Origin of the sequence: uncultured Pseudomonas sp. (assembly GCF_913777995.1) — a bacterium.
GTDB lineage: Bacteria > Pseudomonadota > Gammaproteobacteria > Pseudomonadales > Pseudomonadaceae > Aquipseudomonas.
Map to the genome: position 1 here is coordinate 1 of NZ_CAJYVE010000050.1, position 88,639 is coordinate 88,639.

At 65.1% G+C, this 88,639-nt stretch carries 83 protein-coding genes, 1 pseudogene and 1 riboswitch; of the genes and pseudogenes, 42 read left to right on the plus strand and 42 right to left on the minus strand.

Annotation, left to right across the window (positions count from 1 at the left end):
* Window positions 1-221, plus strand: a 221-nt coding sequence (locus tag QZ497_RS19975) for a hypothetical protein (RefSeq protein ID WP_295478568.1), incomplete at its 5' end; no start/stop codon positions are given.
* Between the two features lie 173 nt (window positions 222-394).
* Here QZ497_RS19975 and QZ497_RS19980 read toward each other — a convergent pair.
* On the minus strand, window positions 395-1,015 hold the full coding sequence (locus QZ497_RS19980; RefSeq protein WP_295478571.1) for a LysE family translocator: 621 nt from the start codon (window positions 1,013-1,015) through the stop codon (window positions 395-397).
* A 206-nt stretch (window positions 1,016-1,221) separates the two neighbouring features.
* Between QZ497_RS19980 and ligB the strand changes: the two genes are divergently transcribed.
* Complete coding sequence (gene ligB, locus QZ497_RS19985) at window positions 1,222-2,904, plus strand: NAD-dependent DNA ligase LigB (protein ID WP_295478574.1); 1,683 nt, start codon at window positions 1,222-1,224, stop codon at window positions 2,902-2,904.
* Between the two features lie 42 nt (window positions 2,905-2,946).
* Window positions 2,947-3,363 carry a DUF1090 domain-containing protein gene (locus QZ497_RS19990; RefSeq protein WP_295478577.1) on the plus strand — a complete coding sequence of 139 codons (417 nt, stop codon included), beginning with the start codon at window positions 2,947-2,949 and terminating at the stop codon, window positions 3,361-3,363.
* 274 nt (window positions 3,364-3,637) lie between these two features.
* On the opposite strand, the gene QZ497_RS19995 is transcribed toward QZ497_RS19990, so the two are convergent.
* Both QZ497_RS19995 and QZ497_RS20000 read right to left on the minus strand, forming a co-directional pair.
* Window positions 3,638-4,039, minus strand: a complete 402-nt coding sequence (locus QZ497_RS19995; RefSeq protein ID WP_295478580.1) for an MAPEG family protein — start codon at window positions 4,037-4,039, stop codon at window positions 3,638-3,640.
* Between the two features lie 10 nt (window positions 4,040-4,049).
* The gene (locus QZ497_RS20000; RefSeq protein WP_295478582.1) at window positions 4,050-4,886 is read right to left on the minus strand and encodes an EamA family transporter; all 837 of its coding nucleotides are present in this window, start codon (window positions 4,884-4,886) and stop codon (window positions 4,050-4,052) included.
* Window positions 4,887-5,112: 226 nt separating this feature from the next.
* On the opposite strand from QZ497_RS20000, the gene QZ497_RS20005 reads away from it, so the two are divergent.
* Window positions 5,113-6,369, plus strand: coding sequence for a sodium:proton antiporter (locus tag QZ497_RS20005; RefSeq protein WP_295478585.1), 1,257 nt, complete (start codon window positions 5,113-5,115; stop codon window positions 6,367-6,369).
* A 72-nt stretch (window positions 6,370-6,441) separates the two neighbouring features.
* Here the strand turns inward: QZ497_RS20005 and QZ497_RS20010 are convergent, their stop codons facing one another.
* Window positions 6,442-6,840: an MAPEG family protein gene (locus QZ497_RS20010; protein WP_295478588.1), complete on the minus strand. Its 399-nt coding sequence runs from the start codon at window positions 6,838-6,840 to the stop codon at window positions 6,442-6,444.
* Window positions 6,841-7,056: 216 nt separating this feature from the next.
* On the opposite strand from QZ497_RS20010, the gene QZ497_RS20015 reads away from it, so the two are divergent.
* The 6 genes from QZ497_RS20015 (at window position 7,057) to otnI (ending at window position 13,401) form a co-directional block, all read left to right on the plus strand.
* Window positions 7,057-7,875 (plus strand): DeoR/GlpR family DNA-binding transcription regulator, encoded by an 819-nt coding sequence (locus tag QZ497_RS20015; protein ID WP_295478590.1) that lies wholly within the window; start codon window positions 7,057-7,059, stop codon window positions 7,873-7,875.
* A 240-nt stretch (window positions 7,876-8,115) separates the two neighbouring features.
* Window positions 8,116-9,087 carry an L-threonate dehydrogenase gene (gene ltnD / locus QZ497_RS20020; RefSeq protein WP_295478796.1) on the plus strand — a complete coding sequence of 324 codons (972 nt, stop codon included), beginning with the start codon at window positions 8,116-8,118 and terminating at the stop codon, window positions 9,085-9,087.
* A gap of 3 nt (window positions 9,088-9,090) precedes the next feature.
* On the plus strand, window positions 9,091-10,377 hold the full coding sequence (gene otnK / locus QZ497_RS20025; RefSeq protein ID WP_295478593.1) for a 3-oxo-tetronate kinase: 1,287 nt from the start codon (window positions 9,091-9,093) through the stop codon (window positions 10,375-10,377).
* On the plus strand, window positions 10,377-11,015 hold the full coding sequence (locus QZ497_RS20030; RefSeq protein ID WP_295478596.1) for an aldolase: 639 nt from the start codon (window positions 10,377-10,379) through the stop codon (window positions 11,013-11,015). Before otnK ends, QZ497_RS20030 begins: the two co-directional genes overlap by 1 nt.
* Window positions 11,016-11,098: 83 nt before the next feature.
* Window positions 11,099-12,556, plus strand: coding sequence for an SLC13 family permease (locus QZ497_RS20035; protein ID WP_295478599.1), 1,458 nt, complete (start codon window positions 11,099-11,101; stop codon window positions 12,554-12,556).
* Window positions 12,557-12,621: 65 nt separating this feature from the next.
* On the plus strand, window positions 12,622-13,401 hold the full coding sequence (gene otnI / locus QZ497_RS20040) for a 2-oxo-tetronate isomerase (RefSeq protein ID WP_295478602.1): 780 nt from the start codon (window positions 12,622-12,624) through the stop codon (window positions 13,399-13,401).
* Window positions 13,402-13,621: 220 nt separating this feature from the next.
* Here the strand turns inward: otnI and QZ497_RS20045 are convergent, their stop codons facing one another.
* Window positions 13,622-14,023 (minus strand): hotdog domain-containing protein, encoded by a 402-nt coding sequence (locus tag QZ497_RS20045; RefSeq protein WP_295478604.1) that lies wholly within the window; start codon window positions 14,021-14,023, stop codon window positions 13,622-13,624.
* A gap of 148 nt (window positions 14,024-14,171) precedes the next feature.
* Window positions 14,172-14,278, plus strand: a riboswitch (S-adenosyl-L-homocysteine riboswitch).
* A gap of 22 nt (window positions 14,279-14,300) precedes the next feature.
* On the opposite strand from QZ497_RS20045, the gene ahcY reads away from it, so the two are divergent.
* The 3 genes from ahcY (at window position 14,301) to QZ497_RS20060 (ending at window position 19,074) form a co-directional block, all read left to right on the plus strand.
* Window positions 14,301-15,710 carry an adenosylhomocysteinase gene (gene ahcY / locus QZ497_RS20050; RefSeq protein WP_295478605.1) on the plus strand — a complete coding sequence of 470 codons (1,410 nt, stop codon included), beginning with the start codon at window positions 14,301-14,303 and terminating at the stop codon, window positions 15,708-15,710.
* A gap of 235 nt (window positions 15,711-15,945) precedes the next feature.
* Complete coding sequence (metF, locus tag QZ497_RS20055) at window positions 15,946-16,791, plus strand: methylenetetrahydrofolate reductase [NAD(P)H] (RefSeq protein ID WP_295478608.1); 846 nt, start codon at window positions 15,946-15,948, stop codon at window positions 16,789-16,791.
* A 378-nt stretch (window positions 16,792-17,169) separates the two neighbouring features.
* Window positions 17,170-19,074 (plus strand): DEAD/DEAH box helicase, encoded by a 1,905-nt coding sequence (locus tag QZ497_RS20060; protein ID WP_295478610.1) that lies wholly within the window; start codon window positions 17,170-17,172, stop codon window positions 19,072-19,074.
* A gap of 47 nt (window positions 19,075-19,121) precedes the next feature.
* Here the strand turns inward: QZ497_RS20060 and QZ497_RS20065 are convergent, their stop codons facing one another.
* The 3 genes from QZ497_RS20065 to QZ497_RS20075 all read right to left on the minus strand — a co-directional run bounded on the left by QZ497_RS20065 (window position 19,122) and on the right by QZ497_RS20075 (window position 21,899).
* Window positions 19,122-19,700, minus strand: a complete 579-nt coding sequence (locus QZ497_RS20065) for a YceI family protein (protein WP_295478613.1) — start codon at window positions 19,698-19,700, stop codon at window positions 19,122-19,124.
* 26 nt (window positions 19,701-19,726) lie between these two features.
* Window positions 19,727-20,275: a cytochrome b gene (locus tag QZ497_RS20070; RefSeq protein ID WP_295478616.1), complete on the minus strand. Its 549-nt coding sequence runs from the start codon at window positions 20,273-20,275 to the stop codon at window positions 19,727-19,729.
* Between the two features lie 556 nt (window positions 20,276-20,831).
* Window positions 20,832-21,899: an AraC family transcriptional regulator gene (locus QZ497_RS20075; protein WP_295478619.1), complete on the minus strand. Its 1,068-nt coding sequence runs from the start codon at window positions 21,897-21,899 to the stop codon at window positions 20,832-20,834.
* A gap of 329 nt (window positions 21,900-22,228) precedes the next feature.
* On the opposite strand from QZ497_RS20075, the gene QZ497_RS20080 reads away from it, so the two are divergent.
* The 6 genes from QZ497_RS20080 (at window position 22,229) to QZ497_RS20105 (ending at window position 28,442) form a co-directional block, all read left to right on the plus strand.
* Window positions 22,229-23,749, plus strand: coding sequence for an aldehyde dehydrogenase family protein (locus tag QZ497_RS20080; RefSeq protein ID WP_295478622.1), 1,521 nt, complete (start codon window positions 22,229-22,231; stop codon window positions 23,747-23,749).
* A 65-nt stretch (window positions 23,750-23,814) separates the two neighbouring features.
* Complete coding sequence (gene eat / locus QZ497_RS20085; RefSeq protein WP_295478625.1) at window positions 23,815-25,263, plus strand: ethanolamine permease; 1,449 nt, start codon at window positions 23,815-23,817, stop codon at window positions 25,261-25,263.
* A 101-nt stretch (window positions 25,264-25,364) separates the two neighbouring features.
* Window positions 25,365-26,759 (plus strand): ethanolamine ammonia-lyase subunit EutB, encoded by a 1,395-nt coding sequence (locus QZ497_RS20090; protein ID WP_295478627.1) that lies wholly within the window; start codon window positions 25,365-25,367, stop codon window positions 26,757-26,759.
* Between the two features lie 10 nt (window positions 26,760-26,769).
* Window positions 26,770-27,579, plus strand: a complete 810-nt coding sequence (eutC, locus tag QZ497_RS20095; RefSeq protein WP_295478630.1) for an ethanolamine ammonia-lyase subunit EutC — start codon at window positions 26,770-26,772, stop codon at window positions 27,577-27,579.
* A gap of 162 nt (window positions 27,580-27,741) precedes the next feature.
* Window positions 27,742-28,038, plus strand: coding sequence for a type II toxin-antitoxin system MqsR family toxin (locus QZ497_RS20100; RefSeq protein WP_295478633.1), 297 nt, complete (start codon window positions 27,742-27,744; stop codon window positions 28,036-28,038).
* Window positions 28,039-28,040: 2 nt separating this feature from the next.
* Window positions 28,041-28,442 (plus strand): type II toxin-antitoxin system MqsA family antitoxin, encoded by a 402-nt coding sequence (locus QZ497_RS20105; protein ID WP_295478636.1) that lies wholly within the window; start codon window positions 28,041-28,043, stop codon window positions 28,440-28,442.
* 171 nt (window positions 28,443-28,613) lie between these two features.
* Here the strand turns inward: QZ497_RS20105 and QZ497_RS20110 are convergent, their stop codons facing one another.
* Window positions 28,614-30,416 (minus strand): FAD-dependent oxidoreductase, encoded by a 1,803-nt coding sequence (locus QZ497_RS20110; RefSeq protein WP_295478639.1) that lies wholly within the window; start codon window positions 30,414-30,416, stop codon window positions 28,614-28,616.
* Between the two features lie 155 nt (window positions 30,417-30,571).
* Between QZ497_RS20110 and QZ497_RS20115 the strand changes: the two genes are divergently transcribed.
* Both QZ497_RS20115 and QZ497_RS20120 read left to right on the plus strand, forming a co-directional pair.
* Entirely contained in the window at window positions 30,572-31,978 is a 1,407-nt protein-coding gene (locus QZ497_RS20115; protein ID WP_295478642.1) for an adenosylmethionine--8-amino-7-oxononanoate transaminase, read from the plus strand.
* Window positions 31,979-32,034: 56 nt separating this feature from the next.
* Window positions 32,035-32,754, plus strand: coding sequence for a 16S rRNA (uracil(1498)-N(3))-methyltransferase (locus QZ497_RS20120; RefSeq protein WP_295478645.1), 720 nt, complete (start codon window positions 32,035-32,037; stop codon window positions 32,752-32,754).
* 134 nt (window positions 32,755-32,888) lie between these two features.
* Here QZ497_RS20120 and QZ497_RS20125 read toward each other — a convergent pair whose 3' ends face one another.
* Window positions 32,889-33,503 (minus strand): hemolysin III family protein, encoded by a 615-nt coding sequence (locus tag QZ497_RS20125; protein ID WP_295478648.1) that lies wholly within the window; start codon window positions 33,501-33,503, stop codon window positions 32,889-32,891.
* Between the two features lie 143 nt (window positions 33,504-33,646).
* Between QZ497_RS20125 and QZ497_RS20130 the strand changes: the two genes are divergently transcribed.
* Window positions 33,647-34,570 (plus strand): LysR substrate-binding domain-containing protein, encoded by a 924-nt coding sequence (locus QZ497_RS20130; RefSeq protein WP_295478651.1) that lies wholly within the window; start codon window positions 33,647-33,649, stop codon window positions 34,568-34,570.
* A gap of 155 nt (window positions 34,571-34,725) precedes the next feature.
* On the opposite strand, the gene madM is transcribed toward QZ497_RS20130, so the two are convergent.
* From madM to QZ497_RS20200, 14 genes are all read right to left on the minus strand, one after another.
* Entirely contained in the window at window positions 34,726-35,490 is a 765-nt protein-coding gene (gene madM, locus QZ497_RS20135; protein WP_295478655.1) for a malonate transporter subunit MadM, read from the minus strand.
* A 5-nt stretch (window positions 35,491-35,495) separates the two neighbouring features.
* Window positions 35,496-35,894, minus strand: coding sequence for a malonate transporter subunit MadL (gene madL, locus QZ497_RS20140; RefSeq protein WP_295478658.1), 399 nt, complete (start codon window positions 35,892-35,894; stop codon window positions 35,496-35,498).
* Between the two features lie 73 nt (window positions 35,895-35,967).
* Window positions 35,968-36,894, minus strand: a complete 927-nt coding sequence (mdcH, locus tag QZ497_RS20145; protein ID WP_295478661.1) for a malonate decarboxylase subunit epsilon — start codon at window positions 36,892-36,894, stop codon at window positions 35,968-35,970.
* Window positions 36,891-37,499, minus strand: a complete 609-nt coding sequence (locus tag QZ497_RS20150; protein ID WP_295478664.1) for a malonate decarboxylase holo-ACP synthase — start codon at window positions 37,497-37,499, stop codon at window positions 36,891-36,893. Before QZ497_RS20150 ends, mdcH begins: the two co-directional genes overlap by 4 nt.
* A complete protein-coding gene (mdcE, locus tag QZ497_RS20155; protein WP_295478667.1) occupies window positions 37,499-38,299 on the minus strand; it encodes a biotin-independent malonate decarboxylase subunit gamma in 801 nt (266 codons plus the stop codon). The genes QZ497_RS20150 and mdcE overlap by 1 nt, the downstream gene beginning before the upstream one ends.
* A complete protein-coding gene (locus QZ497_RS20160; protein WP_295478670.1) occupies window positions 38,296-39,147 on the minus strand; it encodes a biotin-independent malonate decarboxylase subunit beta in 852 nt (283 codons plus the stop codon). The genes mdcE and QZ497_RS20160 overlap by 4 nt, the downstream gene beginning before the upstream one ends.
* Window positions 39,140-39,439: a malonate decarboxylase subunit delta gene (locus tag QZ497_RS20165; RefSeq protein ID WP_295478673.1), complete on the minus strand. Its 300-nt coding sequence runs from the start codon at window positions 39,437-39,439 to the stop codon at window positions 39,140-39,142. Before QZ497_RS20165 ends, QZ497_RS20160 begins: the two co-directional genes overlap by 8 nt.
* A gap of 2 nt (window positions 39,440-39,441) precedes the next feature.
* On the minus strand, window positions 39,442-40,317 hold the full coding sequence (locus QZ497_RS20170; RefSeq protein ID WP_295478676.1) for a triphosphoribosyl-dephospho-CoA synthase: 876 nt from the start codon (window positions 40,315-40,317) through the stop codon (window positions 39,442-39,444).
* A complete protein-coding gene (gene mdcA, locus QZ497_RS20175; protein ID WP_295478679.1) occupies window positions 40,317-41,993 on the minus strand; it encodes a malonate decarboxylase subunit alpha in 1,677 nt (558 codons plus the stop codon). Before mdcA ends, QZ497_RS20170 begins: the two co-directional genes overlap by 1 nt.
* 91 nt (window positions 41,994-42,084) lie before the next feature.
* Complete coding sequence (locus QZ497_RS20180; protein WP_295478682.1) at window positions 42,085-43,035, minus strand: sulfotransferase family protein; 951 nt, start codon at window positions 43,033-43,035, stop codon at window positions 42,085-42,087.
* A complete protein-coding gene (locus QZ497_RS20185) occupies window positions 43,023-43,835 on the minus strand; it encodes an aspartyl/asparaginyl beta-hydroxylase domain-containing protein (protein ID WP_295478685.1) in 813 nt (270 codons plus the stop codon). Before QZ497_RS20185 ends, QZ497_RS20180 begins: the two co-directional genes overlap by 13 nt.
* Complete coding sequence (locus tag QZ497_RS20190; protein WP_295478687.1) at window positions 43,832-45,352, minus strand: TolC family protein; 1,521 nt, start codon at window positions 45,350-45,352, stop codon at window positions 43,832-43,834. Before QZ497_RS20190 ends, QZ497_RS20185 begins: the two co-directional genes overlap by 4 nt.
* 76 nt (window positions 45,353-45,428) lie before the next feature.
* Window positions 45,429-51,530 (minus strand): Ig-like domain-containing protein, encoded by a 6,102-nt coding sequence (locus QZ497_RS20195; protein WP_295478799.1) that lies wholly within the window; start codon window positions 51,528-51,530, stop codon window positions 45,429-45,431.
* A 142-nt stretch (window positions 51,531-51,672) separates the two neighbouring features.
* Window positions 51,673-52,509: a sulfotransferase gene (locus QZ497_RS20200; protein WP_295478690.1), complete on the minus strand. Its 837-nt coding sequence runs from the start codon at window positions 52,507-52,509 to the stop codon at window positions 51,673-51,675.
* A 378-nt stretch (window positions 52,510-52,887) separates the two neighbouring features.
* On the opposite strand from QZ497_RS20200, the gene QZ497_RS20205 reads away from it, so the two are divergent.
* Complete coding sequence (locus QZ497_RS20205) at window positions 52,888-53,481, plus strand: tail fiber protein (RefSeq protein ID WP_295478693.1); 594 nt, start codon at window positions 52,888-52,890, stop codon at window positions 53,479-53,481.
* 52 nt (window positions 53,482-53,533) lie between these two features.
* Complete coding sequence (locus QZ497_RS20210; protein WP_295478696.1) at window positions 53,534-53,845, plus strand: hypothetical protein; 312 nt, start codon at window positions 53,534-53,536, stop codon at window positions 53,843-53,845.
* On the opposite strand, the gene QZ497_RS20215 is transcribed toward QZ497_RS20210, so the two are convergent.
* From QZ497_RS20215 to pilG, 10 genes are all read right to left on the minus strand, one after another.
* Window positions 53,846-54,361 carry a GNAT family N-acetyltransferase gene (locus QZ497_RS20215; RefSeq protein ID WP_295478699.1) on the minus strand — a complete coding sequence of 172 codons (516 nt, stop codon included), beginning with the start codon at window positions 54,359-54,361 and terminating at the stop codon, window positions 53,846-53,848.
* Window positions 54,362-54,541: 180 nt separating this feature from the next.
* Entirely contained in the window at window positions 54,542-56,638 is a 2,097-nt protein-coding gene (locus tag QZ497_RS20220; protein WP_295478703.1) for an HlyD family efflux transporter periplasmic adaptor subunit, read from the minus strand.
* Window positions 56,639-57,958 carry an HlyD family efflux transporter periplasmic adaptor subunit gene (locus QZ497_RS20225; RefSeq protein WP_295478706.1) on the minus strand — a complete coding sequence of 440 codons (1,320 nt, stop codon included), beginning with the start codon at window positions 57,956-57,958 and terminating at the stop codon, window positions 56,639-56,641.
* Window positions 57,955-58,731: an efflux RND transporter periplasmic adaptor subunit gene (locus tag QZ497_RS20230; RefSeq protein WP_295478708.1), complete on the minus strand. Its 777-nt coding sequence runs from the start codon at window positions 58,729-58,731 to the stop codon at window positions 57,955-57,957. The genes QZ497_RS20225 and QZ497_RS20230 overlap by 4 nt, the downstream gene beginning before the upstream one ends.
* 102 nt (window positions 58,732-58,833) lie before the next feature.
* Window positions 58,834-59,310, minus strand: coding sequence for a chemotaxis protein CheW (locus QZ497_RS20235; RefSeq protein WP_295478711.1), 477 nt, complete (start codon window positions 59,308-59,310; stop codon window positions 58,834-58,836).
* Entirely contained in the window at window positions 59,303-65,149 is a 5,847-nt protein-coding gene (locus QZ497_RS20240; RefSeq protein WP_295478714.1) for an Hpt domain-containing protein, read from the minus strand. The genes QZ497_RS20235 and QZ497_RS20240 overlap by 8 nt, the downstream gene beginning before the upstream one ends.
* A 33-nt stretch (window positions 65,150-65,182) precedes the next feature.
* A complete protein-coding gene (locus tag QZ497_RS20245; RefSeq protein ID WP_295478717.1) occupies window positions 65,183-67,225 on the minus strand; it encodes a methyl-accepting chemotaxis protein in 2,043 nt (680 codons plus the stop codon).
* Window positions 67,226-67,264: 39 nt separating this feature from the next.
* The gene (locus tag QZ497_RS20250) at window positions 67,265-67,804 is read right to left on the minus strand and encodes a chemotaxis protein CheW (RefSeq protein ID WP_295478719.1); all 540 of its coding nucleotides are present in this window, start codon (window positions 67,802-67,804) and stop codon (window positions 67,265-67,267) included.
* Between the two features lie 14 nt (window positions 67,805-67,818).
* Window positions 67,819-68,184 (minus strand): twitching motility response regulator PilH, encoded by a 366-nt coding sequence (pilH, locus tag QZ497_RS20255; RefSeq protein ID WP_295478722.1) that lies wholly within the window; start codon window positions 68,182-68,184, stop codon window positions 67,819-67,821.
* A gap of 45 nt (window positions 68,185-68,229) precedes the next feature.
* Window positions 68,230-68,640, minus strand: a complete 411-nt coding sequence (gene pilG, locus QZ497_RS20260; RefSeq protein WP_295478725.1) for a twitching motility response regulator PilG — start codon at window positions 68,638-68,640, stop codon at window positions 68,230-68,232.
* Window positions 68,641-68,855: 215 nt separating this feature from the next.
* Between pilG and gshB the strand changes: the two genes are divergently transcribed.
* From gshB to QZ497_RS20295, 7 genes are all read left to right on the plus strand, one after another.
* Window positions 68,856-69,806: a glutathione synthase gene (gene gshB, locus QZ497_RS20265; protein ID WP_295478727.1), complete on the plus strand. Its 951-nt coding sequence runs from the start codon at window positions 68,856-68,858 to the stop codon at window positions 69,804-69,806.
* 111 nt (window positions 69,807-69,917) lie between these two features.
* Window positions 69,918-70,820 (plus strand): energy transducer TonB, encoded by a 903-nt coding sequence (locus QZ497_RS20270; RefSeq protein ID WP_295478730.1) that lies wholly within the window; start codon window positions 69,918-69,920, stop codon window positions 70,818-70,820.
* Between the two features lie 76 nt (window positions 70,821-70,896).
* Entirely contained in the window at window positions 70,897-71,466 is a 570-nt protein-coding gene (locus QZ497_RS20275; protein ID WP_295478731.1) for a YqgE/AlgH family protein, read from the plus strand.
* Window positions 71,466-71,906 (plus strand): Holliday junction resolvase RuvX, encoded by a 441-nt coding sequence (gene ruvX / locus QZ497_RS20280; RefSeq protein ID WP_295478734.1) that lies wholly within the window; start codon window positions 71,466-71,468, stop codon window positions 71,904-71,906. The genes QZ497_RS20275 and ruvX overlap by 1 nt, the downstream gene beginning before the upstream one ends.
* Before the next feature lie 97 nt (window positions 71,907-72,003).
* On the plus strand, window positions 72,004-72,522 hold the full coding sequence (pyrR, locus tag QZ497_RS20285) for a bifunctional pyr operon transcriptional regulator/uracil phosphoribosyltransferase PyrR (RefSeq protein ID WP_295478737.1): 519 nt from the start codon (window positions 72,004-72,006) through the stop codon (window positions 72,520-72,522).
* A 12-nt stretch (window positions 72,523-72,534) separates the two neighbouring features.
* Window positions 72,535-73,539 carry an aspartate carbamoyltransferase catalytic subunit gene (locus QZ497_RS20290; RefSeq protein WP_295478740.1) on the plus strand — a complete coding sequence of 335 codons (1,005 nt, stop codon included), beginning with the start codon at window positions 72,535-72,537 and terminating at the stop codon, window positions 73,537-73,539.
* The gene (locus QZ497_RS20295; RefSeq protein WP_295478743.1) at window positions 73,536-74,807 is read left to right on the plus strand and encodes a dihydroorotase; all 1,272 of its coding nucleotides are present in this window, start codon (window positions 73,536-73,538) and stop codon (window positions 74,805-74,807) included. The genes QZ497_RS20290 and QZ497_RS20295 overlap by 4 nt, the downstream gene beginning before the upstream one ends.
* A gap of 129 nt (window positions 74,808-74,936) precedes the next feature.
* On the opposite strand, the gene QZ497_RS20300 is transcribed toward QZ497_RS20295, so the two are convergent.
* On the minus strand, window positions 74,937-75,347 hold the full coding sequence (locus QZ497_RS20300) for a TM2 domain-containing protein (protein WP_295478745.1): 411 nt from the start codon (window positions 75,345-75,347) through the stop codon (window positions 74,937-74,939).
* 249 nt (window positions 75,348-75,596) lie between these two features.
* Here QZ497_RS20300 and QZ497_RS20305 point away from each other — a divergent pair, with 249 nt between their 5' ends.
* On the plus strand, window positions 75,597-76,274 hold the full coding sequence (locus tag QZ497_RS20305; RefSeq protein WP_295478748.1) for a C40 family peptidase: 678 nt from the start codon (window positions 75,597-75,599) through the stop codon (window positions 76,272-76,274).
* 243 nt (window positions 76,275-76,517) lie between these two features.
* Here QZ497_RS20305 and QZ497_RS20310 read toward each other — a convergent pair whose 3' ends face one another.
* Window positions 76,518-77,552: a type IV pilus twitching motility protein PilT gene (locus QZ497_RS20310; protein ID WP_295478750.1), complete on the minus strand. Its 1,035-nt coding sequence runs from the start codon at window positions 77,550-77,552 to the stop codon at window positions 76,518-76,520.
* A 54-nt stretch (window positions 77,553-77,606) separates the two neighbouring features.
* On the opposite strand from QZ497_RS20310, the gene QZ497_RS20315 reads away from it, so the two are divergent.
* The 9 genes from QZ497_RS20315 (at window position 77,607) to QZ497_RS20355 (ending at window position 84,215) form a co-directional block, all read left to right on the plus strand.
* Window positions 77,607-78,293, plus strand: a complete 687-nt coding sequence (locus QZ497_RS20315) for a YggS family pyridoxal phosphate-dependent enzyme (protein WP_295478754.1) — start codon at window positions 77,607-77,609, stop codon at window positions 78,291-78,293.
* A 25-nt stretch (window positions 78,294-78,318) separates the two neighbouring features.
* On the plus strand, window positions 78,319-79,140 hold the full coding sequence (proC, locus tag QZ497_RS20320) for a pyrroline-5-carboxylate reductase (RefSeq protein WP_295478757.1): 822 nt from the start codon (window positions 78,319-78,321) through the stop codon (window positions 79,138-79,140).
* Between the two features lie 28 nt (window positions 79,141-79,168).
* A complete protein-coding gene (locus QZ497_RS20325) occupies window positions 79,169-79,759 on the plus strand; it encodes a YggT family protein (RefSeq protein WP_295478760.1) in 591 nt (196 codons plus the stop codon).
* Window positions 79,760-79,858: 99 nt separating this feature from the next.
* A complete protein-coding gene (locus tag QZ497_RS20330; protein WP_295478763.1) occupies window positions 79,859-80,998 on the plus strand; it encodes a homoserine O-acetyltransferase in 1,140 nt (379 codons plus the stop codon).
* 7 nt (window positions 80,999-81,005) lie between these two features.
* The gene (gene metW, locus QZ497_RS20335; RefSeq protein ID WP_295478766.1) at window positions 81,006-81,626 is read left to right on the plus strand and encodes a methionine biosynthesis protein MetW; all 621 of its coding nucleotides are present in this window, start codon (window positions 81,006-81,008) and stop codon (window positions 81,624-81,626) included.
* Window positions 81,627-81,643: 17 nt separating this feature from the next.
* Complete coding sequence (locus tag QZ497_RS20340) at window positions 81,644-82,072, plus strand: DUF4426 domain-containing protein (RefSeq protein WP_295478769.1); 429 nt, start codon at window positions 81,644-81,646, stop codon at window positions 82,070-82,072.
* Window positions 82,069-82,671, plus strand: a complete 603-nt coding sequence (gene rdgB / locus QZ497_RS20345) for an RdgB/HAM1 family non-canonical purine NTP pyrophosphatase (protein ID WP_295478772.1) — start codon at window positions 82,069-82,071, stop codon at window positions 82,669-82,671. The genes QZ497_RS20340 and rdgB overlap by 4 nt, the downstream gene beginning before the upstream one ends.
* Complete coding sequence (hemW, locus tag QZ497_RS20350; RefSeq protein WP_295478775.1) at window positions 82,668-83,882, plus strand: radical SAM family heme chaperone HemW; 1,215 nt, start codon at window positions 82,668-82,670, stop codon at window positions 83,880-83,882. The genes rdgB and hemW overlap by 4 nt, the downstream gene beginning before the upstream one ends.
* A gap of 9 nt (window positions 83,883-83,891) precedes the next feature.
* A complete protein-coding gene (locus QZ497_RS20355; RefSeq protein WP_295478778.1) occupies window positions 83,892-84,215 on the plus strand; it encodes a DUF3392 domain-containing protein in 324 nt (107 codons plus the stop codon).
* 114 nt (window positions 84,216-84,329) lie between these two features.
* Here QZ497_RS20355 and trmB read toward each other — a convergent pair whose 3' ends face one another.
* From trmB to QZ497_RS20375, 4 genes are all read right to left on the minus strand, one after another.
* Window positions 84,330-84,977 (minus strand): tRNA (guanosine(46)-N7)-methyltransferase TrmB, encoded by a 648-nt coding sequence (gene trmB / locus QZ497_RS20360; protein ID WP_295478802.1) that lies wholly within the window; start codon window positions 84,975-84,977, stop codon window positions 84,330-84,332.
* A 97-nt stretch (window positions 84,978-85,074) separates the two neighbouring features.
* Window positions 85,075-85,869 carry a thiazole synthase gene (locus QZ497_RS20365; RefSeq protein WP_295478781.1) on the minus strand — a complete coding sequence of 265 codons (795 nt, stop codon included), beginning with the start codon at window positions 85,867-85,869 and terminating at the stop codon, window positions 85,075-85,077.
* An 83-nt stretch (window positions 85,870-85,952) separates the two neighbouring features.
* Window positions 85,953-86,153 (minus strand): sulfur carrier protein ThiS, encoded by a 201-nt coding sequence (gene thiS / locus QZ497_RS20370; RefSeq protein WP_295478784.1) that lies wholly within the window; start codon window positions 86,151-86,153, stop codon window positions 85,953-85,955.
* 85 nt (window positions 86,154-86,238) lie between these two features.
* A complete protein-coding gene (locus QZ497_RS20375; RefSeq protein ID WP_295478787.1) occupies window positions 86,239-86,619 on the minus strand; it encodes a DUF423 domain-containing protein in 381 nt (126 codons plus the stop codon).
* A gap of 80 nt (window positions 86,620-86,699) precedes the next feature.
* On the opposite strand from QZ497_RS20375, the gene mtgA reads away from it, so the two are divergent.
* On the plus strand, window positions 86,700-87,404 hold the full coding sequence (gene mtgA, locus QZ497_RS20380; RefSeq protein ID WP_295478790.1) for a monofunctional biosynthetic peptidoglycan transglycosylase: 705 nt from the start codon (window positions 86,700-86,702) through the stop codon (window positions 87,402-87,404).
* 70 nt (window positions 87,405-87,474) lie between these two features.
* Here mtgA and rpoH read toward each other — a convergent pair whose 3' ends face one another.
* Together rpoH and QZ497_RS20390 are read right to left on the minus strand one after the other, a co-directional pair.
* Window positions 87,475-88,329 (minus strand): RNA polymerase sigma factor RpoH, encoded by an 855-nt coding sequence (rpoH, locus tag QZ497_RS20385; protein WP_295478793.1) that lies wholly within the window; start codon window positions 88,327-88,329, stop codon window positions 87,475-87,477.
* Between the two features lie 110 nt (window positions 88,330-88,439).
* Window positions 88,440-88,639, minus strand: a pseudogene (locus QZ497_RS20390) (cell division protein FtsX); the annotation flags it as partial.

The window sequence follows — 88,639 nt, forward strand, 5'->3', positions numbered from 1 at the left end:
GCCTCAAAGTCGGCGACGTGGTCTGGACCAAACCGGAAAAAGGCGGCAAACCCTTCGCCGCCCGCATCACCGCCACGCATGTTCGCAATGACCAGCCCATCTACCGCCTGACGCTCAAGAGCAAGGCCCAGGACGGCCAGGTCAAACGCGACACCCTGCTGGTCACCCCGAGCCCCCCTTTCTACATCCCAGCGCAGAGAGACTTCATCCCTGGTCATTGACCTCAAGCGCCATCCCGTCGAAATGCTCCTCGCCTGTTTTGACTCGCTGACGCTCGCCCTGCGCGCCAGCCTAAGGCTGTTACTCGCTTCGCTCGTTGCGCCTTGCCTGACCTTGGCTCGCCGACTGGTGGTACAAGACCAGGCAGACAACGCCCCTCGCCCTCCCCCTTCGGTCAGGCTCGGCGCGCCACCAGCAACACCGACGCCGCGCTGGCCAGCAGGCCCGAGCACAGGCGGTTGAATACCCGGCGACTGGCCGGTTTGGCGAACAGGCGGCGCGCATGCACGCCCATCCAGGCGTACAGGGCAATGGCCACGCATTCCATCACCAGAAACAACGCACCGAGCTGGGCGAATTGCGCGGTTACGTCGCGGCCGGGGTCGACGAACTGCGGCAGAAAGGCGGTGAACAGCAAAATCGCCTTGGGGTTGCCGATGGCCACCAGAAACTCCTGACGCGCCAGGCGGCCGATGCCGGGGGTGTCGGCGGCGGCCAGGCCCTCGCCTTGCGGGTTGGCGCGCCACAGCTGCACGGCCAGCCAGAACAGGTAGGCCGCGCCGACCACCTTGATGCCGTGGAACAGCCACTCGGAGGTGTGCAGCACAGCGGCCAGGCCCACGGCGGCCAGGGCGATCATCAGGGCGAAGGCCAGCAGGCGCCCGGCGCCACCCGAGCAGGCGCGCATGAAGCCGTAGCGGCTGGCGTTGCTGACCGAGAGCAGGTTGTTCGGCCCGGGGGCCATGTTCAGGGCGAAGCAGGCGGGGATGAAAACAGCGAGGGTGGAAAGGTCCATGGAGGGCTCCTGGGTGTGGCGGCTTTGGGCAATCTGTCATGCCTGCTGCATGCGCTCCAGACACAGCCAGCTGCGGATATGCCCCCTGACTGTACCGCTGCCACACATCCCCTCACCTCTTGCAAAAGCCGGTATCCAGATGCCCCGTCGCGCCGGGCCGGGCGTGGCTAGCCTGTCGGCCACTTTCAGCCAGCAAGGAGACTTGGATGCCGAACGTAGCGCGTTTACTGGCGGGCACTGCCCTGTTGTTCAGCGGCATGTCGGCGTACGCCGCCTGCCCGACCTGGGATGCAGCCAGGGCCGGGCGAGAAATCGACGCCCTGAGCCAGCAGGTGGCGCGGTGGGATGACCGCTATCACCGCCAGGGCATAGCGGAGGTGGCCGACGAACTCTACGACCAGGCCCGCCAACGCCTGGTGCGGCTGCGCTCGTGCTTTCCTGAGGCGGCGGGCGAACCGACCGCCCCCCTGAAGACCGCCAGGGGCAAGACCGCCCACCCGGTGCCGCATACCGGGCTGGACAAGCTGGCCGATGAACAGGCGGTGGGCGCCTGGATGGCGGGCCGGGAAGACCTGTGGATACAACCCAAGGTCGATGGCGTGGCGGTGACGCTGGTCTATCGCCAGGGCCGCTTGAGTCAGGTCGTCAGCCGCGGTGACGGCCTGGCCGGGCAGGACTGGACCGCCACGGCACGGCGTATTCCAGCCATTCCCGCGCAATTGCCGCAGGCCGGCGATGCCGTGCTGCAGGGCGAGCTGTACTGGCGCCTGGAGGGCCATGTGCAGGCCCGCGCCGGCAGCCTGAATGCGCGCAGCCAAGTGGCCGGGGCCATGGCACGGCACGATTTGCCCGACAGCCAGGCGGCGCGTATCGGCCTGTTCGTGTGGGACTGGCCCGACGGGCCGGAGACAATGGCCGAGCGCCTGGCGGGGCTGGCGGCCTTGGGCTTTGGCGATACGCAGGCCTACAGCCAGCCGCTGGCAAGTTTCGAGCAGGCGCAGCAGTGGCGCGAGCGCTGGTATCGCAGCGCCCTGCCCTTCGCCAGCGACGGTGTGGTGCTGCGCCAGGGCCAGCGCCCGCCGGCGCAGCGCTGGCAGGCCAAGGCGCCGTACTGGGTGGCCGCTTGGAAGTATCCCTATGCCCAGGCGCTGGCCGAGGTGCGCCAGGTGTCCTTCAAGGTCGGGCGCAGCGGGCGTATTACGCCGGTGCTGGAGCTGGTGCCGGTGCGCCTGGACGACCGCAGCGTGCGTACGGTCAGTGTCGGCTCGTTGCAACGCTGGCAGGCGCTGGACATTCGTCCTGGCGACCAGGTGGCGGTCAGCCTGGCGGGGCTGACCATTCCGCGCCTGGAGGGCGTAGTGCTGCGCAATACGCAGCGGGTGGAGGTGTCGGTGCCCGACCCGCAGGCCTTTCATGCACTCAGTTGCTGGCAGCCCACGCCGGGCTGTGAAAGCCAGTTCCGCGCCCGGCTGGCGTGGTTGTCGGGCCGCCAGGGGCTGGACCTGCCCGGCGTCGGGCCGGGCACCTGGGACAAGCTGCTGGCGGCTGGCCAGCTCAACGACCTGCTCGACTGGATGACCCTCGATACGAGCGAGCTTGTTAAGATGCCCGGCCTGGGCGAGCGTAGCGCGGCTAAACTGTTCGCCACTTTGCAGGCAGCCAGGCAGCGGCCCTTCCACACTTGGCTCAAGGCGCTGGGCATGCCGCCGGTGGCTGCTGCGCCGCTGCCGGACAGTTGGCAGGCGCTGAGTAAGCGCAGCCTGGCGCAGTGGCAGGCCGAACCCGGTATAGGGCCGGGGCGTGCTGCGCAGTTGCAGGCATTTTTTCTCGACCCGCAGGTCCAGGTGCTGGCAGCGCGGCTGCGAGCGCTGGAGGTGGCGGGTTTTTGATGCCGGGTTGTTGCCCTCGCCCGGCTTGCACAAGGAGTTCACATGAAGCGGTACTGCTCTTTCATCCTGGCCCTGGCCTGCGTAACCGGTGCGCCAGTGTTGCTGGCCGCCGAAGCAGCCCCCGCCCCGGCCGTGCCGGAGTGCGTGGCCAAGAGCCAAGAGATCAACGGCAAGATCCAGGAGGCCAAGACCGATGGCCGCAAGCAGGAACAGGCCGGTTTGCAGAAGGCGCTGAGCGAGGTCAAGGCCAATTGCAGCGAGACCTCGCTGCTCAAGGAGCGCGAACAGAAGGTGCTGGATGCCAAGCGCGAAGTGACCCGCCGCCAGACCGACCTGAACAAGGCCATGGCCAAGGGCGACCCGGAGCGCATCAACAAGCGCAAGGACAAGCTCGCCGAGTCGCGCAAGGAACTGATCGACGCGCAGGCCGAGCTGGAGAAGGTGCAGAGCCAGGAATGAGCGAGCCGGAAGGGTCGGCTGTAGCCGCGATACTGTTCAGTTAGGCGGCATGTGGCCCGGTGGGAGCGGCTTGAGCCGCAATACTGTTCGGTTAAACGCTTTGCGGCTTGGTGGGAGCGAGCTTGCTCGCGAAAGCGCCAGGAAATTCACTGCATCTGCTGTGAACAGGCGCTCGCTTCGCGGCTGAAGCCGCTCCTACCCGGCCTGACTGACCCGTATTGCGGCTGTTCGGTCAGACCGGGTAGGAGCTTCAGCGGTTTTGCTCACCCGGTTTTCAAGCCGCTGCCGGCGAAGCGGAGGCGACGAACAGGCCGATGATCAGGCCCAGGCCGACGATGAAGGCGATGGAGCGCAGCAGCGCCAGGTCGGCCAGGTAGAAGATGATGTACAGCAGGCGGGTGGTGATGAACAGCACCGCCAGCACGTCGATGGTCACCAGTTGGGCGTTGCCGGCAATGTGCGCGATGATCACCGCGGCGGCGAAGCCCGGCAGCACTTCGAAGCTGTTCAATTGCGCCGCATGGGCGCGCCGCGGCAGGCCCTGGAGTTTTTCCAGGAAGGCCCGGGGGTCATGGTTGTGGCCGGGGCGGAATTTGCCGCTGCTGATCTTGGCGATCACCGAGCAGATCAGCGGCAGGAGGATGGCAACCAACACACACCAGAAAGCGACTGTCATAGGTCTGTCCTTATTTGAGCTTCATGACCAGCATGCCGAGCAGCACCAGGCCACAAGCTAAGAGCCGGGGCACGCCAAAAGGTTCTTTCAGGTAGCGCATGCCGAGCAGCACCACCAGCAGCACGCTCACCTCGCGCAACGCCGCTGCCTCCGCCACCGAACCCAGCTGCATGGCCCACAGCACCAAAGCGTAGCTGGCCAGCACGCACACCCCCACGCACAGCGCCAGTTTCCATTGCTGGCGGCAGAAGCCCTGCAGGGCCTGGCGCTTGTAACAGGCGCCGAGCAGCGGAAAGGGCCAGGCGCTGATCAGGGTCAGCCATACCAGGTAGTCCAGCGCCGGCACGCCGAGCTTCAACGCCTGGCCGTCGATCCAGGTGTAGCTGCCGATGCACAGGCCGATCAGCGCCACCACCGGCAGAATGTTCCACGGCAGACGCACCCCGCCGCCGCCCTGCCAGAGCAGGCAGGCCATGCCGCAGGGAATCAGCAGAATGCCGGCGATCTGCTGGGCGCTGAGCTGTTCGCCGCCGAACACCAAAGTCAGCGCCAGCACCACCAGCGGTGACAGGCCGCGCATCAAGGGGTAGACCAGCCCCAGGTCGCCGACCCGGTAGGCCTGGATCAGCAGGTAGCGGTAAGCGAGTTCGAACAGCGCCGAGGCCACCAGCCAGGGCCATACCGCTGCGGGGGGCGGGCTGACGAAACCCACGGCGAGCAACGCACAGAGCAGCGCCACGCCGTCCATCGCGGCAATCACCAGCAGGCGCTCGCCACTGAACTTCACCAGGGTGTTCCACACGGCATGCAGCACCGCCGCCAGCAGCACCAGAACTGTCGCCAACACGCCGCCTCTCCTCGCGCCAATGAGCCCGGAGCATAACCCGCAGGCCTGGCCTATCGACAGGCCAGGCCCCGCTCAAGGCGGCAAATGTGGCAAAAGATTTCCCGTTTCCTGCACTATCCCCCTCTTCCCGTGGTCAATCGTCGCCACCGGAATCGCGCGCCGCCTGCCATGCAGGCCCTGCGCATGCCTTGCCACACCCTGATATGGAATGAATACGGAACTACGGATGCTTGAACTTGCTGCTGCTTTCATCTGCCTCACCACCCTGCTCACTTATGTGAACTACCGCTTCATCGGCCTGCCGCCGACCATCGGCGTGATGGTCACCGCACTGCTGTTCTCGCTCGGCCTGCAAGGCCTGAGCCTGATGGGCTTTCCCGGCCTGGAAGAGCACGTGCAAGAACTGATCGGCCAGATCGACTTCGGCGACCTGCTGATGAACTGGATGCTGTCGTTCCTGCTGTTCGCCGGCGCACTGCACGTCAACCTGGCGGACCTGCGCAGCTACCGCTGGCCCATCGGTTTTCTGGCGACCTTCGGCGTGCTGATTGCCACTTTCGCGATCGGCAGCCTGGCCTGGTGGGTGTTCGCGATGTTCGGCTGGCACGTCAGTTACCTGTACTGCCTGCTGTTCGGCGCGCTGATCTCGCCCACCGACCCCATCGCCGTGCTGGGCGTGCTGCGTACCGCCAACGCCTCCAAACCGCTGAAGACCACCATCGTGGGTGAGTCGCTGTTCAACGACGGCACCGCGGTGGTGGTGTTCACCGTGCTGCTGGGCATCGCCCAACTGGGTGAAACCCCGAGCGTGACCGACACCGCCATCCTGTTCGCCCATGAGGCCATTGGCGGCGTGCTGTACGGCGGGCTGATCGGCTATGTGGTGTACCTGATGATCAAGAGCATCGAGCAGTACCAGATCGAGGTAATGCTGACCCTGGCGCTGGTCATCGGCGGCTCGGCACTGGCCTCGGAGCTGCACGTTTCCGCGCCTATCGCCATGGTGGTGGCGGGGCTGATCATCGGTAACCTGGGGCGCAACCTGGCGATGAACGACATGACCCGCCGCTACATGGACGGTTTCTGGGAACTGCTCGACGACATTCTCAACTCGCTGCTGTTCACGCTGATCGGCATGGAGCTGCTGCTGTTGCCGTTCTCCTGGCAGCACCTGTCGGCCGCCGCCCTGCTGGCGCTGGTCATCGTGCTGTCGCGCTTCATCACCGTGGCCCCAGGCATCCTGCTGCTGCGCCGCTGGCGCGAGGTGCCGCGCGGCACCATCCGCATCCTCACCTGGGGCGGCCTGCGCGGCGGTGTGTCGGTGGCCCTGGCCCTGGCGCTGCCGGCCGGTCCGGAGCGCGACGTGCTGCTGAGCATCACCTACATCGTGGTGTTGCTGTCGATCCTGCTGCAGGGGCTGACCATCGGCAAACTGGTGCGCTCGGTAACCCGCCAGCCGGACGCGCAGACCACCGAGCATTAAGCCGAGGGCTGGAGACTGGTAGGCGCGGCTTCAGCCGCGCAAGGATTCCCGGCTGAAGCCGGTCCTACAGGCCTAGCCTGATGGCAGGATGGCCAGGCCGAACAGCGCGGTGATCAGCCCGAAGCCTGCCAGCCAGGCCAGCGAGCGCAGCAGGTCGCAGTCGGCCAGGTAAAAAGCGATGAACAGCAGGCGGCTGAGCACGAAGGCGACAGCCAGCAGGGCGATGGTTCGCGCCTGGCCCGGCGCTGCCAGCCAGGCCGCGAACACGCCGCAGGCGAACGCCGGGTTGGTCTCGAAACCGTTGAGATGAGCGTTGTGGGCGCGCCGGGCCAAACCCTGCACGCCATCGAGAAACGCCCGAGGGTCGCGATTGTGGTGCAGCCGGTAACGCCCGCTGCTGATCCTGGCAATGAACGCGCACAGGTACGGCAGCGTCAGCGCGATCCACACGCATACGAAAGCGACGGTCATACCTCCGCTCCTTCCTGCTGGCTTCATGCCGCGTCGGCCAAGACCGTATGCCGGCCGATGCAATGCTCCTGAATGCCAAGTCTAGCCGCCGCTGCCGTGCGCCGAACGCGCTGGGCCAGGGGCCGGATGAACGGATTGTGTTAAAAAAATGCGGCAGCTCCCGGCACTGCACGTACACTCAGGGCTGTGTCCGGTTGCCGCTATGCAGGAGCAAGCATGTCCACCCCCGAGAAACCGCCCACCCCGGGCGGCGCCCCGATGATTCCCGACCAACGCCGCGAGCAGATGCTGCGCCAGCTGCGCAAGCACCAGGTGCTCAGCGTCCATCAGTTGATGGAAATGTTCGACTGCTCGCACATGACCATCCGTCGTGACATCGCTCTGCTGGAACAACAGGGCCGTGCGTATTCGGTCACCGGAGGGGTGCGCATCGCCAGCCAGTTGCACAGCGAGCCCAGCCACCAGTCCAAGGCGGTGGTCGAGCTGCCGCAGAAGCAGGCCATGGCACGCCTGGCCGCCAGCCTGCTGCACCCGGACATGACCGTGTACCTGGACGCCGGCACCACCACCCTGGAGATCGTCCCGCACATCACCGCGCTAACGGGCATGACCGTGGTCACCAACGACTTCGGCATCGTGCAGGCCCTGGCCGACGCCAACCATGTGGACGTCATTCACACCGGCGGGTTGCTCGACCATCCCAACATCTCCAGCGTCGGCGGCCTGGCGGCGGCGACCCTGCGCCAGCTGGCCACCGACATCGCGTTCATCTCCACCAGTTCCTGGGACCTGCAGCGCGGCACCACCACGCCCTCGGCGCTGAAGGTCGAGGTCAAGCAGGCGGCCATGCAGTCGGCCTCGCGCAGCGTGTTGATCGCCACCAGCTCCAAATACGGCACCTTCGGCATGTACAAGGTCGCCGCCCTGGAACAGTTCGACACCCTCATCACCGACGACGCCCTCACCCCCGCCGCTGCCGACAGCATTCGCCACCAGCGCATCGAACTGCTGCTGGCGGCCGCCCAGGTTTCCTGATTCCCCCGCATTTCCGGCTGCCGCCTCGCTGGCAGCCGACCTGAACGTCCGCTTCGCCAGCGCTTTGCAGGGCCTGGATACTTTGTTGGAGCGCGCTTGCTCGCGAAAGGATGCACCACGTCGTAAAGCCTTTCACGAGCCAGCTCGCCCCCGCAGAGGCTGTTTCCCGGAAACCGGTCGTCGATGTGAACATTTGTTAAATTGAAAAAATACTTCACATTATTTGTTCACTGATCCACTATCGGCTTCACATTTCAGAACAATCAAGCCGTCAGCCAGCATGACGCGCGACGGCACAGACCGAGGATGACTGCAATGACTCAATCGAATGTCGGTGTGATCGGCCTGGGCGCCATGGGTCTGGGCATTGCCCGCTCCCTGCTGCGCAATGGCTTCAAGGTGCATGCCTGCGACGTGCGCAACGAGGTGGTGCAGGCATTCGCCGCCGAGGGCGGTGTGGCCTGCGCTTCGCCGGCCGAGATGGCCGCCGCCTGCGACGTGGTCATCACAGTAGTGGTCAATGCCGAGCAGACCGAGACCGTATTGTTCGGTGACCACGGTGCCGTCGCCGGCCTGCGCCCTGGCAGCCTGGTGATCGGCTGCGCCACCGTTGCCCCGACCTTCGCCGTGGAGCTGGGCCAGCGCCTGGCCGACAAGGGCCTGGCCTACCTCGATGCGCCGATCTCCGGTGGCGCCGCCAAGGCCGCCGCGGGCCAGATGACCATGATGACCTCCGGCCCTGCCGACGCCTACGCCAAGGCCGAAGCCGTGCTGGCCGGCATGGCGGGCAAGGTGTACCGCCTCGGTGACGTCCACGGCCTGGGCTCCAAGGTCAAGATCATCAACCAGTTGCTGGCCGGTGTGCACATCGCCGCCAGCGCCGAAGCCATGGCCCTGGGCCTGCGCGAAGGCGTGGATGCCGATGCCCTGTACGAAGTGATCACCAACAGCGCCGGTAACTCGTGGATGTTCGAGAACCGCGTGCCGCACATCCTCAACGCCGACTACACGCCGCTGTCGGCCGTGGACATCTTCGTCAAGGACCTGGGCCTGGTGCTGGATACCGCCCGCACCAGCAAATTCCCGCTGCCGCTGTCGGCCACCGCTCACCAGATGTTCATGCAGGCCTCCAGCGCCGGTTTCGGTCGCGAGGACGACTCTGCGGTCATCAAGATCTTCCCAGGCATCGAACTGCCCAAGGCCAAGGAGTAACCCATGAGCGTGACCTCCCGCCCGCTGCTGGGCTGCATCGCCGATGACTTCACCGGCGCCACCGACCTGGCCAACATGCTGGTACGCGGCGGCATGCGCACCGTGCAGAGCATCGGCATTCCCAGCGCCGAAGTGGCCGCCGGTCTCGACGCCGATGCCATCGTCATCGCCCTGAAATCGCGCACCACGCCGGCCGCCGAAGCCGTCGAGGAATCGCTGGCCGCCATGCAGTGGCTGCGCGAGCGTGGCTGCGAGCAGATTTTCTTCAAGTACTGCTCGACCTTCGACTCCACCCCGGCCGGCAACATCGGCCAGGTCAGCGAGGCCCTGCTGGCCAAGCTGGGCGGCGACTTCAGCATTGCCTGCCCGGCGTTCCCGGAGAATGGCCGCACCATCTTCCGTGGCCACCTGTTCGTGCAAGACCAATTGCTCAACGAATCGGGCATGCAGAACCACCCGCTGACGCCCATGGGCGACGCCAACCTGCTGCGCGTGCTGGATGCCCAGACCCAGGGCAAGGTCGGCCTGCTGCGCTACGACAGCGTGGCCAAGGGTGCCGACGCCGTGCGTGCTCGCATCGCCGAACTGCGTGCCGAAGGCGTGACCATGGCCATCGCCGATGCCGTGTCGGACGCCGACCTCTACACCCTGGGCGAAGCCTGCGCCGACCTGCCGCTGCTCACCGGTGGCTCGGGCCTGGCCCTGGGCCTGCCGGGCAACTTCCGCAAGGCCGGCAAGCTGCGCGACATCGACGCCGCCCAGCGCATCGACATTCCTGGCGGTGAAGTGGTGTTGGCCGGCAGTGCCTCGGTAGCCACCAACGGCCAGGTCATCGCCTGGCTGGAAGCCGGTCGCCCGGCACTGCGCATCGACCCGCTGGCCCTGGCCGCCGGCCAGCCGGTGGTCGAACAGGCCATCGCCTTCGCCCGCGATGCCGAGCAGACCGTACTGATCTACGCCACCAGCACCCCGGACGAAGTCAAGGCCGTGCAGCAGAAGCTCGGCGCCGAGCGTGCCGGTGCCATGGTCGAAGACGCCCTGGGGCAGATCGCCAAGGGCCTGCTGGACGCTGGCGTGCGCCGTTTCGTGGTCGCGGGTGGGGAAACCTCCGGTGCCGTGGTCCAGGCCCTGGGCGTGCAACTGCTGAAGATCGGCGCGCAGATCGACCCGGGCGTACCGGCGACGGTCAGCGACGGTGAACAACCGCTCGCCCTGGCATTGAAGTCGGGCAACTTCGGTGCCCGCGACTTCTTCGCCAAGGCCCTGAAACAGCTGGCGGGAGAAGCCTGATGAGCAATGAAAAAGCCCTGCGCGAGGAAATCTGCGATGTCGGTCGGCTGCTGTATGGCCGCGGCTACACCGTGGGCAGCGCCGGCAACATCAGCGCACGCCTGGACGACGGCTGGCTGATCACCCCCACCGACGCCTGCCTGGGTCGCATGCACCCGGACGACATCGCCAAGGTCAACTTGGCGGGCGAGTGGGTGTCGGGCAACAAACCGTCCAAGACCCTGGCCCTGCACCGTCAGGTGTACGACCGCAACCCGGAAGTCGGTGGCGTGGTGCACACCCACTCCACCCACCTGGTGGCGCTGACCCTGGCCGGCGTGTGGCGTGAAGACGACATCCTGCCGCCGCTGACCCCCTACCAGGTGATGAAGGTCGGCCACATCCCGCTGATCGGCTACCAGCGCCCCGGCTCGCCCATCGTGGCCGAGCGCGTGGCGCAACTGGCCAACAGCGTGCGTGGCGTGATGCTCGAACGCCTGGGCCCGGTGATCTGGGAAAGCTCGGTGGCCAAGGCCTGCTATGCCCTCGAAGAACTCGAGGAAACCGCCCGACTGTGGCTGATGAGCGAGCCAAAACCCGCTCCTCTGCCGGAACAGGCGCTGGAAGAACTCAACGAGGTCTTTGGCGCGAAGTGGTAATGCCAACCCCATGCCCGGGTGCCGCTGTGCGGTGCCCGGTCGGCCCCGGCGCTGCCGGAAAACAATAAAAAACGAGAATTGAAATGACGCCATTCATGTTGATGCTGATTGCCGGTGCCGGTATCGCACTGCTGCTGTTTCTGGTCCTCAAATACAAGTTCCAGCCCTTCGTGGCGCTGATGCTGGTGAGCATCATCGTCGCCCTGGTGGCCGGGGTTAAGCCCGCCGACCTGGTGGCGACCATTGAAGGCGGCATGGGCAAGACCCTTGGCCACATCGCGATCATCATTGCCCTGGGCGCGATGATCGGGCGCATCATCGAGTTGTCCGGCGGCGCCGAGGCGCTGGCCAAGACCCTCATCGAGCGCTTCGGCAACCGGCGCACGCCGCTGGCGCTGACCGTGGCCGGCTTCATGGTCGGTATTCCGGTGTTCTTCGAAGTGGGCGTGATCATCCTCATGCCGCTGGCCTACGGCGTGGCGCGCACCGCACGCAAGCCGCTGCTGATCTTCGCCCTGCCGATGTGCGCCGCGCTGCTGGCGGTGCATGCCTTCCTGCCGCCGCACCCTGGTGCCGTGGCGGCCGCCAGCCAGCTGGGCGCCGACCTGGGTCGCGTACTGCTGCTGGGCATTCCGCTGGTCGCCGTGGTGTGCATGGTCGGCTACTTCATTGCCGGGCGCATGACCCGCAAGACCTACCCGATGACCGACGACATCCGTGCCGAGGTCTACGGCCCGCACGTGACCAACGCCGACCTGGAAGCCTGGGCGCGTAACGACTACTCCACCGTGCGTGAAGTGGCCGAGAGCAAGGAATTCGGTGCCGAGGCCAACGCCGGCAGCCTGGCCAAGAGCCTGCCGGCGGCCCCTGCCCCGGGTTTCGGCCTGATCATCGCGCTGATCCTGCTGCCCATCGTGCTGATTCTGCTTGGCACCCTGGCTACCACCCTGCTGCCGGTCGGTTCCGCGCTGCGTGACGTGCTGACCGTACTGGGCGCGCCGCTGGTGGCCCTGCTGATCGACACCCTGCTGTGCGCCTGGCTGCTCGGCTCGCGCCGTGGCTGGAGCCGTTCGCAGGTCTCCGACGTGATCGGTTCGGCCCTGCCGGGCGTGGCCATGGTGATCCTCATCGCCGGCGCCGGTGGTGTGTTCGGCAAGGTGCTGGTCGACACCGGCATTGGCGCGGTGGTCTCCGAGGCGCTGCGCCACACCGGCCTGCCGGTCCTGGCCCTGGGCTTCATCCTGACCATGCTGCTGCGTGCGGTGCAGGGCTCGACCACCGTGGCGCTGGTGACCACGGCAGGTATCCTCAGCCCGCTGATCGCCACCCTCGACCTGTCGGCCAACCAGCTGGCGCTGCTGTGCCTGGCCATGGGCGGTGGCGGCCTGGCGATGTCGCACATCAACGACGCCGGCTACTGGATGTTCACCAAGCTGGCCGGCCTGAACGTCGCTGACGGCCTGCGCACCTGGACCGTGCTGGTGACTATCCTGGGTACCCTGGGCTTCGTCATGACCCTGGTCCTGTGGCCATTCGTATGAGACACGGCGAGCGCTGCGGCGCTCGCCCCGCTCACCTTCCGCTGATCTGAAAAGAGAGAGCCTCCATGCCTCGTTTCGCCGCCAACCTCAGCATGCTGTACCCGCAGCATGACTTCCTGGACCGCTTCGCCGCGGCCGCCGCCGACGGCTTTGCGGCGGTGGAGTACCTGTTTCCCTACGACTACAGCGCCCAGGAGCTGAAACAGCGCCTGAGCGACAACGGTCTGGTGCAGGCGCTGTTCAATGCCCCGCCAGGGGACTGGGCAGCCGGCGAGCGCGGCATCGCCAGCCTGCCGGGTCGCGAGGCGGAGTTCCGTGCCGGTGTGGCCAAGGCGCTGGAGTACGCCCAGGTGCTGGGCAACGACCGTATCCACGTGATGGCCGGCCTGCTGCCCGATGAAGCACTGCGCGACAAGCACCAGGCGGTGTACCTGGAAAACCTCGCCTACGCCGCCGACCAGGCGCGCGGCGCGGGGGTGACGGTGCTGATCGAGCCGATCAACACCCGTGACATGCCGGGCTTTTTCCTCAACCGCCAGGACCAGGCTCAAGCCATCGTCCGCCAGGTGGGCGCCGACAATCTCAAGGTGCAGTTCGATTGCTACCACTGCCAGATCGTCGAAGGCGACCTGACCGTGAAGCTGCGTCGTGATTTCGCCGGTATCGGCCACATCCAGATCGCCGGTGTGCCGGACCGCCACGAACCGGACCTGGGCGAGCTGAACTACGCCCACCTGTTCGAGGTGATCGACGAACTGGGCTACACCGGCTGGATCGGCTGCGAATACCGCCCCAAGGGCGACACCAGCGAAGGCCTGGAGTGGCTGCGCCGCCTCAAGGCCTGAGGGTCGCTTCGGCACCTGAACGGCCCCTGCCCCGGCTGAAGCCGATTCGGCTCGGTTAAGCGCTTTGCGGTTTTGGTGGGAGCGAGCTTGCTCGCGAAAAGCTGGCAAAGTCTCTGAGTTTGCTGTGAACGTGACGCCGCCTTCGCGAGCAAGCTCGCTCCCACGGGTCGAACTGCATGGCGGCTGAAACCGGAATGACCGGCTCCGCCGCCCGAAGGGCTTACTCGTCGTCCGGCTCGTCGAACTGGTCCTTGATGTAGCGAATCTCGGTACGCCCGTGTGGCGCCGGCTGGCCGTCGTCACCGAGGTTGACGAAGACCATCTTCTCTACGGTGAGAATGCTCTTGCGGGTGATCTTGTTGCGCACTTGGCAGCGCAGGGTGATGGACGTGCGACCGAACTCGGTGGCGGTGATGCCCAGCTCGATGATGTCGCCCTGGCGCGAGGCGCTGACGAAGTTGATTTCCGAAATGTACTTGGTCACCACGCGCTGGTTGCCCAGCTGGACGATGGCGTAGATCGCCGCCTCTTCGTCGATCCAGCGCAGCAGGCTGCCACCGAACAGGGTGCCGTTGGGGTTGAGGTCTTCGGGTTTTACCCATTTGCGGGTATGGAAGTTCATGGTTGCTCCTGCACGACGGCCAATGGATACGGAGCATGATGGCAGACCCGCTGGCCATCCGATAGAAAACCTTGGGCTGGCTCGCCAGCGAGGCTATACTGCCACCCGTTTTCAAACGGTCATCACCTCTTGATACCGTTCCCGCCACCCACCCGAGGGGCGCTGCAGCAGGTATTACCCCTGTCAGGCTCGGTTGGGGCGTTGTTCGCCAGCCTTGCGCGGCGAGCCTTAAACGCACAACGGCGCCCATTCATCTATATCGAATGGAGACTCTTCAATGAGCGCTGCAAGCACGCCCGCAGATTTCAACGACTACAAGGTTGCCGACTTTTCCCTGGCCGCCTGGGGCCGCCGCGAAGTCATCATCGCCGAATCGGAAATGCCGGCCCTGATGGGTCTGCGCCGCAAGTACGCCGGTGAGCAACCGCTCAAGGGCGCCAAGATCATCGGCTGCATCCACATGACCATCCAGACCGCCGTGCTCATCGAGACCCTGGTGGCCCTGGGCGCCGAAGTGCGCTGGTCGTCGTGCAACATCTTCTCCACCCAGGACCAGGCTGCTGCCGCCATCGCCGCCGCCGGCATTCCTGTGTTCGCCTGGAAAGGCGAGACCGAAGAAGAGTACGTGTGGTGCATCGAGCAGACCATCCTCAAGGATGGCCAGCCATGGGACGCCAACATGATCCTCGACGACGGTGGCGACCTGACCGAGATCCTGCACAAGAAATACCCGCAGATGCTCGAGCGCATCCACGGCGTGACCGAAGAAACCACCACCGGCGTACACCGCCTGCACGACATGCTGGCCAAGGGTGAACTGAAGATCCCGGCCATCAACGTCAACGACTCGGTCACCAAGAGCAAGAACGACAACAAGTACGGCTGCCGTCACAGCCTGAACGACGCCATCAAGCGCGGCACCGACCACCTGCTGTCGGGCAAGCAGGCCCTGGTGATCGGCTACGGCGACGTGGGCAAGGGTTCGGCCCAGTCCCTGCGTCAGGAAGGCATGATCGTCAAGGTCACCGAAGTCGACCCGATCTGCGCCATGCAAGCCTGCATGGACGGTTTCGAAGTGGTTTCGCCGTACCTCAACGGTGAGAACGACGGCACCGAAGCCAGCGTCGACAAAGCGCTGCTGGGCAAGATCGACCTGATCGTGACCACCACCGGCAACGTCAACGTCTGCGACGCCAACATGCTCAAGGCCCTGAAAAAGCGCGCCGTGGTGTGCAACATCGGCCACTTCGACAACGAAATCGACACCGCCTTCATGCGCAAGAACTGGGCATGGGAAGAGGTCAAGCCGCAGGTCCACAAGATCCACCGTACCGGCGCTGGCGCGTTCGACGCACAGAACGACGACTACCTGATCCTGCTGGCCGAAGGTCGCCTGGTGAACCTGGGCAACGCCACCGGCCACCCAAGCCGCATCATGGACGGTTCGTTCGCCAACCAGGTGCTGGCGCAGATCTTCCTGTTCGAGCAGAAGTTCGCCGACCTGTCGCCTGAGCAGAAAGCCAAGCGCCTGACCGTTGAAGTACTGCCGAAGAAACTCGACGAAGAAGTGGCCCTGGAAATGGTCCGCGGCTTCGGCGGCGTGGTGACCAAACTGACCAAGACCCAGGCCGACTACATCGGCGTGACCGTCGAAGGTCCGTTCAAGCCGGACACCTACCGCTACTAAGAGCAGTTGCAAGGGGCAAGCCGCAAGCTGCAAGCAAAAGCCTATAGGGCCGTTGCTTGCAGCCTGGGCTTGCTCACCGCCTTCTTGAAGCCCTGGTTTTGTATGAAAGTCGTCGAGCTCAGGCACTTTTCTTACAGAACCCATAACAGCCACACGCCTTGAGCCTCAGGCCCCAAGAACCGGCGCACCGCCCTCTTGAAGCTTGAAGCTTGAAGCTTGCAGCTGGAGTCCTCCGATGAGCCAGGAACGCCGCTACAGCTTCGAGTTCTTCCCCACCAAGACCGAAGCCGGCCATGAAAAGCTGTTGAACGTTGCCCACCAGCTGGCAGCCTTCAAACCCGATTTCTTCTCCTGCACCTACGGTGCCGGAGGTTCGACCCGTGACCGTACGCTCAACACCGTGTTGCAGCTGGAACGCGAGGTCAATATCCCTGCCGCTCCGCACCTGTCGTGCGTCGGCGACACCAAGGCCGAGCTGCGCGAGCTGCTGGCCCAGTACAAGAACGCCGGGGTCAAGCGCATCGTCGCCCTGCGCGGCGACCTGCCTTCGGGCATGGGCATGGCCAGCGGCGAGCTGCGCCACGCCAGCGACCTGGTGAGCTTCATCCGTGAAGAAACCGGCGCGCACTTCCACATCGAAGTGGCGGCCTACCCGGAGATGCACCCGCAGGCGCGCAACTTCGAGGACGACATCAAGCATTTCGTGCACAAGGTCAAGGCCGGTGCCGACAGCGCGATCACCCAGTACTTCTTCAGCGCCGACTGCTACTTCTACTTCCTGGAACGGGTGCAGAAGCAGGGCGTAGACATCCCGATCGTGCCGGGCATCATGCCGATCACCAACTACAGCAAGCTGGCGCGCTTCTCAGACGCCTGTGGCGCGGAAATTCCGCGCTGGATCCGCAAGCAGCTGGAGGCCTACAGCGATGACACCGCGAGCATCCAGGCGTTTGGCGAGCAGGTGGTCACCGAGATGAGCGAACGCCTGCTGCAGGGCGGCGCGCCGGGCCTGCACTTCTACACCTTGAATCAGGCAGAACCTAGCCTGGCGATCTGGAACAACCTGAAGCTGCCGCGCTGAAAATGTGCGCCCGTCGAGGTTCCGGCATGACCGTTCGGAACGTCGACGGCCTCTGGTGGCTCCAAGGCATTGCTTCGCAGCAACAGTCCTGATAAAACCGTCAGGCAGCCGGACAAGCAGTACGGAACCTGGGTTCTGATACACTCCGGCCTTCCCGCCAGGCTTACGCCCGGACGCTGGGTCTTGCAAAAGGCATCTCGATCGCGCCGATGCACTCACGAGATGGATTTCCGACCCCGCAGCACCGGACGGGATCGCGTCCCGACCATGCACCCGAACCTCGCCCGCCCCTGAGCGCGCCGGTTCTGGCAGCACGAACGCCATTCCGCCAGGCACGATCATTTCTGAGCACAAGCTCCAACCAGAACAGGATTTCCCATGTCCTTTGCCTCCCTCGGTCTCTCCGAGGCTCTAGTCCGCGCCGTCGAGGCGGCGGGCTATACCCAGCCTACTCCCGTGCAACAGCGGGCCATTCCCGCCGTGTTGCAAGGCCGCGACCTGATGGTCGCCGCCCAGACAGGTACTGGTAAGACCGGTGGTTTCGCCCTCCCGATCCTGGAGCGGCTGTTCCCCAACGGTCATCCGGACAAATCCCAGCGTCATGGCCCGCGCCAGCCGCGCGTACTGGTCCTGACCCCGACCCGCGAACTGGCGGCCCAGGTGCATGACAGCTTCAAGCTGTACGCCCGTGACCTGAAGTTCGTCAGCGCCTGCATCTTCGGCGGCGTGGGCATGAACCCGCAGGTCCAGGCGCTGGCCAAGGGCGTGGACGTGCTGGTGGCCTGCCCCGGCCGCCTGCTGGACCTCGCCGGCCAAGGCAGCGTCGATCTTTCTCACGTCGAGATCCTGGTGCTGGACGAAGCCGACCGTATGCTCGACATGGGCTTCGTGCATGACGTCAAGAAGGTCCTCGCCCGCCTGCCGGCCAAGCGCCAGAACCTGCTGTTCTCGGCGACCTTTTCCAACGACATCGTCGCCCTGGCCGGCAAGCTGCTGCATGACCCGGAGCGTATCGAGGTCACCCCGCCGAACACCACGGTCGAGCGTATCGAGCAGCGCGTGTTCCGCCTGCCCGCCAGCCACAAGCGCGCCCTGCTGGCACACCTGATCACCCAGGGTGCCTGGGAACAGGTGCTGGTGTTCACCCGCACCAAGCACGGCGCCAACCGCCTGGCCGAATACCTCACCAAGCAGGGCCTGAGCGCCGTGCCGATCCACGGCAACAAGAGCCAGAACGCCCGCACCAAGGCCCTGGCCGATTTCAAGGCCGGCGACGTGCGCATCATGGTCGCCACCGACATCGCCGCCCGCGGCCTGGACATCGACCAGTTGCCCCACGTGGTCAACTTCGAGCTGCCCAACGTCGATGAAGACTACGTGCACCGCATCGGCCGTACCGGCCGTGCCGGCCGCACGGGCGAGGCGATCTCGCTGGTCGCCCCCGACGAAGAGAAGCTGCTCAAGAGCATCGAGCGCATGACCAAGCAGAAGATCCCCGACGGGGACCTGCAGGGCTTCGACATCAACGCCGTAGAAGCCGAGAAGCCGGAAGTGCGTGAACCACGCCAGCCGCGCAACCCGCGCAACGCCCGTGGCGAAGGCGGCGAAAAGGCCGAGAAAGGCAGCGGTGGCCGCCGCGACAAGGGCAAGGACAAGGGCCAGGCCAAAGACAAGCCCAAGGAGAAGGACATGCAGGCCGTCGCCGAGCGTCCGGCGCGCAAGCAACGCGAGAAGAAGCCCCGCGAGGGCACCGGTCGCGAGCCGCAGCCACAGCAAGCCCGCGCCAGCATTCCACGCCCGCCAGCCGACCGTGATCCGGAAGAGTTCCTGGACGACGATATCGACAACTTCGGCAACCGCGCCGACTACGTCAGCCCCTACCAGAACAAGCAAGGCCAGCGTGGCCGTCGCAACGGTGGCCAGGGTGCTGCTGGCAATGGCGGCGCCCGCCCACAAGGCCAGGGTCAGCCACGCAGCAATGGCGGCGCCCCGCGCAACGCCAACGCTGGCCAGGGCCAGCAGGGCAAGCGCAGCAGCAACGGTGCCGCACGTTCCGGTGCTGCAGGCCGCAACGGTCAGCCACGGGGTGACCGCCGCGCCATGCGTGAAGAGCCTGCGGTGCGTGCGCCTGAGCGTCAGACACCGCCGCAGCCGAAGATCATGCACAAGGAGTCGAAGATCGATCGCTTCCCGTCTGCGGAAATGCTCGATCAGTTGCCCAGCCGGCCCCGGGGTGAAAAACCCGCCCTGCTGACCCGCAACCGCGACGGCCAGGAGGCCTGAAACGAAAACGCCGACCACTAGGGTCGGCGTTTTTGTATCTGCAACGCTTACTTCTTCTGGACGCCTTCGAAGCTGATGTCCAGGTCCAGGGTCTGGGAAGTCGGGCCTGGGCCTTTGATGCCGAAGTCGTTCAGGTTGAGGGTGGTGGTGCCGTTGAAGCCGGCACGGTAGCCGCCCCATGGGTCCTTGCCTTCGCCGTTGAAGGTGGCCTTGATGACCACCGGCTTGGTGACGCCGTGCAGGGTCAGGTCGCCGGTCACGTCGGCGGTTTTCTCGCCGGTGGACTTCACGCTGGTGGACACGAACTTGGCATCCGGATACTTGGAAGCGTCCAGGAAGTCCTTGCTCATGATGTGCTTGTCACGCTCGGCGTGGTTGGTGAACAGGCTGGCGGTCTTCAGGTCGACCGAGATCTTGCTCGCTTCCGGCTTGGCAGCATCGAAGCTGAACTCACCGTTCCAGTCCTTGAAAGTACCGTGGATGAAGCTGTAGCCCAGGTGGCTGATCTTGAAGTCGATGAAGGCGTGCTGGCCTTCCTTGTCGATCACGTAGTCGGCAGCCATGGCCTGGCCAGCGGTGAACAGTGCAGTACCCAGGGCCAGAGCGGCGAGAGACTTCTTCAACATGCTTTATTCCCTTTTTGGTTGAGCTATCAATTACGACCCAGCATGCGCTTGAGGGTCACGTCACGATCGATGAAATGGTGTTTCAGAGCAGCCAGACCATGGAGCACCGCGAAGATCACGATGGCCCAGGCCAGATAGAGGTGGATCTGCCCGGCCAGCTCCGCCTGCTGCGGCAAGCCACTGACCAGCGCCGGAACCTCGAACAGACCGAATACCGGGATGCCCACGCCATCGGCGGTGGAGATCAGGTAACCGGCGGTCATGACCGCGAACAGCCCGACATACAGAAACAGGTGGCCGAAGGCCGCACCGATACGGGTCAACTGACTGTAGCTGGCCAGCGGCGGTGGTGGCGGGCTGACGAAGCGCCAGATGACCCGCACCAGCATCGCGGCGAACAGCACCAGGCCGATGCTCTTGTGCAGATCGGGCCCGGCCTTGCGCCAGCTGTCGTAGTAATCCAGCCCCACCATCCACAGCCCCAGGCCGAACAGGCCAAAGACCGTGAGCGCCACACCCCAGTGCAGCACTCTGCTGACCAGACCGTACCGAGAAGCTGAATTACGTAGCTGCATCGCCATATACCCTGTAAGACGTGTGATCAGACTAGCGGTTTACCTATCGAAAAAAAGCACAAAAAATTGCTTTGAAATATCGAAAGGTTCGATTGGTAAGCCTTGTGAAGCATCGTGCGCTTCAGACCGAAACGACCTGAAACGGTTCGGCAAAGCCCGTCACCACGGGCAAGGCAAGCATCTGCGATTGATTGGCGATTGAGAAATGAAGCCAGGACAACCGGCTGTCGACTGGCGATGAACGGTCGAAATGCCGGCAAGGCAGGCGAGTTCCCGAAGCAGCTTTTGGAAACTCGGGTGTAGACCTGCACCAGAAGGGCTGGCTTACGCCACGAAAGGAAATCCCGGCCAAAGCCAATACGGGTCAGTTAAGAGCTCTTGGGCTTTTGTGGGAGCGAGCTTGCTCGCGAACAGGCCAGCAAACCCAATGCATCTGCTGTGAACGTGGCGCAGCTATCGCGAGCAAGCTCGCTCCCACAAAGCCACAAAACCACAAAGCCACAAAGCGCTTAATCGAACTGTATGGCGGCCAACGCCGGTCCTTGGAAGCCCGCAATCAGCCCTCGCGCCGCCATTGCCGGGGGCTGACGCCGAACCAGCGGCGGAAGGCGCGGGAGAAGGCGCTGGTTTCCGAGTAGCCCAGCAATGGCGCCAGATCGGAAATCGGCAACTGGTGCTGGCGCAGGTAATGGGTGGCCAGCTCGCGGCGCAACTGGTCCACCACCATGGAAAAGCTCAGGTTCTGCTCGCGCAGGCGCCGCTGCAACGACCAACTGGTCATGCCCATTTGCGCCGCAACGTCCTCCAGCACCGGCTCGCCGATCAGCAACTGCTGGCGTACCCGCTCGCGCACGTCATCGGTGATCGGCAGCTCGCCACGACCACTGAGGCGGCTCAGCTGGCTCAGCGAGTCCTGCATCACCAGCAGCAACACCGGGTCGCCCTGGGGCATGGCGCGTTGCAGGCCACGCTTGGGAATCAGCAGCGAATTGAACGGCTGCTCGAAATACACCGGCGCGTCGAAGACTTTGCAGTGCTCATGCCAGTGCTCCGGCCGCGGGTGCTCGAAATGCACCGCACGCGGCGCCCACTGGCTGCCCAGGCCATGGCGCACCAGGTTCAGCGCCATGCCCAGGGTCAGCTCGGCATCCTGGCGTCGGCACAGAATTGCCCCGTGCCGTACCTGGTAGTCGAAGCGGTAGCACTCGCCGTCGTCGACCAGGCGGATCAGGCTGTTGCGCTGGTGCAGCGGAAAGGCCCGGGCGAAGTTGATCAGCGCCTGCTCCACGGTCGCCGAACACAGCCCGATGTAGCCCAGCAGGCCCAGCGCCTGCGGCTTGAACTGCTGGCCATAGTACAGGCCGAAGTTGTCACAACCCGACTGGCGCGACGCCTCTTCCAGCACCTGGCAGTAATTGGGCAGGGCCAGGCTGAGGGTGGGGTGGCCGAGCGCCTCCGGGTCGATGCCCGACATGCCGAGGATGCGGTCCGGGTCGCCGCCGTGCTTTTCGATGAAGCTGCACAGGCCGCTGGCCGCTGCCGCCAGCACACCGGCGTTGCCCTGGGCGCCGCCCATCAAGTGCAGCCCTCCTGGGCCGTCGGGCTGGGTGAGAAGCGATCTCATCGTGGCCTCCTTCGAAACAATTTATTTCAGAAAGCAAGAAACACGCCCGTCAGCCCCAGCGCCTCTGGACCGGAGCCCGCGCTGCTGCCCATCCATACTGGACGTCCGAAAACGCCCCAAAACGGGTCATATGGAAACACCTGCACCCCACTCGGGCAGTGTTCTTGACCTTGTGCGACACCCGGCGTGCCCTGCGCTGAAACTTGACCGCAGACGACAGCCACTGCGCGGTGCGGTCAAGTCGAGCGCATGAAAGCCGCTCATAGTTCAGGCCAGGCTGTCATTCACCCGTTGGAACAACAACAAGAAACCGCTCGGAGAGAATTCCCATGATCTATGCCAAACCCGGTACACCTGGCGCCGTTCTGACCCTCAAGACCCGCTACGCCAACTACATTGGCGGTGAATTCGTCGCCCCCGTGGCCGGCCAGTATTTCGTCAACACCAGCCCGGTGGATGGCTCGCTGATCGGTGAATTCCCCCGCTCCGACCGTGCCGACATCGACAAGGCCCTGGATGCCGCGCATGCCGCCGCCGAAGCCTGGGGCAAGACCTCGGTGCAGGAGCGCTCGCGCATCCTGTTGAAGATCGCCGACCGCATCGAAGCCAACCTTGAGGAACTGGCAGTGGCCGAGACCTGGGACAACGGCAAGGCCGTGCGCGAGACCCTGAACGCCGACGTGCCGCTGGCCGCCGACCACTTCCGCTACTTCGCCGGCTGCATCCGCGCCCAGGAAGGCAGCAGCGCGGAAATCGACGAGCACACCGCCGCCTACCATTTCCACGAGCCGCTGGGCGTGGTCGGGCAGATCATCCCGTGGAACTTCCCGCTGCTGATGGCGGCCTGGAAACTCGCCCCGGCGCTGGCCGCCGGCAACGCCATCGTGCTCAAGCCTGCCGAGCAGACCCCGCTGTCGATCAGCCTGTTCGTCGAGCTGATCGGCGACCTGCTGCCCCCTGGCGTGCTGAACATCGTCCAAGGCTATGGCCGCGAGGCCGGCGAAGCGCTGGCCACCAGCACGCGCATCGCCAAGATCGCTTTCACCGGCTCCACCCCAGTGGGTTCGCACATCATGAAGTGCGCCGCCGAGAACATCATTCCGAGCACCGTGGAGCTGGGCGGCAAGAGCCCGAACATCTTCTTCGAAGACATCATGAACGCCGAACCGGCGTTCATCGAAAAGGCCGCCGAAGGCCTGGTGCTGGCGTTCTTCAACCAGGGCGAGGTGTGCACCTGCCCCTCGCGGGCGCTGGTGCAGGAGTCGATCTTCGAACCGTTCATGGTCGAGGTGATGAAGAAAATCCGCGCCATCAAGCGCGGCAACCCGCTGGACACCGACACCATGGTCGGCGCCCAGGCTTCGCAGCAGCAGTACGACAAAATCCTGTCCTATCTGGACATCGCCCAGCAGGAAGGCGCCGAATTGCTCACCGGCGGCAAGGTCGAGGCGCTGCAGGGCGACCTCGCCAGCGGCTATTACATCCAGCCGACGCTGCTCAAGGGCCACAACAAGATGCGCGTGTTCCAGGAGGAAATCTTCGGCCCGGTGGTCGGCGTGACCACCTTCAAGGACGAGGCCGAAGCCCTGGCGATTGCCAACGACACCGAGTTCGGCCTGGGCGCCGGCGTGTGGACCCGCGACATCAACCGCGCATACCGCATGGGCCGGGGCATCAAGGCCGGCCGCGTGTGGACCAACTGCTACCACCTGTACCCGGCGCATGCTGCCTTTGGCGGCTATAAGAAGTCCGGGGTCGGGCGTGAAACCCACAAGATGATGCTCGACCACTACCAGCAGACCAAGAACCTGCTGATCAGCTACGACGTCAACCCATTGGGGTTCTTTTGATCTGCCATTCGCCCAACACCACCACGCCCCGCCGCCCGGCGGCGGGCGCTTGAAGGAGACCTGACATGTCCAAAGAAACCCTTGCCACACCGCCCTCGCAAGGCGGTGTGGAAACCGAGGCCGTGAGCGCCGACTACTTCGCCAGCCGCCAGCTCAAGCAGGGCGCCGCCGGCTGGGTACTGCTGATCGGCCTGGGCGTCGCCTACGTGATTTCCGGTGACTACGCCGGCTGGAACTTCGGCCTGGCCCAAGGGGGCTGGGGCGGCATGTTCATCGCCACCCTGCTGATGGCGACCATGTACCTGTGCATGTGCTTCTCGCTGGCCGAGCTGTCGTCGATGATCCCCACCGCCGGTGGCGGCTACGGCTTCACCCGCACGGCCTTCGGCCCTTGGGGCGGCTTTCTGACCGGCACGGCGATCCTCATCGAGTACGCCATCGCCCCGGCAGCCATCGCCTGCTTCATCGGTGCCTACTGCGAGTCGCTGTTCGGTATCGGCGGCTGGGTGATCTACCTGGTGTTCTACGTGGTGTTCATCGGCATCCACATTCTGGGCGCCGGCGAAGCACTGAAGCTGATGTTCGCCATTACCGCCGTGGCCGCCATTGCCCTGGCCGTGTACATCCTGTCGATGGCGCCACACTTCCAGGTCAGCAACCTGTTCGACATCCCGGCCACCGAGGCCAAGGGCGCCAGCAGCTTCCTGCCATTCGGCTACATGGGCATCTGGGCCGCGCTGCCCTATGCCATCTGGTTCTTCCTGGCCGTCGAAGGCGTGCCACTGGCCGCCGAAGAAACCAAGAACCCGCAGCGTGACCTGCCGCGCGGCCTGATCGGCGCGATGCTGGTGCTGCTGGCCTTCGCCGGGCTGATCCTGCTGGTCGGCCCTGGCGCCGCCGGTGCCCAGGCGCTGGTGGCTTCCGGCAACCCGCTGGTGGAGTCGCTGGTCAAGGTCTACGGCGGTTCCACCTGGATGAGCCAGTTCGTCAACCTGGTCGGCCTGGCCGGTCTGATCGCCAGCTTCTTCTCGATCATCTACGCCTACTCGCGGCAGATCTTCGCCCTGTCGCGGGCCGGCTACCTGCCGCGCGGCCTGTCGCTGACCAACCGCAACAAGGCGCCGGTGATGGCCCTGGTGGTGCCTGGCATCATCGGCTTCGGCCTGTCGCTGACCGGCCAGGGCGACCTGCTGATCCTGGTGGCGGTGTTCGGCGCCACACTGTCCTACGTGATGATGATGGCCGCGCACATCACCCTGCGCGTACGCCGCCCGGACATGCCCCGCCCGTACAAGACCCCTGGCGGCGTGCTGACTTCGTCGGTAGCCCTGGTGCTGGCCGCCGTGGCGTTGGTCGCAGGCTTCCTGGTCGACCCACGGGTCGTGATCGGGGCGGCGGTGATCTACGCTCTGTTGATCGCCTACTTCGCGCTGTACAGCCGGCATCACCTGGTTTCCGGTACGCCGGAAGAAGAGTTCGCTGCCATCCAGGCTGCCGAGCAATCGTTGCGCTGATCGCCAGGCGCCCACGCAGGCAATGGGCACCTCTGCGAACGCCAGCACTGGCAGGCGGTCGTTTAAATGAGGTGCCCAGTGGCCGTGACAGGAGACCCCCGATGGCCGGATTTACCCACACCCTCGCCCACATGACCTGGCGCTTCGAGAGCCTGCGCGAACTGATGGCCAAGGCCAGCCCGGCGCGTTCCGGCGACTTTCTCGCTGAGGTCGCCGCGCAGAACGACGCCGAACGTACCGCCGCACAGATGGCCCTGGCCGACGTGCCGCTCAAGCACTTCCTGCAGGAAGCGGTGATTCCGTACGAGAAGGACGAAGTCACCCGGTTGATCATCGACACCCACGACACCCGCGCCTTCGCCCCGGTCAGCCACCTCACGGTGGGCGGGCTGCGCGACTGGCTGCTCAGCGAACAGGCCGACGAAGCCAGCCTGAAGGCCCTGGCGCCCGGCCTGACCCCGGAAATGGTCGCGGCGGTGTCGAAGATCATGCGCATCCAGGACCTGGTACTGGTGGCGCAGAAGACCCGCGTGGAAACACGCTTTCGCAATACCCAGGGCCTGCGCGGGCGGATGTCCACGCGCCTGCAGCCCAACCACCCCACCGACGACCCGGCGGGCATTGCCGCCAGCATCGTCGACGGCCTGCTGTACGGTAACGGCGACGCCATGATCGGCATCAACCCGGCCACCGACAGCATGAGTTCGATCTGCACCCTGCTGGAGATGCTCGACGCCATCATCCAGCGCTACCAGATTCCTACCCAGTCCTGCGTGCTGACCCACGTCACCAGCTCCATCGCCGCCATCGAGCGCGGTGCGCCGCTGGACCTGGTGTTCCAGTCCATCGCCGGCACCGAGGCGGCCAACGCCAGCTTCGGGGTCAGCCTCAAGGTGCTGCAGGAAGGCTACGAAGCTGGCCTGAGCCTCAAGCGCGGCACCCTGGGCAACAACCTGATGTACTTCGAGACCGGCCAGGGCAGCGCGCTGTCGGCCAACGCCCACCATGGCGTCGACCAGCAGACCTGCGAGACCCGCGCCTATGGCGTGGCCCGGCACTTCAACCCGTTCCTGGTCAACACCGTGGTCGGTTTCATCGGCCCGGAGTACCTGTACAACGGCAAGCAGATCATCCGCGCCGGCCTGGAAGACCACTTCTGCGGCAAGCTGCTGGGCGTGCCCATGGGCTGCGACATCTGCTACACCAACCACGCCGAAGCCGACCAGGACGACATGGACGTGCTGCTGACCCTGCTGGGCGCGGCGGGTATCAACTTCATCATGGGCATTCCCGGCTCCGACGACGTGATGCTCAACTACCAGACCACCTCGTTCCACGATGCGCTGTACGCCCGCAAGGTGCTGGGCCTGCACGCCGCACCGGAGTTCGAGCAGTGGCTGGCACGCATGGGTATCTTCCAGCAACAGGGTGGCCAGCTGCGCATGGGCGAAGAACTGCCACCGGCCTTCCGCCAGGCCCTGGCGCAACTGGCTTGACGAGGTAAGCATGGCCGACAAATCCCCCGCCACCGCCAACCCCTGGCAACACCTGCGCCAGCTGACCCCGGCGCGCATCGCCCTGGGTCGCGCCGGCACCAGCCTGCCCACTGCCGCGCAGCTGGATTTCCAGTTCGCCCACGCCCAGGCCCGCGACGCGGTGCACCTGCCCTTCGACCACACAGCCATCAGCGAACAGCTGCAGCAGCGTCAGCTCGACACGCTGCTGCTGCACAGCGCCGCGCCCGACCGCCACACCTACCTGCAACGCCCGGACCTTGGCCGGCGGCTCAATGAGGAGTCGGCACAGCGGCTCGATGAGCATGCCGCCCAACACGGCAAGGGCCATGACCTGGCGATTGTGATCGCTGACGGCCTGTCGTCCCTGGCCGTGCAGCGCCACAGCTGGCCATTTCTGGAAAAACTGCTGGAGCAGGTGCGCGCCGAAGGCTGGTCGCTGGCGCCCATCACCTTGGTGCAACAGGGCCGGGTGGCCGTGGCCGACGAAGTGGGTGAACGCCTGGGCGCGAAGATGAGCGTGATCCTCATCGGCGAACGCCCGGGGCTCAGCTCGCCAGACAGCCTGGGCCTGTACTTTACCTGGGCACCGAAGGTCGGTCTCAACGACGCCTACCGCAACTGCATCTCCAACGTGCGGCTGGAGGGCCTGAGCTACGGTATGGCCGCCTACCGGCTGATGTACCTGATGCGCGAGGCCTGCCGCCGCCAGTTGTCGGGTGTGGACCTCAAGGACGAGGCCGAAGTACCGACGCTGGAAGGCGGTGGACCGGGGAATTTCCTGCTCGACAACAAGCAGTGATGGCTCCGCTGGCTTGCCTGGTAGCTGCCCAGGCAAGTCAGCACAACGAAATGGAAATCTCCCTCAAAACAAACAGCCATCTCCTGATAAACAGGTCACGCAGCGCACAGTAGAGTCACCGCTCCCTTGCCATGAATAACCTACTAGGTTAGCGTGAATTTAATGGAGAAGCGGCTGCCTCATAGCAGGCTATCCACCGTAAGAAAGTTGATCGAAGCCGGAAATGTTCGCTCCACGAGAACAGCACTCATGGGCGGTGCGGCGTTGGGGCTGGATTTCAATGGAATCCTGAAGGTTGTGATGTCTTTGACCCCGGCAGACTTCTGCAAGAGCATGGCGACCCACTCCAATCACAGGATCTGGCAGGACGTGTACCGAACACACACCCAAGTCGGTGAGATCTACCTGAAGCTGACCGTGATCGAAGACGTGCTCATCGTATCCTTCAAGGAATCATGAACATGAAATGCCCCTTCTGCGCAGTTGGCGAACTGGCCCACGACATTCGCGACCTGCCCTATCTCTACAAAGGCCAACACACGACAATTGATGCGGTGAATGGCGAGTTCTGCAGCGAATGCGCTGAAGCCATTCTCGACACCGAAGAATCGACACGCGTCAGTCAGGCAATGCTGGCCTTTAACAAACAGGTCAACGCATCGATGGTGGATCCGGGGTTCATCAGCGGCGTGCGCAAGAAACTCGGCCTCGATCAACGCGAAGCCGGAGAAATCTTTGGCGGTGGGGTCAACGCTTTCTCACGTTATGAAAACGGCAAGGCCAAGCCCCCCGTGGCCCTGGTGAAGCTGCTCAAGGTACTGGACAGACACCCCGAGCTGTTGAGCGAAGTCCGTACCGCTTGAGCGGAACTCGGCAGTGGCACGGTTTGCTCGAGAGCAAATCACGCTGACCTGTAGGCTTCAGCCGCGAAAGCGCCAGAAAATTCACCGCATCTGCTGTGAACATGTAGTCGCTTCGCGGCTGAAGCCGCTACCTACCCGGCCTAACCGAATTGCATTGGCCTTAGCCAGCGGTCAGGTGCCGCTGGTGTCGGTCTTGGGCGCGTCGGTCTTGGCCGGGGCCTTTTTCACCGGTTCTTTCTTCACGGGCTCTTTTTTGGCCGGTTCTTTCTTGACCGCTTCTTTCTTCGCCGGCGCTTTGTGAGTGGCGTCTTTGCTCACCGGTTGCTTTTTCGCCGCGTCTTTCTTCACTGCATCCTTGGCAGGTGCGGCGGGTGCCGGGGCGGCGGCAGGGGCCGGAGCTACAGCAGGCACGACCGGGGCCGGTGCGGGGGCTGGACTCTGGGCGGGCGCCGGAGCAACGGTCGGTTCGGCAGGTTTTTCCACCGGTTTTTCATCACTGCCACCGAATAGCCGCGAGAAGAAACCCGGTTGCTCGTCTTTCTTCGCCGGTGCCACGGCCGGGGCCGGTACCGGTGGGATGACCTTGGGTTCGAACGACTTGCCAGCCGCCAGGTCCTGCACTTGGCTGGCCGCGCGCTGACCGCTGCGCAGCGCGCCTTCCAGGGTGCCGGGGTACAGGGCATCGGTGTGCTCGCCGGCAAAGGCGACACGCTGCACGGGCTTTTCCCACACGCGCCAGAACTTGCTGATCTGCCCCGGGCCGTAGGCCAGGTAAGAGCCGCCCATGCCCGGGTCGACGCTGTAGCGACGGATCTCGTAGCCGGTGTAGGCGCCACGCGCCTGCGGGTAGAAGGCGTGCAGGCGAATCAGCACCTGGTCGACCAGCTGCTTGTCGCCGAAGGCCTGCATGATCCGCGCATTGTCGCCGGACAGGTTGATCACCACGTTGGCGCCGCCCTTGAGCGCCGGCTCGATCCACAGCATGCCCAGACCGGTGTTGCTGAAGATCTCGCCCGACATGCGCGCCTTGCTGTCCCACACCGGGGTCTTGAACTTGAGCATGATCTGGTCGCGCCAGCCGTAGTTGGTGCCACGGATCGCACCCACGTACTTGTCGCCCAGTGCCGGGGTCATCTGGATCTTGGCCAGGGCGCGCAGCGGTACGGCGACCACCACGTAGTCGGCGCTGTAGCCGATGTTGCCGACCTTGACGGTGACGCTGTCCTTGTCCTGGATGATTGCCGACACCGGCGACTGGGTCTTGATCGACTTCAATTGCTTGGCGAAGGCTTCGGCCAGTACCACACTGCCGCCGGGCAGGCGCGCAGCGCGCCGGTCACGGTCGTCGACACCGCGATACACGCGGGTCTGCTGGGCCAAGTAGAGCAGCGACAGGCGCGATGGTTCGTCATAGCGGGTGCGAATCTGCTGGTTGACCAGCTGGCGGGCGGTTTCCGGCAGGTTCTGACGGTCCAGCCAGTTGGCCACGTTGATCTGGTCCAGGGCGAACAGGGTGCTGTTGGCGGCCGGGTTCTCCGGGTCGTCGATGGAACGCGCCAGGTTGTCCAGGGTGTCTTCGTAACGCTTGAGCGCCTCGGCGGTGGCCGGCTGCTTGGCGGCCAGGTCGGCGGTCGTGAAGTGCACGCCGTCGATCAGGTAGCTGGGCGTGCGCACGAACTCAGGGGCCGGCACGCTGGCGAGCTTGAAGCGCTCCAGGTACTGGTTGACCAGCGGCTGCGCCTTGGCGTTGCCGATCCACTCGCTGGTGGCCAGGCCCGAACGTCCGCCGGTGCTGCCCTTGGCTTCCAGCAGGGTGACCTGCCAGCCCTTTGCCTGCAGTTCATAGGCGGCGGTCAGGCCGGCCAGGCCAGCGCCGACGACGATAGCGGTACGAGGTTTGTCGTTGGCCAGCGCATTGGCGCTGACCAGCCCAATCAACAACAGTGCACAGCCGCGCAGCCAGGCAGAACGCATTGCGCAAACTCCGATAAAAAGTGTGGGAAATTTCAACAAATGACGCGAGGAGCGGCGAGCATACGTGAGTGGCCAAAGGCCTGCCAGCGCTCAAAGGTTGTTCCGGACCCGGCTCTTCTCTAGTCTTGGCCGATTCGCTTGATGGAGATTGTCCAATGGGCCTGAACGACCAGTGGATGCAGCGTGACCTGGCGGTGCTGTGGCACCCCTGCACGCAGATGAAAGACCACGAACAACTGCCGCTGATCCCGATCCGCCGGGGTGAGGGCGTGTGGCTGGAAGACTTCGACGGCCAGCGTTACCTGGATGCGGTCAGTTCCTGGTGGGTCAATGTGTTCGGCCACGCCAACCCGCGCATCAACCAGCGCATCAAGGACCAGGTCGACCAGCTCGAGCATGTGATCCTCGCCGGCTTCAGCCACCAACCGGTGATCGAGCTGTCCGAGCGCCTGGTGCAACTGACCCCGGAAGGGCTGACCCGCTGCTTCTATGCCGACAACGGCTCGTCGTGCATCGAAGTGGCGCTGAAGATGAGCTTCCATTACTGGCTCAACCGTGGCCAGCCGGAAAAGAAACGCTTCGTCACCCTGACCAACAGCTACCACGGCGAAACCGTGGCGGCGATGTCGGTAGGCGACGTGGCGCTGTTCACCGAAACCTACAAGTCGCTGCTGCTCGATACCCTCAAGGTGCCGAGCCCGGACTGCTACCACCGCCCCGAGGGGGTGAGCTGGGAAGAGCATTCGCGCACGATGTTCCAGGCCATGGAGCAGACCCTGGCCGAGCATCACGCCAGCGTCGCGGCGGTGATCGTCGAGCCGTTGATCCAGGGTGCCGGCGGCATGCGCATGTATCACCCGGTGTACCTCAGGCTGCTGCGCGAAGCCTGCGACCGCTACGGCGTGCACATGATCCACGACGAGATCGCGGTGGGCTTCGGCCGTACCGGGACGATGTTCGCCTGCGAACAGGCCGGCATCCGCCCGGACTTCCTGTGCCTGTCCAAGGCGCTCACTGGCGGCTACCTGCCGCTGGCGGCGTGCCTGACCACCGATGACGTGTACAGCGCCTTCTACGACGACTACCCGACCCTGCGCGCCTTCCTGCATTCGCACAGCTACACCGGTAACCCGCTGGCCTGCGCAGCGGCCCTGGCGACCCTGGACATCTTCGAACAGGACAACGTCATCCAGGCCAACCAGGCCCTGGCGGCGCGCATGGGCAGTGCCACCGCGCACCTGGCCGACCACCCGCACGTGGCCGAAGTGCGCCAGACCGGCATGGCCCTGGCCATCGAGATGGTCAAGGACAAGGCCGGCAAGGTTGCCTACCCCTGGCAGGAACGTCGTGGCCTGAAAGTGTTCCAGCACGCCCTGAGCCGCGGTGCCCTGTTGCGCCCGCTGGGCAACGTGGTGTATTTCCTGCCGCCCTACGTGATTACCCCGGAGCAGATCGACTTCCTTGCCGAAGTGGCCAGCGAAGGCATCGACATCGCCACCCGGGAAAGCATCAGCGTGGCGGTGCCGGAAGGCTTTCACCCGGACTTCCGCGACCCCGGCTGAAGCGATTGCCGAAATGCCTGATCACTTTGCCCTGACGTTTTGACCAGAGACCCCGCATGAGACTGTCCCGCTTCTTCATCGACGCCCCGCTGAGCCTGGGCGAGCACACCCTGCCTGAGGCCCAGGCGCACTACATCGGTCGCGTGCTGCGCATGAGCGAGGGCCAGGCGTTGCAGCTGTTCGATGGCTCCGGCCAGGAATACCGCGGCACCCTGCTGGAAGTGGGCAAGAAGCAGGTGCGCGTGCAGCTGGATGAAGCCCTGGCCGGGCAACCGGAGTCGCCGCTGCGCATTCACCTGGGCCAGGGCCTGTCGCGGGGCGAGCGCATGGACTGGGCGATCCAGAAGGCCACCGAGCTGGGCGTGGCGCAAATCACCCCGATCATCAGCGAGCGCTGCGAGGTGCGCCTGAAGGACGAGCGCGCCGAGAAACGCCAGGCGCACTGGCAGCAGATCGCGGTGAGTGCCTGCGAACAATGCGGGCGCTCGGTGGTGCCGGTGATTCACCCGCCGATGCCGCTGAGCGAGTGGCTGCAGCGCACCGAAGCCGACCTCAAGCTGGTATTGCACCCGGTGGCCGAAGCGCTGAGCAGCCACCCTGCCCCGCAGCGCCTGGCTTTCCTGATCGGCCCGGAAGGCGGCCTGAGCGATGCAGAGGTGGAGCAGGCCAAGGCCGCCGGCTACCACGCCGCCCGCCTCGGCCCCCGCGTGCTGCGCACCGAAACCGCCCCGGTGGTGGCGCTGAGCGTGGCCCAGCACCTGTGGGGCGATCTCTGACGCGGATGGCGCCGGGGCGCCGTTAAAGCGAGCTTGCTCGCGATAAGGCCGGGTGCGGTGTGAAGCCCTTCGCGAGCAAGCTCGCTCCCACAAAGTACGGCGTCACACCACCTCCGGACCGCGCGCTTCCAGATTCAGAGCACGTAGAACCAGATCGCCACGAAGTGCATGAGGCTGCCGGCGATCACGAACAGGTGCCAGATGCCATGCCAGTGGCGAATGTGATCGAAGGCGAAGAACAGAATGCCGACGGTGTACAGCACCCCGCCGCCGGCCAGCCAGAAGAACCCGGCGCTGCCCAGTGAGGCCAGCAACGGCTTGACCGCGACCAGTACCACCCAGCCCATCACCGCGTAGATGATCACCGAAAGAATGCGTGCTTCGGAGCGCGGCTTGATTTCCTGCAGGATGCCGATCAGCGCCAGCCCCCACACCACCCCGAACAGGCTCCAGCCCCAGGGGCCGCGCAGCGACACCAGGCAGAACGGCGTGTAGCTGCCGGCGATCATCAGGTAGATGGAAAAGTGGTCGACCTTGCGCATGATGCGTTTCGCGCGCCCGCGCACGCTGTGGTAGACCGTCGAGACGCTGTACAGCGCCACCAGGCAGACGCCGTAGATCGCCACGCTGACGATCTTCCACACGTCCTGTTGCATGCCCGCCAGCACCAGCAGCCAGATGGCGCCGACGGCGGCCAGCACGGCGCCGACCAGGTGAGTCCAGGCGTTGAATTTCTCTCCGTAGTACATCGGTGATGTCGACCTTTGTGACCATGGGTAACGCTGGTTATAAGGAATTTGTGTGACAGAATCAAAGCCCGCGACCCACATCGTGCGGATTTTGTCAGCCGGCTTGGGCACAATCGAAGGCCCGCCCCACCCACGGCCCGGACATGCAGATCGACGACGAACTGACCCTCAAGAAACTGGAAATCTTCCTGGCGTTCATGCGCACCGGCAATCTCAGCCGCGCCGCCGCCGAGCTGCAGACCAGCAACGTCAGCGTACACCGCGCCATTCACTCCCTGGAAAGCGCGCTGCGCTGCCCGCTGTTCAAGCACGAGGGGCGCAACCTGACACCGCTGGAAAGCGCCTACGTGCTCGAAGAACATGCCCAGAAGCTGGTGCAGGACGTACTCGGCGCCGTAGAACAGACCCGCCAGGCCGCTGGCTTCTCGGCGGCGCGCTTTCGCCTGGGGGCGTTGTATTCGCTGACGGTGCGCACCGTGCCGCAGCTGATCATGGGCCTGAAACTGCGCCGCAGCGAGCTGAACATCGACCTGGTGCTGGGCTCGAACATGGACCTGCTGTACAAACTCAAGAACATGGAAGTGGACGCGATGCTGGTGTCGCTGGACGAGAACGTCAACGACCCGGACTGCGATCACCTGGCACTGTTCTCCGACGATATCTTCCTGGCCGTACCCGCCGACTCGGCATTCGCCGGGCATGCCGAAGTGGACCTTGCCGACCTGCGTGAAGAAACCTTCATCACCCTCACCCAAGGCTTCGCCACCCATCGCGATGGCATTCGCGTGTTCCAGCAGGCCGGCTTCGAGCCGAAGGTGGCGATGCAGGTCAACGACATCTTCACCCTGCTGAGCATGGTCAGTTCCGGCGTCGGTTACGCCCTGCTGCCAGGGCGCATCGCTGCCGTATACGAGAACCGCGTGCGCTTGATCCCGCTGCAGGCGCGTTACCGCATGCAGCAGGACATCGGCGTGGTGTTCCTCAAGTCCCGCGAGCGCGACCCGAACCTGCTGGCCCTGGTCGCCGAGTGCCGCATGTACGCCAGCCGCAGCCAGGGCCAGGCTTAGCCGCTTTTCCGGGGTATAGAGGCCATTAATCCCCGTTGGAGCGAGCTTGCTCGCGAAGGCTGCGTCATGTTCACAGCCGATGCAGTGACTTTGCCGGCCTCTTCGCGAGCAAGCTCGCCAACAAAAGCCAGCATGTGCAACGGCTGGTATCGCCATCAACCCACCAGCCCGCGCATGGCGAAATACAGCACCGAAGGTCCCATCAGGCAGCCCAGCGCGGTGTAGAAGGCAGCGGTCAGGCAACCATAAGGCACCAGTTTCGGATCGGTGGCCGCCAGGCCGCCGGCCACGCCGCTGGAGGTGCCCATCAGCCCGCCGAAGATCACTGCGCTGCCTGGGTTGTTCAGGCCGATGAAGGGCGCTACGAACGGGGTGGCGACCATCACCAGAATCGCCTTGATCAACCCGGCGGCAATCGACAGGGCCATGACATCGGAACTGGCGCCGATGGCGGCACCGGTCACCGGGCCGACGATATAGGTCACCGCCCCCGCACCGATGGTGGTCAGGCTCACCGCGTCGGTGTACCCGAAAGCCATGGCCACACCCACCCCAGCGATGAAGGACGTGCCGATGCCGACGAACAGCGACAGCACACCGGCCACACCCGCGCGTTTGAGTTCACCGACGTTCACGCCGAAGGCCGTGGCGACGATCGCCAGGTCACGCAACATGGCGCCGCCCAGCAGGCCGATGCCGGACAACAGCGGCAGGTCGACCACACCTTTCTGCCCGCCAGTCATGGCCCCGCCGATATAGGCCAGGAGCAAGCCAAGCAGAATCGCCACGGCGGAGCCGTGCAGCCGACCTTTGGTGAATCGGTTGGAGAACCAGTAGGAGACCCACATGGTGATGCCGATGATGGCGAAGCCGCCGACCAGGCCGTAGCCGCTGGCCACTTTCATGAGTGCGTCATGCATGCCGGTCACCCCGCCGTCTTGCTGGGAGCCACGGCTTGCGGCTCGCTGGAACGGCTGTTCATGCGGTTGAGCACCGGCACCAGGGCAAAGGCCACGGCCACCGCCAGGGTGCCCGCGAGGATCGCCATAGGGCCGCCCTTGAGAGCGCCGTAGACGTTCTGCTGGGCCGCCATGGCCACCACGATAGGGATATACACCGCGCTCCAGAACTCCACGCCCTGTTCGGACTTGGCGTTGAGTACGCCGCGTTTGCTCAGGTAGCTGCCCAGGCCGATCAGCAGCAGCATGGCGATGCCGACACCGCCGACGTTGGCCGGTACGCCGATGAGTTTGCCAAGGACCTCGCCGATGAAAATGCCGGCCAGGGTACAGAACGCCAGAAACGCCACACCATAGATAATCATTGTTGTTATTCCTCAATTGCTTTGCCGAAGTTGTTGTTCTTGTGCTTCTTAGCAGTCGCTTGCGGATTTCATCTCATGGGTGGCGGCTTCCCTCCTCTCGCGATAGCGCGATCAGGCTGTCCAGGCGGGCGCCGTCGAAGGCGGTCAGCGTGGCCCGTTGCAGAACCTTGCGACCCAGGCCGGTGAGCACCGCCCCTGGCGGCATCTCGATCTGTAGCGTGACGCCCCGCTCGTGGGCGGTTTCCACGGTGCTGCGCCAGTCGATGACCCGGCACATGTTGAAGGCCAGGTCGTCGCGCAGCCGCTCGGGCTGCACCACCGGCCGGGCCGTGGTGCCGCTCAGGTAGCGCAGCCGTGGCATACGCACCTCGACCGCGGCGAAAGCCTCGGCCAGCTGCCGCGCCGGGGCGTCGAGCAGCGCGCAATGCGACGGCACGCTGACCGCCAGGCGCTTGGTGCCGCTGGCGCCAGCGGCCTTGGCGAGCGTCGCCACCAGCTGCATCGCGGCATCGCTACCGGCGATCACCATCTGCCGCTCGGCATTGATATTGGCCAGGTACACCGGCCCCTCGGCCTTGGCCAGCAGCGCCTCGACCTCGTGTTGCTCCAGGCCGAGGATCGCGGTCATGCCGTAACCCTCGGGATAGGCGTCCTGCATCAACTGACCACGCAGCGCCACCAGACGCAGGGCGTCGTCGAAATCCACAGCCTCGGCGACCACGGCCGCCGGATAGGCGCCGATGGACAACCCGGCCACGAATTCCGGGGTACAGCCCTGCTCACGCAGCAGTCGGGCCGCTGCCACCCCGGCGATCAGCAGGCACAGCTGCACGGCACGGGTGCCGCGCAACGCCACTTCGCTGTCCAGCGTCAGAGCGTCCTCGCCCAGCACCGCACTGGCCCGCGCCAGGGTGTCGCGCACGACACCCGCGTCGGGCAGCCGATGCAGCAGGCCGGGCTTCTGCGCGCCCTGGCCGGGGAACACCCACAGGCTGCTCATGCACAGGCCTCCAGCGGTTGCCAAGGATTGCTGACCAGACGCGCGCCGTGGTCGGTCTTGAGCATCACCTGCCGCGCCGTACCGGCCCATTCGCGCAGCGCCAGGCCACCGGCAGGCAGTTGCAGTTGTACGTCGACCCGGCATGCCGCCCGCTCCAGCTCGGCGACCAGTTCGGCGGCCCAACCCCGCGACAGGTGCTGCGGGGTGCGCAGGATCAGGTCCAGGTCGCTGCCCTGGTGCAACACGGTGAGGCCGGTCGCCAGTTGGTAACCGGCGCTGCCACCCACCCCCCAGACCAGGCCCAGGGCATCGAACAGCGGGCGCAACTGGCGCAGCGCCTGCAAGGCCGGCCAGTCACCTTCGGCCTCGACACTGGCCAGTTGCTCCGGGCTGACCCGGCGCCGGATGGCCGCACGCGGCAGGCCAGCAGCATAGCGCTGGTCGCGGCGCGGCCCACGAATGCCCACCGCCACCAGGTCGGCCGCCAGCGCCTCGCGGCGCACCACCACCGGCTGGCCCTGCTCCAGCACCGCGTGCACCCAGGCGGGCGCAGCGTCGAGCCGGGGCATGCCCCAGAGCAGGTCGTGCGGCAGTGGGCCGTGCATTACCACTGCTCCCGCAGCAGTTCCCGGACCCTGGTCGAGGCGGCGCGATGGGCAGCGCCGAGGCGACCGCGCAAGTCAGTGCCGCTGCGCCGCACATCTTCGATGGCCGACGCCAGCACTTGGCACACCTGGGCCAGGTCCTGTGCCTGAGGCCGGTCGATCTGCGTAACGCTGAGGGTTTCCCAGAGCAGGCCCAGGCTGGCGTAGCTGTCGATGTCGTAGGCCATGGGCGGGATGCGGGCGGCGAACGTCTCCAGTTCCTCGACGCTGCGCAGGGTCACCCGCGCCGCCGAGGCCTTGCCCATGGCGTGCACCATGACACCGGGATCACGCAGGGCGATCAGGCGGTTGGCCTGGTAACCGTGGGCCAGGAAGGCACCGGACATTGCCTTGCCGACCAGCAGACCGATGACCGGGTGGCCGGCCAGGCGCGCCCGTGCATAGCTGTCTACCGCTCCGGCCAGCGCCTGGTGGATGCCCAGCGCTTCCTCGCGGCGGCCATAGGCCTGGCTGGGCACGTCGATGATCGCCACCAGCGCACGTTTTACCGCCTGGTCGCGGTCTAGCTCGATGGCCTGATCTACGGCCTTGGCCAGTCCCCAGCCTTCCAGCAGACCGACCTCGCCCTGACGGGCGCGGGGGAACGGGTTGCCACTGTGCGGGATGACCGCCAGGAAACGTACCGCGGCATCGCCCAGCCGGCCATCGGCCGCCAGCACCGAAGCCGGCAGGCCGTCGATGCGCGGCGCGCCGTCGGTCAGGGCGGCGAACCAGTTTTCACCACGTTGCGAGGCGCTCATGGGCGGGCTCCTGTGTAGAGGTTGCGCACGGTCTGCGGGTCGATCTGCGGCGTGGTGTCCAGCTCGGCGAGCTTGCCCAGGTAAGCCTCGTAGTCACCGCTGCGGTGCCGGGCGGGTACGCCCTGCTGCAGCCAACCGGCCACCTGCTGACGGATCGCCGCGCTGTCGTCGGCGGCAAAACCGTCCACCAGGCCACTGGCGAAACGCTGCTCACCGCCGGTCAGGCTCCAGATGAAAGGCCGGTCGCGGGAGTCGTATTCCTCGATGCCGGCTTCCTGCTCGATCACTTGCGGGCCGTTGAGGCCCAGGCGGGCTTCACGGGTCACCAGCAGGTAGCTGCACAGCCCGGCGGCGATGGACATGCCACCGAAGCAACCCACGCTACCGGCAATCACCCCGATCACCGGCTGGTACTGGCGCAGGTCGACGATCGCCGCCTGGATCTCGGCAATCGCTGCCAGGCCCAGGTTGGCTTCCTGCAGGCGCACGCCACCGGTCTCCAGCAGCAGAATCGCGGCGGTGGGGATGCCGCGGCGGTTGTCTTCGGCCGCCAGCTCCAGGGCACCGGCCATCTTGGCGCCGCCCACCTCCCCCATGCTGCCGCCCTGGAAGGCGCCTTCGATGGCGGCGATCACCACCGGGCGACCGTCCAGGGTGCCTTTGCCGACCACCACCCCGTCGTCGGCTTGCGGCACCACACCCTGCTGCGGCAGCCAGGGCGAGATCACGCGCTGGAAGGGGTCGAGCAGTTCACGAAAGCTGCCGGCATCCAGCAGCGCCTTGGCCCGCTGCCGCGCACCGAGTTCGATGAAGCTCTGCTGGTTGAGCAAACGTGCGGTATCAGTCATGGCCGACCTCCTCGAAGCCTTGTTCCAGGCGCAGGCGCACCACCCCCGGCGTGGCGCCGAAGTCGTGGATGTCGATGTTCAGCGCCGCCGGGGTCTGGCCGTCGAACATGCGCTCGAACAGATGCTGCCAACGCGATGCGGCGCCGCTGACCGAAGTCACCACGCGGATCGCCAGCTTGCCCGGCTGACCCGGTTCGATCAGCACTTCCAGGTCACCGGAGCCGACACAGCCGACCAGCGCCCGGCCACGGGGCGGTTGTCCGGCGGGAAATTCGAATTGCAGGGTTTCCATGCTCAGTTACTCCTCGAAACGTGGCCGAGCGCAGGCTCCAGGCCATCGATGAACAGACAGGCGGCCAACAGGTCGGCGGCGCCGCCCGGTGAGGCATTCAGGCCCACCAGCTCACGGTCCAATGCCTGCAACTGACGACGCCCGGCCAGGCTGGCGCTGCCACCGGCCTCCAGGACACGTCGTGCGCCCTGCTGCATGGCCTGCAGCCCTTCTGGCCCGGCGCGGTGCAGCACGCAGGTGTCGTCCAGGGTGGTCATGATCGCCAACAGCGCATCCAACCGGGCGTTCTGCTCGCCGCTGCCTTGGGCGCGGCTGCGGCGCAGTTGCGGCAGGCCCTGGCCGGTCACTGCCGGAAAGCCCCGTTGCGCTTGTTCGCGAGCGCCGCCGTTGCCGTAGCGCTGCGCCACCGCGCGGCCATGGCTGGGCACCGAACCGGCGTGAGGGTCGTCGATCAACGCCAGTTGCGCGGCGCGGCGGCACACGCCGGAGGCCGAGCCGTCGGCGGGGTCCAGCGCCGCACCCGCCACCAGCAGGCCCAAGGCCCAGATCGCCCCGCGATGCGTGTTCACGCCGCCGGTGGTGCGCAGCATGTCGGCTTCGCCTTCACGGCCCAGACGCCCCAGGGTTTCCCGCAGGGTCCGGTCGATGGCGCCGCGCCGCACAGCGGCTTCGGCCATCTGCTGGAAGGCTGGCCACAGCGACAGCGCCGAGGCCTGCATCAGCCCCAGGTGCATGTCGTGGTGGGCACCACTGCTGCGTCGGTCGACCAGCGCCGGCTTGGGCGACAGTTCGGCTTCGTCAATCAGCGCGGCGACGGCCAGGTCGGCCAGCTGATCGGCCCGCGACAGCTCGGCCCGATGAATAGGCAAGGCGTTCATCACCAGCTCCTGAATTTGGCAGGCGGGTTGTACAGGCCGCCGGACCATTCGACCAGGTCGGCGATGCTCTTGGCCGCCAGCAGCTCGCGGCTGGCGTCGGTGCGGCGAATGCCAAGGTCTTCGGGCAATGCGATCAGCCCTTCACGACGCAACCGTGCGGTCTCTTTCGGGTCGTGGCGCAGGCCGATGGCGGTGACCCCGGCCACCGCAGCGATCATCGCGCGGCGCTCTTCCAGGCTGCGCGCGCGGTACAGGTAGGCGATGCCTTCTTCGGTGAGCAGGTGGGTGACGTCGTCGCCGTAGATCATGATCGGCGCCAGCGGCATGCCGCTTTTCTTCGCCACTTCCACCGCGTCCAGGGTGTCGACGAAGGTCGGTTTGCCGCCCTCCTGGAAGGTCTCGACCATCTGCACCACCAGTTTCTTGCCGCGCTCCAGGTAGGCCGCCGGACCGTCGCCGGTTGCGGTGCGCATGTCCAGCCAGGCCGGGGTGCCGTGACGGCGGCCACGCGGGTCATGGCCCATGTTCGGCGCGCCGCCGAAGCCGGCCAGGCGGCCACGGGTGACGGTGGAGGAATGGCCATCGCCATCGACCTGCAGGGTGGCGCCGATGAACAGGTCCACGGCGTACTGCCCGGCCAGCTGGCAGAGCTGGCGGTTGGAACGCAGCGAGCCGTCGCGGCCGGTGAAGAACACGTCGGGGCGCGCCGCCACGTAGTTCTCCATGCCCAGTTCGGTGCCGAAGCAATGCACGCTCTGCACCCAGCCGCTCTCGATGGCGGGAATCAAGGTGGGGTGCGGGTTGAGGGTCCAGTTGCGGCAGATCTTGCCTTTCAGGCCCAGGGATTCGCCGTAGGTGGGCAGAATCAGCTCGATGGCGGCGGTGTTGAAGCCGATACCGTGGTTGAGCGACTGAACGTTGTGTTTCTCGTAGATGCCACGGATCGCCATCATCGCCATCAGCACATGCACCGGCTTGATGTGCCGGGGGTCGCGGGTGAACAGCGGCTCGATGTAGAACGGCTTGTCGGCGACCACCACGAAGTCGACCCAGGAGGCCGGGATGTCGACGCGCGGCAGGTCGCTGACGTCATCCACCAGCTGGTTGACCTGGACGATGACGATGCCGTCGCTGAACGCCGCCGGCTCGATCAGCGCCGGGCTGTCTTCGGTGCTAGGGCCGGTGTAGATGTTGCCGGCGCGGTCGGCCATGAAGCCGGCCGAAAGCACCACGTTGGGGATCAGGTCCACCACCAGGCGCGAGTAGAGTTCGATGTAGGTGTGGATGGCGCCGATTTCCAGCAGCCCGTCTTCCAGCAACTGGCTGATGCGCAGGCTCTGGGTACCGGCGAAGGAGAAGTCCAGCTTGCGGGCGATACCGCGTTCGAAGAGGTCCAGGTGCTCGGAACGGCCGACGCTGGGCATGATCATGTGCAGGTCGTGGACCTTGCCGGGGTCGACCTTGACCAGCGAACGGGACAGGAAGTCGGCCTGCTTCTGGTTGTTGCCCTCCAGCACCACCCGATCACCGGGCACCAGCAGCGCCTGCAACGCAGCGACGATGTTCTCGGTGGGAATCACCACACCATCGGCCAAGGGCCGGACCTGGTCCAGGCGTCGCTGTTTCTCGCTGCGACGCCGCGACCAGCGCGCGTCGGGGTTATTTATCGTTGTCATGGTCACTCCACGAGGTTCGCTGTCGTGGGTCACCTTAGAAGCCGCCGGGCCAGGCATCAATCAAGCTGAGCGGCGGATCGTTACGCTGAAGTTAATGGTCAGGAGCCCGTCCGCGTCCAAGCTGCTGCAGGCCGCTGTAGGCCGCCCGCGCCCAATGCTCGACCCTGGCCTTGAGCAGCTCGCTGGCCTCCTCCTGCTTGTGCTGACTGTCGCCCACGAACACCTGCGCGGGCTGCTTGGCATGCTGTCGGCTCGCCGCCCGGGCCGTCTCGCGGTCCTGCGCCGTGAGGCCCAGCAAGTCGCCCAGCGGGCCGTGCATGGCTTCAAGCACATCGCGATAGTCGAGCGCCCAGCCGCCGGCCCTCCGGCATTGCTCCAGCCCCAGCGCCAGCGTGCGCCCCACCCGCCCGGCGATGAAATCCTCGCGGCAGGCCGGGTCATGAGCGGGGTCGTCCAGGCAACTGGCACCAATCATGCCAGGCACCATGTGCATGCCGGGGGCACGCCGATGCGACACGGCGATTTCCAGCGGGTCGCGGTAGATGAACAGCCATGGCACCTGGGGAAACACCTCGCGCATCAGCGGCAGTTCACCGATGTTCCAGGCATCGTGCTTGATCACCAGCGCCCGCTCGGTGCCTCGGCGAGCCTGACCATAGGCCGCCAGCAGCCCGCGCAAGGCCGCTTGCCGCAGCACCGGTGCCATGTTCGCACGCAGCAGCGTGTCGACAGGCGGTGCCTCGGAAATGACGATGAACGCGTCGAGACAGGCCAGCATCTGGCACACCAGGGTCGAGCCACAGCGCGATGCATGGTGGATGAAGGCGACCGGTTGAATATCCGCCACTGGCCACTCACACAGCACCTGCAGCGGCGTTTGCCGACGCAAGGCCTGGTTGAACGGCAAGCGCAGCGCCTGTTCCACGGCATCGCGAAAGAACGGTTGCTCCAGAGGCTGCTGGCCAAACCAGCACCAGTCCACCCACCACTGGCCGTCCTGCTGCCAGATCCGAATGGGCAGCCAGCCTTTCAGGCTGTCCATTGCTGGCTCCAGCTTCTGCGCCCTTCGCGCATGGCTGCGCGCACATCGCCAGCACCAAAGCTCAGGCCCTGAGCACGACCCAGCTCGACCAGCTGGGTGACGAACGCCTCGGCCTCGGTGATGGCCTGCAAGGGTTCACACAGATGGGGTTGGGCATGCAGCAGCGAGCGCAAGGTAGCGAAGTCACGCGCCGCGCGGCCAATGCCCGGCGCAGGAGTGGTGTCCAGCCCCGCCTGAATCTGTCGCTCCAGCCAGTCACCTGGTCGGCAATCGAGCACCAGGTGCACCCGCGCCGCCGTGCCCCAGTTATCGACGCTGTGTGGCCTGGCCAGGTCGAGAAACCACAGCTCGCCGGCGCGCATGGGCACGCGATGGGTCTGCAGCATGAAATCCACCTCATCCGAGCTGACCAGGGGGATGTGCAAGCGGCGGTCGGCCTCCGGGCCGTCGAGATCGTAGTCACGGTGCGGGTGGATCTTGCTGCCTGGCCCCAGGCGCAGCAGTCGGGCGCTGCGAATGTCCAGGTCGAGGTATGCCAGTGCCTTGGCCCAGCGCGGATCTCGGCACCAGGCGTCGCGCTCGACGGTTTCACCCGTGCCCAGCGCCAGTTCGACCCGCTCGTTGGCGGGGGCCAGAAGCGTTACGCCGGACCACTCGCCTTCGTAGTAGCCCGTATTGAAGTGCGCCTTCCAGGCCGCTGCCTCGATACGGGCCAAGGCCTGCAACAGCAACCCGAGGTCGACTGTCGCAGGCAGGCGGGAGAACAGCGGCAGCTCGGCCCGATACCGGGCGTCTGTCACTTGGCCGCAGGCGCCTTGGGCGACTGGGCGGCAGCGATGTCACCGGCGGCCCATTTCGACTCCTGGCTGGCCAGCGCACCGGCGATGGCCTGCACTTCGGTGGAGGACAGCTGGGCGGGCAGCGGGTCGAGACCGGCACTGGCGAAGATCTGCCCGTAGGCGTTACGCAGGTCGGCATAGGCCAGGTCGCGACGCAGGTCGGCCTGCAAGGTGTTCAGCTCGCCCTGGATCAACTCCAGCTCGCCAATCCCGGCAGCCTGGTGACGGCTGCGCAGTTGGCCGACGATCTGACCGTCGATGTTCGCCAATTGCTGGCTGGTCTTGAACTGGCGCAGGGCTTCCTGATAGTTGGCCTTGGCGACATACAGCTGGGCCAGCACCGCCACCGACATCGCCTGGCGACGCGCAGCAGCCACGTCTTCACCGGCCTTGGCCACGTCGATGGCGGCCGGGGCGGAGAGCACGTTGAACAGGTTCCAGGTCACCTTGACGCCGAAGTCTGCCCACTTGTCGTTGACCAGGAAGGAGTTGCTGTCGTAATGGCCGCCGGCCGAGAACTCCAGGCCAGGCAACAGGCGCAGCATGGCCTTGCGGGTTTCCGCCGCGCTGATGCGGGTCTGGTAGTCCTGCTCGCGCAGTTCCGGGCGGGTCGCCAGGGCTTCGTTTTCCAGCACACCCAGGTCGACCTTCAATTCCGGGATCGAATAGTCGTCGCTGGTGGCCAGGGTGAAGGAGGTACCCGGTGCCAGGTTGATCAGGGTGGCCAGCTCGGTCTTGGCCAGTGACAGCGCCTTGCGCTGCTCTTCCAGCTGCCGGGTGGCCTGGATCAGCGAGCGCTGGTAGCTCAGCGCCTGCACGGGATCGCCGATGCGCTGGTCGCTCATCCGCTGGCTGTTGTCGCGAGCCTGATCGACACGCGCCATGAGGCTGTCGATCTGCTTGAGCAGGCGCTCGGCAGCCACTGCGCGCCAGTAGGCAGAACGTACGTCCTGGACGATGGTATTGACCACCTTGCGCCGACGTTCCTGGACGATCAGGCGCTGGTCGCCCTGCTGTTTGGCACTGATGTAGCTGACGCCGAAGTCGAGTACGTTCCACACCATGGTCAGGTCCGCCACACGACGGTTGCGGTCCTGCGAGGTCGAGGGTTCGAGAGACTGGGTGCCGGTTTGCACACTCTCACTGCTGGACGCACTGACGTTGCTGCGCCCGGCATAGCCGGCCGACAGCGCCATGCGCGGCAGCATGTCGTAGCTGGCCAGGTCCAGCTGACGGTGCGCCAGGGCCTCTTCCATGACCTTCAAGCGCGCTTCAAGGTTGTACTTCACCGCACGGGCCATGGCCTGGTGCAGGGTCAGCGGGCCGTTCAGGGCCTCCTGGTCCTTGTACATTTCGTACAGATCGCTCTTGGCGCGCTGCTCACTGACGCTACGGTCGATGGGCTGGCTGGTGACTGCACAACCGCTGACGACCAGTGCCAGCAGGCTGACACTGAATAACTTCCTATTCCTACTCATCCTTTCGACCGCCCCTGAACTACCACGTATTTTTTGTAAAAGCTGCCTTGCGGCAGCAAGCATGCAGGCCCCGGCATCATGCCTGGACCTCTCTGAGCCCCATCTCGCCAAAAGCCATGGCCAGCTCTTGCAGATGCTGGTGCTCGGCGGCCTTGATTCGCTGCAGCTGTTGCTCAAGGGTCAGCGCCCCCAGGCTGGCCACCGGCTCGCCCGGCACGCCAGCCCCGCCGTTATCGCCGGAGAAAGCCGCCACAGCGCTGGTGTCCGGGGCACGCTCGCGCGAGAAGATCGAGGCGAAGGTACTGTTGCCGAAAATGCCACCCTCACCGCCGGCGAAGCCCAGGAAACCGCCCGCGCCGGCATGATTGGCGTTGTCGCCCGCGAACACCTGAGCCACATAGCTCGGCGCCAGGGCACCATTGCTGATAAAGATGTTGCCCACCGGAGGCAGCCCGTCCCCACTGGTACGCGACTCGAACAGTGGCGCGAAGCCCAGTGCCGGCCCCAAGGAACCGGTGGGCGGCGCGAAGACCGTCGGCTGCAACGGCTGGTTGGGCGTACTGGTGATGACCACGTTCGGCGTACTGACCAGGAACTCCGGGTCGACGGCAGGCGGCGTGACGGTCGGCGGCGTCGGCACGACCGGGGTCGGTGGCACCGGTGTCGGTGTGACGGGCGTTGGATCGACCGGCGTCGGCGGTGTCGGGTCCACGGGCGTCGGCGGCGTCGGGTCGACCGGTGTGGGCGGCGTCGGGTCCACCGGCGTCACCGGCGGCGTATTGATACCGACCGCATAATTGCCCGAACTGACGGTTCCGCTGCCGGGGTTACCGGCTGCATCAAGCACACCGCCGTAATTCAGCACCAGCGCGTTGGACGGGCTGTTGACGCCGGTGGTAGGGGTCAGGGTGGCCGTCCAGGTAATGCCACCGTCACTGCTGCTCAACGCGCTCAGCGTGCCGTTGGCCACGGTGACATTGGCATTGCCGAAGCCGGTGACCGGCTCGCTGAAGGTAATGGTGACCAGCGAAGTCTCGCCGGGCGCCAGGTCGTTGTCGGCCAGCACGATGGTCGCGGTCGGCGCCTTGGTATCGATCACATAGTTGTTCGAATCGGTGGTGCCGCTGCCTGGGTTACCCGAGGTCTGGCCCTGAACGCCAGCGTTGTTCAGGGTAATGACGTTGGTGGTGTCTTCGATGTTCGCTGTCGGGGTCAGAGTCGCCGTCCAGGTGATTCCACCATCGCTGCTGCTCACCGCGCTCAAGGTGCCGTTGGCCACGCTCAGGTCGGCGTTGGTGAAGCCGGTGACCGGCTCGCTGAAGGTGATGGTGACCAGCGACGTCCCGCCGCTGGCCAAGGCCGTGTCGGCCACCACGATGGTCGCGACCGGTTGGGTGGTGTCGATGCTGAAGTTTGGCGAGTTGGTCGTACCGACCCCGGCATTGCCTGCCAGGTCAGCCACCCCAGTATTGTCCAGGGTGATGAGGTTGGTAGCGTCGCTCACATTGACGTTCGGCGTATAGGTCGCGGTCCAGGTGATACCGCCATCGCTGCTGCTGAGCGCACTCAAGGTGCCGTTGGCTACGGTCAGGTCGGCATTGGTGAAACCGGTCACCGCCTCGCTGAAGGTGATGGTGACCACGGAGGTTTCACCCACCCCGAGCGCCGTATCCGACATCGCGATGGTGGCGGTCGGGCGTTGGGAATCGATGGCGTAGTTGTTCGACGTCGTGATGCCTGTGCCAACATTGCCCGCCGTGTCAGCCACACCGGAATTGTCCAGGGTGATGAGGTTGCTGGCGTTGGTGAGGTTGGTGGCTGGTGTGAGAGTTGCGGTCCAGACGATGTTATCGCTGGTCGTCAGGTTACTGAGGCTGCCGTTGCTCACGCTCAGATCGGCCAGCGAAAAGCCGCTCACCGCCTCGCTGAAGGTGATGGTCACCAGCGAGGTTTCGCCGATGGCCAGCGCATTGTCGGCCACCACGATGGTCGCGGTGGGGCGTTGGGTATCGATGGCGTAGTTGTTGGACAGTGTGGTGCCGCTGCCGGAGTTGCCCGTAGCGTTGGTGAACCCGGTGTTGTCCAGGGTGATCACGTTGGTCGCATCGGTCAGATTCGTGGTCGGCGTCAGGGTGGCCGTCCAGGTAATACCGCCGTCGCTGCTGCTGACAGCGCTGAGCGTGCCGTTGGCGATAGTCAGGTCGGCGTTGGTGAAGCCGGTCACCGCCTCGCTGAAGGTGATGGTCACCAGCGAGGTTTCGCCGATGGCCAGGGTGCTTTGGGCCACCACGATGGTCGCGGTCGGCTGGCGGGTATCGATGGTGAAGTTTGGCGAGTTGGTGGTACCGGTTCCGGTATTGCCCGCCAGGTCATTCACACCCGCGTTGTTCAGCGTGATCAGGTTGGAGCCGGCGTTCACATTGATGTTCGGCGTATAGGTCGCCGTCCAGGTGACGCCACCATCGCTGCTGCTGACAGCGCTCAAGGTGCCATTGGGGATCGTCAGGTCGGCATTGGTGAAACCGGTCACCGCTTCACTGAAGGTGATGGTCACCAAGGACGTTTCACCGACTGCCAGAGCGGTGTCCGACATGGCAATGCTCGCCGTCGGGCGTACGCTATCGATCGCGTAGTTGTTGGAGACGGTAGTACCGGTGCCGGCGTTGCCTGCGGTATCCGCCACCCCGCTATTGTCCAGGGTAATCACGTTGCTGGCGCTGGTGACGTTGCTGGTTGGCGTGAATGTCGCGGTCCAGGTGACGCCACCGTCACTGCTGCTCACCGCGCTGAGCGTGCCGTTGCTCACCGTCAGGTCGGCATTGCTGAAGCCGGTGACCGCCTCGCTGAAGGTGATGGTCACCGACGATGTCTCGCCAATGGCCAGCGCACTGTCGGCGACGACGATGGTCGCGGTGGGGCGCAAGGTGTCGACGGCATAGTTGCCAGATGAGGTGGAGCCGCCCCCCTGGTTGCCGTTGGCATAGGACAGCCCGGCCAGACTCAGCGTGACCACGTTGCTAGCGTCGCTTACATTGGCGGCCGGCGTGAAAGTCGCCGTCCAAGTGACACCACCGTCGGAGGTGGTGAAGCCGCTCAGGCTACCGCTTTGCGCCGTGACATTGGCATCGGTGAACCCGGTCACCGCCTCGGTGAAGGTGATGGTGACCTGCGAGGTTTCACCGATCTTCAAGGCCGTGTCCGAGAGCACCACGGTAGCGGTCGGACCGACGGTATTGATCGAGAAATTGTTCGATGTGGTGGTTCCAGCACCGGCGTTACCGGCCAGATCATTGACACCCGTGTTGTTCAGAGTAATCACGTTACTGGCGCCGGAGAAGTTGCTGTTCGGCGTATAGGTCGCCGTCCAGGTGATGCCGCCGTCGCTGCTGCTGACACTGCTCAGGCTGCCATTGGGCACTGTCAGGTCGGTGTTGGTGAAACCGCTCACCGCCTCGCTGAAAGTAATGGTGACCTGCGTGGTTTCACCGGCGGTCAGGTTGGCGTCGGCTACCACGATGGTCGCGGTAGGGCGCTGGGTGTCGATGGCGTAGTTGTTGGAATCGGTCGTGCCAGTGCCCGTGTTGCCTGCCGCGTCCGTATAGCCCGTGTTATCCAGGGTGATGACGTTGGTGCTGTCGGTGATGTTGGCCGAAGGCGTCAAGGTGGCAGTCCAGGTGATTCCGCCATTGCTGGACGCCAGATTGCTGAGGGTTCCGTTCGCCACCGTGAAGTCGGCGGCGGTCAAGCCGGTAACAGTTTCGCTGAAGGTGATGGTCACGATCGAAGTCTCACCAATCGCCAACGCCGTATCGGCGACCGTGATGGTGGCTGTAGGACGGACTGTATCGATGGCGTAGTTGTTCGAATTGACTGTTCCCGCCCCCGCATTACCCGCCAGATCCTGAACCCCGCTCATCGTGAGACTGATCTGGTTGGATGCACTGGTCAGACCGTTCTGAGGCGTGAGTGTAGCGGTCCAGGTCACGCCGCCATCACTGCTGCTGACATTGCTCAACGTGCCATTAGCTACCGTCAAGTCGGCGTTAGTGAATCCAGTTACCGCTTCACTGAAGGTAATGGTGACCAGCGATGTCTCACCCACCGCCAAGGCATTATCGGCAACTACGACAGTAGCCGTGGGCGGCACATTATCGATGACCGTGTAACTGTTGGAGGTCGCATTACCGGTACCGACGTTACCCGCCGAGTCCTGCACAGCTGAGCCCGCAAGCGTAATGGCACCGGAATTGGAGGGCGAGCTACCGGCTGTCAGGGTAGCCGTCCAGGTGATGTTGTCAGCCGTGCTGAGTCCGCTCAAAGTGCCATTGGGCGAATTGATTTCAGAGATGTCCAGACCAAAGACCCGCTCACTGAAGACGAACGTCACTGTGGTCGAGCTACCCGGTGTCAGCGATGTGTTGGCAATCGTGATTGAGTTGACCGTAGGCGCTATGACATCAGCGCCGTAGGTAGTGTTGAGCGTGCCACCGTCGTTGAAGATGTTATTGACGGCCGTTGGCGAAGTACCGTTCGTGCCACCGCTGGTTGCCTGGCCCCCCGCACCGCTGGCGCCAGTGTTACCCGTCATCGCTGTATTATTGGCCGCTGTGATGTTGAGCGTACCCTTGTTCCAGATAGCACCAACACCACGACCGCCGTTGCCGCCGATGGAGCCACCACCACCGCCGCCACCACCTGCAGCGATGTTGCTGCTGATGGTCGACGAACCAATGATCGCCAGGGTGCCGGTGCTGGCGTTGTAGATACCGCCAACGGCAGACCCGCCTCTGCCGCCATTTGCGTCGAAGCCCGAGCCGCCGCCACCGCCGCCGATGGTCCGTCCGCCTGAGGAGGCGGTGCCGCCGCCACCGCCATTGGTGTACCCATATGGTGCCCCTACGCCACCGGCGCCACCACCACTTGCCTGACCACCACGTCCACCAAAATAGATGGTGCTGAAAGCGGCACCATTACCACCCGTATTGGCAGAAGGTGACGACGGACTATAGGCACCGGCACCGCCACCAGAAGCACCGTTCTGACCACCGATACCGCCGCCACCGCCGCCGCCACCGCCAACGTTCGGCGACAGCACACCACCGCCGCCCCCACCGCCTGCCGCCGAGTTTGCAGTGACGGAAACGTTACGCAGCGTGAGGTTACCCGCATTATTGATACCTGCACCCAATGCATCGCTCGCCGCGATGGCCGAGCCACTTGAGCCACCCGCCGTACTGACCAGCCCCCGGGTGATAACCAGGCCGTCGAAGGTGGCCGTAGTACCGGAAGTGACCCGGATCACGCTCGTTTTGTTCTGACCGTCCAGCGTCACGTCAGCGACGCCGTCGTTGTTCAAGTCACCGTCGAGGGTGATGTTCTTGTTGACCACCAACTGAGCGTCGAGCAGGACGGTCATGCTGCCGGAGAAGGTCACGATGTCGCCGTTCTGGGCAGAAGCCAGGGCTGCACGCAAGGTGCCTGCGCCGGTATTGCTGGTAGAGGTGACGGTGAACGTCGCCAGCCCCCACTGATAGGAATCCCTCGCCTGCTGCGACAGCGCACTGACACTCTCGATGCTGCCAGTCGCGATTTCCAGGTCCCAGTCGCCCCCCACGCCCGTACGATTGCTCGACGCTGCGATGTCACGCCCAGTGAGTGCTGCCAGCGAGTCGACGAAACTCAACCCCAGCTCGCCTTCGGCGGTGTTGCAGGCATAGATGAGGATGTCACCACCGACGGCCATGTCGTTGCCGATTTCCGCCAGCAGCGCGCTGCGCTGCGCGATGTTGTCAGCCGACAGATAGCTGTTGCCCAACCACAGGTCACCCGAATTGCCGTGGGCGATGATCTGTACCGAGCTGAGGCCCTGATGGGTTTCCAGGTACTCGGCAATCTGCTGCAGGCCGTCACGGGTGGCATCGAGCTTCACGACCTGCGCACCCGGCGCCACGCCCACCAGCAGGCTGTCGGCATCCTTGACCCGCGAGTCGACGAACACCACGGTGCCGCTGGCATCCGCTGGTGTGGCGACGATGTCGGCTGTCGCGGCTTGCGCACGGGCGTCCGAGCTGTCGGCAGCGGCGGCGTGGTCGGCGGCCTTGGCGGCCTGCGCGGGGGCCTGGCTGTCGGCCTGGGCAGTGTCGGCGACGGTCGCGGCGACCGCGCCGTCGAACAGCATGCGCGGCTCCAGGAACATGATCATGGGGGACTGGGCTGATTGCTCAGCAGAAGGCTTCTGTGCAGCTGGCGAATTTCGCTTGTTCCACCACATGTTGCTCACCAGAGATCGAACGTTGTGACGCTGATAATGAAAGCTACGGTCAGTTGCCCGCAGCGTCGGACTTCATGCGAATGACATTGGCCGCGCTGGGCGAGCCGTCATTCCAGAACGACAGGTTGGAGTACTGCTCGAACAGGTCGGGCGGCAGGATGGTTTGCCGGGGCTCGAAGGCCACCCGTGGCTTGACCTTGTGCAGGCCGGAGACGCCCAGCGCATCGTCGAACTGCGGCGCGTCGTAGGACAGGTTGTCGAAGTCGTGCTCGAACCACGGCTCGCCGATGAACTGGTAGACCAGGCGCAACACTCGCTCGGGCGCCTGGCTCAGCAGGTCGTAGTCGATCAGCAGCAGCGAATTGGCATGCTCACCGTAATAGGCCTCTTTCAGCGAAGCCCAGGCAAAGCCGACCAGGCGATTGCGCTGCGCCAGGGTTTCCACGCGGCTGTAGACGGTGTTGCGCTCGGTGTCATCGACGAACAGCTTGGTGTTCTCGAACGGGTTCTTGCGATACACCCGCTCGATGCTGTCCATCACCCAGGCCACGTTGCGCACGCAGGCGATGACCTTGGCTTGCGGGAACATTTCCATCAGGGCAGGCAGGCGCGAGGTCCAGCCGCGGCTGGTGTCGAAGACTACCGCTTTGTCCGCCTTGTCGGCGTAATACGAATCGAAGATGCCCCGCAACAGGCGGCGACGCGCCGAGGTATCGATCATCGAAGAGAATTCGCTGCCAGCACTGCACTGGGCGAGCACCGAAGAAAACAGCGAAGCGACCGGGCTGCTCATACCGGCATGAAAGCGCGGGTTCTGCAACAGAATCGCAGAAAGCAGAGTCGAGCCCGCACGTGGCAAACCCGAAATAAAATTGAATTGCGTCATCCCGACCTCTTTGTAGCGATGCACTTTTCCATGTGTAACGAAGCTGAGCGTAACGCAAGCATGGCAGCACGCAAAGGAGCATCGGCAAAAGTTCCAGAACATTGAGTAGGAAAAAAACCGAAAAACCGATAAAGGGCGATAAAGCCCAGTGAATTCGAGCCTCGCCGGAAAAATTTCAGATGAGCGGTATTGAGAGAGTGACGAATCTTCAAGGTATCGAAAGAGCGTCATCAATTGCGATTAATGTTCTATTCGCGACAAGGCGCCAATGAAATCTACCAAGACGGTTGGCAATAGCTAAGCTCTGAGCTGACCTGTCAGCCATTACGGTGCCAGCTGACAGCTCGCCCCCATTAAAAAATGAAAGGAACAGGGATCATGGAAGTTTTCATGGGTTCGATCATGACGTTCGGCTTTCCCTTTGCGCCTACTGGCTGGGCGCAATGCAACGGCCAGACGATGAACATCAGCCAATACAACGCCTTGTACGCGTTGCTGGGCACCATTTATGGAGGCAATGGCACGCAGACCTTCATGCTGCCCAACCTCCAAGGCAGGATGCCGATAAACCAGGGCACCGGCCTCAACTTGACCAATCGCGTGATTGGCACGGCGTCGGGCGTTGAAAAGGCCACGGTTGCGATTACCAATATGCCGTCTCACGTACATCAGATGAGCACCCTGACCGCAACCACCACGATCAATCTGGCTGCACAGACGAACACTGCAAACTCCATCGCCCCTACCACTACCAATAGCTATATCGGAGGCTCTACAGCAGGTCCGACTTCCGCCAATATCTTTACGCCGGACTTGGGAACCACAGCACCCATCGTGCAGAAAGGTGTTTCCACAGCCATTAGCGGAACCATGCAGCCGGTCGGGGGCGGTCTCCCCCTCGACATCATGAACCCGTTCCTGGTGGTGAACTTCAGTATTGCTCTACAGGGCTATTTTCCTACTCGCAACTGATGCATTCGAGCCCAAGGAAGGGTTCTTCACTACCTATTGCAGGAGTTGTCAAATGCTGGAGAACGTCACTGCGGAACATTTCAGGGCTCTGGTCGGCAGCCTTGGCGTGCTGCAATTGAGCGATGGTAGCCGGTTGCCGATCACCATATCGGCCATCGAAGAGAAACCCCAGGCGCGCCTGGCCGATAAACAGCGTATGCCCTTCAACGTCAGTCTTGACGCGCTTGAGCCGAGCGACTTCGTGGATGGACTCTGCACCCTGCAGATTCCGGAATCGGCTCAGCTCGAAGCGCTGTTTGTTTCACGGGTCCCGCCCCTTGGCCGGGACCCGAACCTGGCCTACTACCACATCAGCTTCAACTGATCAGACCACAATGGCGCGCCGCTGCGGGTACCAGACCAACCGCTCGGCCGCCACATCCCGTTCCTCGACCTGAAACCCCAGCGCCAGGTAATGCTGGCGTGCATGGGGGTTGTTGGCCCATACCACCGTGGAAACCGGGCAGCGCACCTGCTCGGCGGCCTGCTGGACGCCCTGGAGCACCGTGCGGCCATGGCCCTGGCCGCGCGCGGCGGGAATGAACGCCAGGTACAGCACGCGAATCTCGTTCGGGCCGAAATCGGTCACCAAGGCGCCGATACAGGTGCCCAGCTTTTCCACCACATAGTGCATGGCCCCCGGAAAACCATTGCCGATGCCCTGCTCCTGTACATGGTGCTGCTGGTTGATGACCTGCTCGACGAACTCCTGTTCGCCGTCGATCCACTGCAAGTCCGGGCGCGCCGAATGGTAGAGCGTCTGCAAAAATAGCGCGTCGGCCTCCACGGCCGGCCGTACCAGCAGGTCACCGACGCTGCCGGAATGCTTGTTGGATTTCATTGGTTCGTCTCCCTGACCTTATTCCAATACTGTTCGATTAAGCGCTTTGCGCCTTTGAGGCTCGGTGGGAGCGGCTTCAGCCGCGAAAGCGCCAGGAAATTCAATGCATCTGCTGTGAACATGCGCTCGCTTCGCGGCTGAAGCCGCTACCCGGTCTGACTGCCCCGTATTGGACCTTGTTCAGAATCCGCTCTCACGCACGCCCAGGGCGGCCAGCCGACGCCATGCCGCCAGCAGCACTGACTCGCTCTGCCCCTCGAGCATCACCACCCCGCGCAGGGGCTGTACCGGCGCGGCAACCGACTCGTCGACCTTCAGGCGCACGCCATACTGGGCCTGCACGGGTTCGGCGCGCTGCTGCTCGTCGCGACGCACGGCAATCGGGCCATGATGGTCGGAGGTCAGTGCCTCCTGGTCGAGCCAGGCGGCGCCATTGGCGTCGATCTCAAGCAACTCCACCGGCAACGAGGCGCGCATGGGGTCATCGGCGATGAAGCGCCCCTTGGTGCCTACCTCGACACGCCACAGGGCATCCTCGGCCAGATAGCCACGCAGGCGGGTTCCCGACTCGACGATGCGCGCCAGCGGCACGCCAGGCGCTACCCAGCGGCCGGGTTCCAGGTTGGGCATCAGGTCACGCACCCGGCCGGCCTGGGGCGCGCGGATCGATAAACGCTCGCGCTGCGCCGCCAGGCCGCGGTACTCGGCCACCGCTTCGGCCAGACGCTGCTCCAGCACACCGATATCCGCCACGGTTTCACTGCGCCCGGCCTGACGACGCAGCTGCAACTGCAGAATGTCGATTTCGCGCCGCACGATGGTCTGCCGCGAGTCGATGTCGGGTGAAGCCAGTTCGACCAATACCGCGCCCTGCTCGACCGCCTGGCCATCCTCGACCAGGATGCGTGCGACCCGCGCCGCCACCGGCGAATGCAGCTCGCTGACACGCCCCGCCTCAAGCATCGCCGGCACCTCGACGCTGCTGCGCCAGGGCACCACCAGCACTGCCAGCAAGCCTGCCAGCACCAGCGCTACCAACAACACCCGTGGGGTATGGGCCTGCTCACGATGCGCCCACCAGTGACGCATTTCCTTGTAGATCGGCATGAAAATGAAGAACCCCAGCTCCACCAGCATCAGGAAGATACCCAGCAGTTTGAAGAACAGGTGATAGACCGCCAGGGCGATGCCGAAGAACAGCACCGCGCGCCACAGCCAGGACAGGTAGCCCCAGGCCAACAGGCGCCAGCGCATCCTCGCAGGCCAAGGCTCCGGTGCCGGCACGCCATAGCCGAACAGCTTCTCCCGCAGATGCCAGCGACACAGGGCAAAGGCCCGCGCCTGCAGGTTATCCACTTCCCACAGGTCACTGACCAGGAAGTAACCATCGAAGCGCATGAACGGGTTGAGGTTGACCACCACGGTCGTGATCCAGGTCGCACTGGCAAGCATGAAGGCCGCCGTACGCGCCGGGCCGTCGGGCAACAGCGACCAGGCCAGCAGTGCGATGCAGGCCAGGAGCATTTCGGCCAGTACCCCGCCGGCGCCGATCAGCAGCCGCGCGCGCCGGTCATTGACCCGCCAGGCATCGCTGACATCGGTGTAGAACAGCGGAAACAGGACCATGAACGCCAGGCCCATGCTCTGCACCCGGCAGCCGGCGCGTTTAGCCATGAAGGCATGCCCGAATTCGTGACAGAGCTTGGCGAACACCAGCGCCACACCGAAAGATAGGGCACCGCCCAGGCTGAACAGGTGGGGAAAGGTGCCGGTGAAACGCTGCCAGTCCCGGGCCACGAGAAACACCCCGAGCATCAGCGTCAACGGCAGGCCATAGCGCAGCAGGAAAGGTCCGAAGCGCAGCAGCCAGGGCCAGACCCGGTTGAGGAAGGGATCCGGGCGCCATAACGGAATGCGGAAGAACAGGTACTGATGCAGCACGGTTTTCCACAGGCTCTGGCGCATCATCGCCGCCTTGAAAGCATAGCTACTGCGTTGCTGCGGGTCGCTGGAACTCACCAGGTCATGGGTGCGCAGAAAGCTCAGCATCTGTTCGAGTTCGGCCGCTCCCAGCTTGAGGCCTGGTTCGCGATTGGCGGCCTGGAGTATCTGTGCCGGATCACCCAGCGCCCAGTGACGCAGCAGTCGAATGGCCTGTGCGCCCAGCTTGAAATAGCGACCGCGCAGCGGATCGGCCAGGGTCCAGCGTGGCGAGCCGTCCAGCGCCGGGCTGGAAGGCGACAGCTGCAGGTCTTCGCGCAGGCCTGGCAGGTTCATCTACAGGCCTATGCTCTGGCGCAACCCGGCCAGCGGACGACGCAGCAGGTAGAGGGCCAGCGGCGCGCGGTCGCCGTAGACCTTGGCAGTACCGCGCAAGCCAATGCGCGGTGGCGTGTCGAGGAATGCGGCGTCCAGCCGATAGGCCAGCTGACCGCCTGGGGTCGGCTGCGCCTCATAGGCGGCACGTTGCAGGCGCGCCTCATGCCGGTGCAAGGGATCGCTGTCGAGAAACAGAGCCACTTCGGCATCCGGGGCCAGTTCGATGGCGTCGCCCACCGCCAACTCGATACGCAGTTCGGCCTGGGTCGGGTTGGCGATTTCCATGAGGCGTTCGCCGGTCTGCACGGGTTTGCCGGTCCAGCGCTGGGCGTCGGCGAACACGGCGATGCCATCGCGCTCGGCACGCACTTCGCTGCGCTTGAGCAGCTCGCTGGCATAGTCGCGTTCGGCGCGCTTCTGCTCCACACGAGCAGCCAGCAGGTCGACCCGCGAGCTGGACTCGGCGTCGGCAAAGGCGCGCTGGGCACTGCCGCGTAACTCGGCCTCGGCCACGCCCAAGGCACGTTCGGCCACGTCGGCCGATGCCTTGAGCGTCGTATTGTCGAAACGCACCAGCAGGTCGCCGGTCTTTACCGGCTGGTTGGGCTTGACCAGGAATTCGGCAATTACACCATCCAGTGGCGCAGTCACCACGCGGCCGTTGAGCGGCACCACTTCTGCCGGAGCCAGTACCGACTGACGCACCGGTATCCATAGGGCCAGGAACAGCACAGCCACCACGGCGAACCGGCGCTTGCGGTTGAAGCGCATACGCCAGGGTTTGCGCGGCTGCAGCGCCAGCCAGGCGTGCGCGTAGGTATCGCCCAACTGAGTCAGCAGGAGCTTTTCCGAAGCGCTCCAGGCACGGTCGCGGGCGATCCACAGACCACCGAATACGACACCGCCACGGTCACGCAGCGGCAGCCAGAAGACGTGCGGTGCACAAAGCTCGTTCCAGTCGCTGCGCACCTGCTGATCGAAGGCGTCGATGCTCACCGAGTCAGGCTGGTTCAGCCGTTCCAGCTTTTCCTGCTGGACGACCGCCTGCTCGACGAAGGCCACGAACGGCGCATTGGGCTCGACCATACTGATGCCGGTTACCGCTTTGACCTTGCCGGCGATGACCAGGGCTGCATGGCGAAAACCGAAAAGCGCCTGGCCGTCATTGACCAGGCTGTAGGCCAATTGCTCGATGCTGGCGGCCGCGCGAGTGACCCGCTCAAGCTCGAGAAACTGTGCAAATACCCGTTCTACGGCGCCGGGCACCGGGGCGTTCATTGGCGCTCCGCGAAGCTGGCCGTGCCACTCATGCCCGCCAGCAAGCCCTCGGATTTGGGCAGGCTGGCGACCAGCAGCAGGGTCTGGCTGCCCTCATCGATGCGCGCGCCCAGGCGCTTGACCGTGGCGGTCAACGCTTTGCCGGTTTCATCGGGAACGAAGGTGAAGGTCTGGCCCGGCTTGATACGCGCCATCCAGCGCGAGGGCACCAGCACGTGGATTTCCAGGGTGCGATTGTCGACGATCTCCAGCATCGGCGTACCGGCCGAGACGCTTTCGTAGCGCTGCACCTTACGTGCGACAACCTGACCGTCATAAGGCGCCACCACGCTGCAGCGCTTGACCTGCACCTGGTAGACATTGGCCTGGGCCTGGGCTTCGGCCAGCCGGGCCTCGGCACGGGCGACCTCGAAGCGGCCCACCGAATTCAGCGATGCCAGTTGCCTGTTGTGCGCCAGCTCTTCATTCGCGCCACGCGTGGCAGCCTGCGCGGCCACCAGCTGTGCCTGAAAGGCCGAGCAGTCAAAACGCGCCAGCAGGTCCCCTTTGCTGAAGGACTCGCCTTCGCGTACGGGCAGCTCGGTAATGCGCCCCGACAGCTCGCTGGCCAACACCGCCTGGTCCTGAGCCCGCAGCACACCGCGTGCTTCGCTGGCGGCTGGCGACTGGGTGGCCGGCTTGTCGAGCAGCGGGTCGTTATCGGCCGACGTCTGCGCCTGCACCCAAGGGGTCAGGCAAAACAATCCAAAAGCGATTCCTTGCATATAACGCATCACGCAGACTCCATGTCGGACGCGGCCAGTCTACGACAGCCATGTCAGCCGTCAAGCGAGTTGCCAGTATCCCGACGGGCAGCGCTGAACGACCTCCGGCACTCAGATCAGTGGCGTACTGGCCTCCACCAACCAACGTTCCAGACCTTCCAGGTCGGGGATCCGCGCCTGGGTTTCGCCCACCTGCACGGCGGCCAGTTCCAGGTCGGCCAGCGGCACGTCGACATAGCTGAGCTGGCCGTCGACCTTGTGCGAACGCGGGATACCCTGGATCAGCAGCGCCAGGTAGCGCAGCTCCGGGCGCCCGCCCAGGGCGTTGAGCACGACGATGCGCGCGCGCCCGCCGACCTTGGTGCGTCCGCCACAGGCGGCCTCGAAACTGAGCAGTGGCAGTTCCAGGTCGCGCCAGTAGATGGTGCCCAGGAACCAGGCCGGGGCCTGCGGATCGGCCTGGCAGTCCTGATAGTCGATCAGTTCCGCCACCGCCACGTTGGGCAGCAGCAGAAAGCGGTCGCTCAGCGGCAGCAGCAGGGTGGTGAGGCTGGCGCGACGGCTGGATTCATAGGCGAGGTCAGGCATGGTAGGCACTCCAGCGGGCGATGCTTTCCAGCAGCACCGACTCCTGGTACGGCTTGCTGAGGTATTCGTTGACCCCGAGGGCCATGGCGCGGTCGCGGTGCTTCTGCCCCGAGCGCGAAGTGATCATGATGATCGGCAGGTGCCGCAGGCGGTCATGCTGGCGAATCTGGCTGGCCACGTCGAAGCCGTCCATGCGCGGCATCTCGATGTCCAGCAGCAGCACGTCGGGGGTGTACTCCTCCAAAAGCGCCATGGCATCGACCCCATCCTTGGCGGTGGCCACGCGCATGCCGTGGCGTTCCAGCAGGCGGCTGGTGACCTTGCGCACGGTCACCGAGTCATCCACCACCATCACCCGCAGCGCTCGTCGCCCGGCATGCCCGATGGCGGGCACCTGGGCACCCGGCTCGTGGATCGCCAGGCGCGCGTGCTGGGTGCGCAGCCAGGCCAGCAGGTCGAGAATCAGCACGACTCGGCCATCGCCGAGAATGGTCGCGCCGCTGACCCCCTGCACCCTGGCGAACTGCGGACCGAGCTTCTTGACCACGATTTCCCGGGTGCCGGCCAGCGCATCGACCTGCACGGCGACCCACTGGTCCTGCTGGTGAACCAGCAGCACCGGCAGCGGCTGCATCTGGTCGTGCAGGCTGGGGCGGCTCATGCCCAGCAGCTCGCCGAGGTAACGCAGCTCGTAGGTACGCCCACCGTAGCGGTAGCGCGGTACGGCTTCCTGGTAGCGCTCCAGCAGTTCGCCGGGCATCACCCGCACCAGGCCCTGCACCGTGTTGAGCGGCAAGGCGAACTGCTCGTCGCCACACTGCACCATCAGCGCCCGGTTGACCGACACCGAGAACGGCAGGCGAATGCGAAAATGCGTGCCCTGCCCCGGCAACGAGTCGATGCTCATCGAGCCGCCCAGCTGCTTGACCTCGGCATGCACCACGTCCATACCCACGCCACGCCCGGAGATCTGGGTGATGACCTCGGCGGTGGAAAAGCCTGCTTCGAGGATGAACGGCAGCACTTCGTGATCGGCGAGCACCGCATCTTCCTGGATCAGCCCGCGCTTGATCGCCTTGCGGCGCACCGCCGCCATATCGACACCGGGACCGTCGTCGCTCAGCTCGATGACGATATCGCCGCCCTCGTGGCGCAGGTCGAGGCGAATGTGGCCCTGCTCGGGCTTGCCGGCGGCAATGCGCCGTTCGGTACTTTCCAGGCCGTGGTCGACGGCATTGCGCAGCATGTGCTCCAGCGGCGCGACCATGCGTTCCAGCACGCTGCGGTCCATCTCGCCTTCGGCGTTGCCGACATCGAACTGCACCAGCTTGTTGAGTTCACCGGCCACTTGGCGCACCACGCGGCGCAGACGCGGCACCAGACGCTCGAAGGGCACCATGCGGGTGCGCATCAGGCCTTCCTGCAGTTCGGTGTTGACCCTGGCCTGCTTGCCCAGCAGGGTCTCGGCGTAACGGTTGTGGCGGTCGAGGGTTTCCTTGAGGTCGACCAGGTCGGAAGCCGACTCGCTCAAGGCCCGCGACAGTTGTTGCAGTTGCGAGTGGCGGTCCATCTCCAGTGGGTCGAAGTCTTCATAGCCGCGCCGCTCGCCATGGCTCTGCTCACGGCTGAGGATGCGCCCCTGGGTTTCGGTTTCCAGGCGCCGCAACTGGTCGCGCATGCGTTCGAGGGTGGTTTCCATCTCTACCAGGGTGCCCTGGGTGTCGAGGATCTGCTGCTCGATACGGCCCCGGAAAATCGAGGTTTCACCGGCCAGGTTGACCAGTTGTTCGAGGTCCTCGGCGGCGACCTTGACCATTTCCGGGCCGGCGCGCTCGGCCTCGGCGTCATGCGCCGGCAGCGGCGGCGCCGGTACGGCGACCGGCGGTTCCAGCGTGTCGAGCTGGCGGATGCTGTCGATCAGCCGCGTGGGATCGGGCAGCGGCCGCTCTTCACGCTCGGCATCGAGCATGTCGGCAAGCAGGTCATGGCCGCGTTGCAGCAGACTCAGCAACAGTGGCGCAGCCTGGCGCGTACCGGCGAACAGCGCCTCGTAGAGCGATTCGACTTCATGGGCCAGGTCGCTGATGGGTTTGATCTCGACCATCCGCGCACCGCCCTTGAGGGTATGCAGGTCGCGCAGCAGGTTCTCTACCTCCTGCAGGTTGTGCGGGTCGACCTGCCAGCGCGCCAGCGCCGCACCAGCGCTGTCGAGAATGTCGGCGGCTTCCTGGAGAAAGATGTCACGCAGCTCGGGGTCACGCTCCGGGCCGCTCGGCGCGGCCTTCGCCTCCGGCACGGCGTCCGCGCCAGGCACACGCACCTTGCGCAGCGCCTCGATGGCGGTGATCAGCGCCAGGGGCGCGGTCAGCGGCTGGCCGTGGCGCAGTTGTTCGAGCATCAGGGCCAGTTGATCGTGGCTCTTGATCAGCAGGTCGGCCAGCTCTGCCGAATAGCCGTAGCGACGCTCGGTGAGCCCGGCATATAGCGCTTCGAGTTCATGGCCCAGGTCACTCATGGCGGTGACCCCGGCCATGCGTGCGCCGCCCTTCAGGGTGTGCAGGTCGCGCTGCAACGACGGCAGGGGCTGCGGGTTGTCAGGGGCGGTCAGCCAGCGTTGCAGTGCCTGCCCGGCACTGTCGAGGATATCCGTTGCCTCTTCGAGGAAGATGGCCACGATTTCATCGTCGGGCGCGCTTTCATCGGCCAGCTGGCCAGTCGCCGCGCCCAGCTCGGTGACCCGGCTGCCGTCGCGGGCCACCAGCCCAGTGGCGGTCGGGTCCAGGGCCTGGTCCAGCAGGCCATGCAAGGCCGCCACGCAGTCCGGGCGCGGTTGCACGTCCTGCCCGGCCGCCAACTGGTCGAACATGTCGATCAGTGCTTCGTGGGCCTGCTCGGCCGCGTCGAAGAAGCGCTCGCTGGCTGCCAGGCTGCTTTCCTCGACCGCGCCATAGAGGTCCAGCAGGGCCTCGCACAGCTCGTCGATCTGCGGCAGGTCGGCCAGGTGTGCGGCGTGGCCGAGACTGGTCAGTTCGTCGAGCAGCGCCGTGAGTTCCTGGCGGTCGCCAGGATGCTCACGCCAGCGCTGCAACAGACCTTCGGCGTCCAGGACGATATCCATGCCCTGCTGCAGGAAGGTCTGGATCAGCTTGGGGTTCGCCTGCACTGGCGCGTCGCTGGCGTCCTGCAGAGCAGCGGCCAGGCGCTGGGAAAGCAGCGCTTGCGCGGCCTCGATCACCTCCGCCGCACCTTCGATAGGCGCCAGCGGCTGGCTGTCGAGCTGCTCCAGTCCCCGGTGGAACAACGGCTCGGCACTGCGCAGCAGGTTCAGTTCAGGGGTTTCGATGGCAATCAGGTGGGCCTTGCACTCGCGCACCAGTTCATCCAGCGCCTTGGCCAGTTCAGCGATCGGCAGCACGCCGGCCATGTAGGCACTGCCTTTGAGGGTGTGCAGCGCACGGTGCAGGTCGTCACCGGCCAGCGCCTGCCCACGGGTGGCGCGGTCCAGGAAGCGGTCGAGCACCTGCAGATGCCCCAACGCCTCCTGACGGAAGATTTCCAGCAGCAGTGGGTCGATGCGCTCGTCGCTCGCTGGTGGGTTGCCGCTGGCCAGCGCCTGGGCCTGGGCGGCCAGGCGGTCGGCCTCGGAATGCGGTGCCTGCCGGCCGCTGGCGAAGTCGTGGATCAGCTCGGGCAGCAGCGCCTGGACTTCGCCCAGCAGCTGGCGCACTGGCTGGGCGGGCTCGCGCTGGCCTTCGAGAATACGGTTGAGCAGGTTTTCCACCGCCCAGGCCAGTTCGCCGATGACCAGCGCGCGCACCATGCGCCCGCTGCCCTTGAGGGTATGGAAGGCGCGGCGCACCTCAGTCAATGGCTGCTGGGCGTTGGCTCCCGGCGTGGCCAGGGCGATCAGCCAGCGCGGTACATGCTCGCGCAGCGCGGCCAGTACCTCTTCGGCCTCCTCGACGAACACCTCGCGCAGCTCGGCGTCCACCGGCGCCTCGTCGTCCGGTGGCGGCAACAGGCGCAGCGGCATGTCGCGGCCTGGCGGGTTGACCGCCGCCACCGGCCGGGCCAGGGCCTGCACGATGTCCTGGCCATCGGCATCATGGCGCGCCGGTCGGGCGTCGGCCTCTGGTGGCGGCAGGCCCGCCAGCTCCTGCGCCGGCGCGCAGCCCAGGCGCGCCAGGCTGTCGTGGGCCATGTCGAGGTAACGGTCGCCGGGCGCTTCGTGGTCTTCGCCCATGCGCGCCAGGTAGAAGTCGATGGCGCACAGCGCCTCGGCCCAGGCTTGCAAAGCCTCCGGCCCCGGATGCTCGGCGGCGTCCAGCAGGTGCTCGCGCACATAGAAAGCGCAGGTGGCCAACAGCGCGGCGGCGCGCACCAGGGGAATCATCGCCAGCGCGCCGCGGACCTGAACCAGGTGTTCATAGAGCCCCTGCAGCGGCTCACGGGACCAGCCCTGCTCGGTGCAGGCAGTCATTTCCTCCATCACCTGCTGCAGAACCAGGCGCGCCTCGCGGATCACCAGCTGGTGAATACGCGTGAGGTCGGTGGTGGGCAGGTGGCTTTCCTCGCGGCGGCTGTCGCCGATCACCCCGATCATGCCCGCCAGGGTCGACTCGACGTACAGCAAGGCGCCGGCCACATCCATCAACACCGCATCGGCGGGCTCGCGCTGGCCCTGGGCGATCCCCTGAACCATCGCCACCTGGTCGATGATGACCTTGCGCGGCTGGCCGAAGCCCAGCACCGCCAGGGTATCGGCGATCTGGCGCAGCGCCGGCAGCAGCGCGCTCAGTTCGCTGACCCGCTGGCGGTCGCCACGCACGAAGACGTCGAGGCGCTCCTTGGCGCGAACCAGGCCTTCGCAGACCGCCAGGATCACCGTGCGCATGGCATCGCGGTCCGGTGCGGTCATGCCGCCGGAGGCCTGCACCGAGACATGCCCGTCGGGCAGCGCTTCGCCCAGCGCATAGCGTTCCTGCAAGGCCAGGATGCCCGGTGCCTGGCTGTCGGATTTGGCGATGTAGAACAGCAGGCTCTTGAGCAGCTCGTCTGGCGCTGGCTGGTTGATGCCCTGCACGCCCTGCCCGGCCAGGCGTGCCAGCTCGCGCTCGACCTCCTGCAGCAGGCTGCGCAGTGCCGGGCTGTTGGTGAAGCTGCCCGCCGCCATGGCCTCTACCAGCGCCTCAACGATCTGCCACAGGGCCTCCAGCGGCGCGCCAGCGCACAGCTGCTGTAACTGCTCGAACACCTCGCTCATGTTCTGCAGGTGGGTCTGCACGTCCTGCTCGCGCAGCAGCCCGGCGTGGGCTTGCTGCAGGCACTGCCGCCAGGCGTCCAGCCGCTGCGCCCAGTCCGCCAAGTCGCGTTCGGCCAGGGCCTGCTCGTCGAGCGGCGGCGTGTCGTCCAGGCGTGGTGCGAACAGGCTGGTTTCCGAAAGCAGCCCCTCGCCGCGCGCGCTGCGCAGGTCGTTGAGCAAGGGCAGGATCATCAGCGGCAGGTCGCGCCGCGCGGCGTGGACGCGCTCCAGATAATCGGGTAACTGGCCCATGGCCTGGTCGAGCAACAGCATGGCTTCGTCGGGGTGGCCGACGCGGTGCTCGCGCAGGGCGATCACCAGCTGTTCGATTTCCTCGGCCAGCAGCGCGGCGCCATAGAACTCGATCATCTGCAGGCTGCCATGCACCTGGTGCACGGCGTGCAGACACTGCTCCAGCGCGGTAGCGTCGTGGCCCGCCGCCGTGAAGGCATCCAGGCACTGACGGGCCTGGCGCAGGTTGTCGGCAATCTCGCCGCGCAGCCACTGCAGGGCGACGTAATCGTGATGATCAGGCATGGCGCTGCCGGCTCTTGCGGTGCGGGGCGCCCATCATCGCGCATCCCGTGAGGCTGGCAGGGTGAAGCCGGACACCGAGCGACGCATGGCACTGGCCAGTTTCGCCAGGTTGCCGATGCTCTCGGCGGTGGCCTTGGTGCCGGAAGTGGTCTGCGAAGTGATCTGCTGGATCACCGTCATGGTCTGGGCGATCTGCCCGGCCGACACCGCCTGCTGCTGAGCGGCGTCGGTGATGCTCTCGATGAGTTCGGCGAGCACCCGTGAAACGCCTTCGATCTCTTCCAGGGCCACCCCGGCATCCTGGGCCAGGCGCGCCCCGCGCACCACCTCGCTGGTGGTCTGCTCCATGGAGATCACCGCCTCGTTGGTGTCATTCTGGATGGCCCGCACCAGGGTCTCGATCTGCTTGGTCGCCGACGACGAACGCTCGGCCAGGCGTTGCACCTCGTCGGCCACCACGGCGAAGCCACGCCCGGCGTCGCCGGCCATGGATGCCTGGATCGCCGCGTTGAGAGCGAGGATGTTGGTCTGGTCCGAGATGTCGTCGATCAGGCTGACGATGTCGCCGATTTCCTGGGACGACTCGCCCAGGCGCTTGATGCGCTTGGAGGTGTCCTGGATCTGCTCGCGAATGTTGTCCATGCCGTGGATGGTGTTGTGCACCACCTCGTTGCCCTTGTTGGCGATGGCTACCGAACGCGCCGCCACAGTGGAAGACTCCGAGGCGTTGCTGGACACCTGGTCGATGGACTGCGCCATGTCGGTGATTGCCGTCGAGGCCGCGCTGATCTGCAGTGCCTGGTGTTCCGAAGCACCGGCCAGCTGCATCGCGGTGGCCTGGGTGTCCTGCACGGCGGCCGCCACCTGCTCGGCGGTGAAGTTGATGGTGGCGACCAGTTCGCGCAGTTGGTCGATGGAAAAGTTGATCGAGTCGGCAATCGCGCCGGTGAAGTCCTCGGTGACCGACGCGGCCACGGTCAGGTCGCCGTCGGCCAGGTCTTCGATTTCATCCAGCAGGCGCATGATCGCCGCCTGGTTGCGCTCGCTCTTCTGCGCGGTTTCGTGCAGTTGCCGGTTGGTCTCGCGGACCATCACCAGGCCGATGAGAATCACCGACATCAGCGCCAGCAGGCCCAGCAGGTAACCGCCTACCGAGTTGAGGCTGCGCTGGCTGGCCAGGTGTTCAAGGCTGCCGGCCAGCGCCGAGGCCTGGTCGAGCAGGGTCTGGGAGGTGGTGAAGATCTTGCCGGCGGCCTCGCGGACCTGGAACAGCTCCGGCGAGGTTTCCAGAATCTCGTCCACCGAGCCGGAAACGAACTGGAACAGCTCGGCGATTTCCGTGAGCCGCGCACGGGCATCGCGGTCCTGGACCTGGCTGATATTGATACCCGGGTTGCCTTCGAGCATGCCGTTGAGCACCCGGCCGAACTGGCTGGCGTCGCGACCGAAGGCATCGGCGGCCTGCACGGCGGTGTCATCGCCGGCCAGCACGGTGTTCACCGCACCAAGAATCCGCTCGGCGAGCAGGGCCTGACGCTGGGCAAGCACCACCTGGCTGGCCGGGGCGTGGCTCTGCAGGAGGATTTCGACGACTTTCTCGTACTGGGTCTGCAATTGCGGGATGGTTTCGGCCAGGGTGGCGGCCACCTGATGCAGCGACAGCACGGTCTGCTCGTTGGCAAGGATCACGTCGGTACTCTTGCGCAGCGCTTCCCAGTCGTTCTGCACCGCACGCAACTCGTCGCGCACCGCCGAGGGTGCAGCCGGCAGGCCGGTGCTGCGGTCACCATTGCGCAGGTAACCCCAGCGCCGGTCGAAGTCGTTGCGTGCATCGGCCAGCAGCTTGAACGCCTGGGCCTTGCCGCCGGCCGCCTCGGTGGCATTCTTGGCGATGCGCTGGGACAGCACGCGCAGCTCGCCGGCATGGCCGATGTACTGCTTGTCGTAGTTCGACTGGGTGTTGAGGTACGCGAAATTGGCGAACAGCAGGATGATCAGCACGATCAACGCGATGAACAGCACCACGATCTGCCGCCTGCTGCGCAGTCCCTCCTGGGACTTGCCTGTATTGGTCATCGATCAGGCCCCCGCCCGGCCAGCTGCCACTCGTTCAAACTACACCGCCACATCCAGGAAATCCGCCGACTGCACCAGGGCCTTGGTGCTGAACACCCGCCAGCGTCGCGCGGCCTGGAACTGCCCACGGATGAAAGGCGCCATGCGCGCCCCACAACCGGCATCGGCGCCCGGCAGCAGGTCGGCAGGCTCGAAATGCTGCAGGCCGAGGACCTCGTCGACCAGCAGCCCGGTGAACACCTCCTGATGCTCCACCACCAGCACCCGGCGCTGCTTGCGCAGCGACGAGTACGTCTGGCCGAAGTAACGCCCCAGGTCCATCACCGGCAACAGCCGTCCGCGCAGGTTGGCGATGCCCGCCACCCAGGGCCTGACCCCGGGCATTGCCGCCACCCGCGGCTCGTTGAGGATCTCGGCAATCTCGCCCATGGGCGTGACGAACCATTGCTCGCCCAGGCGAAAGCCGATGCCGCTCCAGTCCTGCTCGCGGGTTTCCTGCGATGGCAGACCCGCAGCCAGCGAACGGCAGCGCTGGTCGATGTCGAACAGCAGCTCGAAGGCGGTGCGCGACTTGCCCATGGGCGAGCCCGGCTTCAGCCGGCCAGCACCGCGTTGAGGGTTTTCATCAGGGTTTCTTCGGTGACCGGCTTGGTCAGGTAGTCGCGCGCGCCCTGCCGCGTGCCCCAGACCTTGTCGGTCTCCTGGTCCTTGGTGGTGATCATGATCACCGGGATGCTGCGCGTGCCTTCGTCCTTGCTCAACTGGCGAGTGGCCTGGAAGCCGTTCAGGCCGGGCATGACGATGTCCATCAGCACCGCGTCGGGCTTCTCCTGGCGCGCCAGGGCCACGCCATCGGCGCCGTTCTCGGCCTTGAGCACCTCGTGGCCGTGCTTTTCCAGGATGCTGGTGAACTTGTACATCTCGGTCGGCGAGTCATCGACGATCAGTATTCGAGCCATGGTATTCCCCAAAAAGGTGGCAGGCCGGCGCTGCGCACGCCGGCCTCAGGATACATGTTGTTCGACCGCGACGAAGCCGGGGACGTGCACCCGGATCGCGCCCAGGAGTTCCTGGGGGCTGAACGGCTTGGTCAGGAACTGGTCGCAGCCGACGATGCGGCCCTTGGCCTTATCGAACAGGCCGTCCTTGGAAGACAGCATGATGACCGGCGTGGAGCGGAACGAGCGATGATTCTTGACCAGCGCGCAGGTCTGATAGCCATCCAGGCGCGGCATCATGATGTCGACGAAGATGATCCGCGGGTGGTGGTCGGCGATCTTGGCCAGCGCGTCGAAGCCATCGACAGCGGTGATGACCTCGCAACCGGCGTTCCTGAGGATGGTCTCGGCCGTGCGGCGGATGGTCCGCGAGTCGTCGATGACCATCACCTTCAAGGCGGGAGCATGCTGTTCCATGTGGGATGTTCCGTCGCCGCAGCGAATGTTTGCGTGGCCTGCACGGCACCCGGGCCTGAGGCAGAGCGGCACAGGGCGGATGCCGAGACGTTTTAGCACACTCTCGGAGCGCAATCCATAAACCCCACCCGCCCCTTGACCCGGAGCACGCCGCCCGCCACCCTGACGCCTGTTTCGGCCCACGGCCATCACCGGACATATAGAGGAACCTGCCCATGAGCGTTCGCCTAGGAATCGTCATGGACCCCATTGAGCGCATCTCCTACAAGAAGGACAGCTCGCTGGCCATGCTCCTGGCCGCTCAGGAGCGCGGCTGGTCGCTGTTCTACATGGAGCTGCCCGACCTGTACCAGAACCTGGGCCAGGCCCGCGCGCGCATGAAGCCGCTGAAGGTCTTCGCCGACCCGGCCAAGTGGTTCGAATTCGGCGCAGAACAGGACAGCGGCCTGGACGAGCTGGACGTGATCCTGATGCGCAAGGACCCGCCCTTCGACATGGAGTTCGTCTACTCCACCTACCTGCTGGAGCAGGCCGAGCGGGCTGGCGTGCTGGTGGTCAACAAGCCGCAGAGCCTGCGTGACTGCAACGAAAAGCTGTTCGCCACGCTGTTCCCGCAGTGCACCCCGCCGACCCTGGTCAGCCGCCGCGCGGACATCCTGCGCGCCTTCACCGAGCAACAGGGCGACACCATCCTCAAGCCGCTGGACGGCATGGGCGGCACCTCGATCTTCCGCCACCGTGCCGGCGACCCGAACCTGTCGGTGATCCTCGAAACCCTCACCGCCAACGGCACCCAGCAGATCATGGCGCAGGGCTACCTGCCGGCAATCAAGGACGGCGACAAGCGCATCCTGATGATCGATGGCGAGCCGGTGCCGTACTGCCTGGCGCGTATCCCGGCCGCCGGCGAGACGCGTGGCAACCTGGCGGCTGGCGGCCGCGGCGAAGCCCGCCCGCTGACCGAGCGTGACCGCTGGATCGCCGCCCAGGTCGGCCCGACCCTGCGTGAAAAGGGCCTGCTGTTCGTGGGGCTGGATGTGATCGGCGAACACCTCACGGAAATCAACGTCACCAGCCCGACCTGCATCCGCGAAATCGACAATGCCTACGGCACGCGCATCGGCAGCCTGCTGATGGATGCCATCGAAAAGAAACTCAAGCGCTGACGCTCAAGGCGACGGGACGCCCGTCGCCTGCGCCTTGCCACCCGCGCGATTGAGTTATGATGCGCCTCTTGCGAACGCAGACCTGCAGGTTCAAGTAATGCCGAGCCACCCATGAACGCGATGGCCCAAAACCCTCTCGTACTCGACTACTCCTACCGTGGCGTGCGCCCACGCGACCGCCTCGGCTTCACGCTGCTGATCGCCGCGCTGGTGCACCTGGCGCTGATCCTCGGCATAGGCTTCACCTACGTGAAGCCCGAGAAGATCTCGCAGACCCTGGAGATCACCCTGGCCACCTTCAAGAGCGAGAAGAAGCCCGCCCAGGCCGACTTCCTCGCCCAGGACAACCAGGAAGGCAGCGGCACCCTGGACCACGCCCAGACTCTCAAGACCACCGAGCTGGCGCCCTACCAGGACACCGAGATCAACAAGGTCACCCCGCCACCGTCCAGCAAACCGGTGGAAAAGCAGGAGGCCGCCAAGACCGCCGTGGCCACTCGCGCGCATACCCCGGAAAAGACCGTTGCCAAACGCGAAGAGGTCAAGCCCGAACCCAAGCAGCGCGAAACGCCAACCTTCGACAGCGCACAGTTGAGCAGCGAGATCGCCAGCCTGGAAGCCGAACTGTCTGCCGAGCAGCAGCGCTACGCCAAGCGGCCCAAGATCCACCGCCTCAACGCGGCCTCGACCATGCGCGACAAGGGTGCCTGGTACAAGGAAGACTGGCGCAAGAAGGTCGAGCGGGTCGGCAACCTCAACTACCCCGAGGAGGCTCGCCGCCAGCAGATCTACGGCAGCCTGCGCCTGCTGGTGTCGATCAACCGCGATGGTTCGCTGTACGAAGTGCTGGTACTGGAGTCCTCCGGCCAGCCACTACTGGACCAGGCCGCGCAGCGCATCGTGCGCCTGGCCGCACCATTTGCGCCGTTCACCGGCGATCTGGCCGACATCGACCGACTGGAGATCATCCGCACCTGGAAGTTCGCCAAGGGTGACCGGCTGTCCAGTAACTGAAGCGCCCCGCGTCCGGCGGGGCGATGCGAGAACAGACAGTTGTCAGGGCGCCCCCGGCAGAGCCACACTACGCCCCATGAAAAACGTCGCCCCGAGTTACCTCAAGCACCATTTCCTGATCGCCATGCCGAACATGGAAGATCCCAATTTCGCGCAGACCTTGACCTACATCGTCGAGCACAACGCCAATGGTGCCATGGGGCTGGTGATCAACCGCCCGCAGGAGCTGACTTTGGCCGACGTGCTCGAACAGCTGCGCCCTGAAGAGCTGGCGCCGGTACGCTGCCAGAGCATCCGCATTCATTCCGGCGGCCCGGTGCAGACCGACCGCGGTTTCGTCCTGCACCCCAGCGGCCCGGTGTTCCAGGCCACCGTGGAGCTGGGCGGCCTGTCGTTGTCCACCTCCCAGGACATCCTGTTCTCCATCGCCGACGGCAACGGTCCGGAAAAGAGCCTGATCGCCCTCGGCTATGCCGGCTGGGACGCCGGCCAGCTGGATGCCGAAATGGCCGCCAACGCCTGGCTGACCTGCCCGTTCGACCCCGCGGTGCTGTTCGAGACCGACAGCGAACAGCGCCTGCAGGCCGCCGCCGCGCGCCTGGGCGTGAACCTCAGTCTGCTGTCGACTCAGGCGGGCCACGCCTGATGACAGCGCTGCGCCTGATCCTCGGCTTCGACTACGGCACCCGCTCGATCGGCGTCGCCGTCGGCCAGGCGGTGACCGGCCAGGCCCGCGAACTCTGCACCCTCAAGGCGCAGAACGGCGTGCCGGACTGGAATAAGGTCCAGGCCTTGTTCGACGAATGGCAACCCGATGCCGTGGTGGTCGGCCTGCCGCTGAACATGGACGGCACGCCCAGCGAGATGTGCGCCCGCGCCGAAAAATTCTCGCGCCAGCTCAATGGCCGCTTCAACGTCCCGGCCTATACCCACGACGAACGCCTGACCACCTTCGAAGCCAAGGGCGAGCGCATGGCCCGCGGCGGCCAGCGCGGCAGTTACCGCGACAACCCCGTGGACGCCATTGCCGCCGCCCTGTTGCTGCAAGGCTGGCTGGACCACAACAGCGAGCTGCTCGATGCGTGACCTTTTGCCGTCGAAAAGCTTCGATACCCCCGGATTTCACGTTTGCGCTTGAGCGACGCCCCTGGATGGGCAGCGCCGAGCCTCTGAAGGAGCCAGCATGAGTTTGCCCAACCCCGCCGACCTGATCCGTCAGATGGCCACCGACCTGAACGCTCACCTGAGCCAGCGCGGCATCGCCGAGCCGCGCTTCATCGGCATCCGCACCGGTGGCGTGTGGGTGGCGCAGGCCTTGCTGGAAAGCCTGGGCAGCCAGGCGCCGCTCGGCACCCTGGACGTGTCCTTTTACCGCGACGACTTCAGCCAGAACGGCCTGCATCCGCAGGTGCGCCCATCGGAGCTGCCGTTCGAGATCGAAGGCCAGCACCTGGTATTGATCGACGACGTGCTGATGAGCGGCCGTACGGTACGCGCGGCGCTCAACGAGCTGTTCGATTACGGCCGCCCGGCCAGTGTCACTCTGGTCTGCCTGCTGGACCTCAATGCCGGTGAGCTGCCGATCCGTCCCGACGTGGTGGGCGCCGAACTGGCCCTGGCGCCGCATGAACGCGTCAAGCTGAGCGGCCCGGCGCCGCTGGCACTGGAAATCCAAGACCTCTCCACCGCCTCAGCCCTTTAAGAGTCCATTGCGATGACGCCTCTCGACGCCAAGCGCCCGCTGCAGCTCAATCACCAGGGCCAGCTGCGCCACTTCCTGTCCCTGGACGGCCTGCCCCGCGAACTGCTCACCGAAATCCTCGACACCGCCGATTCCTTCCTGGAGGTCGGCGCCCGGGCGGTGAAAAAAGTCCCGCTGCTGCGCGGCAAGACTGTCTGCAACGTGTTCTTCGAAAACTCCACACGCACCCGCACCACCTTCGAACTGGCCGCCCAGCGGCTGTCGGCAGATGTGATCTCGCTGAACGTGTCGACCTCCTCGACTAGCAAGGGCGAGACGCTGTTCGACACGCTGCGCAACCTCGAAGCCATGGCCGCCGACATGTTCGTGGTGCGTCATGCCGACTCGGGCGCGGCACACTTCATCGCCGAGCATGTGTGCCCGGAGGTGGCGATCATCAACGGTGGGGACGGGCGTCATGCGCACCCGACCCAGGGCATGCTCGACATGCTGACCATCCGCCGCCACAAGGGCAGCTTCGAGAACCTCTCGGTGGCCATCGTCGGCGACATCCTGCACTCGCGGGTGGCGCGCTCGAACATGCTGGCGCTCAAGGCCCTGGGTTGCCCGGACATCCGCGTCATCGGCCCCAAGACCCTGCTGCCGGTGGGCGTCGAGCAATACGGGGTGAAGGTCTACACCGACATGGCCCAGGGCCTGAAGGACGTCGACGTGGTGATCATGCTGCGCCTGCAGCGTGAGCGCATGCAGGGCGGGCTGCTGCCCAGCGAGGGTGAGTTCTACCGCCTGTTCGGCCTGACCACCGCGCGCCTGGCCGGTGCCAAGCCCGACGCCATCGTCATGCACCCCGGCCCGATCAACCGTGGCGTGGAAATCGAATCCGCCGTGGCCGACGGCCCGCACTCGGTGATTCTCAACCAGGTCACCTACGGCATCGCCGTGCGCATGGCGGTACTGTCCATGGCCATGAGCGGGCAAACCGCACAACGTCAATTCGAGCAGGAGAACGCCCTGTGAAGCTCAGCATTCTCGGCGCTCGCGTCATCGACCCGGCCAGCGGCATGGACCAGGTCACCGATCTGCACATCGAAGCCGGCAAGCTGCTGGCCATCGGCGCCGCCCCAGCCGGCTTCGAACCGGCCCAGCGCATCGACGCCACGGGCCTGGTCGCGGCCCCCGGACTGGTCGACCTCAACGTTGCGCTGCGCGAGCCGGGCTACAGCCGCAAGGGCAGCATTGCCAGTGAGACCCGCGCCGCCACAGCCGGCGGCGTGACCAGCCTGTGCTGCCCGCCGCGTACCAAGCCGGTGCTGGACACCTCGGCGGTGGCCGAGCTGATTCTCGACCGCGCCCGTGAGGCCGGCTTCAGCAAGGTCTATCCCATCGGCGCCCTGAGCAAGGGCCTGGAAGGTGAACAGCTCGCCGAACTGGTGGCGCTGCGCGACGCTGGCTGCGTGGCTTTCGGCAACGGCCTGAAGACCTTCGCCAACACCCGCACCCTGTGCCGCGCGCTGGAATACGCGGCGACCTTCGACCTGACGGTGATCTTCAATTCGCAGGATCATGACCTGGCCGCCGGTGGCCTGGCCCACGAAGGCCCGACCGCCAGCTTCCTGGGCCTGGTCGGCATCCCGGAAACCGCCGAAACCGTGGCCCTGGCCCGCGACCTGCTGCTGGTGGAACAGAGCGGCGTGCGCGCGCACTTCAGCCAGCTGACCAGTGCCCGCGGTGCCGCGATGATCGCCGAGGCCCAGGCCCGCGGCCTGCCGGTGACCGCCGATGTGGCGCTGTACCAGTTGATCCTCACCGACGAAGCGTTGATCGACTTCTCCAGCCTGTACCATGTGCAGCCGCCGCTGCGCACCCGCGCCGACCGTGACGGCCTGCGCGAGGCGGTGAAGGCCGGGGTGATCCAGGCGATTTCCAGCCATCACCAGCCCCATGAACGCGACGCCAAGCTGGCGCCGTTCGGCGCCACCGAGCCGGGCATCAGCAGCGTCGAACTGCTGCTGCCGCTGGCCATGACCCTGGTGGAAGACGGCCTGCTCGACCTGCCGACCCTGCTGGCGCGACTGAGCAGCGGCCCGGCAGCGGCCCTGCGTCTGCCGGCTGGCCAGTTGCAGACCGGCAGCGCGGCCGACCTGGTGCTGTTCGACCCGGCGGCCAGCACCCTGGCCGGCCAGGCGTGGCTGTCGAAAGGTGAAAACTGCCCGTTCTTCGGCCACTGCCTGCCGAGCGCGGTGCGTTACACCCTGGTGGACGGGCGCATCGCTTATACCGCCTAGCGGGTCAATTGTAGGAGCGAGCTTGCTCGCGAAGGCTGTTCCACGGTTGCAACAGATGCTGTGACCTCACCGGCCTCTTCGCGAGCAAGCTCGCTCCAACACGCCCACCAGCGTCCGAATGGCGCCGCTTCAGCGGCGCTGCAGCTCGGCGTTGCGCACGGAGATCTGGTCGTTCAGGGTCCAGAAGTCGTACAGCACGCCGATCAGGAACAGGCCACCGGTGAACAGGTAGATGATCCCGGTGACCCACTTGCCCTGATACAGGCGATGCACGCCGAACACGCCCAGAAAGGTCAGCAGGATCCACGCCACGCTGTAGTCGATCGACCCGGAGGTGAAGCGCAGGTCGGCCTCGCGGTCCATCGACGGGATCAGGAACAGGTCGATCAGCCAACCGATGCCCAAGAGCCCGAAAGTGAAGAACCAGATAGTGCCGGTGACCGGCTTGCCGTAGTAGAAACGATGCGCCCCCAGAAAGCCCAGAGTCCACAGCAGATAACCCATGACTTTGCTGTGCGTGTCACCGCGATAGTCGTTCATTGACTGCCTCGAAGCCTCGATAGAAAAAAATTCATGTAAATTTTGTGACTTTTCATTTTCTTTCCGACGTATGGTTCCTCACCGGACAGGCCGGCGCAAAGCCTTGTAACTCAAGGGGTTGTTCCAATCCATGAGAGAGATCGTCAAGAAAAATGCAAAGATCTGTCCGCGCCCGGCGCGATGAGTGGGGTCGGCATTGGCGGCGGGCTGTTATAGAGTTGCGCGCTGATCTTCAAGAGCCCCTGACAAATGCGTCCTTTTTTCAAGACCTGGCTGACCATTTGCCTGCTTATGCCACTGGCCGCCCACGCCACCAATCGTGAGCAACGTCTGCCCGCCGGCTTCACCGGCTACACCGCTCGCGGCCATGCATCGGTTGCCCAGCAAGCGCCGCAGGCCGATACCCGCAGCACCATGACCGCCCCTGCGCAACTGCGCAAGGGCCACGTGATTCAGAACCCTGTGGCGGTCAAGAATTCCCGTAAATCCACCGAAGCCGTTGCCGGTAGCAGCAAGCAGGGCAACGCGGTGGTCAAGCGCGCCCTGGAAACCGTCGGCACGCCTTATCGCTGGGGCGGCAACACGCCCGGCAAGGGCCTGGACTGCAGCGGCCTGGTGAAGTACGCCTTCTCCGACGTGACCAACGTCGACCTGCCGCGCACCTCCGGAGACATGGCTGCCGGGCAAGGCCAGCCGGTCGACCGCAAGGACCTCAAGCCCGGCGACCTGCTGTTCTTCAACATCAAGAGCCGGCGCATCAACCACGTGGCCATCTACCTGGGCAACGACCGCTTCGTTCACGCCCCGCGGCGCGGCAAGGCGGTCACCGTCGACTCGCTGAAGAAGCCGTACTGGGACAAGAACTACAAGGTCGCCAAGCGCGTGCTGCCCAAGCAGAAGGCCCCGCTGAACATCGCCAAGGGCTGAGGCCGCTCCAGGCCGAAGATTCACGCGGCAGGCCGGTAGGACCGGCTTTAACCGCCCCACAATGCGTGTCAGACCGGGGAGGAGCGGCTTCAGCCGCGAAGCGTCCGCCTGTTCACAGCAGATGCAGGGAGTTTCCTGGTGCTTTCGCGGCTAAAGCCGCTCCCACCGGGCCACCTGACGCTTAACCGAACAGTATCGCGGCTAAAGCCGGCCCCACCGGGCGATAGGCGCCTGACTGCCTGTTCAGAAGTTGTCCGGCACCTTGGCTTTTTCCCGGGCCACGTCCCGGGTAATCAGGCCTCGCTTGAGCAACTCGGCGAGGCACATGTCCAGGGTCTGCATGCCCAGCGAGCCACCGGTCTGGATCGCCGAATACATCTGCGCCACCTTGTCTTCGCGAATCAGGTTACGGATTGCCGGCGTGCCGAGCATGATCTCGTGGGCCGCTACCCGCCCGCCGCCGACCTTCTTCAGCAGCGCCTGGGAAATCACCGCATGCAGCGACTCGGAGAGCATCGAGCGGATCATCGACTTTTCCGCCGCCGGGAACACGTCGACGATACGGTCGATGGTCTTGGCCGCCGAGGTGGTGTGCAGGGTGCCGAACACCAGGTGACCGGTTTCCGCAGCGGTGAGCGCCAGGCGGATGGTTTCCAGGTCGCGCATCTCGCCTACCAGAATCACGTCCGGGTCTTCACGCAAGGCTGAACGCAAGGCCTCGGAGAAACCCAGGGTGTCGCGATGCACCTCACGCTGGTTGACCAGGCACTTCTTCGACTCGTGGACGAACTCGATGGGGTCCTCGATGGTGAGGATGTGGTGGTGCTTGTTGCTGTTGAGGTAGTCGATCATCGCCGCCAAGGTGGTCGACTTGCCCGAGCCGGTGGGGCCTGTGACCAGGATCAGCCCGCGCGGCACGTCGGTGATGCGCCGGAAGTTCTCGCCCATGCCCAGGTCGTCGAGGCTGAGTATCTTCGAGGGAATGGTGCGGAACACCGCGCCGGCACCGCGGTTCTGGTTGAAGGCGTTGACCCGGAAACGCGCCACGCCCGGCACCTCGAAGGAGAAGTCGGTTTCCAGGCGTTCTTCATAATCCTGGCGCTGCTTGTCGTTCATGATGTCGTAGATCAGCGCCTTGACCTGCTTGGCGTCCAGGGCCGGCAGGTTGATGCGCCGGACATCGCCATCGACACGGATCATCGGTGGCAGGCCTGCGGAAAGGTGCAGGTCGGAAGCGCCCTGTTTGGCACTGAAGGCCAGCAGCTCGGTAATATCCATACAGCTCCTCAATCACATAGAATGCCGCAGACCTCAGTGTGCCGGCGCGAACCAATGTCCACGATAGCAGCGAATATATCAACGCTCGAACAGCGCATCCGCGACGCGGCCCAGGTGGCCCGGCGCGATCCGTCCAGCATCGGCCTGCTGGCGGTGAGCAAGACCAAACCCGCCGCCGACCTGCGCGAAGCCTATGCCGCCGGGCTGCGCCACTTCGGCGAGAACTACCTGCAGGAAGCCCTCGGCAAACAGCAGGAATTGGCCGACCTACCCTTGCACTGGCATTTCATCGGCCCCATTCAGTCGAACAAGACTCGCGCCATCGCCGAGCATTTCGACTGGGTACATTCCGTGGACCGGCTGAAGATCGCCCAACGCCTGAGCGAGCAACGCCCCGAGCACCTGCCGGCGCTGAACATCTGCCTGCAGGTCAATGTCAGCGGCGAAGCCAGCAAGTCGGGCTGCACGCCCGAAGAACTGCCGGCCCTGGCCGCCGCCGTCGCCGAACTGCCGCGCCTGAAGCTGCGCGGCCTGATGGCGATTCCCGAACCCACCGACGATCCACGCGCCCAGCACGCCGCCTTCGCCCAGGTCCGCAACCTGCTCGAAAGCCTGCCGCACGCGCTGGACACCCTTTCCATGGGCATGAGCCACGACCTGGAGGCCGCCGTCGCACAAGGCGCCACCTGGGTTCGTATTGGTACCGCCCTGTTTGGCGCCCGTGACTACGGCCAGCCATAACCCCCAACGTCCAAGGAACTCTGTGATGAGCAAGACTCGTATCGCCTTCATCGGTGCCGGCAACATGGCTGCCAGCCTCATCGGCGGCCTGCGCGCCCAGGGCGTCGACGCCAGTGACATCCGCGCCAGCGATCCGGGTGCCGAAACCCGCGCACGCATCAGCGCCGAGCACGGCATCCAGACCTTCGCCAGCAATGCCGAAGCGGTAGCCGGTGCCGACGTGATCCTGCTGGCGGTCAAGCCGCAGATGATGAAAGCCGTCTGCCAGGACCTGGCCCCCAACCTGCAGCCACAGCAATTGATCGTCTCGGTGGCCGCCGGTATCACCTGCGCCAGCCTCAACCAGTGGCTGGGCGAGCAACAGCCGGTGGTGCGCTGCATGCCCAACACCCCGGCGCTGCTGCGCAAGGGCGTCAGTGGCCTGTACGCCACCGACAAGGTCAGCACCACCCAGCGTGAGCAGGCCGAGCAGCTGCTGTCGGCCGTGGGCCTGGCCCTGTGGCTGGACCAGGAGCAGCAACTGGACGCCGTCACGGCGGTCTCCGGCAGCGGCCCGGCGTACTTCTTCCTGCTGATCGAAGCCATGACCGCCGCCGGCGTGAAGCTCGGCCTGCCGGAAGACACCGCACGCCAGCTGACCCAGCACACCGCCCTGGGTGCGGCGCTGATGAGCACCGGCAGTGACGTCGACGCCGCCGAGCTGCGCCGCCGCGTGACCTCGCCGGCCGGCACCACCGAAGCGGCGATCAAGGCTTTCCAGGCCGGTGGCTTCGAGGCGCTGGTCGATACCGCGCTGAACGCCGCCGCCAAACGCTCGGCCGAGCTGGCCGAACAACTGGGTCAATAATTTTTCAGGCGATTACCGGAGCAGATAGATGATCGGATTGAACACCGCTGCAATTTACGTCCTGCAAACCCTCGGCAGCCTTTACCTGCTGATCGTCCTGTTGCGCTTCGTCCTGCAACTGGTGCGGGCCGACTTCTACAACCCGCTGAGCCAGTTCGCGGTCAAGGCCACCCAGCCCGTACTGCGTCCGCTGCGTCGCATCATCCCCAGCCTGTTCGGTCTGGACATGTCGTCGCTGGTGTTCGCCATCATCGTGCAGATGGTGATCATGGCCCTGACCCTGCTGCTCAGCTACGGCACCACCGGTTCGCCCCTGCCACTGCTGATCTGGGCGATCATCGGCGTTACCGCGATGCTCCTGAACATCTTCTTCTTCGCCCTGATCATCAGCGTGATCCTCTCCTGGGTGGCGCCGGCCAGCCACAACCCTGGCGCCGAGCTGGTCAACCAGATCTGCGAACCGCTGCTGGCGCCCTTCCGCCGCATCCTGCCGAACTTGGGCGGCCTGGACATCTCGCCGATCCTGGCGTTCATGGTCATCAAGCTGCTGGACATGCTGGTCATCAACAACCTGGCGGCCATGACCGGCATGCCTCAGGTACTGCGCCTGCTGATGTAACCCTGCCAGCCCCGCAGGAGCCATTCCTGCGGGGTTCCATGTTGCCCCTCCCCCCTCGGGTCTTTAGACTTACGCCTCTTTATTGCGAGAGCAGGGTCGATGCCCACGGTCTTTCCCCACGATTCTGTCGGTCTGGTCACGCCCCAGATGGCGCACTTCAGCGAGCCGCTGCCCCTGGCCTGCGGCCGCACCCTGCCAGCCTACGAACTCATCTACGAAACCTATGGCCAGCTCAACGCCGAGCACAGCAATGCCGTGCTGATCTGTCACGCGCTGTCGGGTCATCACCACGCCGCCGGTTATCACAGCAGCGAAGACCGCAAGCCGGGCTGGTGGGACAGCTGCATCGGCCCCGGCAAACCGATCGACACCAACCGTTTCTTCGTGGTCAGCCTGAACAACCTCGGCGGCTGCAACGGTTCGACCGGTCCGGCCAGCATCGACCCGGAAACCGGCCAGCCCTGGGGTGCCAACTTCCCGGTGGTCACTGTCGAAGACTGGGTCAACAGCCAGGCACGCCTGGCCGACCGCCTGGGCATCACGCAGTGGGCCGCAGTGGTCGGCGGCAGCCTGGGTGGCATGCAGGCGCTGCAGTGGAGCATCAGCTACCCCGAGCGCCTGCGTCACTGCATGGCCATCGCCTCGGCACCCAAGCTCTCGGCACAGAACATCGCTTTCAACGAGGTGGCGCGCCAGGCCATCCTCACCGACCCGGACTTCCACGACGGCGCCTTCCAGAGCCGCGGCGTGATCCCCAAGCGCGGCCTGATGCTGGCGCGCATGGTCGGCCACATCACCTACCTGTCGGATGACTCGATGGGTGAGAAATTCGGCCGCGGCCTGAAGAACGAAAAGCTCAACTACGACTTCCACAACGTGGAGTTCCAGGTCGAGAGCTACCTGCGCTACCAGGGCGAAGAGTTCTCCGGGCGCTTCGACGCCAACACCTACCTGCTGATGACCAAGGCGCTGGACTACTTCGACCCGGCGGCGCGGGACAACGACGACCTGGCCAAGACCTTCGCCGAGGCCAGTGCGAAATTCTGCGTGATGTCCTTCACCACCGACTGGCGTTTCTCGCCGGCGCGCTCGCGGGAACTGGTCGATGCGCTGATGGCCGCGCGCAAGGACGTCACCTACCTGGAAATCGACGCGCCGCAGGGCCACGACGCCTTCCTGATCCCGAACCCGCGTTATATGCAGGCTTTCGGCAACTACATGAATCGTATTGCGCTGTGAGGACCTCATGAGAGCCGATCTGGAGATCATCCAGGAGTGGATACCCGCCGGCAGCCGCGTGCTCGACCTGGGCTGCGGCGACGGCGAGCTGCTGGCCTGGCTGCGCGACCACAAGCAGGTCACCGGCTACGGCCTGGAGAAAGACCCGGACAACATCGCCGAGTGCGTGGTCAAGGGCGTCAACGTCATCGAACAGGACCTCGACAAGGGCCTGGGCAACTTCGCCAGCAACAGCTTCGACGTGGTGGTCATGACCCAGGCCCTGCAGGCCGTGCACTACCCCGACAAGCTGCTCGACGAGATGCTGCGTGTGGGTCGCCAGTGCATCATCACCTTCCCCAACTTCGGCCACTGGCGCTGCCGCTGGTACCTGGCCAGCAAGGGCCGCATGCCGGTGTCGGACTTCATGCCCTATACCTGGTACAACACGCCGAACATCCACTTCTGCACATTCAAGGACTTCGAGGCGCTGTGCCGCGAGCGCGACGCCCGGGTCATGGACCGCATGGCGGTGGACAACCAGCACCGGCACGGTTGGGCCAGCAAACTGTGGCCCAACCTGCTGGGTGAAATCGGCATCTACCGGGTCCACAGCCCCGGCCTGAGCGAGCACCAGCTCGCGGTTTGACCCACAGGAGCGCGCCCATGCAACGCCTGGCCTGCCTGCTGTTCGCTGCCTGCCTGGCGTTGCCGGCCCTGGCCGAGGAGGCCGGGCCGGGCGAGGAACGCTTCGGCGCCTACACCGTGCACTACTCGGCCTTCACCTCGACCTACCTGCAGCCACAGGTGGCGCAGCAGCTCGGGCTGCTACGCGGCAAACAGCTGGGCGTGCTCAACGTCACGGTGCTCAAGGATGGCCAGCCACAGCCTGCCCAGGTCAGCGGCACGCTACGCTCGCTGACCGGCACCGCTCAGCCGCTGGACTTCCGCACCCTGCGGGAAAAGGGCGCGGTCTATACCGTGGCGCAGTATCCTGTGCCGCAACAGGAAACCCGAATCTTCGAACTCAAGGTGCAGGCCGGCGGTGTCAGCCACCGCTTCAGCTTCCGCCAGGAACTCTTTCCGGACCCATGATGACTTTCACTGAACTGGTACTGGCCAGCCATAACGGCGGCAAACTCAAAGAGCTGCAAGCCATGCTCGGCGGCAGCGTACGCCTGCGCTCGATCGGCGAATTCAGCGCCGTGGAGCCTGAGGAAACCGGCCTGTCGTTCGTCGAGAACGCCATCCTCAAGGCCCGCAACGCGGCGCGGATCTCCGGCCTGCCAGCGCTGGCCGACGACTCGGGGTTGGCGGTGGACTTTCTTGGCGGTGCACCGGGCATCTATTCGGCGCGCTACGCCGACGGCCAGGGCGACGCGGCCAACAATGCCAAGCTGCTCGCCGCGCTGAAAGACGTTCCGGATGAACAACGCGGTGCGCAGTTCGTCTGCGTACTGGCCCTGGTGCGGCATGCCGACGATCCGCTGCCGATCCTTTGCGAAGGCCTGTGGCACGGGCGCATCCTGCACGCTGCCAGCGGCGAGCATGGCTTCGGCTACGACCCCTTGTTCTGGGTGCCGGAGCGCAGCTGCTCCAGCGCCGAACTGGCCCCGGCAGAGAAGAACCAGCTCAGCCACCGGGCCCGCGCCATGGCCCTGCTGCGCCAGCGCCTGAACCTGGGCGCGCAATGACCCAGGATCCAGGCGTACAGCCGCTGCACCTCGACGGCAGCGGCTTTTCTTCGGCTGCGCCGCGCAGCCCGCTGGCGGTGCTGCCCCAGCTGTCGCTGTACATCCACATTCCGTGGTGCGTGCGCAAATGCCCGTATTGCGACTTCAATTCGCACGCCTCCAGCCCGGTACTGCCGGAACAGGAGTACGTCGACGCGCTGCTGGCCGACCTCGACCAGGACCTACCCCACGTGCATGGCCGTGAGCTGCGCTCGATCTTCTTTGGCGGCGGCACGCCCAGCCTGTTCAGCGCCGAAGCCCTGGGCCGCCTGCTGAAGGGTGTCGAGCAGCGCATCCGCTTTGCCCGCGACATCGAGATCACCCTAGAGGCCAACCCTGGGACCTTCGAACAGGCCAAGTTCAGCGCCTATCGCGGCCTGGGCATCAACCGCCTGTCGATCGGCATCCAGAGTTTCCAGAGCAGCAAGCTCGAAGCCCTGGGGCGCATCCACAACGGCGACGAGGCCATTCGTGCGGCCGATATGGCGCGCCAGGCCGGCTTCGACAACTTCAACCTCGACCTGATGCACGGCCTGCCGGACCAGACCCTGGACGACGCCCTCGCCGATCTGCGCCAGGCCATCGCGCTGCAGCCCACCCACCTGTCGTGGTACCAGCTGACCCTGGAGCCCAATACGGTGTTCTGGAACCAGCCGCCGGTGCTGCCCGAAGACGACACCCTCTGGGACATCCAGGAAGCCGGCCAGCAGTTGCTCGCCGAGCACGGCTACGCGCAGTACGAGGTCTCGGCCTACGCCCAGCCGGGGCGGGAGGCGCGCCACAACCTCAATTACTGGAGCTTCGGCGACTTCATCGGCATCGGTGCCGGTGCCCACGGCAAGCTCAGCCACCCCGACGGGCGCATCGTGCGCACTTGGAAGACCCGCCTACCCAAGGACTACCTCAACCCAGCCAAGCCCTTCCAGGCCGGCCAGAAACTGTTGCCACTGGACGAGATGCCGTTCGAATTCCTGATGAACGCGCTGCGCCTGACAAATGGCGTGGAGGCTGCATTATTTGCCGAAAGAACCGGTCTAAGCCTCGATTCGCTGGCCGCAGGCCGCGAACAGGCCGAGAAACGCGGCTTGCTGCAGGCCGACCCGCAACGCCTGGTCGCCACGCCGCAAGGCCAGTTGTTCCTCAATGACCTGCTGCAATATTTCTTGAGCTAAGGAACCTGCATGGACCTCGTACTCGATCTGCTGGCCAACGTCTCGCGCTGGAGCCGCAGCAATCTTTCGGAAATCGCCCTGGCGCTGGTGGGTTGTCTGCTGGTGCTGTTCGGGTCCGACATCAAGGGCTGGGTCGAACAACGGGTGGGCAGCCTGTCCAGCGCGATCCGCATCCCGCTGGTGGCCCTGGCCTGCACCGCCGGCAGCGGCCTGGCGCTGATCTATGCCACGCCCTGGGTGACCAAGGGCCTGAGCCAGTTCAACAACTACAGCCTGGCGCCGGTGCTGCTGGTGGTGCTGGTGCTGATCGGCGTGATCGCCGATCGCAAGTGAAGGTAAGGCCGTTGGCAGCCTGACGGCTTCTGGTCGGCAGGACCCGCTTCAGCCACGATGCCTTCGCGGCTAAAGCCAATACTGGTCAGTTAGACTGAACTGCCTGCCGCAGTTTCAGTCGACCTTCTCGAATTTCAGGTCCCAGACGCCATGCCCGAGGCGCTCGCCGCGGCGTTCGAACTTGGTGATCGGGCGCTCTTCAGGGCGTGGCACATAGCGACCGTCAGGCGCCTGGTTGCGATAGCCCGACGCGGCGCTCATCACTTCCAGCATGTGCTCGGCGTACTGCTCCCAGTCGGTGGCCATGTGGAACACGCCTCCGGGCTTGAGCTTGCTGCGCACCAGCTGGGCGAACTCCGGCTGCACGATGCGCCGCTTGTGGTGGCGGCTCTTGTGCCATGGGTCGGGGAAGAACAGCATCAGGCGGTCGAGGCTGTTGTCGGCGATGCAGCGGTTCAGCACTTCGATGGCGTCGCAGTCATAGACCCGCACGTTCTGCAGGCCCTGGGTGAGTACGCCGTTGAGCAGTGCACCAACGCCAGGCGAGTGCACCTCGACGCCGATGAAGTCGTGCTCCGGGGCAGCGGCGGCCATTTCCAGCAACGAGTGGCCCATGCCGAAGCCGATCTCCAGGGTGCGCGGCGCGCTACGCCCGAACACCTGGTCGAAGTCCACCGGCGTGTCGGTCAGTTGCAGGCCGAACAGCGGACGCCCCTGATCGAGGCCGCGCTGCTGGCCTTCGGTCATGCGCCCGGCGCGCATCACGAAGCTCTTGATGCGGCGGTGCGGACGGGCTTCGCCCGCCTCGTCAACGGGCGTGTCAGTGTTTGGAACGAGTGGATCAGTCATCAACGGGCTCTTACTTGATCAGGCCATCCAGCGGCGAGGAAGCGCTGGCGTAGAGTTTGCGGGGCATGCGGCCAGCCAGATAGGCCATGCGGCCGGCGATGACCGCGTGTTTCATGGCTTCGGCCATGAGCACCGGCTGCTGGGCATGGGCGATGGCGGAGTTCATCAGCACCGCCTCGCAACCCAGTTCCATGGCGATGGTGGCGTCCGAAGCAGTGCCGACACCGGCGTCGACCAGCACGGGCACTTTGGTTTCTTCCAGGATGATCTGCAGGTTGTAGGGGTTGCAGATGCCCAGGCCGCTGCCGATCAGGCCGGCCAGCGGCATGATGGCGATACAGCCGATTTCCGCCAGCTGACGGGCGACGATCGGGTCGTCACTGGTGTAGACCATGACGTCGAAGCCGTCCTTGACCAGCACTTCGGCAGCCTTGAGGGTCTCGATGACATTGGGGAACAGAGTCTTCTGGTCGGCCAGCACTTCCAGCTTGACCAGGTTGCGGCCGTCCAGCAGCTCGCGGGCCAGGCGGCAGGTACGCACCGCCTCGGTGGCGTCGAAGCAGCCAGCGGTGTTGGGCAGGATGGTGTAACGGTCGGGCGGCAGTACGTCGAGCAGGTTCGGCTCGCCAGGGTTCTGGCCCAGGTTGGTGCGACGCACGGCGACGGTGACGATCTCGGCACCCGAAGCCTCGATGGCCTCGCGGGTCTGGTTCATGTCGACGTATTTGCCGGTGCCTACCAGCAGGCGGGACTCGAAGGTCCGACCGGCCAGGACGAAGGGCTTGTCGCTGCGAACAGTGCTCATGGTGAAGCCTCCAGGAAATGGGTTTCGTTGCTCGGCAGGCGCCAAGGGGCGTGCCGGTGGCGCCACGTCAGCGGGTGGCCGGATCAGCCGCCGCCAATGGCATGCACCACCTCGACCTGGTCGCCTTCGCTCAGGGAGGTGGTTTCATGCTGACTACGCGGCACGATGTCCAGGTTCAACTCGACAGCGACCCGACGCCCGGCAAGGTCCAGGCGGGTCAGCAGGGCCGCGACGGTCTCGCCGTCGGGCAATTCAAAGGATTCACCGTTCAACTGAATGCGCATGCGCAGCTGCAGCCATCATTGATTAGGGGGCCCGCATTCTAGCCCGCCGAGCCTGTCTGACCAAGCCGCAGGCGCACCATTCGTCTCAGGCGGCGCTGCCGATGCGCCAGGCCAGCACCCCGAGGGTTGCCCAGCCGAACAGAAAGCACAGCCCGCCGAACGGCGTGACGATGCCCAGTCTGGAGACGCCGGTCAGGGTCAGCAGGTAGAGGCTGCCGGAGAACAGCAGGATACCGGCGGCGAAGGCGAAACCCGCCCAGTTCACCAGCCGGCCGGGCATGTGCGCGGCCAACAGGGCGACGCCCAGCAGCGCCAGGCAGTGGATGAGCTGGTAGAGCACGCCGGTCTGGAAGATCGCCAGATACTCCGCGCTGAGGCGGCCTTTCAGGCCGTGGGCGGCGAACGCACCCAGGCCTACGCCGGTAAAGCCGAAGAACGCGGCCATCATCAGAAAGGTCCGAAACATCTGCAACTCCCGGCAAGAATCGTTCAATCGTCAGGGGTCTGTATAATGGCCCGCTCATACCGTTCGGCCAAGCGATCTCTATGCTGAGTACTATCTTCCATCGTGTCGCCCGAATTCTGCTGTGGTTTGCGGTGGTCAGCTTCCTGCTGGTGCTGGTACTGCGCTGGGTTCCACCGCCCTTCACCGCGCTGATGATCGAACGCAAGGTCGAGTCGTGGATCGACGGCGAGCCCATCGACCTGCAGCGCGACTGGGTTTCCTGGGACAAAATCGCCGACCCGCTGAAAGTGGCGGTCATCGCCGGTGAAGACCAGAAATTCGCCGAGCACTGGGGCTTCGACGTGTCAGCCATTCAGGCGGCAATCATCCATAACGAGCGCGGCGGCTCCATCCGTGGCGCCAGCACCCTGAGCCAGCAGGTGGCCAAGAACCTGTTCCTCTGGTCGAGCCGCAGTTACCTGCGCAAGGCTCTGGAGGCCTGGTTCACCGCGCTGATCGAACTGCTGTGGTCCAAGGAGCGGATTCTCGAGGTGTACCTCAACAGCGTGGAGTGGGACGACGGCGTGTTTGGCGCCGAAGCCGCCGCGCGCCATCACTTCCATACCTCGGCGGCCAACCTGAGCATCCAGCAGGCCAGCTACCTGGCAGCCGTACTGCCCAACCCACGCAAATGGAGCGCCAGCAGCCCTGGCAGCTACATCTCGCGCCGCGCCGGCTGGATTCGCCAGCAGATGCGCCAGCTGGGTGGTGATGGCTACCTGACCCAACTGAGCGGCAAGCAGTAGACCGCCTGCATGCCGAGACTGCAACGAAAACGCCCCGACAAGTCGGGGCGTTTTTGCGAGCAGGCGCCTATCAGGCGGCGATGGAACTCTTGAGCTTGTTCATCGCGCTCTTTTCCAGCTGGCGGATACGCTCGGCAGACACGTTGTACTTGGCCGCCAGGTCGTGCAGCGTGGCCTTTTCCTCGGCCAGCCAGCGCTGGTAGAGAATGTCGCGGCTGCGCTCGTCGAGCACTTCCAGCGCCTGGTGCAGGTTGGCGGTGGAGCTGTCGCTCCAGTCAGAGTCTTCGAGCTGGCGCGCCGGATCGTAGCGGTGGTCTTCGAGGTAGTTGGCCGGCGACTGGAACGCACTGTCGTCATCCGCCTCGGAGGCCGGGTCGAAGGCCATGTCCTGGCCGCTCAGGCGGCTTTCCATCTCACGGACTTCACGCGGCTCGACGCCCAGGCTTTCCGCAACGCGGTGCACTTCGTCGTTGTTCAGCCAGGCCAGACGCTTCTTCTGGCTGCGCAGGTTGAAGAACAGCTTGCGCTGCGCCTTGGTGGTGGCGACCTTGACGATGCGCCAGTTGCGCAGGATGAACTCGTGGATCTCGGCCTTGATCCAGTGCACGGCGAAGGATACCAGGCGCACACCCATTTCGGGGTTGAAGCGCTTGACCGCCTTCATCAGGCCGACGTTGCCTTCCTGGATCAGGTCGGCCTGGGCCAGACCGTAGCCGGCGTAGCTACGGGCGATATGTACGACGAAACGCAGGTGGGCCATCACCATTTGCCGAGCGGCCTCAAGATCCTGCTCATAATAGAGACGCTCGGCCAGTTCACGCTCCTGCTCGACCGTCAGCAGCGGAATGCTGTTGACCGTGTGCACGTAGGCTTCCAGGTTTGCACCGGGCACCAGGGCATAGGCAGGTTGCAACGAAGTGGTCATTCAAGTACCTCCGACTCACTGGACTCGTGCCTTGTGGGCACTGCCATCATTGACCCGGAACCACGAAACAAGTTCCTGGATGAAAAAAAGTCAATGCTGGCAAGAAAGCATTATCGCGGTGCAAGCTCGTTCAAGTGGCGAGCGACCGCAATCCAAGCACCGATATACCCCAAGAGTACTGCACCAATCAAGAGTGACAGACCATCGGAGCCTGGCACCCCACCCAGGGCGAAGTCACTGTTGTACAGCCCGGAAAGCCCGACAACCGCGTCGTTCAGCCAGTTCAGGCCAAACGCCAGGATACCCCAGG

Excerpts from the sequence above, each read along its gene's own strand:
- QZ497_RS19980 (WP_295478571.1), bottom strand. The coding sequence starts at position 1,015 with ATGGACCTTTCCACCCTCGCTGTTTTCATCCCCGCCTGCTTCGCCCTG.
- ligB (WP_295478574.1), top strand. The coding sequence starts at position 1,222 with ATGCCGAACGTAGCGCGTTTACTGGCGGGCACTGCCCTGTTGTTCAGC.
- QZ497_RS19990 (WP_295478577.1), top strand. The coding sequence starts at position 2,947 with ATGAAGCGGTACTGCTCTTTCATCCTGGCCCTGGCCTGCGTAACCGGT.
- QZ497_RS19995 (WP_295478580.1), bottom strand. The coding sequence starts at position 4,039 with ATGACAGTCGCTTTCTGGTGTGTGTTGGTTGCCATCCTCCTGCCGCTG.
- QZ497_RS20005 (WP_295478585.1), top strand. The coding sequence starts at position 5,113 with ATGCTTGAACTTGCTGCTGCTTTCATCTGCCTCACCACCCTGCTCACT.
- QZ497_RS20010 (WP_295478588.1), bottom strand. The coding sequence starts at position 6,840 with ATGACCGTCGCTTTCGTATGCGTGTGGATCGCGCTGACGCTGCCGTAC.
- QZ497_RS20015 (WP_295478590.1), top strand. The coding sequence starts at position 7,057 with ATGTCCACCCCCGAGAAACCGCCCACCCCGGGCGGCGCCCCGATGATT.
- otnK (WP_295478593.1), top strand. The coding sequence starts at position 9,091 with ATGAGCGTGACCTCCCGCCCGCTGCTGGGCTGCATCGCCGATGACTTC.
- QZ497_RS20030 (WP_295478596.1), top strand. The coding sequence starts at position 10,377 with ATGAGCAATGAAAAAGCCCTGCGCGAGGAAATCTGCGATGTCGGTCGG.
- QZ497_RS20035 (WP_295478599.1), top strand. The coding sequence starts at position 11,099 with ATGACGCCATTCATGTTGATGCTGATTGCCGGTGCCGGTATCGCACTG.
- otnI (WP_295478602.1), top strand. The coding sequence starts at position 12,622 with ATGCCTCGTTTCGCCGCCAACCTCAGCATGCTGTACCCGCAGCATGAC.
- QZ497_RS20045 (WP_295478604.1), bottom strand. The coding sequence starts at position 14,023 with ATGAACTTCCATACCCGCAAATGGGTAAAACCCGAAGACCTCAACCCC.
- ahcY (WP_295478605.1), top strand. The coding sequence starts at position 14,301 with ATGAGCGCTGCAAGCACGCCCGCAGATTTCAACGACTACAAGGTTGCC.
- metF (WP_295478608.1), top strand. The coding sequence starts at position 15,946 with ATGAGCCAGGAACGCCGCTACAGCTTCGAGTTCTTCCCCACCAAGACC.
- QZ497_RS20060 (WP_295478610.1), top strand. The coding sequence starts at position 17,170 with ATGTCCTTTGCCTCCCTCGGTCTCTCCGAGGCTCTAGTCCGCGCCGTC.
- QZ497_RS20065 (WP_295478613.1), bottom strand. The coding sequence starts at position 19,700 with ATGTTGAAGAAGTCTCTCGCCGCTCTGGCCCTGGGTACTGCACTGTTC.
- QZ497_RS20070 (WP_295478616.1), bottom strand. The coding sequence starts at position 20,275 with ATGCAGCTACGTAATTCAGCTTCTCGGTACGGTCTGGTCAGCAGAGTG.
- QZ497_RS20075 (WP_295478619.1), bottom strand. The coding sequence starts at position 21,899 with ATGAGATCGCTTCTCACCCAGCCCGACGGCCCAGGAGGGCTGCACTTG.
- QZ497_RS20080 (WP_295478622.1), top strand. The coding sequence starts at position 22,229 with ATGATCTATGCCAAACCCGGTACACCTGGCGCCGTTCTGACCCTCAAG.
- eat (WP_295478625.1), top strand. The coding sequence starts at position 23,815 with ATGTCCAAAGAAACCCTTGCCACACCGCCCTCGCAAGGCGGTGTGGAA.
- QZ497_RS20090 (WP_295478627.1), top strand. The coding sequence starts at position 25,365 with ATGGCCGGATTTACCCACACCCTCGCCCACATGACCTGGCGCTTCGAG.
- eutC (WP_295478630.1), top strand. The coding sequence starts at position 26,770 with ATGGCCGACAAATCCCCCGCCACCGCCAACCCCTGGCAACACCTGCGC.
- QZ497_RS20100 (WP_295478633.1), top strand. The coding sequence starts at position 27,742 with ATGGAGAAGCGGCTGCCTCATAGCAGGCTATCCACCGTAAGAAAGTTG.
- QZ497_RS20105 (WP_295478636.1), top strand. The coding sequence starts at position 28,041 with ATGAAATGCCCCTTCTGCGCAGTTGGCGAACTGGCCCACGACATTCGC.
- QZ497_RS20110 (WP_295478639.1), bottom strand. The coding sequence starts at position 30,416 with ATGCGTTCTGCCTGGCTGCGCGGCTGTGCACTGTTGTTGATTGGGCTG.
- QZ497_RS20115 (WP_295478642.1), top strand. The coding sequence starts at position 30,572 with ATGGGCCTGAACGACCAGTGGATGCAGCGTGACCTGGCGGTGCTGTGG.
- QZ497_RS20120 (WP_295478645.1), top strand. The coding sequence starts at position 32,035 with ATGAGACTGTCCCGCTTCTTCATCGACGCCCCGCTGAGCCTGGGCGAG.
- QZ497_RS20125 (WP_295478648.1), bottom strand. The coding sequence starts at position 33,503 with ATGTACTACGGAGAGAAATTCAACGCCTGGACTCACCTGGTCGGCGCC.
- QZ497_RS20130 (WP_295478651.1), top strand. The coding sequence starts at position 33,647 with ATGCAGATCGACGACGAACTGACCCTCAAGAAACTGGAAATCTTCCTG.
- madM (WP_295478655.1), bottom strand. The coding sequence starts at position 35,490 with ATGCATGACGCACTCATGAAAGTGGCCAGCGGCTACGGCCTGGTCGGC.
- madL (WP_295478658.1), bottom strand. The coding sequence starts at position 35,894 with ATGATTATCTATGGTGTGGCGTTTCTGGCGTTCTGTACCCTGGCCGGC.
- mdcH (WP_295478661.1), bottom strand. The coding sequence starts at position 36,894 with ATGAGCAGCCTGTGGGTGTTCCCCGGCCAGGGCGCGCAGAAGCCCGGC.
- QZ497_RS20150 (WP_295478664.1), bottom strand. The coding sequence starts at position 37,499 with ATGCACGGCCCACTGCCGCACGACCTGCTCTGGGGCATGCCCCGGCTC.
- mdcE (WP_295478667.1), bottom strand. The coding sequence starts at position 38,299 with ATGAGCGCCTCGCAACGTGGTGAAAACTGGTTCGCCGCCCTGACCGAC.
- QZ497_RS20160 (WP_295478670.1), bottom strand. The coding sequence starts at position 39,147 with ATGACTGATACCGCACGTTTGCTCAACCAGCAGAGCTTCATCGAACTC.
- QZ497_RS20165 (WP_295478673.1), bottom strand. The coding sequence starts at position 39,439 with ATGGAAACCCTGCAATTCGAATTTCCCGCCGGACAACCGCCCCGTGGC.
- QZ497_RS20170 (WP_295478676.1), bottom strand. The coding sequence starts at position 40,317 with ATGAACGCCTTGCCTATTCATCGGGCCGAGCTGTCGCGGGCCGATCAG.
- mdcA (WP_295478679.1), bottom strand. The coding sequence starts at position 41,993 with ATGACAACGATAAATAACCCCGACGCGCGCTGGTCGCGGCGTCGCAGC.
- QZ497_RS20180 (WP_295478682.1), bottom strand. The coding sequence starts at position 43,035 with ATGGACAGCCTGAAAGGCTGGCTGCCCATTCGGATCTGGCAGCAGGAC.
- QZ497_RS20190 (WP_295478687.1), bottom strand. The coding sequence starts at position 45,352 with ATGAGTAGGAATAGGAAGTTATTCAGTGTCAGCCTGCTGGCACTGGTC.
- QZ497_RS20195 (WP_295478799.1), bottom strand. The coding sequence starts at position 51,530 with ATGCTGTTCGACGGCGCGGTCGCCGCGACCGTCGCCGACACTGCCCAG.
- QZ497_RS20200 (WP_295478690.1), bottom strand. The coding sequence starts at position 52,509 with ATGACGCAATTCAATTTTATTTCGGGTTTGCCACGTGCGGGCTCGACT.
- QZ497_RS20205 (WP_295478693.1), top strand. The coding sequence starts at position 52,888 with ATGGAAGTTTTCATGGGTTCGATCATGACGTTCGGCTTTCCCTTTGCG.
- QZ497_RS20210 (WP_295478696.1), top strand. The coding sequence starts at position 53,534 with ATGCTGGAGAACGTCACTGCGGAACATTTCAGGGCTCTGGTCGGCAGC.
- QZ497_RS20215 (WP_295478699.1), bottom strand. The coding sequence starts at position 54,361 with ATGAAATCCAACAAGCATTCCGGCAGCGTCGGTGACCTGCTGGTACGG.
- QZ497_RS20220 (WP_295478703.1), bottom strand. The coding sequence starts at position 56,638 with ATGAACCTGCCAGGCCTGCGCGAAGACCTGCAGCTGTCGCCTTCCAGC.
- QZ497_RS20225 (WP_295478706.1), bottom strand. The coding sequence starts at position 57,958 with ATGAACGCCCCGGTGCCCGGCGCCGTAGAACGGGTATTTGCACAGTTT.
- QZ497_RS20230 (WP_295478708.1), bottom strand. The coding sequence starts at position 58,731 with ATGCGTTATATGCAAGGAATCGCTTTTGGATTGTTTTGCCTGACCCCT.
- QZ497_RS20235 (WP_295478711.1), bottom strand. The coding sequence starts at position 59,310 with ATGCCTGACCTCGCCTATGAATCCAGCCGTCGCGCCAGCCTCACCACC.
- QZ497_RS20240 (WP_295478714.1), bottom strand. The coding sequence starts at position 65,149 with ATGCCTGATCATCACGATTACGTCGCCCTGCAGTGGCTGCGCGGCGAG.
- QZ497_RS20245 (WP_295478717.1), bottom strand. The coding sequence starts at position 67,225 with ATGACCAATACAGGCAAGTCCCAGGAGGGACTGCGCAGCAGGCGGCAG.
- QZ497_RS20250 (WP_295478719.1), bottom strand. The coding sequence starts at position 67,804 with ATGGGCAAGTCGCGCACCGCCTTCGAGCTGCTGTTCGACATCGACCAG.
- pilH (WP_295478722.1), bottom strand. The coding sequence starts at position 68,184 with ATGGCTCGAATACTGATCGTCGATGACTCGCCGACCGAGATGTACAAG.
- pilG (WP_295478725.1), bottom strand. The coding sequence starts at position 68,640 with ATGGAACAGCATGCTCCCGCCTTGAAGGTGATGGTCATCGACGACTCG.
- gshB (WP_295478727.1), top strand. The coding sequence starts at position 68,856 with ATGAGCGTTCGCCTAGGAATCGTCATGGACCCCATTGAGCGCATCTCC.
- QZ497_RS20270 (WP_295478730.1), top strand. The coding sequence starts at position 69,918 with ATGAACGCGATGGCCCAAAACCCTCTCGTACTCGACTACTCCTACCGT.
- QZ497_RS20275 (WP_295478731.1), top strand. The coding sequence starts at position 70,897 with ATGAAAAACGTCGCCCCGAGTTACCTCAAGCACCATTTCCTGATCGCC.
- ruvX (WP_295478734.1), top strand. The coding sequence starts at position 71,466 with ATGACAGCGCTGCGCCTGATCCTCGGCTTCGACTACGGCACCCGCTCG.
- pyrR (WP_295478737.1), top strand. The coding sequence starts at position 72,004 with ATGAGTTTGCCCAACCCCGCCGACCTGATCCGTCAGATGGCCACCGAC.
- QZ497_RS20290 (WP_295478740.1), top strand. The coding sequence starts at position 72,535 with ATGACGCCTCTCGACGCCAAGCGCCCGCTGCAGCTCAATCACCAGGGC.
- QZ497_RS20300 (WP_295478745.1), bottom strand. The coding sequence starts at position 75,347 with ATGAACGACTATCGCGGTGACACGCACAGCAAAGTCATGGGTTATCTG.
- QZ497_RS20305 (WP_295478748.1), top strand. The coding sequence starts at position 75,597 with ATGCGTCCTTTTTTCAAGACCTGGCTGACCATTTGCCTGCTTATGCCA.
- QZ497_RS20310 (WP_295478750.1), bottom strand. The coding sequence starts at position 77,552 with ATGGATATTACCGAGCTGCTGGCCTTCAGTGCCAAACAGGGCGCTTCC.
- QZ497_RS20315 (WP_295478754.1), top strand. The coding sequence starts at position 77,607 with ATGTCCACGATAGCAGCGAATATATCAACGCTCGAACAGCGCATCCGC.
- proC (WP_295478757.1), top strand. The coding sequence starts at position 78,319 with ATGAGCAAGACTCGTATCGCCTTCATCGGTGCCGGCAACATGGCTGCC.
- QZ497_RS20325 (WP_295478760.1), top strand. The coding sequence starts at position 79,169 with ATGATCGGATTGAACACCGCTGCAATTTACGTCCTGCAAACCCTCGGC.
- QZ497_RS20330 (WP_295478763.1), top strand. The coding sequence starts at position 79,859 with ATGCCCACGGTCTTTCCCCACGATTCTGTCGGTCTGGTCACGCCCCAG.
- metW (WP_295478766.1), top strand. The coding sequence starts at position 81,006 with ATGAGAGCCGATCTGGAGATCATCCAGGAGTGGATACCCGCCGGCAGC.
- QZ497_RS20340 (WP_295478769.1), top strand. The coding sequence starts at position 81,644 with ATGCAACGCCTGGCCTGCCTGCTGTTCGCTGCCTGCCTGGCGTTGCCG.
- rdgB (WP_295478772.1), top strand. The coding sequence starts at position 82,069 with ATGATGACTTTCACTGAACTGGTACTGGCCAGCCATAACGGCGGCAAA.
- hemW (WP_295478775.1), top strand. The coding sequence starts at position 82,668 with ATGACCCAGGATCCAGGCGTACAGCCGCTGCACCTCGACGGCAGCGGC.
- QZ497_RS20355 (WP_295478778.1), top strand. The coding sequence starts at position 83,892 with ATGGACCTCGTACTCGATCTGCTGGCCAACGTCTCGCGCTGGAGCCGC.
- trmB (WP_295478802.1), bottom strand. The coding sequence starts at position 84,977 with ATGCGCGCCGGGCGCATGACCGAAGGCCAGCAGCGCGGCCTCGATCAG.
- QZ497_RS20365 (WP_295478781.1), bottom strand. The coding sequence starts at position 85,869 with ATGAGCACTGTTCGCAGCGACAAGCCCTTCGTCCTGGCCGGTCGGACC.
- thiS (WP_295478784.1), bottom strand. The coding sequence starts at position 86,153 with ATGCGCATTCAGTTGAACGGTGAATCCTTTGAATTGCCCGACGGCGAG.
- QZ497_RS20375 (WP_295478787.1), bottom strand. The coding sequence starts at position 86,619 with ATGTTTCGGACCTTTCTGATGATGGCCGCGTTCTTCGGCTTTACCGGC.
- mtgA (WP_295478790.1), top strand. The coding sequence starts at position 86,700 with ATGCTGAGTACTATCTTCCATCGTGTCGCCCGAATTCTGCTGTGGTTT.
- rpoH (WP_295478793.1), bottom strand. The coding sequence starts at position 88,329 with ATGACCACTTCGTTGCAACCTGCCTATGCCCTGGTGCCCGGTGCAAAC.